The 115,343-nt window shown below is 61.2% G+C and carries 93 protein-coding genes, 3 pseudogenes and 1 riboswitch (1 of these 97 running past the window's edge); of the genes and pseudogenes, 47 read left to right on the forward strand and 49 right to left on the reverse strand.

Features of this window, described 5'->3' with window-relative positions:
- Positions 1–29 precede the first annotated feature (29 nt).
- Positions 30–1,070 carry a flagellar motor protein MotB gene (motB, locus tag ACGSLL_RS09860; protein ID WP_394505338.1) on the reverse strand — a complete coding sequence of 347 codons (1,041 nt, stop codon included), beginning with the start codon at positions 1,068–1,070 and terminating at the stop codon, positions 30–32.
- Between the two features lie 3 nt (positions 1,071–1,073).
- Positions 1,074–1,925: a flagellar motor stator protein MotA gene (gene motA, locus ACGSLL_RS09865; protein ID WP_024011357.1), complete on the reverse strand. Its 852-nt coding sequence runs from the start codon at positions 1,923–1,925 to the stop codon at positions 1,074–1,076.
- Positions 1,926–2,091: 166 nt separating this feature from the next.
- Here motA and ACGSLL_RS09870 point away from each other — a divergent pair, with 166 nt between their 5' ends.
- From ACGSLL_RS09870 to ACGSLL_RS09885, 4 genes are all read left to right on the forward strand, one after another.
- Entirely contained in the window at positions 2,092–3,630 is a 1,539-nt protein-coding gene (locus ACGSLL_RS09870; RefSeq protein ID WP_394505341.1) for an HDOD domain-containing protein, read from the forward strand.
- Positions 3,631–3,672: 42 nt separating this feature from the next.
- Positions 3,673–4,509, forward strand: a complete 837-nt coding sequence (gene rhdA / locus ACGSLL_RS09875; RefSeq protein ID WP_394505343.1) for a thiosulfate sulfurtransferase — start codon at positions 3,673–3,675, stop codon at positions 4,507–4,509.
- On the forward strand, positions 4,506–5,366 hold the full coding sequence (gene asd / locus ACGSLL_RS09880; RefSeq protein WP_047290967.1) for an archaetidylserine decarboxylase: 861 nt from the start codon (positions 4,506–4,508) through the stop codon (positions 5,364–5,366). Before rhdA ends, asd begins: the two co-directional genes overlap by 4 nt.
- Before the next feature lie 77 nt (positions 5,367–5,443).
- Complete coding sequence (locus tag ACGSLL_RS09885) at positions 5,444–7,189, forward strand: molecular chaperone (protein WP_394505346.1); 1,746 nt, start codon at positions 5,444–5,446, stop codon at positions 7,187–7,189.
- Between the two features lie 103 nt (positions 7,190–7,292).
- On the opposite strand, the gene serB is transcribed toward ACGSLL_RS09885, so the two are convergent.
- Positions 7,293–8,507 (reverse strand): phosphoserine phosphatase SerB, encoded by a 1,215-nt coding sequence (serB, locus tag ACGSLL_RS09890; RefSeq protein ID WP_394505348.1) that lies wholly within the window; start codon positions 8,505–8,507, stop codon positions 7,293–7,295.
- A gap of 133 nt (positions 8,508–8,640) precedes the next feature.
- Here serB and ACGSLL_RS09895 point away from each other — a divergent pair, with 133 nt between their 5' ends.
- Complete coding sequence (locus ACGSLL_RS09895; RefSeq protein ID WP_394505350.1) at positions 8,641–10,146, forward strand: AhpA/YtjB family protein; 1,506 nt, start codon at positions 8,641–8,643, stop codon at positions 10,144–10,146.
- A 349-nt stretch (positions 10,147–10,495) separates the two neighbouring features.
- On the opposite strand, the gene ACGSLL_RS09900 is transcribed toward ACGSLL_RS09895, so the two are convergent.
- From ACGSLL_RS09900 to ACGSLL_RS09945, 10 genes are all read right to left on the reverse strand, one after another.
- Positions 10,496–11,209 (reverse strand): PqiC family protein, encoded by a 714-nt coding sequence (locus ACGSLL_RS09900; protein WP_394505352.1) that lies wholly within the window; start codon positions 11,207–11,209, stop codon positions 10,496–10,498.
- A 185-nt stretch (positions 11,210–11,394) separates the two neighbouring features.
- Positions 11,395–13,659, reverse strand: a complete 2,265-nt coding sequence (gene parC, locus ACGSLL_RS09905) for a DNA topoisomerase IV subunit A (protein ID WP_130909839.1) — start codon at positions 13,657–13,659, stop codon at positions 11,395–11,397.
- 7 nt (positions 13,660–13,666) lie between these two features.
- Complete coding sequence (locus tag ACGSLL_RS09910; protein WP_093105455.1) at positions 13,667–14,191, reverse strand: retropepsin-like aspartic protease family protein; 525 nt, start codon at positions 14,189–14,191, stop codon at positions 13,667–13,669.
- Complete coding sequence (locus tag ACGSLL_RS09915) at positions 14,188–15,192, reverse strand: esterase-like activity of phytase family protein (RefSeq protein WP_394505355.1); 1,005 nt, start codon at positions 15,190–15,192, stop codon at positions 14,188–14,190. The genes ACGSLL_RS09910 and ACGSLL_RS09915 overlap by 4 nt, the downstream gene beginning before the upstream one ends.
- A 203-nt stretch (positions 15,193–15,395) precedes the next feature.
- The gene (locus tag ACGSLL_RS09920; protein WP_394505357.1) at positions 15,396–16,385 is read right to left on the reverse strand and encodes an esterase-like activity of phytase family protein; all 990 of its coding nucleotides are present in this window, start codon (positions 16,383–16,385) and stop codon (positions 15,396–15,398) included.
- Complete coding sequence (gene parE / locus ACGSLL_RS09925) at positions 16,385–18,292, reverse strand: DNA topoisomerase IV subunit B (RefSeq protein ID WP_093105463.1); 1,908 nt, start codon at positions 18,290–18,292, stop codon at positions 16,385–16,387. The genes ACGSLL_RS09920 and parE overlap by 1 nt, the downstream gene beginning before the upstream one ends.
- Positions 18,293–18,333: 41 nt before the next feature.
- Positions 18,334–18,942, reverse strand: coding sequence for a YqiA/YcfP family alpha/beta fold hydrolase (locus ACGSLL_RS09930; RefSeq protein WP_208938985.1), 609 nt, complete (start codon positions 18,940–18,942; stop codon positions 18,334–18,336).
- 242 nt (positions 18,943–19,184) lie between these two features.
- Positions 19,185–20,000: a 3',5'-cyclic-AMP phosphodiesterase gene (cpdA, locus tag ACGSLL_RS09935; protein WP_394505360.1), complete on the reverse strand. Its 816-nt coding sequence runs from the start codon at positions 19,998–20,000 to the stop codon at positions 19,185–19,187.
- A 100-nt stretch (positions 20,001–20,100) separates the two neighbouring features.
- On the reverse strand, positions 20,101–20,553 hold the full coding sequence (locus ACGSLL_RS09940) for a DUF1249 domain-containing protein (protein WP_090280686.1): 453 nt from the start codon (positions 20,551–20,553) through the stop codon (positions 20,101–20,103).
- Positions 20,544–21,161 carry an NUDIX domain-containing protein gene (locus ACGSLL_RS09945; RefSeq protein WP_394505362.1) on the reverse strand — a complete coding sequence of 206 codons (618 nt, stop codon included), beginning with the start codon at positions 21,159–21,161 and terminating at the stop codon, positions 20,544–20,546. The genes ACGSLL_RS09940 and ACGSLL_RS09945 overlap by 10 nt, the downstream gene beginning before the upstream one ends.
- 221 nt (positions 21,162–21,382) lie before the next feature.
- Between ACGSLL_RS09945 and ACGSLL_RS09950 the strand changes: the two genes are divergently transcribed.
- A complete protein-coding gene (locus tag ACGSLL_RS09950; protein WP_208938988.1) occupies positions 21,383–22,129 on the forward strand; it encodes an RsiV family protein in 747 nt (248 codons plus the stop codon).
- Here ACGSLL_RS09950 and cytX read toward each other — a convergent pair.
- Together cytX and thiC are read right to left on the reverse strand one after the other, a co-directional pair.
- Complete coding sequence (gene cytX / locus ACGSLL_RS09955) at positions 22,098–23,390, reverse strand: putative hydroxymethylpyrimidine transporter CytX (RefSeq protein WP_394505365.1); 1,293 nt, start codon at positions 23,388–23,390, stop codon at positions 22,098–22,100. The genes ACGSLL_RS09950 and cytX overlap by 32 nt on opposite strands.
- A gap of 165 nt (positions 23,391–23,555) precedes the next feature.
- On the reverse strand, positions 23,556–25,445 hold the full coding sequence (gene thiC, locus ACGSLL_RS09960) for a phosphomethylpyrimidine synthase ThiC (RefSeq protein WP_186619565.1): 1,890 nt from the start codon (positions 25,443–25,445) through the stop codon (positions 23,556–23,558).
- Positions 25,446–25,593: 148 nt separating this feature from the next.
- Positions 25,594–25,699, reverse strand: a riboswitch (TPP riboswitch).
- Positions 25,700–25,906: 207 nt separating this feature from the next.
- Between thiC and ACGSLL_RS09965 the strand changes: the two genes are divergently transcribed.
- Positions 25,907–27,340, forward strand: coding sequence for a TolC family outer membrane protein (locus ACGSLL_RS09965; RefSeq protein ID WP_332765297.1), 1,434 nt, complete (start codon positions 25,907–25,909; stop codon positions 27,338–27,340).
- Positions 27,341–27,394: 54 nt separating this feature from the next.
- On the opposite strand, the gene waaA is transcribed toward ACGSLL_RS09965, so the two are convergent.
- On the reverse strand, positions 27,395–28,669 hold the full coding sequence (gene waaA, locus ACGSLL_RS09970) for a lipid IV(A) 3-deoxy-D-manno-octulosonic acid transferase (RefSeq protein WP_394505368.1): 1,275 nt from the start codon (positions 28,667–28,669) through the stop codon (positions 27,395–27,397).
- 11 nt (positions 28,670–28,680) lie between these two features.
- Positions 28,681–29,577, reverse strand: a complete 897-nt coding sequence (locus ACGSLL_RS09975; RefSeq protein WP_394505370.1) for a LysR family transcriptional regulator — start codon at positions 29,575–29,577, stop codon at positions 28,681–28,683.
- Between the two features lie 106 nt (positions 29,578–29,683).
- On the opposite strand from ACGSLL_RS09975, the gene ACGSLL_RS09980 reads away from it, so the two are divergent.
- The 4 genes from ACGSLL_RS09980 (at position 29,684) to ACGSLL_RS09995 (ending at position 33,199) form a co-directional block, all read left to right on the forward strand.
- Positions 29,684–30,016, forward strand: coding sequence for a DMT family transporter (locus ACGSLL_RS09980; protein WP_394505372.1), 333 nt, complete (start codon positions 29,684–29,686; stop codon positions 30,014–30,016).
- Positions 30,017–30,214: 198 nt separating this feature from the next.
- Positions 30,215–31,390: an NAD(P)/FAD-dependent oxidoreductase gene (locus ACGSLL_RS09985; RefSeq protein WP_394505374.1), complete on the forward strand. Its 1,176-nt coding sequence runs from the start codon at positions 30,215–30,217 to the stop codon at positions 31,388–31,390.
- Positions 31,387–32,199: an aldo/keto reductase gene (locus ACGSLL_RS09990; RefSeq protein WP_394505376.1), complete on the forward strand. Its 813-nt coding sequence runs from the start codon at positions 31,387–31,389 to the stop codon at positions 32,197–32,199. Before ACGSLL_RS09985 ends, ACGSLL_RS09990 begins: the two co-directional genes overlap by 4 nt.
- A gap of 31 nt (positions 32,200–32,230) precedes the next feature.
- A complete protein-coding gene (locus ACGSLL_RS09995; protein ID WP_394505378.1) occupies positions 32,231–33,199 on the forward strand; it encodes a metal ABC transporter ATPase in 969 nt (322 codons plus the stop codon).
- A 1-nt stretch (position 33,200) separates the two neighbouring features.
- On the opposite strand, the gene ACGSLL_RS10000 is transcribed toward ACGSLL_RS09995, so the two are convergent.
- The 7 genes from ACGSLL_RS10000 to msbA all read right to left on the reverse strand — a co-directional run bounded on the left by ACGSLL_RS10000 (position 33,201) and on the right by msbA (position 41,453).
- Positions 33,201–34,001, reverse strand: a complete 801-nt coding sequence (locus ACGSLL_RS10000) for a hypothetical protein (RefSeq protein ID WP_394505380.1) — start codon at positions 33,999–34,001, stop codon at positions 33,201–33,203.
- A 58-nt stretch (positions 34,002–34,059) separates the two neighbouring features.
- Positions 34,060–34,746, reverse strand: a complete 687-nt coding sequence (locus ACGSLL_RS10005) for a hypothetical protein (protein ID WP_394505382.1) — start codon at positions 34,744–34,746, stop codon at positions 34,060–34,062.
- A 1-nt stretch (position 34,747) separates the two neighbouring features.
- A complete protein-coding gene (locus ACGSLL_RS10010) occupies positions 34,748–35,722 on the reverse strand; it encodes a glycosyltransferase family protein (RefSeq protein WP_394505384.1) in 975 nt (324 codons plus the stop codon).
- A 129-nt stretch (positions 35,723–35,851) separates the two neighbouring features.
- Positions 35,852–37,273, reverse strand: a complete 1,422-nt coding sequence (gene hldE / locus ACGSLL_RS10015; RefSeq protein WP_394505386.1) for a bifunctional D-glycero-beta-D-manno-heptose-7-phosphate kinase/D-glycero-beta-D-manno-heptose 1-phosphate adenylyltransferase HldE — start codon at positions 37,271–37,273, stop codon at positions 35,852–35,854.
- 70 nt (positions 37,274–37,343) lie between these two features.
- Positions 37,344–38,738, reverse strand: coding sequence for a PIG-L deacetylase family protein (locus ACGSLL_RS10020; protein ID WP_394505388.1), 1,395 nt, complete (start codon positions 38,736–38,738; stop codon positions 37,344–37,346).
- A gap of 4 nt (positions 38,739–38,742) precedes the next feature.
- A complete protein-coding gene (locus ACGSLL_RS10025; RefSeq protein ID WP_394505390.1) occupies positions 38,743–39,639 on the reverse strand; it encodes a GNAT family N-acetyltransferase in 897 nt (298 codons plus the stop codon).
- The gene (gene msbA / locus ACGSLL_RS10030; RefSeq protein ID WP_394505392.1) at positions 39,633–41,453 is read right to left on the reverse strand and encodes a lipid A export permease/ATP-binding protein MsbA; all 1,821 of its coding nucleotides are present in this window, start codon (positions 41,451–41,453) and stop codon (positions 39,633–39,635) included. The genes ACGSLL_RS10025 and msbA overlap by 7 nt, the downstream gene beginning before the upstream one ends.
- 125 nt (positions 41,454–41,578) lie before the next feature.
- On the opposite strand from msbA, the gene ACGSLL_RS10035 reads away from it, so the two are divergent.
- The gene (locus ACGSLL_RS10035) at positions 41,579–42,232 is read left to right on the forward strand and encodes a protein kinase family protein (RefSeq protein ID WP_394505394.1); all 654 of its coding nucleotides are present in this window, start codon (positions 41,579–41,581) and stop codon (positions 42,230–42,232) included.
- Between the two features lie 3 nt (positions 42,233–42,235).
- Here ACGSLL_RS10035 and ACGSLL_RS10040 read toward each other — a convergent pair whose 3' ends face one another.
- The 11 genes from ACGSLL_RS10040 to glnE all read right to left on the reverse strand — a co-directional run bounded on the left by ACGSLL_RS10040 (position 42,236) and on the right by glnE (position 56,755).
- Positions 42,236–43,681: a hypothetical protein gene (locus ACGSLL_RS10040; protein WP_394505396.1), complete on the reverse strand. Its 1,446-nt coding sequence runs from the start codon at positions 43,679–43,681 to the stop codon at positions 42,236–42,238.
- A 59-nt stretch (positions 43,682–43,740) separates the two neighbouring features.
- Positions 43,741–44,649, reverse strand: a complete 909-nt coding sequence (locus ACGSLL_RS10045; protein WP_394505398.1) for a glycosyltransferase family 2 protein — start codon at positions 44,647–44,649, stop codon at positions 43,741–43,743.
- Positions 44,642–46,396, reverse strand: coding sequence for a carbamoyltransferase family protein (locus tag ACGSLL_RS10050; protein WP_090280623.1), 1,755 nt, complete (start codon positions 46,394–46,396; stop codon positions 44,642–44,644). The genes ACGSLL_RS10045 and ACGSLL_RS10050 overlap by 8 nt, the downstream gene beginning before the upstream one ends.
- Positions 46,397–46,511: 115 nt before the next feature.
- Positions 46,512–47,981, reverse strand: coding sequence for a lipopolysaccharide kinase InaA family protein (locus ACGSLL_RS10055; RefSeq protein WP_394505401.1), 1,470 nt, complete (start codon positions 47,979–47,981; stop codon positions 46,512–46,514).
- Positions 47,981–48,733, reverse strand: coding sequence for a lipopolysaccharide kinase InaA family protein (locus ACGSLL_RS10060; protein WP_394505403.1), 753 nt, complete (start codon positions 48,731–48,733; stop codon positions 47,981–47,983). The genes ACGSLL_RS10055 and ACGSLL_RS10060 overlap by 1 nt, the downstream gene beginning before the upstream one ends.
- On the reverse strand, positions 48,730–49,464 hold the full coding sequence (locus tag ACGSLL_RS10065; protein ID WP_394505405.1) for a lipopolysaccharide kinase InaA family protein: 735 nt from the start codon (positions 49,462–49,464) through the stop codon (positions 48,730–48,732). The genes ACGSLL_RS10060 and ACGSLL_RS10065 overlap by 4 nt, the downstream gene beginning before the upstream one ends.
- Positions 49,464–50,270 (reverse strand): lipopolysaccharide core heptose(I) kinase RfaP, encoded by an 807-nt coding sequence (rfaP, locus tag ACGSLL_RS10070; RefSeq protein ID WP_394505407.1) that lies wholly within the window; start codon positions 50,268–50,270, stop codon positions 49,464–49,466. The genes ACGSLL_RS10065 and rfaP overlap by 1 nt, the downstream gene beginning before the upstream one ends.
- The gene (locus tag ACGSLL_RS10075; protein ID WP_394505409.1) at positions 50,270–51,391 is read right to left on the reverse strand and encodes a glycosyltransferase family 4 protein; all 1,122 of its coding nucleotides are present in this window, start codon (positions 51,389–51,391) and stop codon (positions 50,270–50,272) included. The genes rfaP and ACGSLL_RS10075 overlap by 1 nt, the downstream gene beginning before the upstream one ends.
- Entirely contained in the window at positions 51,391–52,452 is a 1,062-nt protein-coding gene (gene waaC, locus ACGSLL_RS10080; RefSeq protein ID WP_394505411.1) for a lipopolysaccharide heptosyltransferase I, read from the reverse strand. Before waaC ends, ACGSLL_RS10075 begins: the two co-directional genes overlap by 1 nt.
- Position 52,453: 1 nt before the next feature.
- Complete coding sequence (gene waaF / locus ACGSLL_RS10085; protein ID WP_394505413.1) at positions 52,454–53,488, reverse strand: lipopolysaccharide heptosyltransferase II; 1,035 nt, start codon at positions 53,486–53,488, stop codon at positions 52,454–52,456.
- 327 nt (positions 53,489–53,815) lie between these two features.
- On the reverse strand, positions 53,816–56,755 hold the full coding sequence (gene glnE, locus ACGSLL_RS10090; RefSeq protein WP_394505415.1) for a bifunctional [glutamate--ammonia ligase]-adenylyl-L-tyrosine phosphorylase/[glutamate--ammonia-ligase] adenylyltransferase: 2,940 nt from the start codon (positions 56,753–56,755) through the stop codon (positions 53,816–53,818).
- Positions 56,756–57,139: 384 nt separating this feature from the next.
- Between glnE and aceE the strand changes: the two genes are divergently transcribed.
- The 5 genes from aceE (at position 57,140) to msrA (ending at position 67,246) form a co-directional block, all read left to right on the forward strand.
- Complete coding sequence (gene aceE / locus ACGSLL_RS10095; protein ID WP_394505417.1) at positions 57,140–59,785, forward strand: pyruvate dehydrogenase (acetyl-transferring), homodimeric type; 2,646 nt, start codon at positions 57,140–57,142, stop codon at positions 59,783–59,785.
- 11 nt (positions 59,786–59,796) lie between these two features.
- On the forward strand, positions 59,797–61,761 hold the full coding sequence (aceF, locus tag ACGSLL_RS10100; protein ID WP_394505419.1) for a dihydrolipoyllysine-residue acetyltransferase: 1,965 nt from the start codon (positions 59,797–59,799) through the stop codon (positions 61,759–61,761).
- Between the two features lie 273 nt (positions 61,762–62,034).
- Positions 62,035–63,432 carry an alkaline phosphatase D family protein gene (locus ACGSLL_RS10105; protein WP_394505421.1) on the forward strand — a complete coding sequence of 466 codons (1,398 nt, stop codon included), beginning with the start codon at positions 62,035–62,037 and terminating at the stop codon, positions 63,430–63,432.
- Between the two features lie 243 nt (positions 63,433–63,675).
- The gene (locus ACGSLL_RS10110; RefSeq protein WP_394505423.1) at positions 63,676–66,372 is read left to right on the forward strand and encodes a putative bifunctional diguanylate cyclase/phosphodiesterase; all 2,697 of its coding nucleotides are present in this window, start codon (positions 63,676–63,678) and stop codon (positions 66,370–66,372) included.
- A 208-nt stretch (positions 66,373–66,580) separates the two neighbouring features.
- Positions 66,581–67,246, forward strand: coding sequence for a peptide-methionine (S)-S-oxide reductase MsrA (msrA, locus tag ACGSLL_RS10115; protein ID WP_394505425.1), 666 nt, complete (start codon positions 66,581–66,583; stop codon positions 67,244–67,246).
- A 184-nt stretch (positions 67,247–67,430) separates the two neighbouring features.
- On the opposite strand, the gene ACGSLL_RS10120 is transcribed toward msrA, so the two are convergent.
- From ACGSLL_RS10120 to putP, 5 genes are all read right to left on the reverse strand, one after another.
- On the reverse strand, positions 67,431–68,267 hold the full coding sequence (locus ACGSLL_RS10120; RefSeq protein WP_394505427.1) for a 23S rRNA (adenine(2030)-N(6))-methyltransferase RlmJ: 837 nt from the start codon (positions 68,265–68,267) through the stop codon (positions 67,431–67,433).
- A gap of 367 nt (positions 68,268–68,634) precedes the next feature.
- Entirely contained in the window at positions 68,635–68,952 is a 318-nt protein-coding gene (locus ACGSLL_RS10125) for a hypothetical protein (protein WP_394505429.1), read from the reverse strand.
- Between the two features lie 332 nt (positions 68,953–69,284).
- A complete protein-coding gene (locus ACGSLL_RS10130) occupies positions 69,285–69,998 on the reverse strand; it encodes a DUF4123 domain-containing protein (RefSeq protein WP_394505431.1) in 714 nt (237 codons plus the stop codon).
- Entirely contained in the window at positions 69,988–72,003 is a 2,016-nt protein-coding gene (locus ACGSLL_RS10135) for a type VI secretion system Vgr family protein (RefSeq protein ID WP_394505433.1), read from the reverse strand. The genes ACGSLL_RS10130 and ACGSLL_RS10135 overlap by 11 nt, the downstream gene beginning before the upstream one ends.
- A gap of 351 nt (positions 72,004–72,354) precedes the next feature.
- Positions 72,355–73,839: a sodium/proline symporter PutP gene (gene putP / locus ACGSLL_RS10140; RefSeq protein ID WP_394505435.1), complete on the reverse strand. Its 1,485-nt coding sequence runs from the start codon at positions 73,837–73,839 to the stop codon at positions 72,355–72,357.
- 457 nt (positions 73,840–74,296) lie between these two features.
- On the opposite strand from putP, the gene putA reads away from it, so the two are divergent.
- Both putA and ACGSLL_RS10150 read left to right on the forward strand, forming a co-directional pair.
- Positions 74,297–78,250 (forward strand): trifunctional transcriptional regulator/proline dehydrogenase/L-glutamate gamma-semialdehyde dehydrogenase, encoded by a 3,954-nt coding sequence (gene putA, locus ACGSLL_RS10145; RefSeq protein ID WP_394505437.1) that lies wholly within the window; start codon positions 74,297–74,299, stop codon positions 78,248–78,250.
- A gap of 257 nt (positions 78,251–78,507) precedes the next feature.
- Positions 78,508–80,310: an acyl-CoA dehydrogenase gene (locus ACGSLL_RS10150; protein ID WP_394505439.1), complete on the forward strand. Its 1,803-nt coding sequence runs from the start codon at positions 78,508–78,510 to the stop codon at positions 80,308–80,310.
- Positions 80,311–80,525: 215 nt separating this feature from the next.
- On the opposite strand, the gene ACGSLL_RS10155 is transcribed toward ACGSLL_RS10150, so the two are convergent.
- The 4 genes and pseudogenes from ACGSLL_RS10155 to ACGSLL_RS10170 all read right to left on the reverse strand — a co-directional run bounded on the left by ACGSLL_RS10155 (position 80,526) and on the right by ACGSLL_RS10170 (position 83,092).
- On the reverse strand, positions 80,526–81,371 hold the full coding sequence (locus tag ACGSLL_RS10155) for a methyl-accepting chemotaxis protein (RefSeq protein WP_394505901.1): 846 nt from the start codon (positions 81,369–81,371) through the stop codon (positions 80,526–80,528).
- 21 nt (positions 81,372–81,392) lie between these two features.
- Positions 81,393–82,463: pseudogene (locus tag ACGSLL_RS10160) on the reverse strand (HAMP domain-containing protein); the annotation flags it as partial.
- 99 nt (positions 82,464–82,562) lie between these two features.
- The gene (locus tag ACGSLL_RS10165; RefSeq protein ID WP_186619599.1) at positions 82,563–82,865 is read right to left on the reverse strand and encodes a cell division protein ZapA; all 303 of its coding nucleotides are present in this window, start codon (positions 82,863–82,865) and stop codon (positions 82,563–82,565) included.
- Positions 82,862–83,092: a hypothetical protein gene (locus tag ACGSLL_RS10170; RefSeq protein ID WP_007909525.1), complete on the reverse strand. Its 231-nt coding sequence runs from the start codon at positions 83,090–83,092 to the stop codon at positions 82,862–82,864. The genes ACGSLL_RS10165 and ACGSLL_RS10170 overlap by 4 nt, the downstream gene beginning before the upstream one ends.
- A 342-nt stretch (positions 83,093–83,434) precedes the next feature.
- Between ACGSLL_RS10170 and ACGSLL_RS10175 the strand changes: the two are divergent.
- The 5 genes and pseudogenes from ACGSLL_RS10175 to selO form a co-directional block, all read left to right on the forward strand.
- Positions 83,435–84,091, forward strand: a pseudogene (locus tag ACGSLL_RS10175) (MCP four helix bundle domain-containing protein); the annotation flags it as partial.
- Between the two features lie 303 nt (positions 84,092–84,394).
- A pseudogene (locus ACGSLL_RS10180) lies at positions 84,395–84,994 on the forward strand (methyl-accepting chemotaxis protein); the annotation flags it as partial.
- 317 nt (positions 84,995–85,311) lie between these two features.
- The gene (locus ACGSLL_RS10185) at positions 85,312–87,054 is read left to right on the forward strand and encodes a potassium/proton antiporter (protein WP_394505442.1); all 1,743 of its coding nucleotides are present in this window, start codon (positions 85,312–85,314) and stop codon (positions 87,052–87,054) included.
- 34 nt (positions 87,055–87,088) lie between these two features.
- Positions 87,089–90,442: a mechanosensitive channel MscK gene (mscK, locus tag ACGSLL_RS10190; protein WP_394505444.1), complete on the forward strand. Its 3,354-nt coding sequence runs from the start codon at positions 87,089–87,091 to the stop codon at positions 90,440–90,442.
- 48 nt (positions 90,443–90,490) lie between these two features.
- Positions 90,491–91,954 carry a protein adenylyltransferase SelO gene (selO, locus tag ACGSLL_RS10195; RefSeq protein ID WP_394505446.1) on the forward strand — a complete coding sequence of 488 codons (1,464 nt, stop codon included), beginning with the start codon at positions 90,491–90,493 and terminating at the stop codon, positions 91,952–91,954.
- A gap of 6 nt (positions 91,955–91,960) precedes the next feature.
- Here the strand turns inward: selO and ACGSLL_RS10200 are convergent, their stop codons facing one another.
- On the reverse strand, positions 91,961–92,362 hold the full coding sequence (locus tag ACGSLL_RS10200; RefSeq protein ID WP_394505448.1) for a helix-turn-helix domain-containing protein: 402 nt from the start codon (positions 92,360–92,362) through the stop codon (positions 91,961–91,963).
- A complete protein-coding gene (locus ACGSLL_RS10205) occupies positions 92,359–92,655 on the reverse strand; it encodes a type II toxin-antitoxin system HigB family toxin (RefSeq protein ID WP_394505450.1) in 297 nt (98 codons plus the stop codon). Before ACGSLL_RS10205 ends, ACGSLL_RS10200 begins: the two co-directional genes overlap by 4 nt.
- Positions 92,656–92,851: 196 nt before the next feature.
- Between ACGSLL_RS10205 and trxC the strand changes: the two genes are divergently transcribed.
- Positions 92,852–93,286 carry a thioredoxin TrxC gene (trxC, locus tag ACGSLL_RS10210; protein ID WP_394505452.1) on the forward strand — a complete coding sequence of 145 codons (435 nt, stop codon included), beginning with the start codon at positions 92,852–92,854 and terminating at the stop codon, positions 93,284–93,286.
- Between the two features lie 128 nt (positions 93,287–93,414).
- Here trxC and ACGSLL_RS10215 read toward each other — a convergent pair whose 3' ends face one another.
- Positions 93,415–94,185, reverse strand: a complete 771-nt coding sequence (locus tag ACGSLL_RS10215; RefSeq protein WP_394505454.1) for a ParA family protein — start codon at positions 94,183–94,185, stop codon at positions 93,415–93,417.
- A gap of 363 nt (positions 94,186–94,548) precedes the next feature.
- Here ACGSLL_RS10215 and ACGSLL_RS10220 point away from each other — a divergent pair, with 363 nt between their 5' ends.
- The 21 genes from ACGSLL_RS10220 (at position 94,549) to ACGSLL_RS10320 (ending at position 113,566) form a co-directional block, all read left to right on the forward strand.
- On the forward strand, positions 94,549–95,268 hold the full coding sequence (locus ACGSLL_RS10220; RefSeq protein WP_394505456.1) for a beta-ketoacyl synthase chain length factor: 720 nt from the start codon (positions 94,549–94,551) through the stop codon (positions 95,266–95,268).
- Positions 95,244–96,056 (forward strand): lysophospholipid acyltransferase family protein, encoded by an 813-nt coding sequence (locus ACGSLL_RS10225; protein WP_394505458.1) that lies wholly within the window; start codon positions 95,244–95,246, stop codon positions 96,054–96,056. Before ACGSLL_RS10220 ends, ACGSLL_RS10225 begins: the two co-directional genes overlap by 25 nt.
- Complete coding sequence (locus ACGSLL_RS10230) at positions 96,034–96,306, forward strand: phosphopantetheine-binding protein (protein WP_394505460.1); 273 nt, start codon at positions 96,034–96,036, stop codon at positions 96,304–96,306. The genes ACGSLL_RS10225 and ACGSLL_RS10230 overlap by 23 nt, the downstream gene beginning before the upstream one ends.
- Before the next feature lie 9 nt (positions 96,307–96,315).
- Positions 96,316–96,570, forward strand: coding sequence for an acyl carrier protein (locus ACGSLL_RS10235; protein WP_065615459.1), 255 nt, complete (start codon positions 96,316–96,318; stop codon positions 96,568–96,570).
- Positions 96,567–97,112, forward strand: coding sequence for a COG4648 family protein (locus ACGSLL_RS10240; protein WP_394505463.1), 546 nt, complete (start codon positions 96,567–96,569; stop codon positions 97,110–97,112). Before ACGSLL_RS10235 ends, ACGSLL_RS10240 begins: the two co-directional genes overlap by 4 nt.
- Entirely contained in the window at positions 97,109–98,788 is a 1,680-nt protein-coding gene (locus ACGSLL_RS10245) for an ApeI family dehydratase (RefSeq protein WP_394505465.1), read from the forward strand. Before ACGSLL_RS10240 ends, ACGSLL_RS10245 begins: the two co-directional genes overlap by 4 nt.
- Positions 98,789–98,865: 77 nt before the next feature.
- Complete coding sequence (locus ACGSLL_RS10250) at positions 98,866–99,600, forward strand: glycosyltransferase family 2 protein (RefSeq protein ID WP_394505467.1); 735 nt, start codon at positions 98,866–98,868, stop codon at positions 99,598–99,600.
- Positions 99,597–100,544 carry an LpxL/LpxP family acyltransferase gene (locus ACGSLL_RS10255; protein ID WP_394505469.1) on the forward strand — a complete coding sequence of 316 codons (948 nt, stop codon included), beginning with the start codon at positions 99,597–99,599 and terminating at the stop codon, positions 100,542–100,544. Before ACGSLL_RS10250 ends, ACGSLL_RS10255 begins: the two co-directional genes overlap by 4 nt.
- A complete protein-coding gene (locus ACGSLL_RS10260) occupies positions 100,525–102,069 on the forward strand; it encodes an HAL/PAL/TAL family ammonia-lyase (protein ID WP_394505471.1) in 1,545 nt (514 codons plus the stop codon). Before ACGSLL_RS10255 ends, ACGSLL_RS10260 begins: the two co-directional genes overlap by 20 nt.
- Complete coding sequence (locus ACGSLL_RS10265) at positions 102,062–102,487, forward strand: acyl-CoA thioesterase (protein ID WP_394505473.1); 426 nt, start codon at positions 102,062–102,064, stop codon at positions 102,485–102,487. The genes ACGSLL_RS10260 and ACGSLL_RS10265 overlap by 8 nt, the downstream gene beginning before the upstream one ends.
- Entirely contained in the window at positions 102,484–103,086 is a 603-nt protein-coding gene (locus ACGSLL_RS10270) for an outer membrane lipoprotein carrier protein LolA (protein ID WP_394505475.1), read from the forward strand. The genes ACGSLL_RS10265 and ACGSLL_RS10270 overlap by 4 nt, the downstream gene beginning before the upstream one ends.
- On the forward strand, positions 103,070–105,409 hold the full coding sequence (locus tag ACGSLL_RS10275) for an MMPL family transporter (protein ID WP_394505477.1): 2,340 nt from the start codon (positions 103,070–103,072) through the stop codon (positions 105,407–105,409). Before ACGSLL_RS10270 ends, ACGSLL_RS10275 begins: the two co-directional genes overlap by 17 nt.
- Complete coding sequence (locus tag ACGSLL_RS10280) at positions 105,406–106,569, forward strand: cation:proton antiporter (protein WP_394505479.1); 1,164 nt, start codon at positions 105,406–105,408, stop codon at positions 106,567–106,569. The genes ACGSLL_RS10275 and ACGSLL_RS10280 overlap by 4 nt, the downstream gene beginning before the upstream one ends.
- Positions 106,556–107,803 carry an NAD(P)/FAD-dependent oxidoreductase gene (locus ACGSLL_RS10285; protein WP_394505481.1) on the forward strand — a complete coding sequence of 416 codons (1,248 nt, stop codon included), beginning with the start codon at positions 106,556–106,558 and terminating at the stop codon, positions 107,801–107,803. Before ACGSLL_RS10280 ends, ACGSLL_RS10285 begins: the two co-directional genes overlap by 14 nt.
- Positions 107,800–108,525: a class I SAM-dependent methyltransferase gene (locus ACGSLL_RS10290; RefSeq protein ID WP_394505483.1), complete on the forward strand. Its 726-nt coding sequence runs from the start codon at positions 107,800–107,802 to the stop codon at positions 108,523–108,525. The genes ACGSLL_RS10285 and ACGSLL_RS10290 overlap by 4 nt, the downstream gene beginning before the upstream one ends.
- A gap of 143 nt (positions 108,526–108,668) precedes the next feature.
- Positions 108,669–109,136, forward strand: coding sequence for a hypothetical protein (locus ACGSLL_RS10295; RefSeq protein WP_394505485.1), 468 nt, complete (start codon positions 108,669–108,671; stop codon positions 109,134–109,136).
- Positions 109,133–110,329 carry a beta-ketoacyl-[acyl-carrier-protein] synthase family protein gene (locus ACGSLL_RS10300; RefSeq protein ID WP_394505487.1) on the forward strand — a complete coding sequence of 399 codons (1,197 nt, stop codon included), beginning with the start codon at positions 109,133–109,135 and terminating at the stop codon, positions 110,327–110,329. The genes ACGSLL_RS10295 and ACGSLL_RS10300 overlap by 4 nt, the downstream gene beginning before the upstream one ends.
- Positions 110,326–110,790, forward strand: coding sequence for a hotdog family protein (locus tag ACGSLL_RS10305; RefSeq protein ID WP_394505489.1), 465 nt, complete (start codon positions 110,326–110,328; stop codon positions 110,788–110,790). The genes ACGSLL_RS10300 and ACGSLL_RS10305 overlap by 4 nt, the downstream gene beginning before the upstream one ends.
- A complete protein-coding gene (gene fabG / locus ACGSLL_RS10310) occupies positions 110,783–111,511 on the forward strand; it encodes a 3-oxoacyl-ACP reductase FabG (RefSeq protein WP_394505491.1) in 729 nt (242 codons plus the stop codon). The genes ACGSLL_RS10305 and fabG overlap by 8 nt, the downstream gene beginning before the upstream one ends.
- A complete protein-coding gene (locus ACGSLL_RS10315) occupies positions 111,511–112,737 on the forward strand; it encodes a beta-ketoacyl-ACP synthase (protein WP_208939053.1) in 1,227 nt (408 codons plus the stop codon). Before fabG ends, ACGSLL_RS10315 begins: the two co-directional genes overlap by 1 nt.
- A 25-nt stretch (positions 112,738–112,762) precedes the next feature.
- On the forward strand, positions 112,763–113,566 hold the full coding sequence (locus ACGSLL_RS10320) for a hypothetical protein (protein ID WP_093105720.1): 804 nt from the start codon (positions 112,763–112,765) through the stop codon (positions 113,564–113,566).
- A gap of 109 nt (positions 113,567–113,675) precedes the next feature.
- Here the strand turns inward: ACGSLL_RS10320 and ACGSLL_RS10325 are convergent, their stop codons facing one another.
- Positions 113,676–113,879, reverse strand: a complete 204-nt coding sequence (locus ACGSLL_RS10325) for a helix-turn-helix domain-containing protein (protein ID WP_394505494.1) — start codon at positions 113,877–113,879, stop codon at positions 113,676–113,678.
- Positions 113,880–114,175: 296 nt separating this feature from the next.
- On the opposite strand from ACGSLL_RS10325, the gene ACGSLL_RS10330 reads away from it, so the two are divergent.
- Entirely contained in the window at positions 114,176–114,613 is a 438-nt protein-coding gene (locus ACGSLL_RS10330; protein WP_394505497.1) for an excinuclease, read from the forward strand.
- A 103-nt stretch (positions 114,614–114,716) separates the two neighbouring features.
- On the opposite strand, the gene ACGSLL_RS10335 is transcribed toward ACGSLL_RS10330, so the two are convergent.
- Positions 114,717–115,343, reverse strand: the 3' portion of a protein-coding gene (locus tag ACGSLL_RS10335) for a LysR family transcriptional regulator (protein WP_394505499.1). The gene runs 270 nt beyond the window's last position; 627 of the gene's 897 nt are visible here — the last part of the coding sequence; the start codon falls outside the window, past its right edge — the gene reads right to left on this strand; it ends in the stop codon at positions 114,717–114,719.

The following is a 115,343-nucleotide window of genomic DNA, read 5'->3' on the forward strand; positions in this document are numbered from 1 at the left end:
ACCGACATCACTGTCGGCTTTTTTATCCATCACTGCTTCGGCGCTGGCGCCGCCCCACCCGGCTCAGCCGGCTTCGGCGCGGCATCATCAAACAGATTCAACCGCTCACGCAGCTCATGCGCAGGCACCGGTTGCTGGTCCGCCGGCAGTGCATTCGGATCAGCAGGCGTTGCCGGCGCAGCCCCGTTCTGACTCTGATCCGCTGGCTTGGCGGCATCGGCGCCCTGTGCACCCTCGATGGCTGCCTGGGCCTTCTTGGTCAGCACGACGATATCGATGCGGCGGTTGACCGGGTTGAACGGGTTCTCGCGGTCGAACAGCGCCGACGAGGCATAACCGACCACCCGCGCCACTTGCGCATCCGGGTAGCTGCCAGCGACCAAGGCACGCCGGGCGGCGTTGGCGCGGTTGGCCGACAGTTCCCAGTTGCCGAAGTCGCCGGTGCCGATGTACGGCTTGGCGTCGGTGTGGCCGCTGATGCTGATCTTGTTCGGCACCGCTTTGATGGTGTCGGCCATGGCCAGCAGGATGTCTTCGAAGTACGGCTTCAGGCGTGCGGAACCTGAGTCGAACATCGGCCGGTTCTCGGCGTCCATGATCTGGATGCGCAAGCCGTTCGGCGTAATCTCGAAGAGGATCTGGTCTTTGAACTTCTGCAGCTGCGGGTTCTCGTCGACCTTGTTCTGCAGTTCTTGCAGCAACAGCTCCAGACGCTCCTTCTCGACCTGTTCGGCCATGCCTTCAACCTGCTCAGTGTCGACCGTGACCTTATCGGGCTGCGGCTGCGACTTCACTTCCGGGTTGAGGGTATTTTCCGGCGCCAGGGTCGGCGTACCGCCCAGATCGATGATGTACGGCGTACCACTTTCGGAGAAACCGACCGGGTCCTTGAAATAACCGGCGATGGCGATTTTCTGTTCCGGCGTAGCCGTGGACAGCAGCCACAACACCAGAAAGAACGCCATCATCGCCGTGGCGAAGTCGGCGAAGGCGATTTTCCACGCCCCACCGTGGTGCCCGCCGGCAATGCGCTTGACGCGCTTGACTATGATCGGCTGATTATTTTCCATGACTTATCGACCGCGAACCGCTTGTTCCAGCTCGGCGAAGCTCGGACGGTGCGCCGGGTACAGAACCTTGCGCCCGAACTCAACGGCCAGCGACGGCGGCATGCCGGATGCGGAGGCCACCAGCGAGGCCTTGATGGCTTCGTAGACGTTGAGTTCTTCCTTGGCATCGTGAGCCAGCGAGTGCGCCAGCGGGCCGAAGAAACCGTACGCCGCGAGAATACCGAAGAACGTACCGACCAGTGCCGCACCGACGTGCAGACCGATCGACGCCTGGTCGCCTTCGCCCAGCGAGGCCATGGTCACCACGATACCGAGTACCGCCGCGACGATACCGAAACCGGGCATGCCATCGGCGATGCCGTTGACCGCGTGCGACGGGTGCTCGAGGTCTTCCTTCAGGCTGTACAGTTCCATGTCGAACAGGCCTTCGAGCTCGTGCGGAGCCATGTTGCCGGAGGACATGATGCGCAGGTAATCACAGACGAACGCGGTCATGCGTTCATCCTTGAGCACCGCTGGGTACTTGGCGAAGATCGGGCTCGCGGCGGCGTCTTCGATGTCGCCTTCAATCGCCATCATGCCTTCGCGGCGGCTCTTGTTGAGGATCTCGTAGATCAGCCCGAGCACTTCCAGGTAGAAGGTGTGGGTAAAACGCGAACCGAACATGCTCAGGGATTTCTTGAGCACGTGCATGGTCATGTAGCCGGGGTTTGCCTGGAGGAACGCGCCCAGTGCTGCACCGCCGATGATCATCACCTCGAAGGGCTGGATCAGGGCGGCAATCTTGCCGTGGGAGAGCACGTATCCGCCGAGCACGCTCGCGAATACGACGATGATGCCGATAATTTTAGCCATAGGTAGAAGGTACTTGTTTAAGTCGGGTTCAAGGTCATATTCGGAAGTTAAAAAATCTCTTCTTCTACTTATCGGCAAAACTGCGCCAGACTATAGCCAGTTCAGGCGAAAAGCCAATTTAGCCCATGCCGGGCGCGTCTACAGTCAGTGAAGATTCCGTCCAGACATGGCTAATGAAACGAACGTCCCACACGCAAAACCGACCACTCTCGACGGCTGGGTAAAGCTGCTCGACAGCGTCCGCCTGCCCGTCCCGCAAGCCGCTCACGACAAAGTCTGCCGGGCAATCCGCGACAATCGCAGCTCGCTGCGCGACATCGCCGATCTGATGCAGGACAGCCCGGCGCTGGCCTTGAGCATCCTGCGTGAGGCGAATCGTCACACCCACGGCACGATGGCCACGCCGGCGGAAAATCTCGAGGTCGCCATCAACCGCCTTGGCCTCGCTCGAACCGAAGAACTGCTCGCACGCCTGCCCGCCGAACCGCAGATGCAGATCCCCAAGGCTCTACGCCAGTTGCAGTTGATCAGCCAGCACGCGACGCAACAGGCCAACGGTTTTTTTGCCAGTCGCCTGGCGCGGCTGTGGCAGGACATTCATTGGGGCAGCCTGCTGTTTCTGTCACCGCTGTGGCCGCTAGCGCTGACCTTTCCGCAACTGCTTGAGGAATGGGAGCTGCGGGTGATCCACAAACGCGAACCGGCGCATCTCGTTGAGAAGCAATTGTTTGGCGTGCGCCTGCTGAAAATTGCCGATGCGCTGGTTGAGGCCTGGCATCTGCCGATCTGGGTCCAGCAAGGCTATAAATTGCTGCTCAACGAACAGCGTGAACTGGTGAAGGTGTTGCGTATCGCCCGCGATAGCGAACATCCGCTGCGTCAGCAAAACCGCCTCGACGATGACCCGACCCTGCGCCGCTGGCTCAATCAGCCGGCCAACACCGTGCTGCTGGCCAACGGGTTGGCACTGTCGGCGCATCAGGCCTGGGACAGTCCGCACAGTGAGCGCTGGCAGTACCTGACCAGCCTTTATCTACAGATCCCGATGGACGAAGTGCAGCAACAGCTGCACCAGCAAGCGGCGAACAGCGCGCGCCAGCACGCCATGCCGGACTTGTGGCACCCGGCGGTTGGGCTGCTGTGGCCGTGGGGCACGCGACGCTTGCCGGCGGGAATGTTGCCTGCGGCGGCGCCATCATCCGATGACCTCAGCGAATGGCGTCGGCAATGCGCCGAGCTGCTCGCCGAACCGAGCCGCTTCACCAACGCCATGAGCCTGACCGTCGCCGCGCGCGATGCGCTGGTGGCCAGCGGCATGCGCCGGGTGATGATTCTGATGGCCGACCGCACGCACTCGACGCTGCGCGTGCATCAGACCGCCGGCCTGCCGAAGGAAGCCGGCGCGCTGAGCTTCGTCGTCAGTCAAAGCAAAGTGCTGCAACGCTTGCTGTCGCAACAGGCGCAGGTGCGCATCACCCCGGAAAACAACGCGCAATTTTCCGCGCTGTTGCCAGCGAGCCTGCGCACGCTGTTCCGTGGCGAACATTTATTCCTGCGCTCGCTGGTCAACAACGGCCGGGTGATCATGATCGTGGTTGCCGACCAAGGCGGTGGGCCGTTCGCCGATATCACCGTGCAGGCCTTCGGCAAGACCGCACAATGCATCGAAAAAGCCCTGCACAGCTTTAGCAGCCGTGGCCGATGAGCCTGCGCTACAATCCTCCCCTTTGTGCTCTGGAGACCTCACATGTCTGACTTCTCTGGCTTGCCGCTCGTCATCGAGCCGAGCGATCTGCTGCCGCGCCTGGAGTCCCCGGAACTGATTCTGGTGGACCTGACCAGCCCTGCCCGGTATGCCGAAGGTCACTTGCCCGGCGCACGTTTTGTCGACCCGAAACGCACCCAGCTCGGCCAACCACCGGCACCGGGCCTGTTGCCAGCGCAAGCCGATCTGCAGGCGTTGTTCGGTGAGCTGGGGCATCGCCCGGATGCGGTCTACGTGGTCTATGACGACGAGGGCGGCGGCTGGGCCGGACGGTTCATCTGGCTGCTCGATGTGATCGGCCACAATAAATACCACTATATAGACGGTGGCCTGCCGGCGTGGCTTGCGGATGGCATGCCCATGTCGATTCAGGTGCCGGCCGCCGTCGGTGGCCCGGTGGCGCTGACCCTGCACGACGAGCCGACGGCTACCCGCGAGTACCTGCAAAGCCGCCTCGGCGCCGCCGATCTGGCGATCTGGGATGCGCGCGGGCCGCTGGAATATTCCGGCGAGAAAGTCCTCGCTGCCAAGGGCGGCCACATCCCCGGCGCGGTGAATTTCGAATGGACCGCCGGCATGGACCAAGCGCGTCAGCTACGCATCCGCACCGATATGCCGAAGATCCTCGAACAGCTCGGGATCACCAAGAACAAAGAAATCATTACCCACTGCCAGACCCATCACCGGTCGGGCTTCACGTATCTGGTGGCCAAGTCCCTCGGTTATCCGCGGGTCAAAGGCTACGCCGGTTCCTGGGGCGAATGGGGCAACCACCCCGACACGCCCGTCGAGATTCAAGCTTCCAAGGAAAATCAATGAAAGAGCGTCTGTTTATCCTCAGCCAGTACCTGCTGCCGCATCACCTGCTGTCGCGTCTGGCTGGCTGCATTGCCGAGTGCCGCGTGCGCTGGTTCAAGAATGCCTTCACCCAGTGGTTCGCCAAGCGTTATCAGGTGGACATGTCGCAAGCGCTGGTCGAAGACCTGACCGCGTACGAGCACTTCAACGCCTTCTTCACCCGCGCCCTGAAGGACGGCGCGCGTCCGCTGGACCAGACCCCGGGCGCGATTCTCAGCCCGGCCGATGGTGCGGTCAGCCAGCTCGGCCCGATCGAGCACGGTCGCGTATTCCAGGCCAAGGGCCACAGCTTCAGCGTGCTCGAATTGCTCGGCGGTGACGCGGCCAATGCAGCGCCGTTCATGGGCGGCGACTTCGCCACCATTTACCTGTCGCCCAAGGACTACCACCGCGTGCACATGCCGCTGGCCGGCACTTTGCGCGAAATGGTCTACATTCCAGGGCGGATCTTTTCGGTCAACCAGACCACCGCCGAAAACGTGCCGGAACTGTTCGCCCGCAACGAGCGTGTAGCTTGCATCTTCGACACCGAACGCGGGCCGATGGCCGTCGTTCTCGTCGGTGCGATGATCGTTGCTTCGATCGAAACTGTCTGGGCCGGCCTGGTCACGCCGCCGAAGCGTGAGCTGAAAACCTTTCGCTATGACGAAGCCGCACGTGCGCCGATTCATCTGGAAAAAGGTGCGGAACTAGGGCGCTTCAAGCTCGGTTCGACGGCGATCGTGTTGTTTGGCCCGGATCAGGTGAAGTGGGCTGAAGAACTGGTGGCCGGTTCGCCAGTGCAAATGGGCCAAGGCCTGGCACTGCCGAAAGCCTGATTACAAAGCAGTCGGGCGCAGCGGGTGCAGCACGGTGCTGCTCCCGCACCCTGCCATTTGCTGCTATGGTTTTTGGCATGAGCCAGACCAATTCCCCACTCCGGCTGCGCGCCCCGACTCCGAGTCAGCCGCGCCTGTCATTTTGCGAAGCGAGCCCGCGCGACCTCAAGCGCTGGATCGCTCGTCTGCCCAAAGCCAACATCGGCGAAACCGCCCGCCAGTTGTATCAGTGCCTGGGCGAACTCAACCAACTGCTCACGCCCAGCGACAACCGCCTCGCGTTGCTCGAATTGCTGCGCCCGGAAGTGTATTTCGTCTGCCAGCATCTGGAGCGACACTTTCTGCATCAGGCGATCATGCTCGACGAGCGTTCGCGCAAGATCAGCAATCTGTGCCAGGCACTGCAAGGCCATTTGGCGATCGGCTACATACAGATCGTCCTGCGCATTGTGCCGAAGTACCGCAAGGAACGCGCGGCACTGGTCAGTACCGCCCTGCAAAGGGCCGCGCACGCCCTCAAAGGCCAACTGCTGCGCGCCACTCAGCTGTACAGCGCGCCACCGGAGCAGTTGTGGTTTGAACTGCATCAGCTCTATCGCAACGCGGTCGAACTGCAATTGCAACATCGACCCGTGCATGACGATCTGGCCAGCCTCACACCTGAACTGAGCCTGGAGCAGACCTACATCGCCGCGCTGCTATTGGGCAGTGCCCGGTGCAATCAGTTACGGCAGAATCAGATCGCGCGGCTGGGCGAAGCGCTGGAGCCGTGGAGCACCCTGCTCAAGTTGCAGCCCGCCGGGCCAGACACCGGTCTGTTTGCGATCAGCGCCGAACTGGACGTCGGCCCGCGTTACCGCAGCATGTTTCGCAGCGAGCAACGCAGCAGCCTGCTCAGCTTCGATCCGCAGCCGCTGGTGATCGCCCTCGAAGCGCAGCTGAATCAGCCATCGGCCGCGGCGCTGCCGATCCCCGCAGGGCTCAGCCTCGATACCCTGCAACATTTGCACGCCACGTGGGGCCAGACCGCCGAGCGCAGCTTTCAACGCACTCCCGGCCAAGGCAACCTGACCGTGTGCGTAGGCATGAGCGCCCTGCACTTCTACCTCGGTGGCGGACGCACCTTCAGCGAATTGCTCAAGCACCCCGGGGCGCGCCCGGCGAACTTCAGCCAAGTGGTCGCCAAGGGCGAGAAGGACAGCTGGAGCCAGGCTTACGACGCGGCGCCACAAAGCAACGACGAATACCTGCCCTACGAAGAAATCCAGTACGACCAATTGATCGAAGATGAAGGTAGCGAAGCCACAGCCGATTATCCAACCTACGCCCTGCCGGTGATCAATCACAGCCCCGGCGGTTATTGCCTGGCATGGCCGAACGAAGTGCCGGCCGAATTGCAGGCCGGGGAAATGCTCGGCATTCGCGACAGTGCCAGCCAAAGCTGGAGCATCGCGGTGATTCGCTGGATACGCCAGGTACGCGGTGGCGGCACGCAAATGGGTATCGAGTTGGTGGCGCCGCATGCCCAGCCGTGCGGGCTGCAACTGGTACGCTCAAAAGATGACCACAGCCAGTATCTGCGCGGCTTGCTGTTACCGGAGATCAGCGCCATCGACTTGCCGGCCACCCTGTTGACGCCGCGGTTGCCGTTCCAGGAAGGTCAGAAAGTGCTGATCAACACCCAGGGCGAAGAGCATCGCGCCGGGCTGGATCGGCGCGTGGCGAGTACGCACAGCTTCAACCAGTTCGCCTATCGGTCGCTGGAAACCGCGCAGAATGGCGGTAGCGAGGAGGACTTTGATTCGTTGTGGAAATTGCTCTAGACCGAGGCGCGGCCTTCGCGAGCAGGCTCGCTCCCACAGGAAACCTCATTCCAATGTGGGAGCGAGCCTGCTCGCGAAGAGGCCAGATCAGACGACAGAAATTTCAGTTCTGCCCGTCACGATCACGGAAGCCCAGCAGATACAGCACGCCATCCAGACCAAGCGTCGAGATCGCCTGCTTCGCCGACTGCTTGACCAGCGGCTTGGCACGGAACGCCACGCCCAGGCCGGCAATCGCCAGCATCGGCAGATCATTCGCGCCGTCGCCCACGGCGATCGTCTGCTCAAGACGCAAACCTTCCTTGTGTGCCAGTTCCTTGAGCAGGTCAGCCTTGCGCTGCGCATCGACAATCGGCTCGATCGCCACGCCGGTGCACTTGCCGTCGACCACTTCCAGTTCGTTGGCGAACACGTAATCGATGCCCAGTTTGACCTGCAATTGCTTGGCAAAGTAGGTGAAGCCGCCGGACAGGATGGCTGTCTTGTAACCCAGCCGCTTGAGTTCGGCGAACAAGGTTTCCGCGCCTTCGGTCAGACGCAACGACGCGCCGATCGAGTCGAGCACGCTGACGTCCAGACCTTTGAGCAGAGCCAGACGCTCCTTGAAGCTGGCGCGAAAATCCAGCTCCCCAGCCATGGCACGTTCGGTGATTTCCGAGACGCGGTCGCCGACACCGGCCGCCTTGGCCAATTCGTCGATGACTTCGGCTTCGATCAGGGTCGAGTCCATGTCGAACACGGCCAGACGCCGGTTGCGGCGGAACAGCGAATCTTCCTGAAAGGCGATGTCGACGTTCAGCTCCTGAGCAACGCTGAGAAATTCGGCACGCAGCGCCTGCGGATCGGCCGCTTCACCACGCACGGAAAATTCGATGCAACCCTTGCCCTGATCGGCCGGGGTGTCCAGTGCCATACGCCCCGACAAACGGTCGATATGATCGATATTCAAACCGTATTTGGCGGTGATCGAACTGACCGCCTGCAATTGCCCGGCGGTGACCTTGCGGGTCAACAGCGTGACGATGTGGCGCTTTTTGCCCTGATTGCCCACCCACTGCTGGTAATCCGCTTCGGACACTGGGGTGAAGCGCACCTGCTGGTCGAGTTCGTAGCCTTTGAACAGGATGTCCTTGAGCACGGCTTTGCCTTGCTCGGAATCGGGAATTTCAACCAGGATGCCGAACGACAGGGTGTCGTGGATCACCGCCTGACCGATGTCGAGAATGTTCACGCCACCTTGGGCCAGAACACCGGTAATGGCCGCCGTCAGACCCGGTCGGTCGACTCCCGTGATGTTAATCAGGACGATTTCGCGCAACGCGCACCCCCGCAACTGGAAAAAAACCGCATTCTACGCACTTTCAGTGACCATCGGGCACCGCCAGCGCTTTGCCGGTCTGGGGCCTGTCGCTATACTGCGCGTCAACTTCACGGACAAAGAGCCGAGCTCAGTGAACCGGCCCACGCCTGTTAAAACCGATAACTTCTTCCTGCTGATCTTCCGTGCACTGCGCCACCGCCGTGTACCGATTGCATTGCGCATTGCCAGCCATAACGTGATCCTGGTCGCTCTGGCCCTGGTGATTTATGCCGGGGTGATGGGCCTGCAATTCAAGCAGGCCATGCACCAGCAGGCCGATGCGCTGGGCGAAAGCCTGACCACGCAGACCGCGACCTCGGCCACCGACCTGTTGGTGTCCAATGACATCCTCAGCCTCAACGTGCTGCTGAACAATCTGACCAAGAACAAACTGGTGGCCCACGCGGCGATCTACAGCGTGGATAACCGCATCCTCGCCGAGTCCGGTCAGCGTCCCAAGCACAGCCTGCTGGGCGAAGCCGAAGGTTTGTACGAGAGCAAGATCACCTTCCAGGACGTGACTGCCGGACAACTGCGCATCAGCCTGGACATGGATCAGTTCCAGCAGCCGATGACCATCAGCCTGCAAAGCATGGGCATTCTCAGCGGGATTCTGCTGGCGCTGTCGCTGGCCCTGAGCTTGCGCATGGGCCGGCACCTGTCGACGCCATTGCTGCAATTGCGCGTGTGGCTGCGGCGGATCGACGAGCACACGCCGGGTATCGATCGTCAGGATGAAATCGGCGATCTGGCGCGGCAACTGCACGCCAGCTATGCCCCGGAGCCCGCGCCAGAACCGGAGCCGGTGTTTGAAGACGAAGAAGACGAAGCGGAATTCGAGGTGCGCAATCTGCGTGACTCGAGTTTCGACGAAACGCGCCCGATGGCCGCGCAGAAGCCGGCACCGCGTCATCTGGTCAGCACCGTTGAAGATGATGACGACGATGACGCGTTCGCCGATCTTCGCGATGAGTCGCTCAATACCACCGCGCAACCCCCTGTGCGCAAGCCGACGCCGAGCGTTCCGCAGCACAGCGCGGTACTGGCCGTGCAACTCGGTTCGCAGGAGCAGTTGCGCCGCTTGCCGCGCGCGCGGCTGGAAGAATTGCAGGAACGCTATCGCGATTGCCTCGAGCAGGCCGCTTCGCTGTATCAGGGCGAGATTGAAACGCTGAACGATGGCAGCACGCTGATGCTGTTCCACACCGAAGATTGCGGCGACGACTACCTGACCAACGCGATCTGCTGCGGCGAACTACTGCGCGCACTGGGTCACCAGCTGCAGATCGAGGTCGCGGACAGCGGCATCACCCTGCAATTGCAACTGGGCCTGACGCTGGGCGATGAGTTGTTCGGCCTGAGCCAGATCGATCTGCTGCTGACCGATTCGGCGCAGGATGCACTGGCGCTGTCGCAACATAGCCGCAACCTGCTGCTGGTCGAACGCAAGATCAGTGACGATGGGCTGATTCGCCAGCGCGCGCGGATTCGCCCGATCGCCAGCCCAGAGGGTGCTTGCTGCGTCGAGCGGTTGATGGAACCGTATCCGTCGATGCTGGAGCGGCAACTGGCGCGGATGCATGAGCGCCGGGCTTAAGCCTTAGGCCTGAAATACGAAAGCCCGCAGATGAGGGATTGTCTGCGGGCTTTTTTGTGGGTGGTGTTAATGAGGTCGAGTTCAGCCCTAAAACCCCCTCACCCTAGCCCTCTCCCAGAGGGAGAGGGGACCGATTGGGGGATATTCGAGAGTTACATCGACATGAACGTTTGGCTGTGAATCCATAATCGCCAAGATCTCTCAGGTCGATGTAAGACGCCAGACACCTCGGTCAGTCCCCTCTCCCTCCGGGAGAGGGCTAGGGTGAGGGGCTTTTGATCTTCCGCACCAAGGCCCCAGACACAACAAAGCCCGCACAAGGCGGGCTCTGTTCTGACTCGATCCAGTCTTAGAAGCGGAACACTTCCATATCCGTGCGAATCGGCGATGCCATCGGAATCTTCGGCTGCTTTTCAGCTTCCGCCGCCGGTGCTGCCGGTTTGGCGTCCCGCTTGCGCGGCGCTTCGGCCACCGGAGGCTGGTTGGCCAACGGCTTGAGTGCCACCGACAATTGCTCGGCCAGACGCTGCAGCAGGATGCCCTGAGCCTGCACCTGCGAAGCGGTACTGCCGGCATGCAGCTCCTGCAAATGGACGATGCGGTTATCACGCACCTGACCGCGACGGTCGATCAAGCGCCACTGCGCATCGAGAATCGCCGGTTGTTTTGCACCGGAATCCAGACGCGTAATAGTCAGCAACACTTGAACATCCGGAGTGAAACCAGTCGTCGCCGGAGCCAGCACTACACGCTGGCTGTCCAGATGACCGGCGACCTGACGCATCAGCAACTGATCGATATCCGACGAAAGGCTGCCGGCCCAACGACCGTCCGTTGCCGCCTGCAGGCTGCCGTCGGGCTGGCGCTGCAGCAAAGTCTCTCGCTGCAGGTAGTCCGCTACGACTACCGGCCCCAGTAAAACCGCCATGCCCGCGCTTTGCGCAGGCTGAGCCGGACTTCCGCTGTCCAGCTGATACAGCGACACCGGCTGGTGTACGCTGCAACCCGCCAGGCCAAGAACGCCGGCGAGCAACAAAAAAAGAGGAAGGCGCAGAGCAGTCATCATCCCGTCCAGGTGGCCGCCACAAGGCTGACCACAGTGAAAATACTCAATAAATATGAAGAACGCTCGGCCACGCCGGCGCTTGAAAGGCCATATCATCCGTGAATATGCGTTCCGACTCCAGCGCCAAAGCGTCGATCTACGTGTTTAATCGCAGATCGAGCGCTCTAGGAGGGCGTTCTCGCCTAATTGAGGTTTTCGACGAGCAGCGCATCGACCCTCTGAAAGCCCCTCGGCAGTTTATTTCCGCGACGCCCACGCTCACCTTTGTAGTGTTCAAGGTCGTCAGCCTTCAGTGACAGGGTGCGTTTGCCAGCCTGCAACACCAGGGTGGCGCCCTCCGGAAGGACGGCGATGTCTGTCACGTATTCCTCGCGGCTGGCGACGCGCTCACCGGAGATACCGATGATCTTGTTGCCCTTGCCCTTACCCAATTGTGGCAGATCGCTGATTTTGAAGATCAGCAGGCGACCTTCGGTCGTGACCGATGCCAGCCAGTTCTGTTCACGGTCGGCGACGGGACGCGGCGCGATGACCTTGGCGTTGTTCGGCAGGCTCAACAACGCCTTGCCGGCCTTGTTCTTGGCTTGCAGGTCTTCGCCCTTGACCACGAAGCCGTAGCCGGCGTCGGAGGCGATCACGTACAGCGCATCGTCTTCGGGCATCAGCACGCATTCGAACGAGGCACCCGGCGGCGGCGTCAGACGACCGGTCAACGGTTCGCCCTGACCACGGGCCGACGGCAAGGTGTGCGCAGCGACCGAATAGCTGCGGCCGGTCGAGTCGATGAACACCGCAAACTGGTTGGAACGCCCCGCTGCCGAAGTCTTGAAGCCGTCACCGGCCTTGTACGACAGGCCGGTGGCGTCGATGTCGTGGCCCTTGGCCGAACGCACCCAGCCTTTTTCCGACAGCACTACGGTGACTTTCTCGTTGGGCAGCAGATCGTGTTCGGTCAGCGCCTTGGCTTCGGCGCGCTCGACGATCGGCGAACGACGGTCGTCGCCGTAGGTTTCAGCGTCCTTGAGCAGCTCGGTACGCACCAGCTTCTTCAGCTTGGCTTCGCTGCCGAGCAGCGCTTGCAGCTTGGCTTGCTCCTTGAGCAGTTCGTCCTGCTCGTCGCGCAGCTTCATCTCTTCCAGTCGCGCCAACTGACGCAGACGGGTATCGAGAATGTAGTCCGCCTGGATTTCGCTGAGGGCGAAACGCTCGATCAGTTTGGCCTTCGGATGTTCCTCGGTACGGATGATGTGGATCACTTCATCCAGGTTGAGGTAAGCGATCAGCAAACCGTCCAACAGGTGCAGGCGACGCTCGACCTTGTCGAGGCGGAATTGCAGGCGGCGACGCACGGTCAGCACGCGGAACTCCAGCCACTCGACCAGCAGCGCGCGCAGGTTTTTCAGCTGCGGCTTGCCGTCCAGACCAATGATGTTGACGTTGACCCGATAGGTCGACTCCAGCTCGGTGCTGGCGAACAGGTGCTGCATCAGCGCTTCGTGATCGACGCGGCTGTTGACAGGGATGATCACGATGCGGCACGGGTTTTCGTGGTCGGACTCGTCACGCAAATCAGCGATCTGCGGCGCTTTCGATGGTTTCGCCTGCATCAGCGCGGCGATCTGCTCCAGCACTTTCGCACCGGAGACCTGGTGCGGCAGCGCGGTGACGATGATGTCGCCGTCCTCGACGTGGTACACGGCGCGCATGCGCACCGAGCCCTTGCCGGTTTCGTACATCTTCAGCAGGTCGGCACGCGGCGTGATGATCTCCGCTTCGGTCGGATAATCCGGGCCCTGAATGTGCTCGCAGAGCTGCTCGACCGTGGCTTTCGGCTCGTCGAGCAGGCGCACGCAGGCGGTGGCGACTTCGCGCAGGTTGTGCGGCGGCACGTCGGTGGCCATGCCCACGGCGATACCGGTGGTGCCGTTGAGCAGAATGTTCGGCAGGCGCGCCGGCAACACCAGCGGTTCCTGCAGGGTGCCGTCGAAGTTCGGGCCCCAGTCGGCAGTGCCCTGGCCCAGCTCGCTGAGCAGCACCTCGGAATAGCGCGACAGCCGCGCTTCGGTGTAACGCATGGCGGCAAAGGACTTCGGATCGTCCGGCGCACCCCAGTTACCCTGACCGTCGACCAGTGTGTAGCGATAGCTGAACGGCTGGGCCATCAGCACCATCGCTTCGTAGCACGCCGAATCGCCGTGCGGGTGAAACTTGCCGAGCACGTCGCCGACGGTACGCGCCGACTTCTTGTGCTTGGAATCGGCATCCAGCCCCAGCTCGCTCATGGCGTAGACGATACGCCGCTGCACCGGTTTCAGGCCGTCGCCGATATGCGGCAGCGCGCGGTCCATGATCACGTACATGGAGTAGTTGAGGTAGGCATTTTCGGTGAAGTCAGCCAGCGAGCGGCGTTCTACACCGTCCAGGCTGAGATCAAGGGAGTCGCTCATGCGGGCCTCATCGGTTCGTTGTCTGGCGCAGCAGCATGGTGCCACCGCGCTGAGTAAATTCAAGTCTGTTCAGGGCGCTCATGCCGAGCAGCACCTGATCGCCATGCAACCCCGGCGCCACCAGTGCGCGAACGTCACGCAAAACGATGTCGCCCAGTTGCAGGCGGGCAATTTTTGTTCGATAGCCCTGGCTCAGGCCATTGGCCGTGCTCAGGGTCACACCGAAACCTTCTTCCAGCTTCAAACGCTTGGCCAGATCCGCCGGGATCGACACATCGGTCGCCCCGGTGTCGAGCATGAACTCCACCGGCTCGCCGTTGATCTGGCCGCTGGCAACGAAATGCCCTTGGGCATTGCTCGCCAGTTTCACTTCGATAAACCCTTCGCCCTGCTCGGACGTGACGACAATGTTCGGATTCTGCTGGCGCTGTTCCCACTGGCCGAAAAATCGCGTAGCGAGAAACAGCGCCGCGCACCAGGCGAGCACCATCAGCACCCGCCCGGCGCGTTTGCCCGGTGGCTGCTGGCTCAAAGACCCGCATCCCAGCCGCCCGCGGGCGCAGCAAAGCGCCAGACGATCGGGCGAGACTCGCCATCTGCACGAGTTGCGAAATTGTTATCGACCCCGATCCATGCGCCCTGGGCATCGACCAGCAAGGCTTCGGTCATACCATGCCGGGCCGCGTACTGACGGCTCGGAAACAGCGCATCTGCTGCGAATGACCAGCAGCGTTCCTGCTTTCCTGTCAGCATTTCATGACGACAGATTTTGAAAGCATTGCGGTCCAGCAAGTACAACTTGTTATTGAACAATGCGATATCCGAAAAATCCTTGTCTACCCATTTGGAATCTGGAAATTGGGGCGGCTGTGGTGCCAGCCCTTCCTCGGTCATTACCACACAAACGGAATTGCAAAACCATGTGTAATACATGGGGCTAAGCATCCGCTTGATTTTTACCAAACCTCTTTTTTGCCGCTCTGCGGCCAGCCAGATTTCAGTGTTGGCAAGGCCGGACACGACCAGGCCTTCATAAAGCGCGTTCGCTTGCCCCAACAACCCGGCCTCCCGCGCTTTCGTCAGCATTTGGGGAGAGATGACCAACCAGCCCGTTCCACCATCTGGTCTGATTCGGAGGATGGCTGAATACGTTTCGCTCAGAATGTAACTATTTTTACCAGAGTCACAAGTGATCCCTTCAAAGTCCAATGCACCATTACCTACAAGCGCTCTGAAGAAGCTTCGGGTTTTCATGGACAAGGTCCGCCCGGGATCTCCAGGCACAGGTGGGACACTAATCAAAACCGCCTCGGCCTTCCACACCCGAGCTTGTGTATCGAGTCTGTAAATCTGGTCGTCGTCTCGATCAGACACCGCCCACAAGATCCCGTCACAGCTGGCCAGCCCTGAAAGATTACCCCCGCGCATGCCATCCACAGGATGTTCCGAAAGCATCCGCAATTCAGGGTCCGCAGTCAGTCCCAGCGAACTCCAGACAAGCAAAACAACCGCAATAGAGTGGTTGAGTTTCATCGTTGAATCTCCCGCAGTCGGCGTTTCAAGTTTCCCCGAGCCTTGCACGACATGTCGGAATTCAACGAACACACTACTTTCTCGACAGCATTGCTTCAGAGCTTCACCCCTGCCCGTGACGCAGCACGGGTGGGATGTTCCCAAAGTATTGCAGCGGTTTTCTGATTGAGCACGGACTGGGCAAAAAACCTTCTACAGCATGTTCACAAATTGCCGTTCCAGCCACGATCAGGCGCGGCGAAACGCCAGACGATCGGGCGGACCTCACCGTCGGCACGCGGTCCGAAATTATTGTCGACACCCACCCAGGCCCCATCGGCGTCGATGATCAACGCTTCTTCCAGCCCGTAGTTCTGCGCGTAACGCCGATTGGCCTGTAACAGTTCGGCGGCATACGACCAGCACTGCTCGACCTTGGCCGTCTGCGCATCGCGACGACAGATCTGGAACGCGTTGCGCTCAAGGGTAAACAGCTTGCCGTTGAACAGCGCAATGTCGGAAAAGTCGCGATCGACCGCTCTGGCGTGGGGAAACTGCGAAGGCTGCATCTCCTTGCCGCCTTCACTGAGCAGCACGCAGCGACCCTCACAATCCCACACCGTCTGCTGGCGCTTGATCATCAGCAAACCGCGGCTTTGTCGTTCGGCGGCCAGCCACATGCGATCGCCCGCCGGGTTGATCGCCAGACCTTCGAAAATTGCGTTGAAATGCAGCAGCATGCCGCTGGCCCGCGCTTCACGCACCAGCATCGGTGAAATCTTCAGCCAGTTGGCGGGACCGATGAGGGGCACCTGCAATACCGCCGCATGGCCCTCGCTGACCACGTAGCGATTGCCCGCGCTGTCGCAGCTGATCCCTTCGAAATCCAGATCGCCACCGCGCACGAACGACGCCGCCCAGTTGCGCGAGCGCAATCCCCACGGCAAACCGGTGTCCGGCACTAACGGCACGTCGATGTGCATGGCTTCGGCCTCCCAGACCTGAGCTGTGGTATCGAGTCGGTAGATCTGATCGTCATCGCGATCCGATACCGCCCACAGTGCTTCGCCGCACATCGCCAGCCCCGACAGATTGCCTCCGCGGATGCCTTCGACGGGATGCTCGGAGAGCACGCGCAATTCCTGCAACGGCTCGGCCGACACGCTCATCGCACTTAGCAGCAACGCACACGCCAGGGCCAAGCCACAACGCATCAGGCCAGCACCTCGGCGAGATTGCCTTTGGATTCGAGCCAGGATTTACGGTCGCCGGCGCGTTTTTTCGCCAGCAGCATGTCCATCATTTCCGAGGTTTCGGCGAAATCTTCGCCGAGCGTCAGCTGCACCAGGCGCCGGGTGTTCGGGTCCATGGTGGTTTCGCGCAGTTGCGGCGGGTTCATTTCACCCAGACCCTTGAATCGGGTGACCTGCGGCTTGCCGCGTTTCTTCTCGGCGACCAGACGATCGAGAATGCCATCGCGCTCGGCCTCGTCGAGGGCGTAGTAGATTTCCTTGCCCAGGTCGATGCGATACAGCGGCGGCATCGCTACGTAGACGTGGCCGGCGTCGACCAGCGGGCGGAAGTGCTGGACGAACAATGCGCAGAGCAGCGTGGCGATGTGCAGACCGTCGGAGTCGGCGTCGGCGAGGATGCAGATCTTGCCGTAGCGCAGCTGGCTCATGTCCGCCGCGCCCGGATCGACACCGATGGCCACGGCGATGTTGTGCACTTCCTGACTGGCGAGCACTTCGCTGCCGTCGACTTCCCAAGTGTTGAGGATCTTGCCACGCAACGGCAGGATCGCCTGAAATTCCTTGTCCCGCGCTTGTTTGGCGGAACCGCCGGCGGAATCACCTTCGACCAGAAACAGCTCGGAACGCATCGGGTCCTGCCCGGCGCAGTCGGCCAGTTTGCCCGGCAATGCCGGGCCTTGGGTGACGCGCTTGCGCTCGACTTTCTTGCTCGCCTTGAGGCGACGGCCGGCGTTGTTGATCGCCAGTTCAGCCAGGGCCAGACCGGTTTCCGGGTTGGCATTGAGCCACAGGCTGAACGCGTCCTTGACCACACCGGAGACGAACGCTGCCGCTTCACGCGACGACAAACGCTCTTTGGTCTGACCGGAGAACTGCGGCTCCTGCATTTTCATCGACAGGACGAAAGCGATGCGCTCCCAGACGTCTTCCGGCGCCAGCTTCACGCCGCGCGGCAGCAAGCTGCGGAATTCGCAGAACTCGCGCATCGCATCGAGCAGGCCCTGACGCAAACCGTTGACATGGGTGCCGCCCTGCGCGGTCGGGATCAGGTTGACGTAGCTTTCCTGCACCGCGTCGCCACCTTCCGGGAGCCACAACAGCGCCCAGTCGACCGCTTCCTTATTACCGGCGAACGCGCCGCAGAACGGCTCGTTGGGCAGGCGTTCGAATTCGCTGACCGCGTCGACCAGATACGAGCGCAGGCCGTCTTCGTAATGCCACTCGACTTTTTCGCCGGTGCCTTTGTCTTCGAAGCTGACCAGCAGCCCCGGGCACAGCACAGCCTTGGCCTTGAGCACATGCTTGAGGCGGCTGATGGAAAATTTCGGTGAATCGAAGTATTTCGGGTCCGGCGCGAAGTACACGCTGGTGCCGGTGTTGCGCTTGCCGACGGTGCCGACGATTTCCAGCTCAGAGGCCTTGAAGCCGTCCTTGAAGGTCATCTGGTATTCATTGCCGTCGCGTTTGACGCGCACGCGCACTTCGGTCGACAGCGCGTTGACCACGGATATACCCACCCCGTGCAGCCCGCCGGAGAACTGGTAGTTCTTGTTGGAAAACTTGCCGCCCGCGTGCAGCTTGGTGAGGATCAGTTCGACACCGGACACACCCTCTTCCGGGTGGATGTCGACCGGCATGCCACGGCCGTCGTCACTGACTTCCAGCGAGTGGTCGGCGTGCAGGATGACCTGCACCGATCGCGCGTGGCCGGCCAGGGCTTCGTCGACACTGTTGTCGATGACTTCCTGGGCGAGGTGGTTCGGCCGACTGGTGTCGGTGTACATGCCGGGGCGTTTGCGCACCGGGTCGAGGCCCGAGAGGACTTCGATGGCGTCGGCGTTATAGGAGCTAGCGCTGGGAGTGGCCATAGGGTCTCGTCGTCAGTCATTCATTGAATAGGGGCAAGACTTCACAGTGCGGTGAAATCGATTGCCTGATACGTATCGGCGCCAATGCCGGCAAAACTCAGCAATGCCGGCAATTGCCCGGCAAAGCCCTGGAAACTGTGATCGCCGCCGGCCTGGATGCGTAGGGCACAGGCGCGGTAATACTGCTGGGCGAGGCGATAATCCAGCGTTTCATCGCCGGTTTGCAACCAGACCTGATAGCGCTGCGCATCCTGCGGTGCTGGCACTTGCAGTTCGGCCAGCGCCGCGACGTGGTCGTGGGTCAGATCCCAGGTTTCATCGGTATACAGGTTTTTCTGCGGGCCCAGATAGCCGTCGAACATCCGGTGCGGGCTGACCGCCGGGTTGACCAGCAGGGCTTTCAGGCCATGGCGCTCGGCCAGGTGAGTCGCATAGTAGCCGCCGAGCGAACTTCCCACCAGCAGCGGCCGGCCCAGTTCGGCAATCGCTTGCTGCAACTGACCGATGGCCTCACGCGGATGGTGATGCAGGGCCGGCACTCGCAGTTGCTCGCTCAAACCCAGCCGCTCCATCACCGTTACCAGCTGACAGGCCTTTTTCGAGGCCGGGGCGCTGTTGAAACCGTGGATGTAGAGGATCGAACCGGACATTTGAGCTCCCTGGTGTCGGCGAAAGATAGCGGAGTTTACAGGGAGAAAGCCCCTCACCCTAGCCCTCTCCCGGAGGGAGAGGGGACCGAATGGGAGATATTTGCGCACTACATCGACCTGAACGCTGTGCTGTGAATCCATAATCGACAACGCTGCTTCAGGTCGATGGATAGCGAAAGACACCTCGGTCGGCTCCCTCTCCCTCTGGGAGAGGGCTGGGGTGAGGGGCTCTTGATCGAAAATCAGTAACCGTCAGAGCCGTAGTCGACGGTGAAGGCGAAATTGATAACGCGTTCGACACCGGTTTCCAGCCGCCCATCCGGCAACAACCGCAACCACCGATAGCCCGGAGCCTGCTCGCCGACCTTGAAGTCTTCACTCCCCGGCTCAAACTGAATGCACGTCGAAGGCGAAGCTATCAGTCTCACGCCATTGCGCTCGCGATCAATCTCCTGATGCACATGCCCCCACAACACCGCACGGGCCTGTGGAAAACGATCCAGCACCTCGAAAAACGCCTCGGGATTGCGCAAGCCAATCGGCTCCATCCACGCGCATCCAATGGACACCGGATGATGGTGAAAACACACCAGATGATGGCGCTCCGGCGCTTCGCTGAGCGAGCGGGCCAGCAGTTGCAATTGGTCGTCCTGCAAATACCCCGGCACCGAACCCGGCACCGCCGAATCCAGCATGGTCACTCGCCAGTTGCCGATATCAACCACCGGTTCCAGCAGTGTGCTCTGCACAGCGGCCTGCGCCATGATCATCGGCTCGTCGTGATTGCCAGGAATCCACCGCGCCGGCGCATCGATCTGCGCGCTCATCTGGCGAAACAGCTGATACGACTGCAGCGTGCCGTCCTGGGAAATATCGCCGGTGGCCAGCAGCAGATCGATCTGCGGCTGCTGCTCCAGTACCAGGTCGATGACCTTTTGCAGACTCTCGCGGGTTTTCATGCCCAGCAGCGCACCGTCCGCTTCAGCGAACAGATGGCTGTCGGACAACTGCACCAGCAACGCCGGATCGGCGGTGGTCAACGTGGATACGCTCGGCAAAGGCGTTCTCCCAAGGCAAAAGCACGGAATCGGTCAGGTGCCGCAATTATGCTGGGGGTTCAGGCAAAGAGGAAACCGGCGAACCGGACACAGTTCACAACTAGCGTACGACTTCGTACTCATGCCCCAACGCCAGGCAATGGCTCAGCCATTCCCCCAGGAACAGATTGAGCTGAGCCTTTTCATCCGGCTGGTACATCGAAGCATTCGGATAAGGATAGATGCCGCGAAAGCGTCGTGCATGTTCGGCGCTGACCACTTCGGCCATGCGCGCGTCGTGATAGACCTGCACTTCCAGTTGCGGCACCGGCAGCCAAGGCAGACTGTGTTCCTGACGCACCTGCAACGTCGTGGTGTACGGGCAGGTCTGCAGTACTTCGAGGGCGAGCACGCCGAGCATCTGCTCGCCCTGGGTCACGGCGATGCGCCGGGCCTCGGGCTCGCTGCGCATGTCCGGCAGCAAACGCATCAGGCGCGCGTAGTTGGCCTCGCAGGCGGCTTGCAGCCCCACGAGGTCGACTCGATAACGATCGCGCAGCTTGTTTACAACCATAACCCCCTCACTTCGGCGCGGTTCAGCGCCAGCCACTGCATGGCAATGATGCTCGCCGCATTGGCAATGCGTCCGTCACGGACAGCCTGCAAGGCATCTTCGAAAGCCCAGACCGTGACGCGGATATCTTCTGCTTCTTCTTCCAGGCCATGCAGACCGCCCACACCCTCGGTGCTGCAACGCCCCAGATACAAATGCACGAATTCGTTGCTGCCACCCGGCGAGGGGAAATACTTGGTCATCGGCCACAGCGCCTTGATGTCCAGTCCAGCTTCCTCCTGCGCTTCGCGGTGAGCAACTTCTTCCGGTTGTTCATCCTTGTCGATCAGACCGGCAACCAGTTCGACCAGCCACGGATTGTCGGCCTTGCCCATGGCGCCGACGCGAAACTGCTCGATCAGCACCACTTCGTCGCGCTGCGGATCGTAGGGCAGCACGCACACAGCGTCGTGGCGGACAAAAATTTCCCGGTTGATCTCGCGGCTCATGCCACCGGCGAACAGCTCATGGCGCAGGTGCACACGATCGAGCTTGTAGAAGCCCTCGTAGCACTTTTCGCGCCGCACGATATCGACGGCGGTCGGAATGGCGTTGGCAAAATCGGTCATGAGCATCCTCTCTACTACAAGTCCATGACGAGGTTGCGCTGGGCGACCTCGACTTCGCGCCATCCTAACGCGCCCGCACCGTTTGATGCAGCCCCTTTACCGTCAGCGGGATGGACGGTGACGGCGAAACCCACTCTAATTAGCTTAGTGGCGAACTGACTGCTTCGTTGAGAGTCGAAGCGGTAACTTTTTTGCCTTCCCCTGCTTTCGAAAGGACGCCCATGTCGCTTTTCAAAATTGCCTCTGTGGCCGCTATCGCCCTGACTCTGGGCGCCTGTGCCAGCCTGTTCCAGCCCAACTACCGCACGCCGCTGGACACCAAACGCGATGCCTCGGAACAGCTCAAACCCGGCTGCGCCAATCCTGAGTGCCCACTGGTGAACATCGATACGTTGCGGTTCCCGGACGAGCCGGCACTGGACGGCATCATCGAAAAACGCCTGCTGCAGATGACCCGCACCGAGAAGAACGCCCCGGTCGCGCCGACCCTGGCGGCTTATCGCGAACAGTTTCTGGCCAGCGCCGGCCCGCGCTACAGCAGTTACCTGCAAGCGAAAGTACGCGAGCAGCATGACGGCCTGGTGATCATCGAGCTGTCGAGCTACCTCGACACCGGCGGTGCCCATGGCACACCGGGGCGCGGTTTCATCAACTATTCGCGTCAACAGCATAAAGTGCTGAACCTGTCCGACATGTTGCTGCCGGGCCAGGAAGAAGCTTTCTGGAAAGCTGCGCAGGTTGCGCACAACAGTTGGCTGATCAGCACCAAGCTCGATCAGGAGCCGGAGTTCGTGGCGAACTGGCCGTTCGTGAAAACGCCGAACGTGGCGCTGACCTACGGCGGCGTGATCCTCAAGTACGACGTGACCACCATTGCGCCTTACGCGCTGGGCCACGTCGAATTGAAGATTCCTTACCCGCGCCTGAATGGCATTCTCAAGCCTGAGCTGTTTCCCGGCCGTAACTGAAGGCCCGGCCCAGCACCAGCTGCAACAGCCCTGCCAGCACCAGCGCCGGCAGGGTTGCGCCGACATCCGGATACAGATTCGCCAGCAAGTGGTAAGTGCTCACGCCACCCAGCCAGGCCAACAATGCCGGCCAGCGCAACGCAGCTGATGCCACTTGGGCGCTGCGCTTGCGCAGGATGAAGTGATCCACCAGCACCACGCCGAACAGCGGCGCGAACACCGAGCCGATCAGCAAGAGGAAGTTCTGGTACTGCGCCAACGGCGCCAGCAGCGCGATCAGCGTGCAGATCACGCCGATGGCCAAGGCCAGATGCTCGACTTTCAGGCGCAACAGAATCCCGCTCGATACCGCTGCCGAATGAATGTCGGCGAAGGCGTTTTCCGACTCGTCCAGCAAGATCAGCAATAGCGGAATGCCCAGCCCGGCACCCGCCAGTGCCAGCAGCAGCGCGTTGACCTCACCGCTCGGCGCGAAAGCCAAGGTGTAGGCGACGCCAAGGCTCATCAGCCAGAAGTTACCGATGAAGAAACCCACAGCGGTGCCGCCGAAAACGTTCTTCGCGCGCTTGCCGAAACGCGAGTAATCGGCAATCAGCGGTAGCCACGACAGCGGCATGGCGATGGCAATGTCGAAGCCCACGGCGAACGGCATCGAACCATCACCGGCGCGCGCCCACAATGCAGCCAGATCGGCTTTGGCGAACAGGTTCCAGGTCAGCCAGAGGCAGGCGGCGAGCAACAGCCAGATGCCCCACTTGCGCAGGATCTGCCGCACAAACGTCAGCGGTCCACTGACCGCAAGCAGGGTCGCCAACGCGCCGAATAACAGGGTCCACAGCATCGGATTGGCCCACAGCGAGCCTTCGCTGAACGCACGGGTGCCGAGCAGGCTGGCAGCGTCGCGCATGACGATGATCTCGAACGAGCCCCAACCGATCAATTGCAGCAGATTAAGCAGCGCCGGCAGGCTCGCGCCTTTGTTGCCGAGGCTGAGTTTCAGCGCCGCCATAGAAGACAGGCCGGTGTCGCTGCCGATTACGCCGACGGCGGCCAGCAACAGCACACCGACCAGCGTGCCGAGGAAGATCGCCAGCAGCGAGCCGGACAGGCCCAGACCGGGAGCGAGCAAGGCGCCGGTCTGCAAAACCATCAAGCCGATGCCGAGGGAAAACCACAGGGAAAACAGATCGCGACCGCCGAAGACACGCTTGTCAGAGGGTACGGCGAGGTCGGGGGAATAAGTGCCGGGTTGAATGCTCAAGGGTGTTATCTCAAAGGAACAATTGTTGTTGTGTTGACCCGCCGTCCGATGATCGTTCCCACGCTCTGCGTGGGAATGCCTCCAGGGACGCTCCGCGTCCAGTGACGCGGAGCGTCACGGGCTGCATTCCCACGCGGAGCGTGGGAACGATCAGTGAGAACCGGGTCAGACTTTTTTATAAAGCTGACTGCCTTCCTGCTTGAACCGCTCGGCCTGTTCCGCCAGGCCTTTGGCAACGTCCACGTCGACTGCGTCGATACGCTGGTTCGCCGCGTATTCGCGGACTTCCTGGGTGATTTTCATCGAGCAGAATTTCGGCCCGCACATCGAGCAGAAATGCGCGACCTTGGCCGAGTCTTTCGGCAGGGTTTCGTCGTGGTAGGAACGCGCGGTGTCCGGGTCCAGGCCGAGGTTGAACTGGTCTTCCCAACGGAATTCAAAGCGCGCCTTGCTCAAGGCATTGTCACGAATCTGCGCGCCCGGATGCCCTTTTGCGAGATCCGCAGCATGCGCAGCGATCTTGTAAGTGATGATCCCGGTCTTCACGTCATCCTTGTTCGGCAGGCCCAGGTGTTCCTTCGGTGTCACGTAGCAAAGCATCGCGCAGCCGAACCAGCCGATCATCGCCGCACCGATGCCGGAAGTGATGTGGTCGTAACCCGGAGCGATGTCGGTAGTCAGCGGGCCGAGGGTGTAGAACGGCGCCTCGTCGCAGCACTCGAGCTGCTTGTCCATGTTCTCTTTGATCAACTGCATCGGCACGTGGCCCGGGCCTTCGATCATGCATTGCACGTCGTGCTTCCAGGCGATCTTGGTCAGCTCGCCGAGGGTTTCCAGTTCACCGAATTGCGCTTCGTCGTTGGCGTCGGCAATCGAGCCCGGACGCAGGCCATCGCCCAGCGAGAAGCTGACGTCGTAGGCCTTCATGATTTCGCAGATTTCGTCGAAATGGGTGTAGAGGAAGTTCTCTTTGTGGTGCGCCAGGCACCACTTGGCCATGATCGAACCGCCACGGGAGACGATGCCGGTGACGCGTTTGGCGGTCAGCGGCACGTAGCGCAGGAGCACGCCGGCGTGGATGGTGAAGTAGTCGACGCCCTGCTCGGCCTGTTCGATCAGCGTGTCGCGGAACAGCTCCCAGGTCAGGTCTTCGGCAACGCCGTTGACCTTCTCCAGCGCCTGATAGATCGGCACAGTACCGATCGGCACCGGCGAGTTGCGGATGATCCACTCGCGGGTTTCGTGGATGTGCTTGCCGGTGGACAAGTCCATCACCGTGTCCGAGCCCCAGCGAATGCCCCAGGTCAGTTTCGCCACTTCTTCTTCGATCGACGAACCCAGTGCGCTGTTGCCGATGTTGCCGTTGATCTTCACCAAAAAGTTACGGCCGATGATCATCGGTTCCAGTTCGACGTGGTTGATGTTGGCCGGAATGATCGCGCGGCCGCGGGCGATTTCTTCGCGGACGAACTCAGGGGTGATTTCTTTCGGGATGCTCGCGCCAAAGCTGTGGCCGGCGTGCTGCTGCTTGAGCAGGCCGGCCGCGCGGGCCTCTTGCAGCTTCATGTTTTCGCGGATGGCGACGTATTCCATCTCGGCGGTGATGATGCCTTTGCGCGCGTAGTGCATCTGGCTGACGTTGGCCCCGGCCTTGGCCCGGCGCGGGTTGTTGACGTGAGCGAAACGCAGCTTGGTCAGCTCGGCATCGGCCAGACGCTGCTGACCGAAGTTCGAGCTCAGGCCGGGCAGACGCTCGGTGTCGCCACGGTCGTCGATCCACGCCGAACGTACATCGCCGAGGCCTTTGCGCACATCGATGACCACGTTTGGATCAGTGTAGGGACCAGAGGTGTCGTAGACGGTGACCGGCGCGTTGATTTCGCCGCCGAAGTCGGTCGGGGTCACGTCCAGGCTGATTTCGCGCATCGGCACGCGGATGTCCGGGCGCGAGCCCTGAACGTAGACTTTTTGCGAACGGGTGAACGGCTTGACCGATTGCTCGTCGACCTTGGCCGAGTCACTCAGATTGATCGCGTTTTTTTCTTTTGTCGTCATCACGGGCTCTCCAGACAGCATCCAGCAGTGGATTGTCGGAGCAGAACCTGAGAGGCACGGACGCACCAGAACCGGTGCTGTGCATTCGTCATGGGGGGCGTTCGATTGTCGAACAATTTCCCGGACGAAGCACAAGAGGACTCGCCGGGTGACGAGAAATCTTGTTCCCTACGCAGGCGCTAACCTGATCAGGTTCAACGGGATCCGAAATTATTCGATCTCAGCCTCATAGCAAGGCACCCCGACAAGAACCCGGCCAGTCTAGACACAACCGCCAAGGAACGCCAACACCGCAGCGAACGCCTTGATGAATGGCATAAATACACCGGCGTACCCGATTGTTGCCGAAGCGATGCGCAACTACACTCGCTGTGCCCTGCCCAGCCTTGACGGTGTGCGGGCTGCGCCTTACCTTTGGCGCCCGGATTACTTCCATAATATTTAATGCTAGGGATCGCCTCATGCTGCGCAAACTTTCACTGGCTGTTGCCGTGTCTTGTGCGTCCACCGCAATGGCCTGGGCGGCCGAAGCGCCCTTGTCGACCAAAACCGATCTGGTCAGCGTCTATCAGGAAGCGGTCGACAACAATGCCGATCTGGCCGCCGCCCGCGCCCAGTACGGCGCGCAGAAAGAAGTGGTGCCACAGGCCCGCGCCGGCTTGCTGCCGAATCTGTCCGGTGGCGCCGAAGTCGCCGACGTGCGTACCTCGATCGACCAGCCTTCAGCGATTGCCAATCGCAGCGCTCATTCGTATCAGGCGACCCTCGCCCAACCGTTGTTCCGCGCCGATCGCTGGTTCCAGTACCAGGCCGCCAAGGACGTCAACGAACAGGCCGCCCTGCAACTCTCGGCGACCGAACAGAACCTGATCCTGCAAACCGCCGAAAGCTATTTCAATGTGCTGCGCAGCCAGGACAACCTCGCCTCGACCAAGGCCGAAGAAGCCGCGTTCAAGCGCCAGCTCGACCAGTCCAACGAGCGCTTCGACGTCGGCCTCTCGGACAAGACCGACGTGCTGCAATCGCAAGCCAGTTACGACACCGCACGGGCCAACCGCATCGTCGCGCAGCGCCAGGTCGATGATGCGTTCGAAGCGTTGATCACCCTGACCAACCGCCAGTACAACTCGATTCAGGGCATCGTCCACAGCCTGCCGATTCTGCCGCCGGCGCCGAACGATGCGAAGTCCTGGGTCGACACCGCGGCGCGACAAAATCTAAATCTGCTCGCCAGCAACTACGCCGTCAGCTCGGCTGAGCAAACGCTCAAGCAGCGCAAGGCCGGGCACTTGCCGACCCTCGATGCGGTGGCCAAATATGAAAAAGGTGACAACGACGCTTTGGGCTTTGCCAATCCGAATTCGTTTGGCGCGCCGTATGGCGGCAACGTCGAACAGAGCACGCTGGGCCTGCAACTGAACATCCCGATCTACAGCGGCGGGCTGACCAGTTCGCAAGTGCGCCAGTCCTACGCGCAACTGGATCAGAGCGAGCAGCAGCGCGAATCGCTGCGCCGTCAGGTGGTGGAAAACACCCGCAACCTGCACCGTGCGGTGAACACCGACGTCGAACAGGTACAGGCGCGCCGCCAGTCGATCATCTCCAACCAGAGCGCGGTGGAAGCCACGGAAATCGGTTACCAGGTCGGCACGCGCAACATCGTCGACGTGCTCGACGCGCAGCGTCAGCTGTACACCTCGGTGCGTAATTACAACAACACCCGCTACGACTACATCCTCGACAACCTGCGCCTGAAGCAGGCGGCGGGCACGCTGAACCCGGGGGACCTGCAAGACCTGCGACGTTATCTGAAAGCCGACTACAACCCGGACAAGGATTTCCTCCCGCCGGATCTGGCCTCAGCGGCCGAGGCGCAATTGAAAGCCCGGCCTTGAAATGAAAAAAAAGATCGTCCAGGGCATGCCCGGACGATCTTTTTTATGCCGCGCTTATTTGATCAGCCTGCCCAACCCCTCCAGCAACCGCAGCAACGCGCCCTGGTTGCGGCGCATCACCGCCAGCCCGGCCTCGGCCATGCGCTGCGCATCGCGCGGCAATTCGAACAAACGCTGCACCTCGACCGCCAGCCCTTCGGCATCGTCCACTTCGGCCAGTGCCCCGGCTTCGCGCAGTTGCGCGGCGATGTCGAGGAAGTTGAACAGGTGCGGGCCGCTGATCACCGGTTTTGCCAGCGCCGCCGGCTCCAGGAGATTGTGCCCGCCGTTGGCGACCAGACTGCCGCCAACGAATGCGCTGTCGGCCAAGGCATAGAGAAACAGTAACTCGCCCATGGTGTCGCCGAGCAGCACGCTCGTCTGCGCATCGACAATGGTCCCGGTCGAGCGACGTACCGTGGCGAAACCTTCGCGCTGACACAGGTCGAACACCGAATTGAAACGTTCGGGGTGGCGTGGCACCAGAATCAACAATGCATCGGGATGATTGGCCAACAGGCGACGATGGGCGTCGAGCACCACTTCGTCCTCGCCTTCGTGGGTGCTCGCGGCGATCCACACCGGACGCTCCAGCGCCTGCCACTGACCGCGCAGTTCGGCGGCGCGTTGCAGCAGTTGCGGGTCGATAGTCAGGTCGAACTTGATCGAACCGGTGACTTCGACGGTTTCCGGCCGCGCGCCCAGATCGCGAAAACGCTGAGCCTCGGCCTCGGTCTGCACGGCAAACAGACTCATTTCAGCGAGCATCGGCGCGGTCAGTTTGCTAAAACGGCCGTAGCCTTTGGCCGAACGCTGCGATAACCGACCGTTGGCCAGCGCCACCGGAATCCCACGCTTGGCGCACTGATGGATATGGTTGGGCCACAGCTCGGTTTCCATGATCACCGCGAGTTTTGGCTGGACGCGATCAAGAAAACGCGTCGCCGCGCACGGCAAGTCATAGGGCAGATAGCAGTGCTGGATGCGCGGCTCATTGGCGAACAGGGCCTGAATCCGCTCCGAACCGGTCGGCGTCATGCAGGTCACGGTGATCGGCAACTGCGGATAACGCTGCAGCAAGGCGCGGATCATCGGCGCGGCGGCAATGCTTTCGCCCACCGACACAGCGTGGACCCAGATCCCTCCGGGTCGCAGCGTCGGCATGTTGCAGGAGAAACGTTCGCCAATCCGTTTGGCATACGCCGGCGCCTTACGCGCGCGCAGCCACAGCCGAATCGCCACCAATGGCAGCCCCAGGTAAAACAGCGCGGTGTAGAGAGTTCTATTCATGGCGGCGGAGTTTATCGGCTTTTGTCGCCGATCGCGCGCAAGTGCACGGCAAAACGTTCGGCCAGCCAGCGCGCGGCCGGGCCAAGCGGCTCATCACGGCGCCAGACCAGTTCCACCACCAGTGCCGGCGGCGTCCATTCGCTGGCGAGTTCGACCATCTGCCCTTGATACGCCGAATACTGCACCACATGGCGTGGCAACCAGGCCCAACCGAGGTTGCGCACCAGCCATTCGGACATCACATAGAAACTGTCGGCGCGCCACACTTGTGGGCTGGCCGCTTCGTTGCCGGGGTAGACGCTGGTTTGCGTCGACATCAATAACTGCCGATGCTGCGCCAACTGCTGGCAAGTCACGTAAGGCTGCGCTGCCAACGGATGATGGATACCGCACACCGTGACCATTTCCACGCTGCCGAGCACACGCCGCTCGAGTGCTTCGGGGATTTCATCGTGATAGAACAACAAGCCAAGATCGGCGCGGCGCTCGACCAGTTTGCGCGCGACTTCACCCTGAGCGGCGCTGGTCAGTTGCACTTCGAGGCTGGGAAACTGCTCGGCCAGTTCACCGAAACTTTCCACCAGCGCCTGATACGGCATCGCCTCATCCTGCGCCACGCGCAACTGCGCTTCCTGACCACGCAGCATCGCCATGGCGCGGCCGTTGAGGCGTTCGCACTGACGCAAGACTTCCCGCGCCTCTTCGAGCAAGGCTTCGCCCGCTTCGGTAAGGCTTGGCTGACGCCCGCTGCTGCGTTCGAACAAGCTCACGCCCAAGTCAGCTTCGAGCATGGCGATGGCACTGCTGATGGCAGACTGCGCCTTGCGCTGCTGACGCGCCACGGCGGAGAACGAGCGCTGCTCAGCGACGCTGACAAACACCCTCAGTTGCTCGAAATTCCACTGCATGCGCCGGCAACCCATCTTGATTACAGATAGGTAATGACTTTACCCCATCTGATGCTCGACTAAAATGCGCCCCCAGCAAGCCACGTTTTATTTGAGGATTTCCATCATGAACGCCTACGCCTACCTCGCTATCGCGATCTGCGCCGAAGTGATCGCCACCGTGTCGATGAAAGCGGTAAAAGGCTTCAGCACGCCGCTGCCGCTGATTCTGGTGATCGTCGGCTACGCGATTGCGTTCTGGATGCTGACGCTGGTGGTGCGCACCGTGCCGGTCGGCGTGGCCTACGCCGTGTGGGCCGGCATGGGCATCGTGATGGTCAGTGTCGCAGCGCTGTTTCTGTACGGGCAAAAACTGGATATCCCGGCGATGCTGGGGATGGGGCTGATCGTGCTGGGCGTGGTCGTCATCCAGCTGTTCTCCAAAACCGCCGGCCATTAAGTCCAAACAAATTCCTGTGGGAGCGAGCCTGCTCGCGAATGCGGTGTGTCAGGCATCAGATATATCGACTGACACGCCCACTTCGCGAGCAGGCTCGCTCCCACAATGGTTTTGTATCTGTCCGGTTGATTTTCGACAAATCCGCCCCTTTCCCGAGTCTGTATACTGCGCCCTCGTCTTGAACACTGAGGTCGCTGCATGCCATCCGTTATTTCCACCGACGTTCTGATTGTCGGCGCCGGTGTCGCCGGCCTCTGGCTGAACGCGCGTCTGCGCCGTCAGGGTTTTTCGACCGTGCTGGTGGAAAGCGCCAGCCTCGGCGGCGGGCAAAGCATGAAGTCGCAGGGGATCATTCATGGCGGCGCCAAATACGCCTTGCATGGCGCACTGACCGGGGCGTCGGAAGCAATCGCCGACATGCCGCGGCGCTGGCGCGAAGCCCTGGCCGGCAACGGCGAGCTGGACCTGACCGGCGTGCGCCTGCTGTCCGAAGCCCATTACCTGTGGTCGCCGGGCACTCTGGCCGGCAACCTCACCAGTTTCTTCGCCAGCAAAGCCGTGCGTGGTCGCGTCGATCAGGTCAAGGGCGACGAACTACCGCCGGCTCTGCAAGACAAGCGCTTCAAGGGCAAGGTCTATCGTCTGGCCGAACTGGTGGTCGACGTGCCGAGCCTGATCCAGCGGCTGGCCGACCTGGCCGACGACGGCCTGCTCGCCGGGCAAAGCATCGAGCCGCTGCTGGAGGATGGCGTACTGGTCGGCCTGACGGTCGACGGCCGCGCCATTCATGCCCAGCGTATCGTCCTCAGTGCCGGTGCCGGCACGGCGCAATTGCTCGAAGCGCTCGGCCTCAGCCAACCGGCGATGCAGCGCCGGCCGCTGCACATGATCCTCGCCAAAGGCCCGGGCCTGAAACCGCTGTATGCCCATTGCCTGGGCGGCGGCACCAAACCGCGCATCACCGTGACTACCCATCCGGCCGCTGATGGCCAATGGGTCTGGTACATGGGTGGCGACATCGCCGAGAGCGAAGGCGTGCACCGCGATCCGGCCGAGCAGATCGCCACGGCGCAAAAGGAAATCGCTCAACTGCTGCCATGGATCGACCTCAGCACTACACAATGGGCGACCCTGCGTGTTGACCGCGCCGAGCCGCTGCAAACCGGGCTGACCCGGCCGGACAATGCGTTTCTCGCCGAACAGGGCCGTCTGCTGGTCGGCTGGCCGACCAAACTGGCACTGGCGCCGGACTTTGCCGATCGCGTCATCGCGGCGCTGGAACGCGACGGTATTGCGCCGCAAGTCACCGAGCCGCTGCCCCCGCTTCCGAAACCGCCGCTGGGCGTTCCGGCCTGGGAGCAACTGCTGCCATGACCATCGCCAATTTGCATGATCTCCATCGCCCATTGGGCAGCACCGGGCTGACGGTTTCGCCGCTGGGCCTGGGCACGGTCAAACTCGGCCGCGATCAAGGGGTGAAATACCCCAACGGTTTTGAGATTCCCGACGACGACGCCGCGCGCATGCTGCTGCGTCAGGCCCGCGAGCTGGGCATCAACCTGATCGACACCGCCCCGGCCTATGGCCGCAGCGAAGAACGCCTCGGCCCGCTGCTGCGCGGCCAGCGCCAGGACTGGGTAATCGTCAGCAAGGTCGGCGAAGAATTTGCCGACGGCCTGTCGCGCCATGACTTCAGCGCAGCGCATACGCGGATGTCGGTAGAGCGCAGCCTGCAACGTCTTGAAACCGATTTTATCGATCTGGTGCTGGTGCACTCCGACGGCAACGACTTGGCGATTCTTGAAAACGAAGAGGTTTACGCGACGCTGGCGGCGCTCAAGGCCGAAGGCAAGATTCGCGGCTTCGGCTTTTCCGGCAAAACCGTCGAGGGTGGTCTCAAAGCCCTCGAGCAAGGCGATTGTGCGATGGTCACCTACAATCTGAACGAACAAAACGAGAAGGCAGTCATTGACTATGCTGCTGCCCACGGCAAAGCCATTCTGGTGAAGAAAGCCCTGGCCAGCGGTCACGTCTGTCTGAGTCCGGGCGTGGATCCGGTGCGGGCCAGCTTCGAGTTGCTGTTCGCGCACGCTGGCGTAGCCAGTGCTATTGTCGGCACGATCAATCCGCTGCACCTCGCCCACAACGTTGCGACCGTTGCTCAGGTCCTTCGTGGTCACTGACGCCGCCCCGCGGCCATAAGCAGGAGCCGATATGCCGCGCACGCTCATCCGCAAGAATCCGAGTAACTTCAAGACCCTGCCGCTGTTCGTCGAAGCCACTGCCGAAGGCCTGAGCTACCAGAGCGTCGGCATGCCGCTGAATTTCGCGCAGACCCTGCAGCGGCGCAAACCGGTGAGCGTGGCCGATGCCGAGCACTTCTCGCTGGAACTGGCCAACCTCGGCGTCTCGGTGCGCCTGACCCTGCACTGGCAGAATCGCGATTACTGGGTGCTGGTGCGCCAGCGCCGCCAGGATCGTGGCGACGTGGTGCTGAAGCTGATTTCCGGTTATGTGCCGGCCCATGAGCTGAACATTCCACTGCACACAGCGATTCAGGAAATTGCCGAAGAGTGCCTGCTGGAAACGCCGGAAGGCTGGCTCGGCGGACGCTTCAATGACACCTGGCTGCCCGCGCCCTACTCGGCGGCCCTGCATTATCGCGAAGCGCTGCCGTTTCGCCTGACGCCTGCGTCCGGTTCGGCGCGGCCGGTGCGTTGCGCCAGTCTGCAATTGCTCGAACGACCGCGGGCCTATGTGCACCTGCCGACCGCCTCCCTGCAATTGATCTACGACTTGCGTCTGGACGTGCCCAAGGAAGCCAAGTCCCTGAGCCTGTTCCACGTTGACGAGCGCCTGGAAGGTGATCAACTGGTGGCCCGCCTCGATCGCAAGCGCCCCGACCTCTACCTGATGCCGCTCAAGGACGGCGCGCCAGTGGCCGAGTTGTACACGCTCAAGCGTGACAAGCTGGTTCCAGCCGGCACTCGCGGGCTCTATCTGGCCGAGAGTTTTGCCACTCAGCAAGGCTGGGTGGTGCGCGAGGAGCGGATCCGCTGGAAAGACTGGCTGGTGCAACAGGGTCTGCAACCGGCCAAAGCCCCGCGTTCGGGGCTCAAGCAATTGAGCATCAAGGCGCTGCGACTGGTGGGTCTGGGCAAAAAGAAACCGGCCAAGTCCTGAACTATCGCCGGCGGTCGAACCAGGTGCGCAGCGTGGCGAAGAAATGGAAGTAACGGTTCTCGCGCTTGCCCATGCCACGCTTGGGCGAGAACGACTCTTCGGCGAAGGCACCGGTAATGCGCACCCGTGACGCCTGGGTCGGCAGCGTGCAGATTTTCGCGCCGGCCTGCTGCAGCGCATATTTGAGCAAGCGCTCGGAGTGCAGCTTTCTGCCAGTCGCTTCGCAGAAGTCGAAGATCCGCTCGATGCGCTTGCCATAAGCGACGTAAGTGTCGCGCCCGCACACCGCGAAGCGGTCATTGAGCCCGCCCCACCACTGCCAGTCCGGAATATAGACATGCTGGCGCCGAGCCTGGGCATGATTGAACACATAGCCGGGCAGCGCCGTGTGGAAGAAATTGTCCGGGCGCACGTAAACGACGAAGTCCGGATCGAAGGCTTCGATCATCGTGGTCACGGTGTGCAGCGAATTGAGCTGATAAATCAGATTGCGCAGCGACGCATAGTCATCGGCCCAAGTATCGCCCAGTGACTTGACCCGTTCAAAATCCCAGCGCTCCAGTACGCCTTCGGTCGAAGTCAGCGTGCCGGTCATTGCCTCGAAAGGCTGGTAGTTGTCAGCGGCCAGCGCGCCTTGTTCACCGGAGCGCGCGTTTTGTACTTCATCAATCCTGTACAGATGATAAAAGCACTGCACCTCGCTGCCTGCCGGCAACTGCGCAAGGACGTTCTGTTCAATGGAGGGGAAGCAGATCGGCGAATTTCTCGGGATACCGAAAAAAGCCACGGCGATTTTCAACACTCAACAGCACCTTTTGATAGTCGTTCGGGCCTGCCGGCATCCGGATACACGATGTCGCTTACTTTCGTCGAAACAGCTTTTGCCACCAGCGCCGCGGTTGCAGCGGTATGGCGATGATATTCGATTGGCGCAGCCAGTCGCGCTCGTAGTCCCAGGCGTGCCCACCCCAGAGCTTCCCGGCTTCGTTGGAAAAACCCAGGGTCAGCAATTGATAGGTATAACCGGCCTCACCACGCAACCAGTCGAACAGCACCAGCGTATTGAAACCGGTGGACGGCCCGACATAGCGTTTACCGCCCGGACGGTCCACCGGGTAATGCCACAGCGGCGGCAGCGGGATCCGATCCCAATACATCGCCACGCGCGGCAGCGGGCACATCGGCGCAGCGCAGCCCACCAGCATGCTGAAACAGCGTTCGCCCGAACGTTCGAACATTTGCTGTACATGAGGCCCGTAGGGCAGTCCGAAAAAGTAGGCGTCCGGCGCGTTGTAACCGTGCACGAAGACATTGACGCTCTGCTCGTTGAGCAGCGTTGCCTTGATGCAGGTATTGAAGCTGACCACGACGTCATCGGCGCCAAGGTTAAGCGCCTGAAAATCCGCGGCGGTGATGGCCGGGTTATTGGCAATCAACACCACCCGCGCCGCACGACTGAGGCAGTCGCGCAGCTCTGCCGGCAATGCCTCGAACACCGCTTGATCGCCACCTGGCAGCGCATCCAGCGCCATGGGTTGATCCTTCATTTCAGACCGGCACCTTCATCCCGTAACGCACTTTCACCCACCACTGCGTGAAGGCTGAGGGCGGTTGCCATGGGCGCATCTCGCGCTGGATTTCAGCCGCGAGGGCCTGACCGACACGGGCGAACGAATAACGGCTCTCGGCAAACGCCTGACCATTGCGGGCAATGCGTTCGGCCAGTTCGGGATCGCTCTGCAGCAGCTTGATCTTCTCTACCGCTTCTTCTTCGCTGCGATAGAACACGGTGTTGTGCATGTCTTCGAAACCGAGCAAGCGGTCTTCTTCGCCCTGGCTCCAGGCCAGCAGCACGCAGCCGCAGGCCATGGCCTCGAAGTTCTTGATCATGAACTCGTTCATGCCGATGTCGGCGCTGACGAAAATGCGGATGCGGTTGAGGGTCTGCAGGTATTCATCGCCGGATTTGGTGCGCGTTACCAGCATCCCGGTCCGCCGCGAAAGCGACTCGAGCATGGCCTTGCGCTCGGCGTATTCGGTGCTTTTCAGGCTGCCGAGAAAACCCACAGGGATGTCGCGTTCGACGCCCGTATTGTGCAGCATCTGCTCGTCGTAACCCTTGGACACGAACACCGTGTCGATGCCCTCGGCGAGCATCTTGCGCGCGACCACTGCCCCGGACACCAGCGCCCGGCAACTCGGCAACCGCCGGTACAACCGCGAATACACGCCACGATACTTACTCGCCGGCATGTAGTTCTGATAGGCGTCGTGTTCAAGGAAAACCAGCCCCGGAATGCACTTGAGCACCCGTAACTGCGGGGCCAGGCGCTTGACGCGGGAGAAGATCACCACGCGATCGAAGGTCTGATAATTCACCGAGGCCAGAAACGGCCCCAGGTTCATCTGCTGCTGCTTGCTCAAACGATGGATGACACATTCATCACAGTTCTGCTGCACGATGTCGTAGAGCCGGTCGAGAATGACTCGCTGTTCGTCCATCACCAGGAGCATGACTTTCATAAGTTATTGACCACGCGACATTGGCAGGCACGCGCAGCGGATTCAAACCTGCCAACTTCAACGGAAACGGTGAGATCCCCAAGGCAAAATCCGTTCACACGCAGTACACAACGGTAAAGATTCATCTGGTCAGCGACTGCGGATCTTCTCGACAATCGCAGTCGTCGAGCTGTTTTCCACCAGTCCCAACACCTTCACGGTGCCGCCGTAAGCGCTGACGATATCGGCGCCGACCACCTGATCGATGCCGTAATCACCGCCCTTGACCAGCACGTCCGGCTTGACCTCGCGCAGCAGGTTTTCCGGGGTGCCTTCAGAGAAACTGATCACCCAGTCCACCGCACCGAGCCCGGCGAGCACCGCCATGCGCCGGTCCACGCTGTTGATCGGTCGGCCCGGCCCTTTCAGGCGGCTGACCGAGGCATCATCGTTGACTGCGACGATCAAGCGATCGCCCTGCGCCCGCGCCTGCTCCAGGTACGTCACATGCCCGGCGTGCAGAATGTCGAAGCAGCCGTTGGTGAACACGATTGTCTCGTTGTGCGCGCGGGCATCGGCTACCGCCAGCAGCAATTGCTCAAGGCCCAGGACACCACGCTCGGAGCCTTCTTCGCGCTGGATGGCGCGACGCAGTTCCGGGGCGCTGATCGCAGCCGTACCGAGTTTGCCGACCACAATGCCAGCGGCCAGATTGGCCAGCGCGACCGCATGGGGCAGGTCTTCACCGGCAGCAATCGCTGCGGCGAGAGTGGAAATCACCGTATCACCGGCACCGGTGACGTCGAATACTTCGCGGGCTCGAGCCGGCAGGTGCAGCGCCGGTTGATCCGGGCGCAGCAGAGTCATGCCGTGTTCGCCGCGGGTTACCAGCAGCGCACCGAGCTCGAGGTCGTGCATCAGCGTGGCGCCTTTGCTCACCAGCTCATGCTCATCGACGCAGCCGCCGACGATGGCTTCGAATTCACTGAGATTGGGAGTGATCAGGCTGGCGCCGCGATAGATCGAGAAATCCTTGCCTTTCGGATCGGCCAGCACCGGAATGTTCTTCGCACGGGCGGCCTGGATCAGCGCCTGATGGTTTTTCAGCGCGCCTTTGCCGTAATCGGAAAGTACCAGCACCTTGATGCCTTCAAGCAAGTCATCGACCTGCGAGCCAAGGGCCAGCGCATCGGTGGCGAACGGCTCTTCGAAATCGATACGCAGCAACTGCTGGTGCCGACTCATGACCCGCAGCTTGACGATGGTTGGCTGGTGCGCGATGCGCTGGAACAAGGCTCGTACGCCTGCGCCCTTGAGACTGTTGCTCAGGCTGTCGGCGGCTTCGTCATCACCGGTCACACCGACCAGCGACGCCGGCGCACCCAGCGCGGCAATGTTCAGGGCAACGTTGGCGGCACCGCCCGGGCGGTCTTCGATCTGCTCGACCTTGACTACCGGCACCGGCGCCTCAGGGGAAATCCGTGAGGTTCCGCCATGCCAGTAGCGGTCGAGCATGACATCGCCGACTACCAAGACCGGGGCTTGATCGAAACGCGGCATGGACAACTTCATGGAGCAACCCACATACAAAATGAACAGGGGCGCGATATTAACACAGGGTAAAGCGCCGTCCGCCTCAATCTCAAAGGTCGCGTACCCAGAACAATTCGTGGCGCCGCACAGCCTTGCGGAAAAACTCGTTTTTGCCTGTGACAGGCCAGCGCCGACCTGCCAGGCCCTGCTGAATCCAGCGACGCAGTTTGCGCTTGAACACCTCAGCGCCCTGCAGATCATGCTCCATGGCCAGCGCCATGGCTTTATCGAGTTGCACCGGTGCCGACAGCTGCGGACTCCACAAGCGGTCGGCCGGCAATGGCTCGATCGCCGGCGGCAGCGCGATACCGCAACCTGCGGCGCCCATCGGCCAGCGATCGTTGTCGTGCAGATGATTGGCGTACATGAGCAGCGTGGTCGGCTTCCACTGACTGCGGCTGACTGCCTCGAGCAGCGCTTGCGTCGACGCCACATGATCACTGTGCGGATCAAGCTGGGGATGTGGAGTCACCAGCACTTCGGGGCGATAGTGCTCAAGCAGCGCGGTCAGATCAGCGAGCAGATTTTCCCAGGTCGGCTGGCCGTCGGCATCGGCGGGCAGGCGCATCGGATTGTGCCGCCGCACACTGCGCACGTCGCTTTCCTGCGATTCGCGGGAGCCGAACGCTGTCGTCGGCGCTGCGGCCATTGCCGGCAGCTGCAGGCAGTAGTAACCCAATTGCACGCAACGCTCGGCGGGCACGCCACCCCAGAGTGGGATCACCAGGCTGTCCCAACTGCGCAAGCGCCCCTTCAAGCTTGCCGCTGCGGCCTGATCGAGCCCCAGCCGCTGATACTCTTCGGCTTCGATTTCGCCTTGGGTCAGGGTGACGATGCTGACGTCATCGCAACGGCTGTAAAGGCCGAACGCCGCGAGTTCGGCATCGTCGGCATGCGGCGCGATGACCATGACTCGCTGCTGGCTGAAATCGGGGTTGGCCATGACCCACAGCACGCCTGTCGCCGCGGACACGCAATGATGGCCGCGCAGCGTCAGCGAACCCTGCGCCAAAGCCGCTTCCTGACCGGACAGATTGAGGAAGCGCCGACCGCGCACTCCGCGCTCGAATTCCTGACGATCATCACCGACCTGAACATACGGGTCGAGCCAGCGACCCAGCCATGTTGATTTCAGTTCCAGCTCCAGCACCAGCGTCTCGCCCGGCGCCAGCGGCTCACTCAGGCGCACCACGCCGCCGTCGACGCCCACGGTCTGGCGCGCAGTTTGCTCGGGGAAATCGTATTGATAATTGTCAGATGGCCGATAGAACAGATGATCGGCGAACCACGCCTCATGAGCGATCCAGGCCAGCACCAGCAACAGCGGCACCAGCCACCACTTGATCAGGAAACCGATCAGCAGCAGCGCCAGCACAAAGCCGATCAGGAACAGGCGCTTGTTGCGTCGGTGGGCCTTGAGGAGTTGCTGCTTGCGTGCGCTCATCGATTCAGACCTTGTAGACCGGCACCGTGTGGCACCAGCGATCCTTGTATTCTCGGTCGGCACGGCCGAACGAGTAACGCAGCGGCTTGCCCAGCGCCTGGGCGTCGGCCCACGCCTGCTGGGTGTTGACGAAACTCAGCACGCTGCCGGGGCTGAATTCGCGGCTTTGCGGATCGACGCCACCGTTGACGTATTCCAGCGAAACCCACTGCGGTGCCTCGACGCGGTACAACACCTGAATGGCCACCGGCGCCGAATCGAGCATCACCACCGAGCCGGTCATGAACTCGCGCAACAAGCTGAAGACTTCAATCAGCCCGGCCTTGCCCGGCACTTCGAACCCCCAGCGGCGCTCAAACAGATCGCCGTAAGCAGCGGCCTGTTCCTGCGCGGTCAAGTCGGCCATCGGCACCAGCGACCCGCCCGCTTCTTCCAGCAGGCGCTGCTCGCGGCGCTGGTTGTAGCGGAATTTCTTCGAATACTCTTCGGGCAATCGCGCCAGAGCCAAGCCTTCAGGCTGCGGTTTCAAGGTGCTGATCTGCGCGGCATTGAGTTGCGACACGTACGCCATGCGCTGGCGCACCGGCACCACCACGTCGGCAGCAATCGGCAGGATGATTTCCGCATTGCCCAAGTCGAGCAAGCCGCGCTTGCCCTCGCGCTTGAGCACTTGTTTGGACAACGCGACGTGCCGCCCCCAGCACGGTACGGCGGCGACGATTTCACCGCCGACCAGCCAGCCCAGATAGCGCAACTCGATATCCACGAAGCTCGACAAGCGCTCGACCACGTCGGGATGCGTCGCAAAACTGCCGCCGAAACGCTGCCAGGCCTGGGCGTAACTGTCACGGTCGATCTCGGTCCAGCCGCGCTCACGAAAGCTGCGAAACACCGTCAGCATACGTCGGTCGCGTGGGTCGGCTGAGGTTCGTCACCTTCTTCGAATTCCTTGGCGTGCAGTCGTGCGTAATAGCCGTTTTGCTCGAGCAATTGCGCGTGAGACCCGCGCTCGACAATTCGCCCTTCGTCCATCACCAGAATCAGGTCGGCTTTTTCGATGGTGCTCAGGCGGTGTGCAATGACCAGCGTGGTGCGGTTTTGCACAACATGATCCAGCGCCGCCTGAATGTGCCGCTCCGATTCGGTGTCGAGGGCCGACGTGGCCTCGTCGAGAATCAGCAGCGGCGCATCCTTGAGCAAGGCGCGGGCGATAGCAATGCGCTGACGCTGACCGCCGGACAACAACACGCCATTCTCACCGACCATGGTTTCGTAACCCTGGGGCATCTTGGCGATGAATTCATCGGCGTAAGCCTCGCGGGCCGCACGTTTGACTTCATCCAGCGGCGCACCGGCCAGGTCGCCGTAAGCGATGTTGTTGGTGACCGTGTCGTTGAACAGTGTCACGGCCTGGGTCACCAGCGCGATCTGACGGCGCAGGCTGCGCAGGGTGAAGTCCTGGACTTCAACGCCATCGAGCAGAATCTGCCCGTGCTCATGCTGATAGAAGCGCGGAATCAAACCAGCGAGGGTCGATTTGCCGCTGCCCGAGCGCCCGACCAGTGCGACCATCTGCCCCGGCTCGACGCTGAAGCTGATGTCGTTGAGCACCGGTTTGTCGGTGTCCGGGTACTGGAAGCTCAGGTTGCGCACTTCCAGGCGCCCTTGAAGACGATCGCGCTCGACGCTGCCCTGATCCACTTCGGCCGGCTCGTCCAGTTGCTCGAAAATGCTTTCGGCACCGGCCACGCCTTTCTGAATCGTCGAGCTGACTTCCGACAACTGCCGGATCGGCTTGGGCAAAAGACCCGCCATGGTGATGTAGGCCACCAGATCACCGGGCGAGGCGTCGCCGCGAAGATACAGCACGAGGAACATGACTACGGCCATGGCGCTGTACGTCACCAACTGCAGCATCGGCGTGTACACCGCACCGGTTTTGGTCATGGTCAGTTGCTTGTCGGTATTGCTCTGGCTGGCATCGCGAAAGCGCTGCTTTTCATAGGTTTCGCCGCCGAAGCTGCGCACCACGCGATAACCATGAATGGTCTCGGAGGCGACATGCGTGACGTTGCCCATCGACACCTGGATCTTCTTGCTCTGCTTGCGGAATTTCTTGCTGGTGCTGTTCACCATGATGCCGATGACCGGCAGGATCGCCACCATCACCAGGGTGAGCTTCCAGTTCATCCACAACAGCGTGCAGAACAGAAAGATCACGGTCATGCCTTCGCGGATGACCACTTTGATCGCGTCCGTTGCCGCGCCGGTGACCATGGTCACGTTGAAGGTGATGCGCGAAATCAGATGACCGGAGTTGTTCTTGTCGAAGAAGCGGTTGGGCAATTCGAGCAATTTATTGAACAACACGACCCGCAGGTCATGCACCAGCCCAAGAGAAACCCGGGCGAGAAAGAAGTTACCCAGATACGAACCCACGCCCTGCAACAGGGCGATGAACACAATCATCAGCGGCACGGTTTGCAGCAATTGCAAATCGCCCAGATAAGGGTTGCCCGGGAACAGACTGGCTTCAGGATTGGCCAGACCGTCGACGAAGTACTTGAGGATGTAGGCGAGCATCGGCTGGGTCGATGCGAAAATCAGAAACCCGACGATGCTGAGGAAAAAAAGACCGGCATAGGGCCGCACGTAAGCCAAAAGGCGGAAGTAGATCGCCAGCGTTGACTGGGCTTTCGGTTCAGGACTGCTCATGGTGATCCGCACAATTCAGTGAGGCGGGGATGATATCACAGGCCTTTTTTCCCCGATAAACATGACGGCGCGCCAGCCTTTGACCAAGTCGGTTAAGATACGCCGCTAACGATGGGGAGCCCGCTATGCAATCGATTGACCACAGCACTTACGAGGCACTGCGCAAAGGTGCACAGGTACTGGAGGCCGACGGTTCCGGCGACAAAGTGTTGAAGCTGGCCGACGGCCGCATGCTCAAGCTGTTCCGTCGCAAGCGCTTGCTCAGCTCGGCGCTGTTCTTCCCTTACGCGCAGCGTTTTGCCAACAACACCCGCGCGCTGCAGCAACGCGGCATTCTTTGCCCGCAAGTCATCGCGGTCTATCGCATCCCGAGCATCGAGCGCGACGGCGTTTACTACCATCCGCTGGAAGGCAACACGGTGCGCCAGTTACAAGGTTCGGCCGAAGATGGTGATTCACTGAGAATGCAGCTGGGCAGCTATTTCGCCCTGCTGCATGAGAAAGGCGTGTACTTCCGATCGCTGCACTTCGGCAACGTGGTGCTGACCCCGGACAACCACCTTGGCCTGATCGACATCGCCGACCTGCGCTGCCAGAAGCGTGCGCTGAGTGACAGCAAACGCCTGCGCAACTTTGCGCATTTGCTGCGCTACAAGGAAGACCGTCAATGGTTGCTCGGCGACGACGCCGGCGACAGCTTTATCGAAGGCTACCGCCAGGCACTGCCGAGCAACCGACAGGCGCCACTGATCTCGCGCCTGCGGCCGTTGCTGGTGTAAGCCTCAGCGCCCGATCACCACCAACGTGGCACCCTTGCGATTCTTGAAGTGTTCGAGCACGTGCATTTGATGCGCCGCCAGCCACTCCTTCAGCCACGGCTCATCGCCCTTCGCCTCGATCAGGAAATAGCGGAATTTTGCTGCATGCGTCGGCGACATCGCCTCTTCACGGGTCAGGCTGGGCAACACATAGCCGCGACCGGCGTAATAACTGATCCGGCCGTCTTCGAAGTAGGTCGGCACGCCGCGCTCGATGTGAGTTGACGCCCAGCGCCCGGCTGCAACGTAATGCGTCTTGCCCGCCCCGGTGGATACCACGTTCGCCAGCATCATCAGCAAGCCCAGAATTACCAGAGCCTTGCCCAGCCGCGGAAACTGGCGAACGAACGCTGCCAGCCCCATCGCCATCACCGGCACGAACAACAGGTTAAGGAAGCTCAGGTAGCGCGCGTTCATGAACTGCAGCTTGATGAAAAACAGCACCAGCACCACCAGATACAACAAAGCCGCCCAGGCGAAGGGGCGGTAATCACGCCAGTAAGTGCCGAGCACACCCCAATTGCGGCGCAGGACGAACGGCACAGCGAACGGTCCCATCAACTTGACGAACGAGATGGTCATCGTCGCCAGGATGCCAAAAAAGATGATACGGCCAGCTTCGTCCCGGGAATACTTGTTGATCAGAGAGTTGCCGAACTGCTCGCACAACATCTGGAACGAAGCCAGCACACCGCGAGGCTCGATCATGTCCAGATAGAGCGCTACGCGCGCTGACATCAACATGCCCGTCACGGCAACCAGCAGCAGGCCTGCCATCGGCAGAATCGAGAACTGCACGAACTGCAGGCGACGGTTCGGCGTCCACAGGTTGGGCAACTGCCACAGCGCCAGCGCTGGCACCAGCAGCAGTGCCTCAAGGCGGAACAGCGCTGCTGCAACAATCGCCAGATGAATCGCGGCCGCCCACAGCCAGCCGCCGCGCGATTGCCAGCGCGACGCGAGCCAGAGAGTCAAGGTGCAGAAAAACCAGAAGCCGCATTCGCGGATGATGTCGTTTCGAAAGGCATTGACCGCCGGCATCGCCAGCACGACAAGGCAGGCCCATCGCGCAAGCTCGGGCGAGCGCTGGCGCACGCAATCGACCATCAAGGCGCTGGTACCGGCGAAAAACAAACCGCACCAAAGATAAGCGCTCAATTCCAACGGCAAATGCGAAACACGGTGCGTGGCGGCGAGCAATAACGAAAACCACGGCCAGTCGAACGTTGCCCATGCCACGTTGGGCCCAAGCTCGGTGACCTGCTGCGCAATATCGATATACAGCGCAGCATCGCGCCCCACCGTCGCCGTGCCCAACACAGCGATCAGCGATAACAGCACACTGCCAAAAAATGCCAGCGCTACAGGATATTCGTCGATGATCCGGGAGGCCTGAGCCCCAATCTTCATGCTCACAACCCTCACCCAGCCACCCCTTCCATTACCAGGTACATCCACGTCCCTGCGGCTTACCGAAAAAGTGATCGCAACGCCTTGCGCGCATAGGACCAGCGCTTGATCGTGCGCCAGTCAGCGCGTAACGCCTGCAAATAGAAGCCCTTGGCCAGTTTGTATTCGCCATGGGAATAGCAATCGCGAAACAATGACAGACAACGCTGTGCCAGAAATGCCTGACGCAAGTCCTGCATTTCATCAGGCATACGCCGCTCGGAAAACACTTCGTTGACGACCTGATCGGTGCCAGCCGCAAGGCTTTGGCGCAGGTCATGGCGCATGCTGTCTGCATGCTTGTAAACGAGCGCCAACGGTTGATTCACAACGCTGCAGGGAAAACGCGCGAGGACCTGGGCAAACACCGGCAAATCTTCGACGTTGCGCAGATGCTCGGGGTAATTGCCCGGCTCGAAAACGCTGCGATGCATCGCGCAGGCGCCGTTGGAAATCGATACGGTCTTGTCCAGCAAATAACCCAGCAACCGCTGTCGCGGCGCCGTCGGCAATGGCCTGGCTGCCTGCAAGCTGCGCTTGCCATCAGCGAACACCGACCAATGCGACCCGATCACCATCAGGCTTTGCGGGTTTGCGGCGATATGTTGCGACAGTGCCGCCAATGCGCCAGGCGCCATCTCGTCATCGGAATCAAGAAACACCAAAAACTGCCCGGTGGTTTCCTCGATGCCAAGATTGCGCACCGAGGACAATCCACCATTGCTTTTGCGCAACGCACGAAAGCGCCCGCCATGCTTGAGCAAGAGCTGTTCGACAACCTGGGGCGTATCGTCCGTCGACCCGTCGTCGATGACCAATAGATCCGCCGTCGCCTCGTCCAGCTGCGCCAACACCGACTCCACTGCTCGTGGCAGGGTTCGCGCGTAGTTGTAAACCGGAATGACGACGCTGATCAGTGTTTCAGTCAAGTTCGTATCCTTTCACACCCTCTTTTACGACCAGAATATCTTCCATGATCAGGTATTCCAGATCCGAACCGAAAAACATGTTCAGCGCATCGGTTGGCGAACAGATCATTGGCTCGCCACGACGATTGAGCGAGGTGTTGAGCGAAACGCCATTGCCGGTAAGGTTTTCCAGCGCCTTCATCATGTCGTAGTAGCGCGGATTGTATTCGCGCTTGAGCACCTGGGCGCGAGAAGTGCCGTCCTCATGGACGACTTCCGGCACGCGGGTTTTCCACTCTTCAGCCACTTCAAACGTGAATGTCATGAACGGTGCCGGGTGATCGATCTTGATCATTTGCGGCGCAACGGTGTCGAGCATCGACGGGCAGAAAGGCCTCCAGCGCTCGCGGAACTTGATCTGGTGGTTGATCCGGTCAGCCACGCCAGCGACGCTCGGGCAACCGATGATCGAACGACCGCCAAGGGCACGCGGGCCAAACTCCATGCGCCCCTGGAACCAGGCGACAGGGTTACCGTCGACCATGATCCTGGCGATCTGCTCCGGCATGTTGTCGAGCTTGCGCCAAGCCGGCTTGTTCGCGTGACGGGCGCACGCGGCGATCACGTCTTCGTTGCTGTAGGACGGGCCGAGATAGACGTGTTCCATCTTCTCCACCGGTACGCCACGGGCGTGCGACACATAAGCGGCGGCGCCCACTGCCGTGCCGGCATCGCCGGACGCAGGCTGCACGAACAGCTCCTTGATGTCGTCGCGGGCGATGATTTTCTGGTTCAGCTTGACGTTCAACGCACAGCCACCGGCGAACGCGAGCTTGCCGGTTTCCTTGAGCACATCGCCCAGATAGTGGTCGATCATCTGCAACGCCAGCTTTTCGAACAGCGCTTGCATGCTCGCGGCGTAGTGAATGTACGGCTCGTCAGCAATATCGCCTTCGCGTTTCGGGCCCAGCCATTCGATCAGCTTCGGCGAGAAGTAGAAGCCTTTACCCTTCTCTTTGTAGCGGCGCAGGCCGATCACGTTGGCGTAGTCGGTGTTGATCACCAGCTCGCCGTTTTCGAACGAGGCCAGACGCGAGAAATCGTACTTGCTGGCGTCACCGTAGGGCGCCATGCCCATGACCTTGAACTCGCCGTCGAGCATTTCGAAGCCGAGAAACTCGGTGATCGCGCCGTACAGACCGCCGAGCGAGTCCGGGTCGAAGAATTCCTTGATCTTGTGGATCTTGCCGTTTTCGCCATAGCCGAAGAAGGTCGTGGCGTACTCGCCCTTGCCGTCGATCCCGAGGATCGCGGTTTTTTCCTTGAAACCGGAGCAGTGGTAAGCGCTGGAGGCGTGAGCCAGGTGATGCTCGACCGGTTCGATCTTGATTTTCTTCGGATCGAAACCCAGTTGCTCGAGGCACCAGACGATCTTGTTGCGATAGCGCTTGTAGCGGCGGTTGCCCATCAGGATCGCATCGAGGGCGCGATCCGGTGCGTACCAGTAGCGCTTGGCGTAGTGCCAGCGGGCCTTGCCGAAGAGACTGATCGGGGCAAACGGGATCGCGACCACGTCAACATCGGACGGCTTGATGCCGGCCTGTTCCAGACAGAACTTCGCCGATTCGTAGGGCATGCGGTTTTTTGCATGCTTGTCGCGTACGAAGCGCTCTTCTTCAGCCGCCGCCACCAGCTTGCCATCGATGTACAAGGCTGCTGATGGGTCATGGCTAAGGGCGCCGGACAGGCCAAGAATCGTCAATGCCACAGGGGTCTAGCCTCTTTAGTCTGCGTACAGGCGCGATGCGCCTTGAAAATGGATGTATCCCCGCACAGGCGAGAGACAGCTAAAGCGCGGGATTATAGCGTAAACGCGTGGGGAATTACCCTGTGCGATTGGCCGCGGATGAATCGGCCACCTCATTCGGCAACCGCTGATCGATGACCCGGTACAATGCACTGCTTTGCGGCCAGTTACGCATGAATCGTGCGCGGTCACGGGCGTACGCTTGCGCGAAACTGCCGATAGAACCGTGCTGGCACATCGAGTCCAGATCGATCAGTGCCCAGCGATCGTCCTGCCAGAACAGATTGTGCCCCTTGAAATCACCATGGCTGATGCGCTCATTGATCAGTTGCGCGAACAGCAGTTCCAGTGCCTGCAATTCCGCCTCGGGCGCGTCCCCCGTTTCCACATACGGCGCAAAACGCTCGATGATGTCCGGCCCCGGCAGGAACTCCGTCACCAGCCAGGCGCGACTGCGAAGCCACAGGAAGCGCTTTTCCAGCACGGCCAGCGGTTTCGGTGTGGCAATTGCGAGAAACGCCAGACGATTGCCTTCGCGCCACGAGTGCCACGCACGGCTCGGGCGCCAAAAGCGCTTGAGCCAATGGGCGAACCCCTTGATGTTGTAGCGCTTGATCAGCAGCGTACGCTCGCCCACCTGCACCTTGCCGACGCTCGCTGCGCCGCCGGTCTTGTAGAGATGACCCTGCTCAAGCAGCGCATCGGCCTGCTCGAGCACCGGCACCATCGCCGCTTCTTCTTCGCGGCGGATCGCCCGCAAACCAAATGCTCCACGCCGCACGCTGAACAGCGTGCATTCGCGGCCGACCTTGGCCAGAAAGTCCTTCAGCCGCCAGCGACGTACTTTGTCGATCTGTTTCTGCAAGGCCTCCAGCGGCAACGCGTGTTCGCTGTTGCTCAGCAGGTAATACACCAGCAGTTCTTCGGTGAACGGTTCCAGCGCCTTGGGCAACTGCGCAAAAAACACCCCGAGATTTTCCAGCACCTTTTGCCGGGATAACGGTTGCCCGGCGGTTTCCGCGCGAATACCGGCGCCATCGATCAAATACAACTGGCCGCCATGGCGCAGCAGGTTGTCCAGGTGCAGGTCTTCCTGCCAGAGTCCTTTGCCATGCAATTGGCCAATCGCGCCCAGCGCCTCAGCCAGCACCGCAGATTGCTCGTCGGCCAGCGCCGGCAAGGACTCGACTTGCGCCCAGGCATCGCCCAGGCTCTCGGCGTTTTCCAGCAGCTCGAACAGCAGCCAGCCGCCCTCGCCATCCGTCAGCCCATCGGCCAGCAACAGCGGCGTGGTCAGGCCTTGTTCAGCCAGCAAACGCACGCCCTCCAGCTCGCGCTGAAAATGTCGCGCGGCCTTGCCACCGACCAGCAACTTGGCCAGCACCGGACGGCCGCGCCAGACGCCCGCGCCCACATAACGCTGCCCCGGCAACACCCGCAGCAGACTCAGCAGTTGCAAGTCGGCGCTGCCTGCGGCATCAGCCAACGTTACCGTCAGCGGCAGCGCCGGGGCACGCCCGACATTGGCCAGCTCGGACAATTGCATCAGCGGGTCTCCTTGTGACTGCGGCGCGCGGTCAGTCGGGCGAGCCAGCTGTCGACCAGCGAGCTATCGCCAGGTTTATCGAGATAAGCCGCCAGCAACTCGCGCAGTTGCGCCTCGGTCCACTGCGGTGCGCGGCGTTGCAGCGGCTCCAGATCCTTGATGCGGTCGCGCAGACCGAACAGCAATGGCCGGGTCTTTTCCAGATCGATCAATTGCGCCTGATACTCGTCACCCGCAGCCCGCAGGAAAATGTGCTTGGGATAAAAACAGCCGTGCACCTGACGCACACTGTGCAGATGCTGCGCCAGCCGTCCGCAGGCACGCAGGATGGCTGACTGCTGCGCGCGATCGAGTTGTGCCCAGCGTTGCAACAGCGAATCCAGATCGTTCCAGCCGTCCAGCGCACGGGTCAGCAGAATGGCGCGGACTTCACCATTGACCTTGCGCTCACCGAAGAACGCCGCTTGCAGCGCCGGAATGCCGAGCTTGCGGTAGCGGCTGATATTGCGAAACTCGCGAGCAAAACTGGGCTCGCCGAACGGTGCGTGCAACGTGCGCGTCAAGTAGTTGCTCTGGCGCTTGAGGTAATACCCCTGCCCCTCCAGATCCAGACGAAACACGCTGCTCCAGCCACCGCCGGCGGTGTTGGGTTCGTCGACCGCCTCAAGCTCTTTTGCCCACAGCGCATCAAAAGTGTCCAGGCCATGGCGCGCCAGCAGCGCGCGGTCATCGTCGGCCAGAAAATCAGTCATTCACGTCCCTCGAAAAATCTCACCACGTGCCGAATCCGCTTCTTGTCGGCGCTATCAAGCCGATCGCACTGGCGATACTGCTTGTAAAAGCGCAAGCGCTGGGTATTGGACAGGTGATATTTGGCGAGCTTGTCGAGACAGGCCAGATCCTTGGTGATCCGGTACTTGAGCCAGAAGCCGCGCCAGAACTCGCCATTAGGGCAATCGATCAGAAAGATGCGCGCCTGATCGTCGATCAACAGGTTGCGCCATTTCAGATCGTTATGGGTAAAACGGTGATCGTGCATTGTCCGGGTATAACCGGCCAGTTGCCGGCTGACGCCATCGACCCAGGCGCGATCCTTGAGCTTCGGATCCTTGCGTTCGGCAAGCGCCGAGAGGTCTTCGGTATACGGCAGCTCGCGGGTGATCATCGCGCCGCGATCGTACGCTGCACCACGCCGCTCCAGACCCCAGGCGACCACTTCGGCAGTGGGAATGCCCCACTTGGCGAAGCGCTTGAGGTTCTGCCACTCCATCTTCACCCGCGGCTTGCCGAGGTAGCGGCGCAAGCCTTTACCGGCGCCGACGTAGCGTTTGACGTAGTAATTGACGCCGTTGCGCTGCACGCGAATCACTTCGGACAGCGGGTCGCGGGTCAGGCGCTCGCCTTGCAGGGCAAACACCGCTTCGAGACTGCCAAAATCTTCGGCGAGATCGCTGTAGGCGGGTTCCAGAGTCCACCCCGCCATCAGAGCGCATCCCCGTAACGCTGCTTGCGCGCGTAGAGCTTGTCGGCCTTGCCTTGCAGCCAGTTCAACAGCGGTGCTTCTTCGGCGAGGATCTGTCGCAGCGGCTGCTGAAAGTAACCTTTGAGGAAGCGCAGCTTGTCGCGGCGGGTCAGGCCGATGTCCAGCGCGGAGAAGTACAGCGCGGCCAGATCCTTGTTGCGCCAGCGCTGGGTAATCGCCGGGCGAGTCTGGGCGCGGTGCAGGTCGATCACCGACAGCTTGAAATCTTCCGGCGTGACCGGTTTATCGGTGTGCAGCAGGAAGTGACAGATGTAGCAATCGCGGTGGTTGACCCCGGCGCGGTGCATCATGCCGGTCATGCGTGCGACCTCGGCAATCAATGCGTGCTTGAGCCTGGGCTCCGGCGGCTGCTTGACCCAGTCGATGCTGAAGTCTTCCAGGCTGATGGTCGGCGCCAGCTCTTGCGTGACGATGAACGAATGCTGATCCGCCGGGTTGCTGCCCTTCTCGCCATAGGCAACGGCGGTCATGGTCGGCACGCCGACTTCCTGCAGACGTTGAATCGCCTGCCATTCCTGGCCCGCGCCGAGCACCGGCAGCTTGGCGGTCAGCAGGTTTTTGAAGATCTCGCCCCAGCCGATGCCGCGGTGGATCTTCACGAAAAATCCGTGGCCGTCGACTTCCGTGCGCAGTGTCCGGCGTGCTTCCAGCTCGCGGTATACCTCGCCCTGCAAGCCTTCGACTTCGGCGAACGGATCGCGTCCGGCCCAAAGGCTTTTGAACGGTTCAGCCAGCATCAACTTCATTAAGCGTGCTCCGCCAGAATCACATCGGCCGCGTGCTGCGGCATGCTGTAGAGGTCGGCCGTGTCGGCGAAGGCCAGACCATTGCGGCTCCAGGCCGCCCGTGCAGCGTCGTCGCTCAACATCTCAGTCAGGTATTGCGTCAACTGCGCCTGTTCGAAGGGTTCGTCCAGTACTCGCCCGGCGTCAGCCTCGGCGATGTAATGGGCGTAACCGCAGACCGCGCTGACCAGTACCGGCAGGCCGGCGACCAGCGCTTCAAGCAGCACGGTGCCGGTGTTTTCGTTGTACGCCGGATGAATCAACAGATCAGCGCCGAGCAGAAACCGCGGGATATCGCTGCGGCCCTTGAGGAAGGTCACGTTGTCGCCCAGGCCCAATGTCGCGCCCTGCATCTGGAATAACTTGGGGTCATCCTGGCCGATTACAAACAACCGCGTGCGTTTCTTCAGTTCGGCGGGCAGCGCAGCGAGCGCCTTGAGGCTGCGATCAACGCCTTTGGTCTTGAACCCGGAACCGATCTGCACCAGCAGCAGCTCGTCGTCCTTGAGGTTGAATTCGGCACGGAAGCCGGCGCGAATCTCATCGGCATTCGCCGGGCGTCGACGGTCCTGAGCAATGCCTGGTGGCAGCAAATGGAAGCGTTCGAGTGGGGTGTCGTAATGCTTGATGAACAGCGGCTGCTGCACTTCGGAAATCATCAGCACTTCGGTTTTCGCGTCTTTCGCGAACACGGAACGCTCGTACTCGGCGAAGTGGCGGTAGCGGCCCCAGCGGCGGTACAGCGAGTTGCGCAGGTTCTGCGCCTTGTCTTCGAAGCAGCCGTCTGCCGCGTAATAGACGTCGAGCCCCGGCATCTTGTTGAAGCCGATCAGGCGATCGACTGGACGCCTGGCAAGGTCTGCCTCCATCCAGGCGCTGAGTTTTTCGTTGCGACGATGGTTGAACAGCGCCTTGACCGGCGCCACCAGCACCTCGAAACCCGGCGGCACATCGCCTTCCCAGATCAGCGTGTAGACACGGATCTGATGGCCGCGCTGCTGGCATTCGAGGGCGATGCGCATGAAGTCGCGCTGCAAGCCACCGAACGGGAAATATTTGTACAGGACGAATGCCAATTGCATCAGCGCAGCTCCTCAGCCATTAACAACGTGCTCAGTCGGCTGGCGACACGCTCGGGGTTTACGCGCGTGAAGCACAGCGGCTGTTCACGCTTGAGATCAAACTGCCGGGCATCTTGCGCGGTCGGTTGATAGGTACATTTTTTTTGCATGCACGGCGCGCATGGAAAGTCGCTCGCCAGGTGAATCTGCAGCTTGCCGTAAGCGCCGGTCAGGCCCGGGTTGGTCGGGCCGAACAGCGAGATCGTCGGGACGTCCAGCGCTGCGGCGAGATGACCGAGGCCGGTATCCACCGCAACGCAGGCCTGCGCGCCAGCAAGGACTTTACCGACGCCGGCCAGATTCAGCTTAGGCAGCACTTCGGCGTGTTTAAAGCCAGCAGCGATGCGTTCGGCACGGGCCTTTTCCTGCTCGTTGCCCCACGGCAGCTTTACGCCGACGCCAAGGTAGCCGACTCGCTCGGTCAGCTCGCGCCAGTAGATTTCCGGCCAGTGCTTGGTGTCCCAGGTGGTGCCATGCAGAAACACCACGAAGGCGTTCTTGCGCGGCAGCTCGACCAGGCGCTCGACGCTGAGACCGTAATCGCCGAGGCCTTTTGGCAGGTCGTAGCCCAGCGCGATGGCGAACAGTTGCCGCACGCGCTCGACGGCGTGCTGACCACGGGCCACGGCCAGCTTGCGATCGTAGAAACGCGCCGCCATGGGTTCGCGAGCCGAGGTTTTATCGAGGCCGGCGACCGGGGCTTTGACGTAGCGGGTCAGCCAGGCGCTTTTCAGCAGGCCCTGGGCGTCAATAACGAGATCGTATTTGTTGGCGCGCACGCTTTGCTTGAAGCGCTTCCACTCGCCGCTGGTGAGGGTTTTCCACAGATTCTTGCGCCAGCGGCGGATCGCCACCGGGATCACCTTGCCGACCGCCGGGTGCCAGGTCGGAATCTCGGCAAAGCCTTCTTCCACCACCCAGTCGAACTTGATCCCGGGAATCGCCCGGGCCGCGTCGGTCAGCGCCGGCAACGCGTGAATCACGTCGCCCAGCGATGACGTCTTGATCAACAGTACCCGCAACTTAATGAACCTCGACCACGGAGCCGTGCAATTTATGCAAGGCGTCGTCGACGGCATCCGGCATCAATTGGCGCAGGCAGTTGTAATGGCCGAATCGGCACGTACGGTCAAAGCACGGGCTGCATTCGATGCCCAGGCGCACGATTTCGACCTGCTCGGCCAGCGGCGGGGTGAAGCCCGGCGAAGTCGAACCGTAGACAGCCACCAACGGGCGGTTCAGCGCGGCGGCGACGTGCATCAGGCCGGAATCGTTGGAGACGACCGAGTCGGCACACGACAGCAGGTCGATGGCTTCGGCCAGCGAAGTACCGCCACTGAGATTCACCGATTCCTCGCGCAGGCCCGGAATCAAGCGCGCGCGGATGTCTTCGCCGACCGCGTGATCGTTTTTCGAACCGAACAACCACACCTGCCAGCCTTCGCGAATGCGCGCTTCGGCAACTTTGGCGTAGTGCTCGGACGGCCAGCGCTTGGATTCGCCAAACTCGGCGCCGGGGCACAGGGCCAACACCGGGCGGTCGAGGCTCAGGCCGAACTTGGCCAGCGCCGCTTCGCGGCTCTGCGGATCGATCTGCAGGTTCGGGCGCGGATAGGGCTTCGGCAATTCGGCGTTCGGCTCGTAGGCCAGGGCCATGAAGCGCTCGATCATCAGCGGATAACGTTCTTTATCCAGCGTGCGCACGTCGTTGAGCAGGCCGTAACGGAACTCGCCACGCCAGCCGGTACGCTTGGGGATGCCGGCAAAAAAAGGCACCAGCGCCGACTTCAACGAGTTGGGCAACAGGATCGCCTGATCGTACTGCCCGGCGAGGGATTTGCCGATGCGCCGACGCGTCGCCAGCTCCAGCGCGCCGTGGCCGAGCGGGAAGCTCAAGGCCTTGCGCACTTCGGGCATGCGCTCAAGGATCGGCCGGCTCCACTCGGGCGCCAGCACGTCGATTGCGCATTGCGGGTGGCGCTGTTTGAGACACTGAAACAGTGTCTGCGCCATCACCATGTCACCGACCCAACTGGGCCCAACGATCAAAATATTCATGTGCTTTCCAAAAACGAACCGGGGAGGCAATTACGCCTCCCCGCCTCGAGAATTCTACAAACACTGTAGATCTTCTGTGGGAGCGAGCCTGCTCGCGATGGGGTCTTCACATCCAACATTATTGTCGTCTGATACTCCGCTATCGCGGGCAAGCCCGCTCCCACAGGGTTATTCGTTTTGCCGCAAAACCTTGAACACGATAGATCCTTGTGGGAGCGAGCCTGCTCGCGAAGGGGCCGGCATATCCAGCATTGACGTCGCCTGACACTTCGCCTTCGCGAGCAGGCTCGCTCCCACATTCGAAACTCATCGCTGCACTGGCGCGTTTCAGCTTAGCCCCAACTCACGCCAGATTCGCATGACCTGCCGGCGCTCTTCGGCAAACTGGTCGCCCGGGATCACCCCGGCATCCTTCTGCAAGGCCTGCCGGTGCGCGCCCGAGCGGTAGGCTTTATAAGCCTCGCGCAGCAGGCTGGCGTCTTCGGCAGGCATCAGCCCTGCATGTTCCAGCTCTTCCAGAATGCGGATGTTATCGGTCCAGCGCAGCAGTGGCGGGTGGCTTTGCGACCACGCCAGAGCCGCGTATTGCACCATAAATTCAATATCGACGATACCTCCGGCGTCCTGCTTGAGGTCGAACGACGCCGTCGCCTCGAAGGCATTGGCCGCCGTGCCGGCCGCGGTAGCCTTGGTGCCGAGGTTGTCGCGCATCTTCGCGCGCATCTCGCTGACTTCCTGCTGCAGCTTCGCCAGATCGCGGGCCTTGCCCAAGACCTGTGCGCGGACTTTCTCGAACGCCTGACCGACATCCTGACTACCGACCAGCACCCGCGCCCGCACCAGCGCCTGATGCTCCCAGGTCCAGGCTTCGTTTTCCTGATAGCGGGCGAAAGCGCCGAGCGAACTGACCAACAGCCCCGCCGCACCGGACGGACGCAGACGCATGTCGACTTCGTAGAGCTGGCCGGAGTTGGTCTGCGCCGTCAGCAGGTGAATAATCCGCTGCCCCAACCGCGTGAAGAATTGCGCACCATCGATCGATTTAGGCCCGTCGGTTTCGGCCTGCGGATCGCCATCGTGAATGAACACCAGATCCAGATCCGAACCATGCCCCAGCTCCAGACCGCCGACCTTGCCGTAACCGACAATAATGAAGCCGGGGTCGCACAAGGTGCCGTCGGTGCGCAGCGGTGTGCCGTATTTGGCCACGGTCTGACGCCAGGCCAGGGCCAGCACTTGCTCGAGAATCGCTTCGGCCAGCCAGGTCAGGTAATCGCTGACCTTCATCAGCGGCAGGCTGCCGGCGATTTCCGAAGCGGCGACACGCAGGCGGTGCGCCAGTTTGAAATGACGCAGGGCTTCCATCTGCTGTTCGAGGTCGTCCTCGGGAATCCGCGTCAGCCTTTCACGCAGTTCGGCAGCCAGTTCCGGCGCCAGCGGCGGCTTGAACAGGCGACCTTCGTTAAGCAATTCGTCGAGCAGCAGCGGGAAGCGGGTGATCTGCTCAGCGATCCAGGGACTCGCCGCGCACAGCGTCAACAAACGCCGCAGGGCACCGGGGTTTTCCGTGAGCAGCACCAGATAAGCCGAACGCCGCGCCACAGCCTCGACCAACGGCAGCACCCGTTCCAGCACCAGATCCGGATTGGCATGCTCTACCGCCTGCGCGAGCAGACGCGGAATGAACGCATCGAGGCGCTCTCGCCCCAACCACTGCATGGCGCGCAACTGCGGACTGCTGCGCAAACCGGCCAGCGCCTTCAAGGCTTTGCTCGCATCGGCAAAACCGGCCTCCTGCAACTGACGGCAGGCCGCTTCTTCGTCTTGCGCTTCTTCCCACAACGGCAGCCATTCACCGCCGACCACCACTTCGCTTTCGGCGCCCTCCTCCTCGTCGGGATCGGCGATCACCTGAGCGAAGTGCCAGGCCACGCGGCCGCGCCAGAACATCAGTTTTTCGTGGAAAGCGTTCCAATCGGCGAAACCGAGCATGAAGGCAATACGCGCCTGATCCTGCGCGCTGTCCGGGAGCATCTGGGTCTGACGGTCGGCAATCGCTTGAATCGCGTGCTCGGTGTAACGCAGAAATTCGTAGCCTTCGCGCAACTCGCTGATCACCGCCGGCGGCAGATAGCCCTGCCCTTCCAGCGTGCTCAATACCTTTAATAGAGGACGCTGTTGCAGGCTCAGATCGCGTCCGCCATGAATCAACTGAAAGGCCTGGGCGATGAACTCGACCTCGCGAATGCCACCAGAGCCCAGCTTGATGTTGTCGGCCATGCCCTTGCGCCGCACTTCCTGCTGGATCAGTTGCTTCATGGTGCGCAGCGCTTCGATCGCCGAGAAATCCAGATAACGCCGGTAAACGAACGGCCGCAGCATGTCGAGCAACTGCGCGCCCGCCGCCTGGTCGCCGGCCACCACCCGCGCCTTGATCATTGCGTAGCGTTCCCAGTCGCGGCCCTGATCCTGGTAATACTGCTCCAGCGCATTGAAGCTCAGCACCAGCGCGCCGGACGAGCCGTACGGACGCAGGCGCATGTCGACACGGAACACGAAGCCGTCGACGGTCATCGGGTCGAGCGCCTTGATCAAACGCTGGCCGAGACGGATGAAGAATTCCTGGTTGTCCAGCGAGCGCTTGACGCCAACGGTCTCGCCGCCCTCGGGATAAGCAAAAATCAGGTCGATGTCCGACGACAGGTTCAATTCGACGGCGCCGAGCTTGCCCATGCCGAGAATGACCATCTGCTGCGGCAGACCGCTGCGACGCCCGGTCGGCGTGCCGAATTGTTCGCAATGACGGCTGTACAGCCACTGATAGGCTTGATCGATGGTGGCGTCGGCCATGTCCGAAAGGTCGCGACAGGTCTGCACCACATCGGCCTGACGGGTGAGGTCACGCCAGATGATCCGCACCTGATGCCGGGCGCGCTGGCGGCGCAAGGCACGGCCGAGTTCATCTTCGTTTTGCGCAGCATTTACGGCAGCGGCAATCTGCGCACACAGTTCACCCGGTGCAAACGCCCGGTCGAGTTCGCCGGACTGCACCAGCGCCAGCAACATCAAAGGGTCACGAACGCTCTGTTCAATGACAAACTCGCTGGCGGCGGTGACCCGGGCGAACTGCGCCCAGCGCTCTGACGTCCAGGTTGCCAGACCGTGATCGTCATCCAGCGCGGCGACGGCCGTACGGAACGACTGCTCGGATCGATTGACCAACGGCAGGAGAATGGCGGGCAGTTCGGCAAGCACGGGCAGGGTCATGGTCTATCCTTGATCGGCGTGTAAATGGCCGCTTGTAGTGATTGGCGAAAAGCCGCTACCCACCGGAGTGTCGAACAAAAGTTAGAAATAGCTGAAAATTCATTGTCGTTGGCAGCGAATATCAAAGTTTCACCTTTTTCGGATGGCAAAAGACCAACCTTAACGATTATTCTCACAACGCAGTTGGAGGCCACGAGCCATTCTTCTGTAGTTTTACTACTCGTCTATACATTCGAAAGGCTGAAATGCCGGAAGATTTGTAGTAAAACTACACGCCGCCGGAACAACCTGTCGGCAATCCAAGAATTTTAAATCGTCTGCCCACAAGGCCAGTCGCAAACTCAGGCAACCGATTCTGGAAGCCTTTCCGCCCTGGAGCAAGCCATGCAAGACCTCGATCCCGTCGAAACCCAGGAATGGCTGGACGCCCTGGAATCGGTTCTCGACAAAGAAGGCGAAGACCGTGCTCACTATCTGATGACCCGTATGGGTGAACTGGCGACCCGCAGCGGTTCGCAGCTCCCTTACGCCATCACCACGCCTTACCGCAACACGATCCCCGTGACCCACGAAGCACGCATGCCTGGCGACCTGTTCATGGAACGCCGCATTCGCTCGCTGGTACGCTGGAACGCGATGGCCATGGTAATGCGTACGAACCTGAAAGATTCTGACCTGGGTGGTCACATCTCCAGCTTCGCTTCCAGTGCGACCCTGTATGACATCGGCTTCAACTACTTCTTCCAGGCCCCGACCGACGAACACGGCGGCGACCTGATCTACTTCCAGGGCCACACCTCACCAGGCGTTTACGCCCGTGCTTTCATGGAAGGCCGCATCACCGAAGACCAGATGAACAACTTCCGTCAGGAAGTCGATGGTCAAGGCCTGTCGTCTTATCCGCACCCGTGGCTGATGCCTGATTTCTGGCAGTTCCCGACCGTATCGATGGGTCTGGGCCCGATCCAGGCGATCTACCAGGCGCGCTTCATGAAGTACCTGGAACACCGCGGTTTCATCCAGCCGGGCAAACAGAAAGTCTGGTGCTTCCTGGGCGACGGCGAGTGCGACGAGCCGGAATCCCTGGGCGCGATCTCCCTGGCCGGCCGCGAGAAGCTGGACAACCTGATCTTCGTCATCAACTGCAACCTGCAGCGCCTCGACGGCCCGGTTCGCGGCAACGGCAAGATCATCCAGGAACTCGAAGGCGTGTTCCGCGGTGCACAGTGGAACGTGACCAAAGTCATCTGGGGCCGTTTCTGGGACCCATTGCTGGCCAAAGACGTCGACGGCATCCTGCAGCGTCGCATGGACGAAGTCATCGACGGCGAGTACCAGAACTACAAAGCCAAAGACGGCGCGTTCGTTCGCGAGCACTTCTTCAACACGCCTGAACTCAAGGCGATGGTTGCCGATCTGTCCGACGACGAGATCTGGAAACTCAACCGTGGCGGCCACGACCCGTACAAGGTCTACGCGGCGTACCACGAAGCGGTCAACCACAAAGAACAACCAACCGTCATCCTCGCCAAGACCATCAAGGGTTATGGCACCGGTGCCGGCGAAGCGAAAAACACCGCGCACAACACCAAGAAAGTCGATGTCGACAGCCTGAAGTTGTTCCGCGACCGCTTCGACATCCCGGTCAAGGACGAAGAACTGGAGAACCTGCCGTTCTTCAAGCCTGAGCCAAACAGCGCCGAAGCCCGCTACCTCGCCGAGCGTCGTGCCGCACTGGGCGGTTTCGTGCCGCAGCGCCGCGCGCAGAGCTTCAGCGTGCCGACTCCGGATCTGGACACCCTCAAAGCCATCCTCGACGGTTCCGGCGACCGCGAAATTTCCACCACCATGGCCTTCGTGCGCATCCTCGCGCAATTGGTCAAGGACAAGGAAATCGGCCCGCGCATCGTTCCGATCATCCCGGACGAAGCCCGTACCTTCGGTATGGAAGGCATGTTCCGTCAGCTCGGCATCTACTCGTCCGTCGGCCAGCTCTACGAGCCAGTCGATAAAGACCAGGTGATGTTCTACAAGGAAGACCAGAAAGGTCAGATCCTTGAAGAAGGCATCAACGAAGCAGGCGCCATGAGCTCGTTCATCGCTGCCGGTACTTCGTACTCCAGCCACAACCAGCCGATGCTGCCGTTCTACATCTTCTACTCGATGTTCGGCTTCCAGCGCATTGGCGACCTGGCCTGGGCTGCCGGCGACAGCCGTACCCGTGGCTTCCTGATCGGCGGCACCGCCGGCCGTACCACCCTGAACGGTGAAGGTCTGCAACACGAAGACGGTCACAGCCACCTGCTGGCCGCGACCATCCCGAACTGCCGCACCTACGATCCGACCTACGGCTACGAGCTGGCGGTGATCATTCAGGACGGCATGAAGAAGATGACCGAAGAGCAACAGGACATCTTCTACTACATCACCGTGATGAACGAGTCGTACCAGCAGCCAGCCATGCCGGCCGGTGCCGAAGAAGGCATCAAGAAAGGCATGTACCTGCTCGAGGAAGACACTCGCGACGCGGCGCACCACGTACAGCTGATGGGCTCCGGCACCATCCTGCGCGAAGTGCGTGAAGCGGCGAAGATCCTGCGTGAAGAGTTCAACATCGGCGCCGACGTGTGGAGCGTTACCAGCTTCAACGAACTGCGTCGCGACGGCCTGGCCGTAGAGCGCAGCAACCGTCTCAAGCCTGGCCAGAAGCCGAAGTTGAGCTACGTCGAAGAGTGCCTGAACGGCCGTAAGGGTCCGGTCATCGCCTCTACCGACTACATGAAGCTGTTCGCCGAGCAGATCCGTCAGTGGGTACCGTCCAAGGAATTCAAAGTCCTGGGCACCGACGGTTTCGGCCGTAGCGACAGCCGCAAGAAACTGCGTCATTTCTTCGAAGTCGACCGTCATTTCGTGGTGTTGGCAGCCCTGGAAGCACTGGCTGACCGTGGTGATATCGAACCTAAGGTTGTGGCTGAAGCCATCGCCAAGTTCGGCATCGACCCGGAAAAACGCAACCCACTGGACTGCTGAGGAGACATTTTGTGAGCGAACTCATTCGCGTACCTGACATCGGCAGCGGTGAAGGTGAAGTAATTGAACTGTTTGTGAAGGTCGGCGACCGCATCGAAGCCGACCAGAGCATCCTGACCCTGGAATCGGACAAGGCCAGCATGGAAGTGCCGGCCCCGAAAGCCGGCGTCATCAAGAGCCTGAAAGTGAAGCTAGGCGACCGTCTGAAAGAAGGCGACGAACTGCTCGAGCTGGAAGTCGAGGGCGCCGCTGAAGCGGCCCCTGCACCTGCCGCCGCACCTGCTGCGAAAGCCGAAGAGAAACCGGCGGCCGCTCCTGCTGCTGCCGCGCCTGCCGCTGCCCCTGCTGCCGCTTCGGTTCAGCAAGTGCACGTGCCGGACATCGGTTCGTCGGGCAAGGCGCAGATCATCGAGATTCAGGTCAAGGTCGGCGACACCGTCGAAGCTGATCAATCGCTGATCACCCTTGAATCCGACAAGGCGAGCATGGAAATCCCGTCACCTGCCGCTGGCGTGGTCAAGGCCATCAGCGTCAAGCTCAACGACGAAGTCGGCACTGGCGATCTGATTCTGGATCTGGAAGTGGCAGGTGCTGCGGCGCCTGCTGCGGCCGCTCCGGCCCAGGCTGCCGCGCCTGCCGCCGCCGCTGCGCCAGCTCCGGCTGCTGCCCCGGCGGCACCGGTCGCCGACAGCGTTCAGGACATCCACGTTCCGGACATCGGTTCGGCCGGCAAGGCGAAGATCATCGAAGTGCTGGTCAAGGCCGGCGACACCGTCGAAGCCGACCAGTCGCTGATCACCCTGGAATCCGACAAGGCGAGCATGGAAATTCCATCGCCTGCCGCTGGCGTGGTCGAAAGCGTTTCGATCAAGCTGGATGACGAAGTCGGTACCGGCGACCTGATCCTCAAGCTGAAAGTCAAAGGCGCGGCGCCAGCTGCTGCCCCGGCTCCATCGGCCGCTGCTGCACCGAGCGCTTCGGCACCTGCCGCTGCTGCCCCGGCTGCCGCTGCACCTGCTGCTGCCGCTCCAGCTGCCGCACCTGCCAAGCCAGGTGCGAAAGTTCACGCCGGCCCTGCCGTGCGTCAACTGGCCCGTGAGTTCGGCGTCGAGCTGAGCGCTGTCGGCGCCAGCGGTCCACACGGTCGTATTCTGAAAGAAGACGTGCAGACTTACGTCAAAGCGATGATGCAGAAGGCCAAGGAAGCACCGGCCGCTGCTGGCGGCGCTACCGGTGGCGCGGGCATCCCGCCGATTCCGGTCGTCGACTTCAGCCGTTTCGGCGAAATCGAAGAAGTGCCGATGACTCGCCTGATGCAAGTCGGCGCTGCCAACCTGCACCGCAGCTGGCTGAACGTGCCACACGTGACGCAATTCGACTCGGCGGACATCACCGAGCTGGAAGCTTTCCGTGTTGCACAGAAGGCCGTGGCCGAGAAGGCTGGCGTCAAGCTGACCATCCTGCCGCTGCTGCTCAAGACCTGCGCGCATCTGCTCAAGGAACTGCCGGACTTCAACAGTTCGCTGGCACCTAGCGGCAAAGCGATCATCCGCAAGAAATACGTGAACATCGGCTTCGCCGTCGACACCCCGGATGGCCTGCTGGTGCCGGTCATCAAGAACGTCGACCAGAAAAGCCTGCTGCAACTGGCGGCCGAAGCGGCTTCGCTGGCTGAAAAAGCCCGTACCAAGAAGCTGTCCTCGGACGAGATGCAAGGCGCCTGCTTTACCATTTCCAGCCTCGGCCACATTGGCGGCACCGGCTTCACGCCGATCGTCAACGCGCCGGAAGTGGCGATCCTCGGTGTGTCCAAGGCAACCATTCAGCCAGTCTGGGACGGCAAAGTCTTCCAGCCGAAACTGATGCTGCCGCTGTCGCTGTCCTACGATCACCGCGTGATCAACGGCGCTGCAGCCGCACGTTTCACCCAGCGTCTGGGCAGCCTGTTGGGCGACATCCGCACCATCCTGCTCTGATCCAAACGGCCCTCCGGCAACGGAGGGCCGCTTGCTGCACCCTTTCGAGCGCCACACGCTCGTACCTCAACCCCGTCATCTGGCGGGGCTTTTTTTGCCTGAAGAAAACCCTTGCCCTCCTTTTCCTACAAGCCGCGTTGAGATCGGCTACAGCTCTCGTCGACTTGGCACTGATCTTTTTTGTCCGACACACAACTAACCTAGGCGCACCAAATTCAACTAAGCAAGGTTATTGAAACTTTGCTGATTCAAGTTAATTCGAATGGATTCGACATGTTAAAACCAACTATCGGGCCGATTGTCGGTCACGTCACAACTAATCATGCGCGCATCTTTTTGCGGGGTGATCGCCAGAACAATGCGCGGGTATTTGCCGGAATACGCTATCGTGCGGCCGGCGCACAACAATGGTCAAAGGCTAACTTCGCGCACCTGAGCGAGTTACGCGACATGTCACACGTATTTGCCCTCAACAACTTGAGTGACGACATCGAATATGAATATCAGGCCGGCTGGTTCAGTCCGATGAGTCCGGTACATACACCCGACAGTGTTGCCGAGCTGCCACTGCAATGGCCGCGAGAGATCCATCGCCTGCGTACCCGTTGCAGCAAACCGATGCAGTCGCGGGCTTATATTGTCGGCTCCTGTCGCTATTTGCGCATGACGGCGGGGGTTGCGTCCCTGCCGCAGCTGGGTGACCGGATCTTTGCTTCGATCAACCAGGTGATCGAGGGTATCGAACCACCGATCAGTGCGGTGTTGATGACCGGCGACCAGATCTATGTCGATGATCTGAATCTGATCGCGCCGGATCGTGAGTACCAGGATATTCTCGGCAAGTACCGTGCGGCCTTCTCGCAACCCAATATAAAAAGGCTGATGTCTGGCACTTCAACTTACATGATCCTCGACGATCATGAAATTGAAGACAACTGGCCAGCCAATGCCAACAAGTCCGACGTCGATTTATTCCGCAATGCAATGGCAGCCTATGAGTTGTATCAGGCCAGTCACAGCCCGGCACATCCGCTAACAACTAACGGTGAAATAGATCGCTCGTCGCTTGAGCATTACTGGTATCAATTCAGCGACGGCGATATCGAATGGTTTGTGACCGACAGTCGTACTCGCCGCAACTTGTCAGCCAATGATCGGCGCATTCTCGATGAGGCTCAGGAACAGGCCCTGCTCAAATGGCTGGTCCACAGCGAAGCGCGGGTCAAGTTCGTGGTGACCAGTGTGATGTTTTACCCGGACCGCAAACTTCATGGCGACGACGCCTGGAAAGCCTTCCCGGAACAACGCCTGCGCCTGCTGGAAACGATTCGCACGCAAAGGATCAAGAATGTCGTGTTCATTTCGGGTGATGTACACGGTTCGCTGACCGCGCGCCTGAGCCACAGCGAAGACCCTGATTTCGAGGTACACACGGTGGTGTCATCGCCGCTGTGCAACAGCAAACTGCTGCCGTATGCAAAAGCGTCGACGTTCATTCTCGATCAGCCACTGGTGCGCACAGCCGCGGGCGATTATCGGCATGAGCTGACCAGCACAGTGGTCAGTGAGGACAATTTTGCCCACCTGGTGGTCGAGGCCAGGCAGATCCAGGTCAACTATCACGACCGTGACGGCAAACGCCTGCAATCAATTGTCATTCCCCTACGCTGATCAGTGGCTGCACTGGGCGCCTTTGCTGAGCATCAACCGCTCTGGAACGGCGCTCTGTCACGCTCCGCGCATTAGTTTTGTGCACTGGCTGGAGAAATGTTCAGTCCAGCCGACATATTCTTATAGCACTTGGCCTTCATCTCTCTTGTCAGTCGGGGCCGCAATGATGCAACCTTGCCGCAGGCAACAGTTAAGAGGGCGCGAGCCCGGCGCGTTCAGCATATTTCCAAGCGAGTTCCCTTCATGAAGAGCCAACCCGATGCCGCCAGCCGTATGGCGGCCGAGGTAGTGACGCAGTTGCCTGTGCCCTCGCGGCTCGGCATGCTGCGTTTCGAGCGCTTGAATGAAGCCAGTTGGGCCATGCTGTTTCTCGATCCCAACTGTGAACGCCAGTTCGGCCAGCCGGCCGTCGAGTTGTGTGCGCTGGTCGGCTCGCCTTATGCAAGCCTGATGGAGCCGGAAGCGCGTTATCAACTGCATGACGCGATCCAGCAACAACTCACCGTCAGCCCGCATTACCTGGTGCGCTACACCCTGCACACCGCGTCCGGGGCGCTGAGCATTCTGGAACTGGGCGAAGCCTACAAACAGCACAATCGGCATCTGCTGCGCGGTTATCTGCTGGCGGTCGACGATGTATTCAGCGAACCGCCGCTACTGCCCTCCGTCGATCTGGAGACGCAGAACTCGCGGCTGCAGATCGCCCTCGAACTCAATCAACGCGCGCAGCAGGAGCAACTGCAGCACCTGGAGCGCGTGCGTGCCCAGCAGGAGCTGATTCTGCTGCTCGCCCGTCAGCGCTACAGCACGCACAACTCGCTGCAGGAAGCCGCCGAGCTGATCACCCGTTGTGCATGCGACATCTATGAAATCGACTGCGCCAGCCTGTGGAATCTCGAGGGCAATCTGCTGGTGCCCATCTCGGCTTACCATCGCGCGACCCAGGAGTACATCCTTCCGGACGTGATCGATATCGGCAGCTTCCCCGACTATCTGGAAGCGCTGCACGGCAGCCGCGCCATCGACGCCCACAACGCGATGCGCGACCCGCGCACCCGCGAGATGGCCGAAGCCCTGCGCCCGCGTGACGTCAACGCCATGCTCGATGCGAGCATTCGCGTCGATGGCCAGGTGGTCGGCGTGCTCTGCCTGGAGCAGACAGGCGTGACACGCGCCTGGCAGTCCGACGAGATCGCGTTTGCCGGTGAGCTGGCCGATCAGTTCGCGCAAGTCATCAACAACCATAACCGTCGCACCGCCACCAGCGCCCTGCACCTGTTCCAGCGTGCGGTCGAGCAAAGTGCCAACGCCTTTTTGCTGGTCAACTGCGATGGCGTGGTCGAGTACGTCAACCCAAGCTTCACCGCGATCACCCAGTACACCACCGAAGAAGTCCACGGCCAGCGCTTGTCGGAACTGCCGGCACTGGAAAACCTCAGCGAACTGCTGTTCGACGCGCCCTCGGCGCTGGCCCAGAGCAACAGCTGGCAGGGCGAATTCAAAAGCCGCCGCAAGAATCTCGAACCGTACTGGGGCCAGTTGTCGATTTCCAAGGTGTACGGTGACAACCGCGAGCTGACGCATTACATCGGTATCTACGAAGACATCACCCAGAGCAAACTGGCGCAGCAGCGCATCGAGCGCCTGGCTTATACCGACAACCTGACCAACCTCGGCAACCGTCCGGCATTCATCCGCAATCTCGACGAGCGCTTCGCCCGTGACAGCGACACGCCGATCAGCCTGCTGCTGGTGGACATCGACAACTTCAAACGCATCAACGACAGCCTCGGCCATCAGACCGGCGACAAACTGCTGATCAGCCTCGCTCGACGCCTGCGCAACAGCCTCAGCCCGAGCGGCAGTCTGGCGCGTTTCGCCAGTAACGAATTCGCCGTGTTGCTCGACAATACCGACCTCGAAACCGGGCAGCGGATTGCCAGCCAATTGCTGCTGACCCTCGACAAACCGATGTTCGTCGACAACCAGTTGATCAGCGTCACCGGCTCGGTCGGCCTCGCCTGCGCACCGCTGCACGGGCGTGACCCGCAAACGCTGATGCGTAACGCCGGTCTGGCGCTGCACAAAGCCAAGGCCAACGGCAAACACCAGTTGCAAGTGTTCACCGAAGCGCTGAATGCCGAGGCCAGTTACAAATTGTTCGTCGAGAACAATCTGCGCCGCGCCCTGACCCAGAACGAGCTGGACGTGTTCTATCAGCCGAAGCTGTGCCTGCGCAGCGGCCGCCTGCTCGGTATGGAAGCGCTGTTGCGCTGGAATCACCCGGAACGCGGGATGATTCGCCCGGATCAGTTCATCAGCGTTGCCGAAGAGACCGGCCTGATCATTCCGATCGGCAAATGGATCGCCCGTCAGGCCTGCCGCATGAGCAAAGCCCTGACCGCTGCGGGCCTGGGCAATCTGCAAGTGGCAATCAACCTGTCACCCAAGCAGTTTTCCGACCCGGATCTGGTCGCCTCCATCGCCAACATCCTCAAGGAAGAAGCGCTGCCGGCCAATCTGCTCGAGCTGGAACTGACCGAAGGCCTGCTGCTGGAAGCCACCGAAGACACGCACTTGCAGCTCGATCAGCTCAAACGTCTGGGCCTGACCCTGGCGATGGACGACTTCGGCACCGGCTATTCGTCGCTCAGCTATCTGAAGAAATTCCCGATCGACATCATCAAGATCGATCGCAGCTTCATCCACGAAATCCCTGACAACCAGGACGACATGGAAATCACCTCGGCAGTGATCGCCATGGCCCACAACCTGAAACTCAAGGTGGTCGCCGAAGGCATCGAGACCGCCGAGCAACTGGCGTTCCTGCGCCGCCACCGCTGCGACGTCGGCCAGGGCTACCTGTTCGACCGGCCGATCCCCGGCGCCGAACTGATCCCGGCGCTCAAGCGCTATCCGCGCGGGCCGCTCTGCCTATAACGCTTGCCTCTATGAAGATCGCTGTGGGAGCGAGCTTGTTCGCGAAGACGGAGTGTCAGTCGACATCAACATCGCCTGACATACCGCTTTCGCGAGTAGGTCGAATCGTCGCACCGTCGCCCCCACATTTGAGTAGTGCGAAATCGGGCATCATTGGGCACACTGGCAGTCTGACTTTTCACATCCAACCTGACTGAGAGGAACGCTCATGGTTCTGCGCTCGGAAATTCTGGTGAACAAAAACGTGCTTCCAACCAAAGAACAAGCCCTGCCCGGCCGCGAAACCGCGATGACCCTGCCTGAAAAGCATTTCGTCTTCGAAGACACCCCACTGCTCGGCCCGTTCTTTCAGGACGTCGACTTCGCCATCTTCGGCCTCGGCTGCTTCTGGGGTGCAGAACGGCGCTTCTGGCAGCGCGAAGGCGTGGTCAGCACGGTGGTCGGCTATGCCGGCGGCTTCACGCCGAACCCGACTTACGAAGAAGTCTGCTCAGGCCTGACCGGTCACGCCGAAGTGGTACTGGTGGTGTATGACAAGGCCAAAATCAGCTACGAAGAACTGCTGGCGATGTTCTGGGAATTGCACAACCCGACTCAAGGCATGCGCCAGGGCAACGACATCGGCACACAGTACCGCTCGGTGATCTACGCAACCTCTCCGGAGCAACTGGACGCCGCACTGAAAAGCAAAGCGCTGTACCAGGCGGAACTGGCGAAGGCCGGGCTGGGCGAAATCAGCACCGAGATCGATCAGGCGCCGACCGTGTATTTTGCCGAGGCGTATCACCAGCAGTATCTGGCGAAGAATCCTGAAGGTTATTGCGGGATTGGCGGCACCGGAGTGTGTATGCCGGCAAGTTTGGCGGGCAACTAACGCCGACTGATCGTTCCCACGCTCCGCGTGGGAATGCAGCCCGGGACGCTCCGCGCCCCAACAGCGGACGCAGAGCGTCCATTGAGGCATTCCCACGCAGAGCGTGGGAACGATCAATTAAAGCTGCGAGCGGCAAGCTTCAAGCTGCAAGTGCTGTGTTCGCTTCAGCTGGTAGCTTGTAGCTTCATTCCGCTATGAGCCAATCCATCTGCCAGCCACCCTGAGTCTGCCCCAGTTTTTTCGACAACCATGGCAGCAACTCACGCAGCTCTTCCTCCAGCCCCCACGGCGGATTGGCAATCGCCAGGCCCGAGCCGTTCAGGCTGTTCGGCGTATCCAGCGGATGCACCAGCAGTTCCACGCGCAACAACTTCGGCGCACCGGTGCCGGCCAGGTCCTGATAGAACCGCCGCAACGCGCGCTGATCCTTCACCGGGTACCAGATCGCCGCCACGGTTTGGCGCATGCGTCCGATCGCTTCTTTCATCGACGCTGCGCAGCGCTGCATTTCATCGAGCTGTTCAAACGGCGGATCGATCAATATCACCGCGCGCTTTTCCTGCACTGGCAACATCGCCCGTGCGACATGCCAGCCTTCGCCCAGATGCACCTTCACCCGACGATCACCGGCCATGTTGTCCTTGAGCAGCACACCGTCTTCAGGGTGTTTCTCATTGAGCATCACCCGATCCTGTTGGCGGGTCAGACGCCGCGCCAGCTCCGGCGAACCGGGGTAATAGCGCAACTGGCCATCGGGGTTCATCTCATGCAGCACTTTCATGTAGTCAGCGGTCAGCGCCGGCAGGTCCGGCTGATCCCACAAGCGCGCGATGCCTTCCAGGTACTCGCCGGTACGATTGGCCTGATCGCCCTGCAAGTCGTACAGACCGATGCCGGCATGCGTGTCGAGATAGGCAAACGGCTGCTCCTTGCGCGACATCAGGGCGATGAGGCGGGTCAAGGTCAGGTGTTTGAACACATCGGCGTGATTGCCGGCATGGAAGGCGTGACGATAATTCATGGCTGCTCCTGCGAAGGGCGCAAAGTTTACCTTTTACCGCGTGGCAAGTCAGGGGTTGGCGGCCGAGCGGACAAAAGCCTGCCCCTCACCCCGGCCCTCTCCTCGAGGGAGAGGGACTGACGGTGCTGATCTTGCGAGTTACATCGACCTGAAAAATCAGCGTGATCTCAGGCCTGGCCAAGCGAAGATCAGCGCAGAAGTTGCAGGTTGGCGTACGTCACCCATAGAACTCGGTCAGTCCCCGAACACCACCCAGGCATGACCAAGCGAAGTTCACCGCTGAAGTCGCAAGTCGGCGTACACCATCCAGACAACTCGATCAGTCCCCTCTCCCTCTGGGAGAGGGCTAGGGTGAGGGGCTTTGCTTTTATGGCATTGAGCGCAAGCGCGAGCCGATCACATCCAGCACATCGCAGCCATCACGCAACGGGATCACGCAGAGCCGGGCGAAGTCGCTGAGGATGACGGAGTCGCATTCGACCGAGCCGCGCATGCACATGTTTTCCAGGACCTGAATCACGGCGCGCAAACGGTGATTGGCGGCGTCCATGAGGATGTCGAGGGGGACGTGGGTGTCGATGAACAGGGTCGGCATGTCGCTGCAATTGTCGGTCAGCGCCATGAAGCGGTTGTCCGGGTGAGGGATGATTTTTTTGTAGGGCGGAGCTGGTTTAAGCGTCGTCATATTTTGTGCCTCTGCTGATTAAATGAGGCTACCGATGACCTTCCTACAGGTTTGGGTGGCAGCCGTACGCGAGAGTAGGAAACTGAGGAACCAGCCAAAACTCAGCTACGCCGAAGCGTTCCCGCGCACAGCCGCCGCGAAAGATGTTGCGGACACGAATTGCGTGCGCAATCAAACGTAATGGCTGGTGCACGGTAATTCCAAAGGGTTCCTACACCCTGTCACCACTCCCGCAGAGACAACGAAAAGACTATCCCTGCAACCCACCGCCCACCAGTTCACGCAATCCGCCGCACTTCGAAGGAAATCTCCGAGGCCATTGCCCCGAAATGTCACTCCAGCTCTGCCAGCAAATACGCCAGCAACGCCGATTGCGAAGAATCTTTCGACATTGGAAGCTGAAAAAACTGCCCGACCTTGCAGCGCAAAACGGCCTCGGGAAAGGCTTCATATATCGCCGGGCTTTCTTCGCTCAGCCACTGCAACGCATTGGCCATGCGAACAGCATTGCCCTCCTTCGCCAGCACCGATTCCGGCACCCGCCACCACGGAAATACCTTGCCCGAGATCTGCGCCGCGCCACCGATGTGCAGCGACTGGCCGTTGATCAGAGCGCGACTGACCAGCGGAAACAGTTGCCGTGCATCCACCTCATCGGCCTGCAGAATCGGCAACAGGAAGCGCCCGTCCCAAAAGCGAAAGAACACCGTTTTGCCGTTCGGCATCAGCACTTGTGTCAGGCTGCGGAAATGTTTGATAAGCACCTCCAGACTTGCCGAAGACACCACCAGCCAACCCCAATCGCGCGACTCGGTGTCGGCGACCCAACGCAAAAACTCACTGTCGACGCTGACAATTCCTACGCAAGGCATCACCGCGTCCCACTCGACATAGATCGTGTCAGTCCATAAAGGAATCGCCACATCGAGCCAGTCCCGGGGCGGCTTCGCTCCGCTGGCATGACTGAACACCGCGAATAATTGCTCACCGGCCTGCAATGGCGCGTGCGCCAGCCAATCGGCCGGTGTCAGGAAGTCAGGCTGCACAGACACCGTCCTTGCAGCGCTCACACTCTTCACAGAATGGCGCATCGCCTTTGAAGCTCATGATTTGTGCGGCGGTCAGCACAGCAGCCGGCGCGGCGGCAAGTTTCTCCGGCAACCCCGGCACGACCGGCGCGGCGCTCAGCGCTGCCATCGGCGCGCCACCCACCACGATCGGCACGCTGCTGAAAATCCCGCCGGGACCGATGTTGATCCACTGCCCGCCTGCCTGAATCGTCGCGCTCGCGCCGCCATCGATGACCACTTGCTGGCCAGCGCTGACGTGGAATTGAGCGCTGGCGCTGAGCGTTTGACTGCCAACACGAATATGCCGCTCGCCACTGACGGTCAGATGATCGTCCTGCCTGACCTCAGTCTGCCGCTGGCCGTGGGTGATGCGCTGTTCATCGGCCTTCAGCTCGTGCCGCGCGGTGCCGGTGACGACGATGCTGCGCTGGTTATCAACCTGCACCTGTTGATCGTTCAACACATGCTGCGTCCAGTTACGCTGGGCGCGCAGATAGATTTCCTCAGCGCCTTTCTTATCCTCGATGCGCAGTTCGTTGTAGCCGCCACCGCCGGGGCTGCTCTGACTGCGGAAAATGCTACGAGTCATGTCCGCCGGCAGATCCAGCGGCACCGGCGTCGCCGCGTTGGGCAGACAACCCATCACCAAAGGCTTGTCGGCGTCGGCATCGATGAAACCGACCAGCACCTCCATGCCGACCCGCGGAATCATCACGCTGCCGTAACGGTCATGGGCCCAATTGGTCGCAACGCGCAGCCAGCAACTGGAGTGCTCGTTCATTTCACCGTCGCGATCCCACGCCAGTTGCACCTTGACCCGACCGTACTCGTCGCAGTGAACTTCACTGTCTTTCGGCCCGGTCACCACAGCGGGTTGATAGCCGAGCATGCGCGGCTTCTCCGGCCCCAGCGCCGGGCGGAAGAACACGTCCCACGGTGTGGCGAGAAAGGTATTACGGTAACCCTGGAAGCCTTCGCCATCGCTGGTCACCGATTCCTCCAGCACCTGCGGCTGGCGGCCGTGGTGCTCGACGGTGGTCAGCAACCACAGATCGTTCCAATCCAGACGTGGATGCTCGGTCAGTTGCAGGAAATGGCCACAGACCAGCGCAGATTCATCGCTGATGCCTTCGGCCAGACGATAATCGGCGATATGGCGTTCCAGTGCCCGTTGAGCAAGGTGCTTGCCGGTTTCCCGGTCGGTGAAACTGGCGGGGAAGTGATAATCCTCCAGCACTGGACGCTGTTCGCTGTCGACACGACTGTGCAGTTGCAGGTGCGGCTTTTCGAAGTTGTAGTCGCGCCGGGTGACGACGCTGGTGCGGGTCTGCACGCGCACGTTGAAACGCTGCACCGCCGACGCCCCAGCCGACATGCCGCTTCCCGGCAGGTACAGCGTCGGTTCGGGCAGACGCGCAAATACCGTCTGGTCATCGCCGAACACCAGCAGATGGCCCTGCGGGCTGTGCTGAAAGTGGTAATGAATGCCGACCTCGGCGCACAGCCGCTGAATGAACGCCAGATCACTTTCGGCGTACTGCACGCAGTATTCACGCACCGGGTATTCGCTGCCGAGGCGAAACGCAAAGGCATCGCGCAGGATCGAGTGATCCTTGAGCACCCGCGCGACAATTTGCGGCACCGTCTGATGCTGGAAAATCCGCTGATTGATGCGGTGCCCAAGATAGGCCAGCCGCGGCACCAGACTGACGTGATAGCGCGTCAGACGCGTACCGGAATCGCCCTGCCCGACCTGATCGATCTGACCGTGAATACCGTGACCGTCAGCATCGAAACTCAGAAACGCCTGCGCGTGCAGCAGGCTTTCGAGGTCCAGATCCGGCCGTTCGCTGACCAGTTCCAGCTCGAAACGATAGGGTTGGCTGATGGCTTCCTTGCCCGTGAACTCAAGCACTTTGAACTCATGCCGGGCGCCTTCGAGGGTCAACGTGAAACGCGGTTGATTGGCAGGCGCGAACATCCGATGTCTCTCTGCAGTTTGAGGGCGGGCGATTCTGCATGAGGGGCAAGGGGTGTTGGACGGGTGACGAGAAAATCAGATTTGCCCTACTTGCCTTGGCGACAAAACCTTGAAAACTGACGCCTTCGACTACAGACAAATCCCTCAGCAACACCACTGAACCCTGTGGGAGCGAGCCTGCTCGCGAAAGCGATCTGTCAGCCAACATTTCCATCGACTGACACGACGCCTTCGCGAGCTGGCTCGCTCCCACATTGGATCTCCACATTCTTCCGAGAAAATCACAGGCACAAAAAACGGCCCGTCTCCTTTCGGAAACGGGCCGTTTGGTGTGAGCCGAAGCTCAGCGCATCACTTGTTCAGATGGAAATCCTTTTCCGCTGCCTGGAAGCGCTCGACCATGCCGCGGGTCGGCTCGCCGGCCTTGCTGACAAAGTAGATCGCCAGGCTGGCGAAGATGAAGCCCGGGATGATTTCGTACAGACCCAGCAGTTCGAAATGCTTCCACACCACCACGGTGACGGCACCCACGATGATGCCGGCCAGTGCGCCGTTGCGGGTCATGTCTTTCCAGATCACGGAAATCAGCACCACCGGACCGAACGCAGCACCGAAACCAGCCCAGGCGTAGGACACCAGGCCCAGTACGCGGTTTTCCGGGTTGGCGGCCAGCGCGATCGCGATCAGCGCAACCAGCAGGACCATGGCGCGACCGACCCAGACCAGCTCCACCTGGGAGGCGGATTTACGCAGGAAGGTTTTGTAGAAGTCTTCGGTCAGGGCGCTCGAGCACACCAGCAATTGGCAGCTCAAAGTGCTCATCACCGCAGCCAGAATCGCCGACAGCAGGACACCGGCAACCCACGGATTGAACAGGATCTTGGCCAGTTCGATGAACACGCGCTCAGGGTTTTCGGTGACCGCGCCAGCCACTTCCGGGTGCGCCGAGAAGTAAGCGATACCGAAGAAGCCCACGGCCACGGTGCCGCCCAGGCACAGGATCATCCAGGTCATGGAAATGCGACGCGCCTTGGCGATCGATTTCACCGAGTCCGCAGCCATGAAACGCGCAAGGATGTGCGGCTGACCGAAGTAACCCAGACCCCAGCCCATCAGCGAGATGATGCCGATGAAAGTGGTGCCTTTGAGCATGTCGAAGTTGCTTTGATCCTTGGCTTCAATGGCCAGGAACGTGGTGTCGACGCCGCCGGTGGCCAGCAGGACGATGATCGGCGTAAGGATCAGCGCGAAGATCATCAGCGTGGCTTGTACGGTGTCGGTCCAGCTCACCGCGAGGAAGCCGCCGATGAAGGTATAGGCAATCGTTGCCGCCGCACCGGCCCACAGCGCCGTTTCGTAGGACATGCCGAAAGTGCTTTCGAACAGACGGGCACCGGCGACGATGCCGGAAGCGCAGTAGATGGTGAAGAACACCAGAATCACGATCGCCGAGATAATCCGCAACAGGCCGCTCTTGTCTTCGAAACGGCTGGCGAAGTAGTCCGGCAGGGTCAGGGCGTCGCCGTTGTGCTCGGTCTGCACGCGCAGACGGCCGGCAACGAACAGCCAGTTCAGGTAGGCACCGATGACCAGACCGATGGCGATCCAGCTTTCGGACAGACCGGACATGTAGATGGCGCCCGGCAGGCCCATCAGCAACCAGCCGCTCATGTCGGAGGCACCGGCAGACAGCGCAGTGACGACGCTGCCGAGGCTGCGACCACCGAGAATATAGTCAGAAAGGTTGTTGGTGGAGCGATAGGCCATCAAGCCGATCAGCACCATTGCTGCGATGTAGATCACGAACGTGATCAGGGTTGGATTGCTTACGCTCATTGAGTTACGCCCTGGCTTTGTTTTTATGTAGCGGCGGTGATGAACCGCACGCAAACGACGACGTTTGGCAGACGATCCGGGATCCCGCGCATTTATGACTGATGTTTCCCCAGGAAAGCCATCAGCCGGTGCATCGGATTGAATCCGGTTGCACCTTGGGCGCGAATGCTATGCAACAAATCAAATGAGGTGCAACCAATTTCATGAGAATAAGTTGCACCCAGTCGGAATTACCGACAATCGCCGTGTTTTTGCTCCCTTTTGTAGCAGTCATGGCCCTTTGCTAGAAGCAAAAGCACCAAGCAGGAGCAGTAGTTTCGTCGCGGAATTTATTTCCTGACGAGTTGCGGTTTTTTCCGACAAAAAAGGGTTGCACCCGGTTGCACCTCATTCGGCGCACGGCTAATCTTGCCGCCAGCTGATGCCACGCAACTGTGGCAACCATGAGGATAAAAATATGGCTACCACCACCCTTGGGGTCAAACTCGACGACCCGACCCGCGAACGCCTGAAGGCTGCCGCAACCTCGATCGATCGCACGCCGCACTGGCTGATCAAGCAGGCAATTTTCAATTACCTGGAAAAACTCGAGGGTGGTGCAACCCTGACCGAGCTGAACGGTTTGACCGCTAAGGACGCCGACGATGCCGGTGAAGTCCATACCGATCACGCCCACCAGTGCTTCCTCGAATTCGCCGAAAGCATCCTGCCGCAATCGGTGCTGCGCGCCTCGATCACCGCTGCTTACCGTCGCCCTGAGCCGGAAGTGGTGCCGATGCTGATCGAGCAGGCACGTCTGCCGGCAGCGATGGCCGAAGCCACCAACAAGCTCGCCGCCACCATTGCGGAAAAACTGCGTAACCAGAAAAGTGCTGGCGGCCGCGCGGGCATTGTTCAGGGTCTGCTGCAGGAATTTTCCCTGTCGTCTCAGGAAGGCGTGGCACTGATGTGCCTGGCCGAAGCGCTGCTGCGTATCCCCGACAAGGGCACTCGCGATGCACTGATCCGTGACAAGATCAGCACCGGCAACTGGCAGCCGCACCTAGGCAACAGCCCGTCGCTGTTCGTCAACGCCGCAACCTGGGGCCTGCTGCTGACCGGCAAACTCGTCTCGACGCACAACGAAGCCGGCCTGACGTCGTCGCTGAGCCGCATCATCGGCAAGAGCGGCGAGCCGATGATCCGCAAGGGCGTCGACATGGCCATGCGCCTGATGGGCGAGCAGTTCGTCACCGGCGAAACCATCGCCGAAGCCCTGGCGAATGCGAGCAAGTTCGAAGCCAAGGGTTTCCGTTACTCCTACGACATGCTCGGTGAAGCGGCGCTGACCGAACTCGATGCGCAGAAGTACCTGGCGTCGTACGAACAAGCCATTCATTCGATCGGCAAAGCTTCCCACGGCCGTGGGATTTATGAAGGCCCAGGCATCTCCATCAAGCTCTCGGCACTGCACCCGCGTTACAGCCGTGCGCAGTACGAGCGCGTGATGGACGAGCTGTACCCGCGCCTGCTGTCGCTGACCCTGCTGGCCAAGCAATACGACATCGGCCTGAACATCGACGCCGAAGAAGCCGACCGTCTCGAACTGTCGCTGGATCTACTCGAGCGCCTGTGCTTCGAGCCGCAACTGACCGGCTGGAACGGCATCGGTTTCGTCATCCAGGCTTACCAGAAGCGTTGCCCGTACGTCATCGACTACGTGATCGATCTGGCACGCCGCAGCCGTCACCGTCTGATGATTCGTCTGGTGAAAGGCGCCTACTGGGACAGCGAAATCAAGCGCGCCCAAGTCGAAGGCCTCGAAGGCTATCCGGTCTACACCCGCAAGGTGTACACCGACGTTTCCTACATTGCTTGCGCACGCAAACTGCTGTCGGTGCCGGAAGCCATCTATCCGCAGTTCGCCACGCACAACGCCCACACCCTGTCGGCGATTTACCACATCGCCGGTCAGAACTATTACCCCGGCCAGTACGAATTCCAGTGCCTGCACGGCATGGGCGAACCGCTCTACGAACAAGTTGTAGGCAAAGTCGCCGAAGGCAAGCTGAACCGTCCGTGCCGTGTGTACGCACCGGTCGGTACCCACGAAACCCTGCTGGCCTATCTGGTGCGTCGCTTGCTGGAAAACGGCGCAAACACCTCGTTCGTCAACCGCATCGCCGACCAGTCGATTTCGATCCAGGAACTGGTCGCCGATCCGGTGGCGCAGATCGAGCAGATGGCGACCGTGGAAGGTGGTTTCGGCCTGCCGCACCCGCGCATTCCGCTGCCGCGTGACCTGTACGGTGCCGAGCGCGCCAACTCCAGCGGCATCGACATGGCCAACGAACATCGTCTGGCCTCGCTGTCCTGCGCCTTGCTGGCAACTGCGCACAACGACTGGAAAGCCGCGCCGATGCTCGGCTGCGCGTCGAGCAACGAAACGCCGGCCGCGGTGCTGAACCCGTCGGATCATCGCGATGTGGTCGGTCACGTTCAGGAAGCCACCGTCGAGGACGTCGACAACGCCATCCAATGCGCGCTCAACGCCGCACCGATCTGGCAGGCCACACCACCGGCCGAACGCGCAGCGATTCTGGAACGTGCCGCTGATTTGATGGAAGGCGAGATTCAGCCACTGATGGGCCTGTTGGCCCGTGAAGCTGGCAAGACCTACGCCAACGCCATCGCCGAAGTCCGCGAAGCGGTCGACTTCCTGCGTTATTACGCGGTGCAGGCACGCAACGATTTCAGCAACGACGCCCACCGCCCACTGGGCCCGGTGGTGTGCATCAGCCCGTGGAACTTCCCGCTGGCCATCTTCAGTGGTCAAGTCGCTGCGGCGCTGGCTGCCGGTAACCCGGTACTGGCCAAACCCGCCGAACAGACTCCGCTGGTGGCCGCTCAAGCCGTGCGCCTGCTGCTCGAAGCCGGGATTCCGGAAGGCGTGCTGCAGTTGCTGCCGGGTCGCGGTGAAACCGTCGGTGCCGGTCTGGTGGGTGATGAGCGCGTCAAAGGCGTGATGTTCACCGGTTCCACCGAAGTTGCCCGACTGCTGCAACGCAACATTGCCGGGCGTCTCGACAGCCAGGGCCGTCCGATCCCGCTGATCGCCGAAACCGGTGGCCAGAACGCGATGATCGTCGACTCCTCGGCGCTGACCGAACAAGTGGTAATCGACGTGGTGTCGTCGGCCTTCGACAGCGCTGGTCAGCGTTGCTCGGCGCTGCGGGTCCTGTGCCTGCAGGAAGATTCCGCCGATCGTGTCATCGAAATGCTCAAAGGTGCCATGGCGGAAAGCCGTCTCGGCAATCCTGAGCGCCTGTCTGTGGACATCGGCCCGGTGATCGATGCCGAAGCCAAGGCTGGCATCGACAAGCACATCCAGGCCATGCGCGACAAAGGTCGTACCGTGTATCAGGTAGCGATCGCCGACAGCGAAGAAGTCAAACGCGGCACCTTCGTCATGCCGACCCTGATCGAGCTGGAAAGCTTCGACGAACTGCAGCGCGAGATCTTCGGCCCAGTGCTGCACGTGGTGCGCTATAAGCGCAAAGAACTGGATCAACTGATCGGCCAGATCAACGCATCCGGTTATGGCCTGACGCTGGGTGTACATACGCGCATCGACGAGACCATCGCCAAGGTGATCGACAACGTCAACGCCGGTAACGTCTACGTCAACCGCAACATCGTCGGTGCCGTGGTCGGCGTGCAGCCATTCGGCGGCGAAGGCCTGTCGGGTACTGGTCCGAAGGCCGGTGGCCCGCTGTACCTGTACCGTCTGCTGTCGACACGTCCTACCGACGCCATCGAACAATCCTTCGCTCGCGGTGATGCCGTCGTCGCGCCGGACGTTCGCTTGCGCGACGCCATGAGCAAACCGCTGACCGCGCTGAAAGCCTGGGCAGAAAGCAACCAGTACGCTGATCTGAGCACTCTGTGCGTGCAGTACGCTGCGCAATCGCAGAGCGGCATCACCCGCGTACTGGCCGGCCCGACCGGCGAGCGCAACAGCTATGCCATCCTGCCGCGCGAACACGTGCTGTGCCTGGCCGACGTCGAAGGCGATCTGCTGACGCAACTGGCCGCGGTATTGGCGGTGGGCGGTTCGGCGGTGTGGCCGGAGTCCGACATCAGCAAGGCCTTGTTCGCACGCCTGCCAAAGGAGATTCAGGCGCGGATCAAACTGGTTTCCGACTGGAACAAGGACGAAGTGGTATTCGATGCGGTTCTGCATCACGGCCACTCCGACCAGTTGCGCGGCGTCTGCCAGCAGATCGCCAAGCGTGCCGGTGCGATTGTCGGGGTTCAGGGCTTGTCCCAGGGCGAGACCAACATTGCGCTGGAGCGTCTGGTGATCGAGCGCGCGTTGAGCGTTAACACCGCTGCGGCGGGTGGTAACGCCAGCCTGATGACAATCGGCTGATACCGTTAAACCGGGCAGCCGCAATGGCTGTCCGAAACGCAATTCCCTGTGGGAGCGAGCCTGCTCGCGAAGAAGGAGTTTCAGTCGACATCACTGTTGCCTGATTCACCGCTTTCGCGAGCAGGCTCGCTCCCACAGTGGTTTGTGGTGTTTGTTAAGTCGGCGCTCGGCTCCAACATCACCGCCATCAATCATCCTGTTCAGCCTCTATTCCCGCGCCTTAGACTCGGCCCAACCTCCTTTTCAGGTAAGCCACCATGTCCGAGACGCTGCTCAGTTCCCGCAATCTGGCTTTCGAGCTGTATGAAGTCCTCGATGCCGAGGGCCTGACCCGGCGTGAGCGTTTTGCCGAGCACAACCGTGAAACCTTCGACGCCGCCATCGGTACCGCGCGCAGCATCGCCGAGAAGTACTTCGCCCCGCATAACCGCAAGGGCGACGAGAACGAGCCGCGCTATGAAGACGGTCGGGCGATTCTGATTCCCGAAGTGAAACCGGCGGTGGATGCCTTCCTCGAAGCCGGATTCCTTAACGCCGCGAGAAGTTTCGACGCCGGCGGCATGCAACTTCCTACACTGCTATCGCAAGCGTGTTTCGCACATTTCCAGTCGGCCAACGCGGCGTCGACCTCTTACCCGTTCCTGACCATGGGTGCGGCGAACCTGATCGAAAGCTTCGGCACCGAGGAGCAGAAGCAGCGCTTCCTGCAACCGATGATCGATGGACGCTTCTTCGGCACCATGGCCCTGACCGAGCCGCACGCCGGTTCGTCGCTGTCGGATATTCGCACGCGAGCCGAGCCTGCGTCCGACGGCACGTATCGCCTCAAGGGCAACAAGATCTTCATTTCCGGCGGCGACCATCCGCTGTCGGAAAACATCGTACACATGGTCCTCGCCAAGCTTCCGGACGCCCCACCAGGGGTTAAAGGCATCTCGCTGTTCATCGTGCCGAAGTTTCTGGTCAACGACGACGGCAGCCTCGGCCAACGCAATGACGTGCTGCTGGCCGGGCTGTTTCACAAGATGGGCTGGCGTGGCACCACGTCCACGGCGTTGAATTTCGGCGATAACGGCGAGTGCGTCGGCTATCTGGTGGGCAAGCCGCATCACGGCTTGAGCTACATGTTCCAAATGATGAACGAGGCGCGTATCGGCGTCGGCATGGGCGCGGTGATGCTCGGTTATGCCGGTTACCTGTATTCGCTGGAATACGCCCGCGAACGCCCGCAAGGCCGGGTGCCGGACAGCAAGGACCCGACCACCGCACCGGTGGCGATCATTCAGCACGCGGATGTCAGACGCATGCTGCTGACGCAAAAGTCCTACGTCGAAGGTGCCTTTGACCTCGGCCTGTACGCCGCGCGCCTGTTCGATGACACCACCACGCTGGAAACCGAAGCCGAGCGCAAACAGGCCCATGAGTTGCTGGATCTGCTCACGCCGATCGTCAAATCCTGGCCCTCAGAGTTTTGCCTGAAAGCCAATGAACTGGCGATTCAGATTCTCGGCGGCCACGGTTACACCCGGGAATACCCGGTTGAGCAGTATTACCGCGACAACCGTTTGAACCCGATTCACGAAGGCACCCACGGCATTCAGTCGCTGGACCTGCTCGGGCGCAAACTGGCGCAGAACGGCGGCGCAGGCTTGAAACAACTGATCCGCCTGATCGCCACGACCGCCGAACGGGCAACCGCGCATGAAACGTTGACCGCGCTGCGCGAGCCGCTGGAAAAACTCGTGGCGCGCCTGCAAACCGTGACCCTCGGTTTGCTCACCGATCTGGCGCAGGGCAAGGTCAACAGCAGTCTGGCGAACTCAGCGCTGTACCTGAAGGTGTTCGGGCACACGGTGATTGGCTGGCGCTGGCTGGAGCAGGCGATTCGCGCCGAAGAAGGTCTGGCCAAGGGTAATGCGGCGGACGTCGATTTCTATAAAGGCAAGTTGCAGGCCGCGCGGTATTTTCTGACGTGGGAAGTGCCGGGTTGCCAGCATGAGCTGGACTTGCTTGAGGCGCGGGATGATACGTGTCTGGGGATGCGGGAGGCGTGGTTCTGATCGAGGACCGCATGTGCCCTGGCCCTCACCCCAGCCCTATCCCGGAGGGAGAGGGGGCCGAACGGGGGATGCTTGATACTTCGTCGATCTGAAAGAGGCTCACCGAATCCATAATCGACCAGCGCTCTCAGGTCGATGTATAGCGCAAGACACCTCGGTCAGTCCCCTCTCCCTCTGGGAGAGGGTTAGGGTGAGGGGCTTTCCAGCCTCAGCACTCAGCTCAACTTGAACCCACCCATCTGCCGCGCCAGATCATCCGCCAGCGTCTGCAGCATGCGGCAATCCTCCCGACACGCGCGAACCTCCCCCGCTGTCGCCCGGGCCAGATCGGAAATCCCCTGCACGTTGCGATTGATCTCTTCGGTTACCGCCGACTGCTCTTCGGTCGCCGTCGCCACTTGGTGGTTCATGTCGCTGATGCGCTCGACCTGTCCGGTAATCGCCGTCAAGGACGCGCCGGTGCGCTGGCTCGATTCAACCCCGGTGCCGGTCGCTGCCTGCCCGGTGCGCATCGACGACACGGCGTTTTCCGCGCCTTGCTTGAGGCTGCCGATCATCAGCTGGATTTCATCCGTCGAGGCCTGGGTGCGACGCGCCAGCGTTCGCACTTCATCGGCTACCACTGCAAAGCCGCGACCCATATCCCCAGCGCGCGCGGCTTCGATTGCGGCATTGAGGGCGAGCAGATTGGTTTGCTCGGACACACCACGAATCACCGCCAGCACCGAATCGATGGACGCGACCTGCTGCGCCAGCTCACCGACCGCGCCCGCCGCCACGCCGATCTCGTCGGACATGCTTTCAATATGCCGGATCGAGCCGCCGACCACTTCCCGCGCCTGCAGCGCTTCGTCGCGGGCGGCTTGCGAGGCGAACGCGGCGTTGCCGGCGTTCTGCGCGATTTCCTGTACGGTCAGGCCCATTTCGTGGACCGCCGTGGCGACCATATCGGTCATTTCCTGCTGACGACCGGAGCGCTCGGCGGTGTTCTCCACCACTTTTGCCACCTGACCCACGGCAGTGCGCAGGTTCTCACTGGTGGTCAGCACCTCGCCGATCATCACGCGCTGACTGTCGAGGAAGCGGTTGAAGCCGCGCGCAAGGTCACCCAGTTCATCGCCGCGGCTGGAATCTAACCGCTGGGTCAAATCTCCACCACCGCTACCGATTGCTACCAGCGCCGCTGTTACCTGACGAATCGGTCGCACCAACCCTCGCGCCAGCCAAACGATCAATGCGAGGCAGACCAACGCCACCAGCAGACCGATACCGCCGCTCATCCACATGGCTTTACGCGCTTCGGCGTAGATCTGCGACTGCGGCACTTCGGCCACCAATGTCCAGCCAAGATCGCGCAGCGGCAGGCTGAAGGCGAGGAAGTCTTCGCCGTCCCGCTGGAAGCTGCTGTTGACCGCATTCTTATGGCCCAGCAGCGCTTGCGCTGCATCGGTGCCGATCTGCTCGCTCAAGGTGCGCTTGCCGCTGAACTGTGCCTCGGGATGCACCTGAATCAGACCGTCGGAACGCACGAGATAGACCTTGCCGCGCTCGCCGAAGCTGAAGTTGTGGATCAGCTCCGACAGCTCTTTCATGCTCAGCCCGAGCCCGGCAACGCCCACCACTTTGCCGGCCTGCTCGACCTTCAGATCGATGAACAATGCCAGCTCACCGGTCGCGCCATCGTTATCGATATTGAGGGTGCGCGGCTGATCGCTGTCGAGAAAGGCATAGAACCAGGCATCCGTCGGCTTGTCCCGGCTAAGGGTCCGATCCAGGCCTTTTTCGGTGATGTAGTGATTGCTTTCGGTGCCGATGATCAAAGCAGTAAAAGCTTTGTGTTCGGCGCGGATACCTTCCAGGTATTGCGCGAAGCCCGCGAGTTTGCCGCTGTCTTCGCCTGCCGCGAGCCAGTCGCGGACCATCGAATTGCTGGCGATGTCCTTGGCCGCCGTCAGCGGCTGCACGAGGATGCGTTCGATATCGTTGCGCGTCGCTTCAATGCTCGACGGCAGCGCTTGTTCGACCAGATAGGACTGGGCGAGGCGATTGACCACCAGGGTATAAATGCCAACCACGATCAGAATGCTGAACAGCAGGGCTGCGCCCATGCCGAGAATCAGCTGCCATTGAATACTGCGTCGCCACCACTGCATGGAGCACCCCCAAAGAATAAGTGGCTGAAACACTGCAACAGCCGTGCCGATTGTATACAGCGCAATCGACAATCTATTCTTTGGTTGTGCCCAACAGCCTCAACCCTGATTGATGGTCTTGGCGATGGTGTCGACCGTGGCGCTGACTTGCTCTTGATAACGGTCGAGTTCTTCCTGGTGCTGCTTCTTCATTTCAATCTGCTGCGAGCACAGATTCATCGCCGCCAGCACCAGCAAGCGGTCGCCGATCAGGGTCGGGTATTTGCGCTTGGTGTCTTCCAGGGTGGCCTTGAGCATCATGGCCGCGTCCAGCAGGGTCTGTTCTTCCCCGGCCGGTGCCTTGATCGAATAGTCCTCCCCGAGAATGGAGATGACTTTTACCCCTGCTGTGCCGTGGTTCATGCGCTGACAGGGCCGGCGTTGACGCGATCAACCAGTGCCTGGATGCGGGCAGCGGTGGCGCCGTGTTTTTCTTCCTGCTCCATCAGGTTCAGTTGCAGGCTTTCGTTTTCATCCTTGGCCTGGGCCAGTTCCGTGGACAGGGTCTGGTTGGTCTGCGCGAGGGTCTGGTTCTGTTGCACCAGGTCGCTGACGAGCTGTTCCAATTGGCTGAGGGATGCTTCCAACATTTTGATCTTCCAAGCGTTTTTCAAAGGGCGCGTACGATAAAGAAAAGTCACCACGGATGCCAGGGTTAAACCGGCGCAAGGCCTTGATTTTCCTGGCGGCTGACCGTTCCCGCGAGTTTAAAAGACTGTGATCTGCCGATCTGGTTCCTGCACTTCGTCGCCCCGCCACCGCTGCGACAAATACGCACACCGCCTCAAGACTTTAGTCGTATGACCGATAAGTCAGCCATACAGCAGCTCAACCCGCATGGATGCGGCCCTTTTCGGTATCCGCCCATGTCCCTTCGCAATATGAATATCGCCCCCCGGGCGTTCACCGGTTTCGCCCTGATCGGCGGCTTGATGTTGATTCTCGGCGTCTTCGCCTTGAATCAGATGAGCAAGATCCGCTCGGCGGGCGAAGACATCGCCAACACCAGTGTGCCGTCGATCAAGGCACTGGATGATTTCACCCAGTTGACCCTGCGTTTGCGCGTGTTGTCGTATCGCTTGCTGATCAACCGCGAAGCAGACGTGCAGCAGAAAACCATCGAGCTGTTCGACATGCGCAACCGCCAGATCACCGAGGCGCAACGTGCTTACGAGCCGCTGATTTCCAGCCCGGAAGAACGCTCGGCGTACGATCAGTATGTGCAATTGCTGACGCAATACCGCCAGCTCGAAGAGCGGATGAAAACCCTCTCGCGCAACAACCAGATCGACGCGTTGCAGCAACTGCTCAACACCGACCTGCTGGCCAATTCGGAAGCGGTGAACACCGCGCTGGCACGCTTGCTGGACATCAATACCCAGCAGATCGCCGACATCGATCAGGGCGCCAAGGACCAGTATTCGATGTCTTTCAATCTGGTCGTCACCCTGCTGCTGATCGCCTCCGGCCTGACGCTGCTGTTCGCCTGGCTGCTGACCGTGAGCATCACCAAGCCGATCGCCAATGCACTCGATGCGGCGGAAACCATCGCCGAAGGCAACCTGACCCAGCCAATCCATGTCGATGGCAGCGATGAGGCCGGGCGTCTGCTCGCGGCCATGGCGAAGATGCAAGCGAAACTGCGCGACACCCTGCAGCGCATCTCTGGTTCGGCCACCCAGCTTGCCTCTGCCGCCGAAGAGCTGAACAGCGTCACCGACGAAAGCGCCCGGGGCCTGACCCAGCAGAACAACGAAATCGAACAGGCGGCCACCGCGGTCAACGAGATGACCAGCGCGGTGGAAGAGGTTGCGCGCAACGCCGTCAGCACTTCGGAAGCCTCGAAAAATGCCACCACATCGGCTGGCGACGGTCGCGATCTGGTGCAGGAAACCGTCAGCGCCATCGAACGCATGAGCGCCGATGTGCAGAGCACGGCGTCGTTGATCGGTGATCTGGCCAATGAGTCTCGCGATATCGGCAAGGTGCTCGACGTGATTCGCGGCCTGGCGGATCAGACCAACCTGCTGGCGCTGAACGCGGCGATCGAAGCGGCCCGCGCGGGCGAGGCCGGGCGTGGTTTTGCGGTAGTCGCCGATGAAGTGCGCGCACTGGCTCATCGCACGCAACAGTCGACCAGCGAGATCGAGCGGATGATCGGCAGCATCCAGAGCGGCACCGAACATGCCGTCGACTCGATGCGCAACAGCACCGAGCGCGCCGAATCGACGCTGAACATCGCCCGTGGTGCCGGCATGTCGCTGGACACCATCAACAGCGCCATCGTCGAAATCAACGAGCGCAACCTGGTGATCGCCAGTGCCGCCGAAGAGCAGGCACAAGTGGCGCGCGAGGTCGATCGCAATCTGGTCAACATTCGTGATCTGTCGGTGCAATCGGCGACCGGGGCGAATCAGACCAGCGCGGCGAGCAATGAGTTGTCGCGACTGGCGCTGGATCTGAACAACATGGTTGGGCGGTTCAGCCTTTAAGGTCAAAAGCTCACCCCCTCACCCCAGCCCTCTCCCCCAAGGGGCCGAGGGGGAAAGGGAGCAGATCGGGGCTTTCTCAAAAGCTGAGTTCGACTCCGGTCTGTCAGGCCGGCGTGATCCGCACAAACACCGCGGTCAGTCCCCTCTCCCTCCGGGAGAGGGCTAGGGTGAGGGCAGCAGTCGCCCGCCTGACGCAAATCCCGATGCCTCGCTGAAAAAGCTTTTTGACAGCATCACATTTCAACAGGTTAGAATCGCTGGCACGCAGACTGCATGGTCAGTTTGTGCCCCGTCTTTACGCTTCTGGAGTACTGCCTTTGAATGCGACGACCATCAACAGCCTGTTCTTGATCGGCGCGTTGCTGGTAGGCGCAAGTATTCTGGTCAGCTCACTCTCCTCGCGTCTCGGCATTCCGATTCTGGTGATCATCCTCGCGGTCGGCATGGCCGCCGGGGTCGATGGCGGCGGGATCATTTTCGATAACTATCCGACGGCCTATCTGGTCGGCAACCTCGCGCTGGCGGTGATCCTCCTCGACGGCGGTTTGCGCACGCGGGTGTCGAGTTTCCGCGTGGCGTTATGGCCGGCCCTGTCGCTGGCCACCGTCGGCGTATTGATCACCACCGGGCTCACCGGCATGGCCGCAGCGTGGTTGTTCGACCTGAACCTGATTCAGGGCCTGCTGATCGGCGCCATCGTCGGCTCGACCGACGCCGCAGCGGTGTTTTCGCTGCTCGGTGGCAAGGGCCTGAACGAACGGGTCACCGCCACGCTGGAAATCGAGTCCGGCAGCAACGACCCCATGGCGGTATTTCTCACCGTCACCCTGATCGACATGCTCGCCAGCGGCCAGACCGGCCTGCACTGGAGCCTGCTGACTCACCTGATCCGCGAATTCGGCATCGGCGGCGTGATCGGCCTCGGCGGCGGCTGGGTGATGCTGCAACTGGTCAACCGCATCAACCTGGCGACCGGTCTGTATCCGATTCTGATGATCGCCGGCGGGCTGGTGGTATTCGCCCTGACCAACGCCTTGCACGGCAGCGGTTTCCTCGCCGTTTACCTGTGCGGCCTGGTGATCGGCAATCGTCCGGTGCGCAGTCGTCACGGCATTCTGCACATGCTCGACGGCATGGCGTGGCTGGCGCAGATCGGCATGTTTCTGGTGCTGGGGTTGCTGGTCACCCCGCACGATCTGCTGCCGATCGCCGTGCCTGCGCTGGGTCTGGCGCTGTGGATGATTCTGTTCGCGCGACCATTGTCGGTGATGGTCGGCCTGCTGCCGTTCAAGGCTTTCCATGGGCGCGAAAAAGCCTTTATTTCCTGGGTCGGACTGCGTGGTGCGGTGCCGATCATCCTCGCGGTGTTCCCGCTGATGGCCGGGCTGCCGAATGCGCAGCTGTATTTCAATCTGGCGTTCTTCATCGTGCTGGTGTCGCTGCTGCTGCAAGGCACGAGCCTGCCGTGGGTGGCGAAACTGCTGAAGGTGACGGTACCGCCAGAGCCCGCGCCGATTTCCCGCTCGGCACTGGAAGTGCATGTCACCAGCGAGTGGGAGCTGTTCGTCTATAAGCTCGGCGCTGAGAAATGGTGCATCGGTTCGCCCCTGCGCGAGTTGAAAATGCCCGAAGGTACGCGCATCGCCGCCCTGTTTCGCGGTCAGCAACTGCTCCATCCGTCGGGTAGTACGGTGCTGGAAGTCGATGATTTGCTGTGTGTTATTGGCCATGAACACAACCTCGGCGCCCTCGGAAAATTGTTCAGTCAGGCGCCGCAGCGCGGCCTCGATCTGCGCTTTTTCGGCGACTTCGTGCTCGAAGGAGACGCCCAGCTTAAAGCGGTTGCGGCGCTTTATGGCTTGCCGGCCGAGGGCATCGATCCGGACATGACCCTGGGCGCCTTCATTGCGCAGAAAGTCGGCGGTGCGCCCATCGTCGGCGACCAGGTGGAGTGGAACAACACCCACTGGACCGTGGCGGTCATGGACGGGAACAAGATCGGCAAAGTGGGCGTCAGATTCCCCGAAGGAAGTCGCCCGGGCCCCGGGCTCTTCCTCTAAACTGCGTTCACTCTCACTTGCTTGACCGGTCTCTATGCCTACCCTGCGCTCCTTTTTCGCCGCGGCCCTGCTGGGCCTGAGTCTCACTGTCGGCCCGTTGTACGCCGCCGAACCACCGTCCAGCGATGCCGTACAGGCAAACCTCGACAAGCTTGCCGACAGCAAACTGCCGGACGCCGATAAAAAGGCGTTGCAGGGCGTGCTGCAGAGCACCCTCACCCAGTTGACCAATCGCCGTGATTACGAGCAGAAGCTGGTCGATCTCAAACAGCAGCTGGCTACTGCCCCCAAGCAGACCATCGAAAACACCCGCGAGCTGGCACGCCTCAAAGCCACCGCCGTGGTACCCGTGGCGCAGCGCTTCGCCAAGGAGTCGATTGCACAGCTGGAGCAGATCCTCACCGAGCGTTCGACCCAGCAAAGCGACCTGCAAAAAGCCCTGGCCGATGCCAACAGCCTGATCATCACCGCGCAGACTCGCCCCGAGCGCGCCCAGGCAGAAATCTCCGCCAGCCAGACACGCATTCAGCAGATCAACAACATCCTCAAATCCGGCAAGGATGCCGGCAAGACTGTCAGCGCCGAGCAGCGCGATCAGTTGAACGCCGAACTGGCAGCGCTGAATGCGCTGATTCCGCTGCGCCGTCAGGAACTGGCCGGCAACAGCCAGTTGCAGGATCTGGGCAATGCTCAACATGACCTGCTTTCGGAAAAGTCCGACCGCCTCGACCGCGAGATTCAGGAACTGCAAACCCTGATCAACCAGAAGCGTCTGGCGCAGTCGCAGGAAACCGTCACCCAGCAGTCGATCGAAGCGCAGAAGGCCGGTGGCAGCAGCCTGCTTGCCAGTGAAAGCACGACCAACCTCCGGCTCTCCGATTACCTGCTCAAGAGCACCGACCGGCTCAACGAAGTCACCCAGCAGAACCTGCAGGCGAAGCAGCAACTCGACAGCCTGACCCAAAGCGATGCAGCCCTCGACGAGCAGATCAACGTGCTCAAGGGCAGCCTCCTGCTGTCGAAGATCCTCTATAAACAGAAACAGGCGCTGCCGCACCTCAAGGTCGACCGCGACCTGGCCGATCAGATCGCCGATATTCGCCTGTACCAGTTCGATGTCAGCCAGCAGCGCGAATTGCTCAGCAACCCGGCGACCTACGTCGACAACCTGCTGGCGACACAGCCGCCGGAACAGGTCACCCCACAACTGCGCAAGAGCCTGCTGGATCTGGCCAACACCCGCGCCGATCTGCTCGAACGGCTGAACCGCGAATTGAGCGCCGTGCTCAACGAGTCGATCACCCTGCAGCTCAACCAGAAGCAACTGCTCAGCACCGCGCAAAGCCTGCGCGCGACCCTCGACGAACAGATGTTCTGGATCCCCAGCAACAAACCGCTGGACGTCGAATGGATGCGCGGCGTGCCGGAACGTCTGGAGCGTCAGATCAACACCCTGCCCTGGGCATCGAGCCTGAGTGAGCTGGTCGACGGGCTGACCCAGCGGCCGCTGCTGTTCCTGCCGCTGGCGCTGTTGATCGGCGCGTTGCTGTGGCGGCGCAAGAACCTGTATGCGCGGCTGAACAAGGTCCACCAGGACATCGGTCACTTCAAACGCGACAGCCAGTGGCATACGCCGCAGGCGATCCTGATCAACATTCTGCTGGCGATGCCGGTGGCGCTGGGTCTGGCGCTGTGTGGGCTGGCCTTGCAGATCGACGCGCGCGGGCAGAACGCCAACATGGGCGCAGCGCTGCTGCAAATGGGCCAGGCGTGGCTGGTGTTCTACACCGCCTACCGGATTCTGGCGCCGGGCGGCGTGGCTGAATTGCACTTCCGCTGGGAAAAACCGCAGGTCGAATTTCTCCAGGGCTGGATCCGTCGACTCGGCCTGGTGGTGATGGCGCTGGTGACCATCGTGGCCGTCGCCGAACTGCAACCGGCCGCACTGGCCGACGATGTGCTCGGCATGCCGGTGGTGCTGACCTGCTACGCCCTGATGGCGTGGCTGCTCAGCCGCTTGCTGATCGCCAGCCCAACCCACGAAAACACCTCGCTGTTCCGCAAAGCCGTTGGCGTGCTGTTCACCCTGCTGCCGATCGCCCTGTTTGTCGCGGTGTGCTTTGGCTACTACTACACCGCGCTGAAACTCAGCGACCGCCTGATCAACACCCTGTACCTGCTGATGTTCTGGCTGGTCATTGAGGCCACATTCGTCCGCGGTCTCAGCGTTGCCGCACGACGCCTGGCTTATCAGCGCGCGCTGGCCAAACGGCAAGCGGCGAAAGAGGCCGGCGACGGCGAAGCAGTGATCGAAGAGCCGACGCTGGACATCGAAAAGGTCAACGAACAGTCCCTGCGCCTGATTCGTCTGGCCCTGCTCGGCGGCTTCATCGCTGCGTTGTACTGGGTCTGGTCGGACCTGATTTCGGTGTTCTCGTACCTCGACAACATCACCCTCTATGAATACACCAGCGGCACCGGCGCCAACATGAGCATGGTGCCGATCAGCATCGGCGACATGCTCGGCGCGCTGATCATCATCGGCATCACGTTCGCCCTGGCGCGCAACCTGCCCGGTCTGCTTGAAGTGTTCGTGCTGTCCAAGCTCGATCTGGCCCAGGGCAGCGCCTACGCGACTACGACCCTGCTGTCGTATGTGATTGCCGGCGTCGGCTTCGTCTCGACCCTGTCGACCCTTGGCGTCAGCTGGGACAAGTTGCAATGGCTGGTGGCGGCGCTGTCGGTCGGCCTCGGTTTCGGCATGCAGGAGATCTTCGCCAACTTCATCTCCGGCATCATGATCCTCTTCGAACGTCCGGTGCGGATCGGCGACACCATCACCATCGGCAACCTGTCGGGCACGGTGAGCAAGATCCGCATCCGCGCCACGACCATTACCGACTTCGACCGCAAGGACATCATTGTCCCGAACAAAACGTTCATCACCGGCCAGTTGATCAACTGGTCGCTGACCGACACCATCACCCGCGTCACCCTAAAGCTCGGCGTGGATTACGGCTCGGACCTGGATCTGGTCAAGGAACTGCTGCTCAAGGCCGCTCGGGAAAACCCGCGCGTACTCAAGGAACCGGAGCCGCACGTGTACTTCCTCAACTTCGGCGAAAGTACCCTCGACCACGAACTGCGCATGCATGTGCGCGACCTCGGCGACCGCAACCCGGTGCTCGATGAGGTCAACCGCTTCATCAACCGCGAGTTCAAGAAGCAGCACATCAACATCTCGTTCCGGCAGATGGAGGTCTATCTGAAAAATCTCCAGGGCCAGGAATACAAGATGGTGCCGGTGGAGCCGGAGAACAAAACCATCGCGCCGGTCGTCGATGCAGAGAAACCGCTGCCGGAACCGCCACCGAGCAAACTCGACTAACCGCTATGGTCCCAGCAGAATGCTCGGACATTCTGCTGGAGCCGGCCCGTGAAAGCCCTCGACGAACTGACTTTCGACAACCGCTTCGCCCGCCTGGGCGATGCGTTCTCCGCCCACGTACTGCCCGAGCCGATCGACAATCCGCGGCTGGTAGTGGCCAGCCCGGCCGCGCTGGCCTTGCTCGACCTGGACCCGGCGACTGCCGAAACTCAGGAATTTGCCGAACTGTTCGGCGGCCACAAGCTGTGGGCCGATGCCGAGCCACGGGCGATGGTGTACTCCGGCCACCAGTTCGGCGGCTATACGCCGCAATTGGGTGACGGTCGTGGCTTGCTGCTCGGCGAGGTCTACAACAACGCCGGCGAACATTGGGACCTGCACCTCAAGGGCGCCGGGCAGACGCCGTTTTCGCGCATGGGTGATGGCCGCGCAGTGTTGCGTTCATCGATCCGCGAGTTTCTGGCTTCCGAAGCCCTCTACGCGCTGAACATTCCTTCCTCACGCGCAGCCTGCGTGATCGGCTCCGACACGCCGGTGTGGCGGGAAAAGCAGGAGCGCGCAGCGATGGTGCTGCGCCTGGCACCGAGTCATATCCGCTTCGGCCACTTCGAATATTTCTACTACACCAAGCGCCCGGAGCAGCAAAAGCAACTCGGCGAGCACGTTCTGGCCATGCACTTTCCTGAATGTCTGGAACAACCGGAACCGTATCTGGCGATGTTCCGCGAGATCGTCGAGCGCAACGCCGAGCTGATCGCCAAGTGGCAGGCTTATGGCTTTTGCCACGGCGTGATGAACACCGACAACATGTCGATCCTCGGCATCACCTTCGACTTCGGCCCGTTCGCCTTCCTCGATGATTTCGACGCCAACTTCATCTGCAACCACTCAGACGATCAGGGGCGCTACTCGTTCAGCAATCAGGTACCGGTCGGTCAGTGGAACCTCAGCGCCCTCGCCCAGGCTCTGACGCCGTTCATCAGCGTCGAAGCCCTGCGCGAGACCCTGGGCTTGTATTTGCCTCTGTTTCAGGCTCATTACCTCGACCTGATGCGCCGCCGTTTCGGCTTCACCATTGCCGAAGACGACGACCAGCAACTGCTGGAAAACCTGCTGCAACTGATGCAGAACAGCGGCGTCGATTACACACTGTTCTTCCGCCGCCTCGGTGAAGAATCAGCCGAACAGGCCGTGGCTCGCTTGCGTGATGACTTTGTCGATATCAAGGGATTCGATGCCTGGGGCGAACGCTATGTGGCCCGCGTCGCTCGCGACGGCGATACCGATCAAGAGCAGCGCCGCACGCGGATGCACGCGGTCAACCCGCTGTACATTCTGCGCAACTATCTGGCGCAAAAAGCCATCGACGCGGCCGAGCAAGGTGATTACTCCGAAGTGCGCCGACTGCACGCCGTGTTGAGCAAACCGTTTGAACAGCAGCCGGGGATGGCGAGTTACGCCGAACGGCCGCCGGAGTGGGGCAAGCATCTGGAGATCAGTTGTTCTTCCTGAAATGGCTCAAACAAACACCTCGACCGGCAGCTTGAAATACTCGGCCAACCATCGCACCTGCCTCAGGTTCAGCTGCCGCTTGCCGCTCAGGATTTCAGAAACAACCGATTGCGGGCCAACCCCAGGTAAATCGCTCTGGGTCAAACCGTGTTCACGCATCAAATACCCCAGCACTTCAAACCCAGGAGGTTTTGGTTCCGGGTGATGCGTGCGATCCCACTCTTCAATCCAGTCACCGATGATGTCCACCAGGCTCATCAATGGATGAGACTCATCGTCGCCAGTCATTCCAAGCAACTCATCAAGCGCGCGCACCAGCACGTCGTAATCGTCTTCGCTTTTTGGCTTACGAAGCAGCGGTGCCACAAACTCCCAATGCTCGGCAGCTCTTTCTATCAGCACACTCATAGCCTTCCCTCCTTCCATTTGCCGCGATCGTATTCTTGATGATCCAAAACATGCTTTATGTACAGCTTCTGAGGTCGATATCGAACGTAGGCGATCAACCTCAGCTTGTTACCGCCAATATCGAAAATATGAAAATCTCCGACCTTGTCGACAGCGGGAAACAACCCCTTAATCGCGGCGAAATCTGCCGCCTTGCATCCTTTCGCTACTTCAAGCCAATGCTCCAGCGCGCTAGCTGCCTGGGGCCATTTATCCTTAGCTTCACGTATTCGTTTTCCAGTGATGACATGCATGCAACATCCTTATCGCATTCTGCTATGGGGAGTTAATCACAAATCAAAAATATCGCAAGTTGCGATAATCATCGACAGACAAGCGGGCTCGCTTATCCACGTCTTCAGCCTAGGCACGGCAGATAAGACTGCACGATTGAAAATATGAGCAAACGTCTCAAACTACCTGTAATCAGCTCTCTTCAGGATTTCGCTCATGACCACGCCACTCCTCGTCCCCTGCCCGTCCTGCAACGGTCTCAACCGCATTCCCGCCGAGCGCCTCGCCGATCAGCCCAAATGTGGGCGCTGCAAATCGGCGGTGTTGTTGAGCAAACCGTTCGAACTCAAGCAAGGCGATTACGCCAGTCAGATCAAGGGCGATCTGCCGCTGCTGGTGGATGTCTGGGCGGACTGGTGCGGGCCGTGCAAGTCGTTTGCGCCGGTGTTCGAACAGGCGGCGGCGCAGCTGGCGGGAAAGTGTCGGCTAGCCAAGCTCGACAGCGAGGCCAATCAACAGTTGTCGGCGCAGTTGGGGATTCGCTCGATTCCAAGCCTGATTCTGTTCAAGAACGGCAGGGAAGTGGCGCGGCAGAGTGGTGCGTTTCCGTTGCCGCAGTTGATGGCGTGGTTGCGCAGTCAGGGGATCTGATCCAACACAGAAACCTGTGGGAGCTGGCTTGCCAGCGATTGCGATCGATCGGTCACGAAAGATGCTGAGTCTGCCGCCCTCATCGCTGGCAAGCCAGCTCCCAGAGGGATTGTGAATTCTTCGATGGATCAGTGTTCTTCGAGCAGGTCATGCAGCTCGACGAACTGCTGGGTCAGCTTGTGCCGTGGGTCGAGGTGGATCAGCGGCATACTTGCCTGATGGGATTCGCGCATGCGCACCGAGCTGGACAGATACACCGGCAGCACCGGCAGGCCTTCGGCAATCAATTCATCAAGGATCTGCTGCGGCAGGCTGGCCCGTGCCTGGAACTGGTTGACCACGATGCCTTCGACTTCCAGGCCTTCGTTGTGATCATCCTTGAGTTCTTCGATTTCGGCGATCAGGCCGTACAGGGCCTGACGGGAAAAACTGTCGCAGTCGAAGGGAATCAGCACTCGATCGGCGGCAATCAGCGCTGAAACCGCGTAAAAATTCAGCGCTGGCGGCGTGTCGAGGTAGATTCGGTCGTAATCTTCAGCCAGTTCATCGAGCAATTTACGCAGCTTGTTGATCTTGTGCTTGGCTTCCAGCTTGGGCTGCAGGTCAGCCAATTCAGCGGTGGCGGTGATGATGTGCAGGTTGTCGAACGGGGTTTCGTAGATGTCGGCCTGGTTCTTCTTGGAAAACGGCCCGGATGACAGGGTCTGTTTGAAGAAGTCAGCGATGCCCATCGGAATGTCGTCGCCAGTCAGCCCGGTCAGGTATTGAGTGGAGTTGGCCTGGGCATCGAGGTCGACCAACAGGGTGCGATAACCCTCGCTGGCGCTGACCGCCGCCAGATTGCAGGCAATGCTCGACTTGCCTACGCCACCTTTCTGATTGAACACCACGCGCCGCATGACAAAACCTCCGTGTATCAAAGAATGACCGAGTGTAGATGCGCGCGACCTCGCTTCGCTACCTTCACGGACGCGGACTACAACCTCAGGGGCAAAAATCTGCGATCAGAAAGCGTGATAACCACCACCGATCGCCGAGAAGGCCGACAGACACGCCGCTGAGAATCTGGATAATGGCCATGTGACAGTCACCCCGGCGAACCGCTCGGTACATTTCGTTGAGCAAAATGTAACCAGCATTTGCTACACACCCGTCGCACCGGGATAATGCGCGCCACCCGGCGCCGAGCGCCACGTCAGGCCTGCCGCGGCCTGGGCGATTCAACGCGTCAATAATTGCCCGCAGGGGCGGGATGAACGTCCGTGATCAACTTCAACATCGCCCAATGGCGCGCGTGGGCCCCCGGGCTCGACAGCGTGGACGCCTGGCAGGCCTGGAGCCGCCAACCGGTCGTGCTTCAGAGCAGTGATGCCGCGCCCGATGTGTCGTTTTTGCCGGCCATGCAGCGCCGCCGCCTGAGTCGTCTGGCGCGGATGGCCTTCAGCGTCGGCTGGCCGTTGGCCGACGGACGGGACAATCTGCCGCTGGTATTCGTCTCGCGCCACGGCGAAACCCCGCGCACCTACGACATCCTTTGCGATCTGGCGAATGAACAACCGCTGTCGCCCACCCAGTTCAGCCTCTCGGTGCACAACGCGATTATCGGCCTGTGGTCGATCATGCGCGGCGAAACCAGTGAAATGACCGCCCTCGCTGCCGCAGGCGACGGTCTCGAACATGGCATGCTCGAGGCCGCGGCCCTCTTGGCTGAAGGCGCCCCGGCGGTGCTACTGGTGATTACCGAGGAACAGCCACCGGCGGCCTATTCGGCATGGGTCGATGACGTGCCATTCCCTTATGCGCTCGGGCTTCTGCTCACGCCGGGTACCGACTGGCGGCTGACCTTGAACAGCACCCCGCAAACACGGTCCAAGGCGCACTGGCCACACGCGCTGAATCTGCTGCGTACCTTGCTCGGCCAGCAACCCCATTGCCAACATGCGTGGAAAAATCGTGTATGGACCTGGCAACGCAACCCGTGACGGAGAAAAACCGCGACGCCTATTACTGGCGCCTGCTGGCCACAGCCGCCAGCTTCGCCCTGTTCGGGCTGGGCGGCCTGTGCCTGCGCGTGTTGGTGTTTCCATTGCTCAACTGCCTGCCCGGTGATGCGCTTGCGCACAGGCAACGCGCACGTAAAACCGTCAGTCGGCTGTTCTGGTTTTTCGTGCGCTTCATGGCCCGCACCGGTGTGCTGACCTACGATATCGTGGGCGCCGAGCGCCTTGGTCGACCGGGGCAGATGATCATTGCCAATCACCCGTCGCTGATCGATGTGGTGTTCCTCATCGGTCTGGTGCGCCAGGCCAATTGCGTGGTGAAGAAAAGCCTGTGGGAAAACCCCTTCACCCGCGGCCCGCTGCGCAGCACCGAATACATCAGCAATGACGGCAGCATGGACATGCTCGACGCCGCGGCCCAATCCCTGCAAGACGGCCAGACCCTGATCATCTTCCCCGAAGGCACGCGCACCCAGCCGGGACAGGCGCCGGCCTTTCATCGGGGGGCCGCTGCGATTGCCCTGCGCGGTGCGAAAATGGTGACGCCGGTGATCATCAAGGTCAGCCCGACCACCCTGACCAAAGCCGAACCCTGGTACCGCATCCCAAAACGCCGCGTGCACTTCAGTTTCCGCGTGGGCGCCGATATAGACCCACAGACCTTCGCCGCGCAGGGGCCCGCACCGCAAGCCTCGCGCAAGCTCAACGATTATTTGCATGACTATTTCATTAAGGAGCTCGCCGAAGATGAGCGAACTGAACACCGCTAGCCTGATGCGTGACATCAAACTGCTGATCATCGACGCCCTCGGCCTCGAAGACATTGGCCCCGACGACATCGGCGACGAGCAGACACTGTTTGGCGAAGGCCTGGGTCTGGACTCGGTCGACGCGCTGGAACTGGGCCTGGCCATCCAGAAAAAGTACGGCATCAAGATCGACGCCGATGCCAAAGACACTCGCAACCATTTCACCAACGTGGCGAGCCTTGCGGCTTTCGTCACGGCTAAAGCAGCTTGAGACCGGACCATGCAAACTCGTGACGATATTTTCAACACCCTGCGCGATGCCCTGGTCGAGCTGTTCGAACTCGATCCGGCGCGCGTAAGCATGGACGCCAATCTGTATCAGGATCTGGAGATCGACAGCATCGACGCGGTCGATCTGATCGATCACATCAAACGCCAGACCGGCAAGAAAATCGCCGCCGAAGAATTCAAGTCGGTGCGCACCGTCGGTGACGTGGTCGAGGCGGTCTACCGTCTGGTTCAACCGGCCGCATGAGCCGACTGATCGGCCTCGGCCTGCTGCTGGTCGGCCTGCTGTACCCGTTTGCGGTGTATTTCGGCATGGAACACTTCGCGCCGTGGCAGTTCGGCCTGCTGTTGGGCAGTCTGTGGCTGGCGCGGGTGCTGAGTGGCGAGCGCAAACCCGGCAGCGTCTGGATGGCGGGTGTGGCGATTGCCTTCTGCGTGCTGCTGGCGCTGTTCGACAGCCCGCAATTGCTGCGCTGGTACCCGGTGCTGATCAGCGGCTTCATGCTGGTGCTGTTCGCCTCGAGCCTGACGTTCGGCATGCCGATGGTCGAGCGGCTGGCGCGCTTGCGTGAGCCGGATCTGCCGCCCGAGGCGATTCGCTACACGCGCCAGGTCACCCTGGCCTGGAGTGTGTTTTTCTTCTGCAACGGTTTGTGCGCCGCCCTCCTGACCCTGTGGGCGCCGCTGGATTGGTGGATGTTGTACACCGGCCTGATCTCCTATGGATTGATCGGCCTGATGTTTGCCATTGAATGGCTGATACGACAACGGGTAAGAGGCCGTACATGAACTGGATAAAACTTGAGCATCTGTTGCTCAAGGCCCAACCGCTGCGGGCCGTCAGCCACGCACCGGCACTTGATCATGCCGCGCTGTGCGAGCAGGCGCTGAGCATCGCCGCCGCGCTGCAGGCACGAGGCGTGCGCCATCTGGCCGTGCATCTGGAAGATGCCGCCGAACTGGCCGTCGCGCTGCTGGGGGCCTGGCGCGCCGGCGTCAGCGTGCTGTTGCCTGCGGATCTGCAAGCGCAGACGCGCCAGCGCTGGACGGGCGATGTCGACCTGTGGCTGACCGATCAGCCTGGCGATACCCGACTCGATGAACTTCAGCAGCCACCCTTGCCAGGCACGGCGCTGGATCTCGATCAATGCCGACTGAGCCTGTGCACCTCGGGCTCCAGCGGCGAACCCAAGCGCATCGACAAAACGCTGCGCCAGCTGGCCAATGAAGTCGAGGCGCTGGAACAGTTGTGGGGCGCGGGTCTGGGCGAAGCGTGCATCATCGGTAGCGTCGCCACCCAGCACATCTACGGCCTGCTGTTTCGCGTGCTGTGGCCGCTGTGCGCCGGGCGCCCGTTCGCGCGCATGCAACAGGCATTCCCCGAGGACATGCAGCGCGCCAGCCGCGAACATCCGGCCTTTATCTGGGTCGCCAGCCCGGCGCTGCTCAAGCGCATGGGCGACAACCTCGACTGGCCGGCGCTGAGCGCGGTGCGCCGGGTGTTTTCCTCCGGTGGCGCACTGCCGCTTGAGGCCGGGCAAAGCCTGTATCAGCGCTTGCAGCAATGGCCGACGGAAATTCTCGGCAGCTCGGAAACCGGCGGAATCGCCTGGCGTCAGGGCCAGGCACTGTGGCAGCCGTTCACCGCCGTCGCACTGAGCCAGGACAGCGACGGCGCGCTGCTGATCGCATCACCTTACTTGCCGGCCGGGCACATCGAACACACCGCCGATGCCGCACGCATCGCGTCCGATGGGCGTTTCGAACTGCTCGGGCGCCTCGACCGGATCGTCAAGCTCGAAGAAAAACGCATCTCCCTGCCCATGCTCGAACAGGCCCTGGTTGCCCACGAGTGGGTCGCCGAAGCACGTCTGGGCGTGGTCAAGGAAAACCGCGCCTCCCTCGGCGCTTTGCTGGTGCTGAGCGACGCCGGCCTGTTTGCCTTGCGCGAACACGGCCGCCGCGGTCTGACCGAGTCACTGCGCGAACACCTCAAGGCACATTGCGAAGCGCTGGCCCTGCCACGGCGCTGGCGGCTGCTGCGGCAGCTACCGCTCAACAGCCAGGGCAAACTGCCCCAGGCCGAAGTCGACGCCTTGCTGATCGCGCCACGGCCGAAAGCACCTGAAGTGCTCGAGCAGATCGAAACGAACGGTGAGTGGAGCCTGCAACTCAGCGTGCCGCCGGACCTGGCGTACTTCAGCGGGCACTTCCCCAAAGCGCCGGTTTTGCCCGGCGTGGTGCAGGTGGAGTGGGCGCTGAATCTCGGCCGTCAGTTGCTGAAACTCGACGGCGCATTCGCCGGGATGGAAGTGCTGAAATTCCAGCAACTGGTGCGCCCGGGTGATGAGATTCAACTGCACCTGCGTTTCGATGCAGAGCGGCGCAAATTGTATTTTGCTTATCGCAATGACACGGCGACGTGTTCCAGTGGGCGGATCGTGCTGGGTGTTGAACATGGTTGATTTCGGTGAGTGCTGCGCACTCAATCGCGAGCAGGCTCGCTCCCACAGAGGTCGCGGTGTGCCAGAGGAGAACCGGCATGCATAAGCCTTGCGCCGTGATTCCGGTCTACAACCACGAAACCGCGGTCGGCAGCGTAGTCGACGCCCTCCTCGCCCAAAGTCTGCCGTGCATTCTGGTCGACGACGCCAGCGCGCCCTCATGTGCGCGCGTGCTCGATGGCCTGGCTCAGCGTGAAGACGTATTTCTGGTGCGCCTGACCGCCAATCAAGGCAAGGGCGGCGCGGTGATGACCGGACTGCGTGAAGCTTCGCGGCTGGGCTTCAGCCATGCCCTGCAGGTCGATGCCGACGGTCAGCACGATTTGCAGGATGTCGCCCGGTTCGTCGCCGAATCCCGTGCGCATCCCAAGGCAATGATCTGCGGTTATCCGCTGTTCGACGAAAGCGTGCCCAAGGGCCGTTTGTATGCGCGTTATCTGACGCATGTGATGGTGTGGATCAACACGCTGTCGCTGCAGATCCGCGATTCGATGTGCGGCTTTCGCGTGTATCCGCTGGCACCGACCCTGGCGGTGATCGACTCGGCGAAAGTCGGCAAGCGCATGGATTTCGATTCCGACATTCTGGTGCGCCTGGCGTGGCGCAACCAGCCCATGCGCTGGCTGCAAACCAGCGTGCATTACCCGCTGGACGGGGTGTCGCACTTTCGCCTGTTCCATGACAACGCGCTGATTTCCAGCATGCACACACGGTTGTTCTTCGGCATGTTGCTGCGCTTGCCGGTGATCCTCTGGCGCCGGTGCAAACCATGAGTGAAGAAGCCGACAACAAGCACTGGGCCGACCGTGAAGAGCGCGGCAGTTTCCTGCTGATGAAATTCACCGCGGTGGCTGCCAGGGTCCTTGGCCGCCGCCTGCTCAGCCCGTTGCTGTACGGCATCGTGCTGTATTTTTTTCTGTTTGGCCGCATCGCCCGGCGCAGCGCCTGGCAGTACCAGCAGCGCTTGGCCGAATGGAGCCAGCGCGAAGATCTGCGCCCGAGCCACTGGCGCGTCTTCGGCCAGTTCATGACGTTTGCCGATTCACTGCTCGACAAGCTCGACGTGTGGAACGGCAAGCTGCGCATCGAGCAGATCGAAATCATCGACCCGGCGTTGTTGCGCAAGCAGTTGCGCGGCAGTCGTGGTCAGCTGTTGGTCGGCGCGCACCTGGGCAACCTCGAGGTCTGCCGCGCGCTGGCGGAAATCGGCGAAAAAGTCACCATGAACGTGCTGGTGCACACCAAGCACGCCGAGCAGTTCAACCGCTTGCTCGGCGAGGCCGGGGCGACCAATCTGCGCCTGATTCAGGTCAGCGAACTCGACCCGGTGATCATGCTGCAACTGCACGAACGGCTGGAGCGCGGCGAGTGGCTGGCGATTGCCGGCGACCGCGTGCCGCTGCATGGCGGGCGCAGCGTCACCGTCGACTTTCTCGGCCACCCGGCGCCATTCCCGCAAGGGCCGTGGTTGTTGGCCGGCCTGTTGAAGTGCCCGGTCAATCTTTTGATGTGCCTGAAACAACCCGACGGCCACTATCGCCTGACCCTCGAACCGTTCGCCGACGCCGTGGTGTGGACGCGCCGCGAGCGCGAGCAGGTCATTCATCAGTGGGCCAGTCTTTATGCGCAGCGCCTGAGTCACTATTGCCTCGAAGCGCCACAGCAATGGTTCAACTTCTACCCTTTCTGGAAAACCGATGACCACGCCAATTCCTGAGCCGGTAACCTTCGGCGAACGCCCCTTGCGCATCGAAGACGTGCTGGCCCTGGCCAACCGTCAGGTGCCCGTGCAGTTGCAGAACGATGCCGATTACCGCGAGCGCATCGCCAAAGGTGCACGGTTTCTCGATTCGCTGCTGGACAAGGAAGGCGTCATCTACGGCGTGACCACCGGTTATGGCGATTCCTGCGTAGTAGCGGTGCCGCTGCATCACGTCGAAGCGTTGCCGCGTCACCTCTACACTTTCCACGGTTGCGGCCTCGGTAAACTGCTCGACGCGCAAGCCACCCGCGCGGTGCTGGCGGCGCGTTTGCAGTCGCTGTGCCACGGCGTGTCCGGCGTGCGGGTCGAGTTGCTGGAGCGTCTGCAGGCGTTTCTCGAACACGACATCCTGCCGCTGATTCCCGAAGAAGGTTCGGTCGGCGCCAGCGGTGATCTGACGCCGTTGTCGTATGTCGCCGCAACGTTGTCCGGCGAGCGTGAAGTGCTCTTCCGTGGCGAGCGCCGCCAGGCCGCCGATGTACACCGCGAACTCGGCTGGACACCGCTGGTGCTGCGCCCCAAAGAAGCGCTGGCGCTGATGAACGGCACCGCAGTGATGACCGGCCTCGCCTGCCTCGCCTTCGCCCGCGCCGACTACCTGCTGCAACTGGCCACGCGCATCACCGCGCTCAACGTGGTGGCGCTGCAAGGCAATCCTGAGCACTTCGACGAACGCCTGTTCGCCGCCAAGCCGCATCCGGGACAGATGCAGGTCGCCGCGTGGCTGCGCAAGGATCTGGCAATCGACGCACCGACCGCGCCGCTGCATCGCCTGCAGGATCGTTACTCGCTGCGCTGCGCCCCGCATGTGCTCGGCGTACTGGCCGACAGCCTGAACTGGCTGCGCTCGTTCATCGAAACCGAACTGAACAGCGCCAACGACAACCCGATCATCGACGCCGAAGCCGAGCGCGTGCTGCACGGCGGGCACTTCTACGGCGGGCACATCGCGTTCGCCATGGACAGCCTGAAGAATCTGGTGGCCAACGTCGCCGATCTGCTCGACCGGCAACTCGCCTTGCTGGTCGACGAGCGTTACAACCATGGCTTGCCGAGCAACCTCTCCGGCGCTCCGGCGGATCGGGCGATGATCAACCATGGCTTCAAGGCTGTGCAGATCGGCACCAGCGCGTGGACAGCCGAGGCGCTGAAAAACACCATGCCGGCCAGCGTGTTCTCGCGCTCCACCGAGTGCCACAACCAGGACAAGGTGAGCATGGGCACCATCGCCGCCCGCGATGCGATCCGCGTACTGGAGCTGACCGAACAGGTTGCCGCCGCCACCTTGCTCGCCGCCAATCAGGGCGTATGGCTGCGCGCAAAAGCCACCGATGCGCGGCCGCTGCCGCCAGCACTGGCCGCCATGCATGAAGAACTGAGCAAAGACTTCCCGCCGGTCATCGAAGACCGCGCGCTGGAAGGCGAGCTGCGCCTGTGCCTGCAACGCATTGCCGCGCAACACTGGAGGCTGCATGCGTAGCGCCGGAGTGCTGCACGCCGACACGGAAATCCTCGTGCCGTTTTTTGACGTCGACACCATGCATGTGGTCTGGCACGGGCATTACGTCAAATACCTGGAAGTGGCGCGCTGTGCGCTGCTGGACAAGATCGGCCACAACTACACGGCCATGGTCGAGTCCGGTTACGCCTGGCCGGTGATCGACCTGCAACTGCGCTACGTACGTGGCGCGGTGTTCGGACAACGCCTGAACGTGCGGGCCAGTCTGGTCGAGTGGGAAAACCGTCTGAAGATCAATTACCTGATCACCGACCTGCAAACCGGTGAGCGCCTGACCCGCGCCAGCTCGGTGCAGGTCGCCGTCGAAGTCAGCCGCCGCGAGATGCAGCTGGTCTCGCCGAAGGTCTTTACCGACGCCGTAGAAAGGATGCTGCGATGAACGTTCTCGTCAAAAGCCTCAGCGCGTTGGCGCTGCTGCTCATCTCGTCACTGGCCCAGGCCTTCGACCTGCAACAACTGAGCGCACAACTGGCGAAGCCGGAGGTAATCCACGGCCAGTTCGTTCAGGAAAAACACCTGCGCGCCCTGCCGCAGCCATTGATCAGCAAGGGCAACTTCGTCCTCGCAAAAAATCACGGTTTGCTGTGGCTATTGAAAACCCCGTTGCAGCAGGACTACCGCATCAGCGCCAAGGGCATCGCCCGGCGTGACGGCGCGGGCTGGCAACTGTTGCCGAACAAGAGCGCCGGTGCCGAGCAGAACCGTTTGTTCCTCGCCGTACTGCAAGGTGACAGCAGCGGCCTGCAACGGGATTTCGAACTGGCGCTCAAGGGCGATGCGCAGCAGTGGCAACTGACCCTGACCCCACGCTCGCTGCTGCTCAAGCAAGTGTTCAAGCAGATCAATATCGATGGCGGCGCGCTGGTGCAGACCATCGAACTGCTCGAAACCCAAGGCGACAGCACGGTGCTGCGCATGCAGAACAGCACGGCCGACCAGCCGTTGAGCGACGCGGAGCAACATGACTTTGCCGAGTGAACGCAGGCTGCCGTGGCTGTTTCTGATCCTGCTGCTGGCGGTTGTTGCGCTGGCCGGCTGGCAGTGGCGCGCCGGGCCGCCATTGTCGGCGAACCTCATGGAACTGGTGCCCGGCACCCAGCCTGACGCCCTCGAACAGCGCGCCGAACAACGCATGCAGGAACCGCTCAACCGCGAGATGCTGGTACTGGTCGGCCACGCCGATCGCCAGCAGGCGCTGGCCATGGCGCAGACGTTCGGCGAGCAATGGCAGGCCAGCGGCTTGTTCGAGAAGGTGCAGTGGAACCTGCAAGCCGATCTGCCGGCCCTGCGCGCACAACTGCTGCAAGGGCGGCTGGCGATGCTTTCGGCCGATGATCGACAGCTGCTGATTGAACATCCCGACGCGTTTATTCAGCAGCGGGTTCAGGCGCTGTTCGACCCGTTCAGCGGCTTCAGTCTGGTCTCCAGTCAAGAGGATTGGCTGGGCCTGACCGGGCGCATCCAGAACAGTCAGCCACAACATGGCGCGGTGCAACTGGACATCGGCAGCGGCGCGTTGATCGCCGACGCCGACGGCAAGAGCTGGGTACTGCTACGGGCACGCACCCGCGGCAACGCCTTTGACATGAACCTGCCGCTGCAAGTCGCCGATCTGCTCGCGCAAAGTCGTGCGCAAGCGGCGAAGTCCAATGTACAACTGCTGGCCGCCAGCGGCTTGCTGTATGCCGCCAACGGCCAACAGCAGGCGACCCGGGAAATGACCTGGGTCGGTGGCGGTGCCACGGTCGGCATCCTCTTGCTGCTGCTGCTCGCGTTCCGCCGCTGGCGAGTGTTGCTGGCGTTCGTCCCGGTGCTGGTCGGCATGCTGTTCGGCGCGGTTGCGTGTGTCGCGCTGTTCGGCCATATGCACGTGATGACCTTGGTGCTCGGTTCCAGCCTGATCGGGGTGGCGGTGGATTATCCGCTGCACTACCTGTCCAAGAGCTGGAGCCTGAAGCCGTGGCGCAGTTGGCCGGCGCTACGTTTGACGCTTTCCGGGCTGACGCTGAGTCTGGTCACCAGCGCCATCGGCTATCTGGCGCTGGCGTGGACGCCGTTCCCGGCGCTGACGCAGATTGCCGTGTTCTCCGCGGCCGGATTGTTCGGCGCCTATTTATCCGCGGTGTGCCTGCTGCCGGCGCTGCTGAACAACCTCGAACTGCGCCCCGCACAATGGCCCCTGCAACTGGCCGAACGCTTGGTCACGCTGCGCGAACGACTCCTCGAACGCGTCCGCACCCCGGTGTTGCTGGCGCTGCTGATTGCCTTCTGCACCGGTGGTTTGATGCAGTTGCAGAGCAAGAACGACATCCGCCAGTGGGTCGGCGCACCGCAACAGCTGACCGATGAAGCGCAGACCATTGCGCGCATCACCGGTTATCAGCCGACCAGCCAGTTTTTCCTCGTTCGCGCCGCCGATCAGGAGCAATTGCTCGAACGTCAGGCGGCGCTCAGCGAGCGTCTGCAGCAACTGGTCAATCTCGACAAGCTGCAAGGCTATCTGGCCCTCGATCAACTGGTCAGCCCGCCATCTCAGCAAGAACGGGTGCGCGCCGCGCTGAATCAACTGCCGCAGCACTGGCAGCCACTGCTCGACCTCGGCGTGCCGCTCGCGGCGCTGCAAGCCGAGCTGCAGCAGTTGCAGACCGTGCCTGCCGAGGACATCGACGCCGCACTGGCCGGTCCGCTCGGCGAGCCGTACCGCACGCTGTGGCTCGGCCCCACCGACGATGGCGTCGCGGCAATCACCAGCCTGCAAGGCCTGAACAACCCGGCGCTGCTGCGGGTGCAGGCGCTGGACTTACCGGGCGTGCGACTGGTCGACCGTCTCGGCGAATTGAATGAAGTCTTCGCCGCCACGCAGATCAGCGCCGCCGAACTCAAGCTCGCCTCCTGCGTGCTGATCGTGCTGGTGCTGATGTTGCCGTTCGGCCTCGGTGGCGCGTTGCGCATCGTCGCCCTGCCACTGCTCGCGGCGCTGTGCAGTCTGGCCAGCCTCGGCTGGCTCGGTCAGCCGCTGACATTGTTCAGCCTGTTCGGCCTGCTGCTGGTGACGGCGATCAGCGTCGACTACGCGATTCTCATGCGTGAGCAGGTCGGCGGTGCGGCGGTAAGTTTGCTCGGCACCTTGCTGGCAGCGGTGACGACCTGGCTGTCGTTCGGTCTGCTAGCGGTGTCCAGCACGCCGGCGGTGAGCAATTTCGGTCTGTCGGTGAGCCTTGGCCTGGCATTCAGCTTCATGCTCGCGCCGTGGGCCGGACGCCATACGCACAGCGCCGCTGCCACGGAGGCGCAAGCATGATGATCGTCGCTTTCTGGCTGTTGGCGCTGGCCTTGTTCGCTGTGGCGACTCGCGTAGGCCGCCACTTCGGCCTGATCCCGATTGTCAGTCAGTTGCTGTTGGCGAGTTTTGGCCTGCCGCTGTTGATGTATGTCTGGATCGAGCCGAGCTGGCAGCTCAGCGGCGCGCAACTGATCGCACCAGACTGGTTGAAAAGTCTCTACAGCCTGAGTTTTGCCCTGCTGCTGGGGCACATTCTCAGCGATGTCATCGACCTGAAACTGAATCGGCAAAGCCTGAAGATCGCCGTACCGAGTTTCGCCGTCCCCTTCGCTGCAGGTCTCGCAGCCGCTTATTGGCTGTTGCCCGCGCAACCGTGGCTGAGTTCGCTGGCGATCGGGCTGGTGTTCGCGATTACCGCGATCCCGGTGCTGTATCTGTATCTACGCCATATCGATTACCCGCCCGCCGCCACCCGCCGCTTGGTGCAGACCGCCATCCTCATCGATCTGACCTGCTGGACGCTGTTCGGCGTTGCCCAAGGCAGTCTGCACCTGAGCAGTCTGTTGCTGCCGCTGGCCCTGGCTGGCGTGCCGTTGCTGCTGCGCCTGTTCGGTGTGCGTCGGCCGCTGACGTTCAGCCTCGGCTTCTTTGCGCTGCTGATGATGGCCGAGCATTACAAACTCAACGCGCTGATTCTCGGCATCGGTTACCTGCTGTGCATGGCCGTATTGAAAGTGCCGTTGATATTGCCCTTGCCCGCGCTGTGGATGAACCGTTTGCAGACGTGGCTGGCGATTCCGCTGATCCTGACCTTCGGCATCGTCCAGATCGATGTGCACAGCGCGTTCGCCAGCCTCGACGCACTGCAATGGGCAGCGCTGCTGCTGTTGCCGATTGCCAGTAAACTGCTCGGCAACTGGCTCGGCCTCGGCTGGGCCGGGGCTTCGTTCGCAGGCGCCAACCGCTGGCGCGAAAGCGTGCTGCTGAACATTCGCGGCCTGAGCGAAATCGTCTTTCTCAATCTGCTGTTGCAGCAACAACTGATCAGCCCGGCGCTGTACTTTGCCTTGATGCTGATGGGTCTGATTGCAACGCTGTTGCCGGCGCTGATCGGTCTGCACCGCGCACCGCTGAATCTCAACTCTCATTTGTCCCGGAGCTCCCGTGCCAATCGCTGAACTGCAATCGCGTCAGGTGGTGATCATCGGTGCCGGCCCGTCCGGTGCCATTGCCGCCGCCCTGCTCAAACGCAAGGGCCACGATGTGCTGGTGATCGAACGCCAGCATTTCCCGCGTTTCTCCATTGGCGAAAGCCTGCTCAGCCATTGCCTGGATTTCATCGAAGAGGCCGGCATGCTTGAGGCGGTGAATGCCGCCGGTTTCCAGCGCAAGACTGGCGCCGCCTTCGCCTGGGGCGAGCGCTACAGCGCCTTCGATTTCAGCGACACCTTCACCGACGGCAAGCCGACAACGTTTCAGGTGCAGCGCGCCGATTTCGACAAACTGCTGGCCGATCAAGCGGCGTTGCAAGGCGCCGAGATACGTTACGGCGATGCCATCGTCAGCGTCGATTTCGAGCGGACCCGTCCGCAGCTTGATGTACGTCGCGAGGACGGCAGCGAGTACCGCGTCGAAGCCGATTTCGTGCTGGATGCCAGCGGCTACGGGCGGGTGTTGTCGCGCTTGCTCGACCTTGAGGCACCGTCGAATTTCCCTGTGCGTCAGGCCGTGTTCACGCATGTCGAAGACCACATCGACAACCCGGCCTTCGACCGCGAGAAAATCCTCGTCACCACCCATCCTGAACACCGCGATGTGTGGTTCTGGACGATTCCGTTCAGCAATGGCCGCTGTTCGGTGGGCGTAGTGGCCGCAGCTGAGCACTTCAAAGGTCGCGACGCTGATCTGGACGCCTGCCTGCGCGGTTTCATCAGTGAAACGCCGAGCCTGGCCGGCGTACTGAACAACGCCGTGTGGGATACCCCGGCACGCACCCTCGGCGGCTATGCGGCGAATGTGAAAACCCTGCACGGGCCGGGTTTTGCCTTGCTTGGCAATGCGGCGGAGTTTCTCGATCCGGTGTTTTCCTCCGGAGTGACTATCGCCATGCGCTCGGCGAGCATGGCCGCCGCGGTGCTGCACCGTCAGCTGCAGGGCGAAACGGTCGATTGGCAAAGCGAGTTCGCCGCGCCACTCAAGCGCGGCGTTGACACCTTCCGCTGCTACGTCGAGGGCTGGTACGCCGGCACCTTCCAGGACGTGATCTTTTATGAAAATGGTCAGGCCGATATCCGCCGAATGATCTGCTCGATTCTTGCCGGTTACGCCTGGGACGAACGCAACCCGTTCGTCAGCGAAGCGCGCCGACGCCTGAAAATGATTTCCGAACTCTGTGCAAAGGACGCCCCATGAATCACTTGAGCGACAGCTACGTCGAAGAAACCCGCTTCGGTTTCTGGTTCCTGCGCAGCCACACCTGGCAGCACCATGTACTGCGCGTGGCGATCAATGATCTGCGGGGTTTGTTCAGCGAGGCGCTGCCGCAAAAACCGGTGCTGCTTGACGCCGGGTGCGGCCAGGGCAAGTCGTTCGCTCATCTGCGCCAGACCTTCGCCCCGCAGCGCCTGATCGGTATCGACGCCGATCGGCACAGCCTCGAACTGAGTGCTGCTGAAGCAGCACGTCTGGAACTGGACGTCGAGTTGATCGGCAGCGACTGTGCCAAGCTCAATGTGCCGGACGACAGTGTCGACCTGCTGTTCTGCCATCAGACGTTCCATCACCTGGTCGAGCAGGAAAAAGCCCTCGCCGAGTTCTATCGCGTACTGAAACCGGGCGGCTATCTGCTGTTCGCCGAGTCCACCGAGGCTTACATCGATACCTGGGTAATCCGCTGGCTGTTCCGCCATCCGATGCATGTGCAGAAGAGCGCGGCGCAGTATCTGCAGATGATTGGCGAGCAGGGTTTCGAGTTTGACCAGCGCAATATCTCCTACCCGTATCTGTGGTGGAGCCGATCGAAGGACTTCGGTTTGCTGGAGCGCTTCGGGGTGCGCAAGCCGAAGCCGTTTGGTCAGCGGGAAGAGACCTTGGTCAATGTTGTGGCGCGCAAGCCGCTTGCAGGTACTCTCTGATGCAACCCGATCGATCTGCACACCTTCAACCCTGTGGGAGCGAGCCTGCTCGCGAAAGCGGTGTGTCAATCAGCATAAACAGTGCCTGTGAAAGCGTATTCGCGAGCAGGCTCGCTCCCACGGGGATTGTGGTGTGGCTGGTGATGGTGTGCTGTTCCCTGTTGTTGAGCGCTTGCGCCAGCCAGGTGCCGCTGCCCGCGGCCAACCCGACCTTGCCCCTGCCGCTGCAACTGCACATCGAGCGCCAGCAAGCCGGGCAGCGTCAGGACTGGCTGTTGGTGATCCAGCGCGAAGGCCCGGGCATCCGCTGGTCGATGATGGATCCGCTTGGCATCCCGCAAGCCCGTCAGCTGCTGATCGATGGTCAGTGGCAGGCCGATGGTCTGCTCCCACCAAACCCCGAGGCGCGGGAATTGTTTGCCGCGCTGCTGTTCGCCCTGACCCCGTCCGGCGAGTTGCTGAGCAATTACCCCGCGGCGCAGCAGCAGGACCGTCAGCGCTCCCTGCCAGCGCGCTGGACCGTCGACTATGCACAACCGATGAGTTTCGAATTGAACCTGCCGCAAGGCCCGCACTATCGCGTTTCCCCGCTCGGTGACTCTACGCCATGACCGCTTATCTGAATGCCCTCGGTGTGATCTGCGCGCTGGGCCGTGACAAACGCGAAGTTGCACGCAAGCTGTTTGCCGGCGATTGCTCGGGCATGTGCTGCGAATCCGCTTGGGTCTCACAGCGCAAGCTGCCGGTGGCCGCGGTGCCCGGTGAACTGGCGCCGATTCCGGCGGAACTGGCCGAGCACAGCACGCGCAACAATCAATTGCTGCTCGAGGCCGCCCTGCAAATCCGCGATGACATCGAGCAGGCGATCCAGACTTATGGTCGCGAGCGCATCGGCGTGGTGCTGGGTACCAGCACCTCGGGCATCGACGAGGCCAGCCGGGGTCTGGCGCATTACATTCGTGAGCAGCATTTCCCGGCTGAATACGATTACCGGCAGCAGGAACTCGGCGCCCCGGCGAATTTTCTCGCCGAATGGCTGCAACTCAGCGGCCCGGCGTATGTAATTTCCACCGCGTGCACTTCCAGTGCTCGGGCGTTGATGAGCGCTCAGCGCCTGCTCGATCTGGGCTTGTGCGACGCCGTGTTGTGCGGCGGTGTCGACAGCCTGTGCAAACTGACCCTCAACGGTTTTTCCTCACTGGAAGCGATGTCGGCCGAGCGTTGCAATCCGTTCTCGGTCAACCGCAACGGCATCAACATTGGTGAAGCGGCGGTGCTGTTCGTGATGAGCAGACAGTCAGGCGCAGGCCCGGCCATCGCGCTGCTCGGTGCCGGCGCCAGTTCCGATGCGCACCATATTTCCGCGCCGGAGCCGAGCGGGCGCGGCGCCCTGCAAGCGATGCGCAAAGCCCTGAGCCGCGCGCAACTGCAAGCAGCGCAAATCAATTATCTGAACCTGCACGGCACGGCGACCCAGCACAACGATGCCATGGAAAGTCTGGCGGTCGAGGCGCTGTTTGCCGAAGGCGTCGCCTGTTCCTCGACCAAACCGCTGACCGGCCACACCCTCGGCGCTGCCGGCGCGCTGGAAGCGGCGTTCTGCTGGCTGAGCCTGAGCGCCGACAACCGCGATCACGCCTTGCCCCCGCACATCTGGGACGGCGCGGCCGATCCTGCCCTGCCTGCGCTGAACTGGGTGACCGCGAGCACACGCCTGTCGTCCATTGCACCGCGCTACCTGATGAGCAATTCGTTTGCCTTCGGCGGCAATAACGTCAGCCTGATTATCGGAGACGCCCCATGACCCCCTGGCCGCTCGCCGAACTGTTGCCCCACGCCGGCGACATGATTCTGATCGACGCGATCGAGCGTTTCGACGACGAGCAGATTTTCACCCGCCTCACGGTCAAGCCGGGCGGCCTGTTCAGCCTCGCCGACGGCAGCCTGCCGGCATGGGTCGGCATCGAACTGATGGCGCAAAGCGTTGCCGCGTTCGCCGGCTGCCACGCACGGCAGAAAGGCAATCCGGTCGAGCTGGGTTTCCTGCTCGGCACGCGCAAGTTCGAGTGCAACGTCGAGGCTTTTCCTGCCGGCAGCCAACTGACCGTCCACGGCCTGCGCTCGCTGGAAGACGACAACGGCATGGGCGTGTTCGAATGCCATATCCACGGCGACGGCATCCATGCCAGTGCGCGGCTGAATGTGTTTCGTCCGCCGCAGGCCACCCAATATCTGCAACAAACCAAGGAGTCGAACGATGACTGAATCGGTACTGGTCACCGGCTCCAGCCGTGGCATCGGCCGCGCCATTGCCCTGCGTCTGGCGCAGGCCGGGCACGATATCGTCCTGCATTGCCGTAGCGGCATGGCTGAAGCGCAAGCGGTTCAGGCGCAAATCCAAGCGCTGGGGCGCAACGCACGCATCGTGCAATTCGACGTGGCCGACCGCGAAACCTGCAAAGCCATTCTCGAAGCCGACGTCGAAACCCATGGCGCCTATTACGGCGTGGTGCTCAATGCCGGGCTGACCCGTGACGGCGCCTTTCCCGCGCTGAGCGATGACGATTGGGACGTGGTGCTGCGCACTAACCTCGATGGTTTCTACAACGTCCTGCACCCGGTGATGATGCCGATGATTCGCCGCCGCGCCGCTGGGCGGATTGTCTGCATAACATCGGTGTCCGGGCTGATCGGCAACCGTGGCCAGGTCAATTACAGCGCCTCCAAGGCGGGCGTGATCGGCGCGGCGAAGGCATTGGCGATCGAGCTGGGCAAGCGCAAAATCACCGTTAACTGCGTCGCCCCGGGCCTGATCGATACGGCGATGCTCGATGAAAACGTGCCGGTGGAAGAGCTGATGAAAATGATCCCCGCGCAACGCATGGGCACCCCTGAAGAGGTGGCCGCTGCGGTGAATTTCCTGATGTCGGCGGAAGCCTCGTACATCACCCGTCAGGTTCTGGCGGTCAACGGAGGCTTGTGCTGATGAAGCGCGTCGTCGTCACCGGCATGGCCGGCATCACCTCGCTGGGCAGCGACTGGGAAACCATTGCTGGCCATTTCGCCGCCAACCGCAGCGGCATCCGCCGCATGCACGAGTGGGACCGCTTCAGCGAACTGAACACGCGTCTTGCCGGCCCCATCGACGACTTCGTAGTGCCGGCGCACTGGACGCGCAAGCAACTGCGCAGCATGGGTCGGGTGTCGCGGCTGGCAGTCGGTGCCTCGGAAAGAGCGCTGGCCGATGCCGGGCTGCTGGGCAACGAATCGATCAAGGACGGGCGCATGGGCGTCGCGTGCGGCTCGTCCACCGGCAGCACCGATGAGATCAAGGCGTTCGGCAACATGTTGCTCAACTCGGTGGCCGAGGGGCTCAACGCCAACTCCTACGTGCGAATGATGCCGCACACCACGGCGGCCAACATCAGCATCTTTTTCGGCCTCACCGGCCGCTTGATCCCGACCTCCAGTGCCTGCACCAGTGGCAGCCAAGGCATCGGCTATGCCTATGAAGCGATCAAGTTCGGTCGCCTGCCACTGATGCTCGCTGGCGGCGCTGAAGAGCTGTGCCCGACCGAAGCCATGGTCTTCGACGCGCTCTACGCCACCAGCCTGAAGAACGATGCACCGCAGACCAGCCCGCGCCCATACGACAAAGGCCGCGACGGTCTGGTCATCGGTGAAGGCGGCGGCATGCTGGTCCTTGAAGAACTGGAACACGCTCTCGCCCGTGGCGCGCGCATACACGCCGAGATCGTCGGTTTCGGCAGCAACGCCGACGGCCAGCACACCACACGCCCCGAGCAAGTGACCATGCGCCGCGCCATGGAGCTGGCGCTGGAAGACGCCGGGCTGACGCCGGATGCGATCGGTTATGTAAATGGTCACGGCACGGCTACAGAACAGGGCGACATTGCCGAAACACTGGCAACCAGCAGTTTGTTCGGCGAACGCATGCCGATCAGCTCGCAGAAGAGTTTCCTCGGCCACACCCTCGGCGCCTGTGGTGCGCTGGAGTCGTGGTTCAGCATCGAAATGCTCAACCGCGACCTGTACGTGCACACGTTCAACCTCGACGAGGTCGACCCGCACTGCGGCAAGCTCGATTACCTGCGCGGCGAATTCCGCCAGATGCATCACGACTATGTGATGAACAACAATTTCGCTTTTGGTGGCGTCAACACCTCGTTGATTTTCCGCCGCTGGCACTGACCGCAAGACGTTTGGAGTGAAGGGAATGACTCAGTTTCACCGCATCGCCGCTCTGTTGGCACTGATCCTGGTGCTCGGCGGTTGCACCAGCAAACCGGTATACAACGCCAAGGAAGAGTTCTCGCCCAACCTCGGCTTCACCCAGCAACAAATGAGCCGCGCGATCGTCACCGCGCTCAACGATCGGCAGTGGGTGGTGCAATCGGTGCGCCCGGGCATGATCAAAGCGGCGATCACCGTACGTGGTCGTCATCACGCCGAAGTCGACATTCCGTTCAGCCCGACCTCGTTCGAGATCGACTACCGCAGCAGCTACGGCCTCAATGCCAAGGACGGCAAGATCCACGGCAACTACAACCGCTGGGTCAACCGCCTGCGCGATAATGTGCTCAAAGAACTGTCGATCAATCCGGACATCGAAGCCGTCAACAACCTCGGCATCATCAAACAGGGCGCTGACGAGCCGACCTACCTGAGCTTTCGCGAAGGCGTCAAACGCGCCACCGACGCCGGCCTGCTCGACGGCAGCGTGAAGTTCTACCTGGCCGGAGAAACCCTGCCCAAGCAAGTGCGCAAACTCGACACCGTAAGCAGCAGCCGCAAGACCAACGGCTCGAACAAGTCCGACGAAGACGCCTGCTTCTGGGCTCTGCAATCAGCCTTGGCCACACTGCAGAACGCCGCGAAAAACGCCGACGCCAACGCCGTGATCAACATCGCCAGCGTCGACCAGCGCGACCTGTACAAAGACACCGAAAAATTCCAGTGCCGCGCCGGGACACTGGTGTCGAGCGTCGCGTTGCGCGGGGATCTGGCGCACGTCGATTGAGTGGACTGTAGAAACGACAAAGGGCGCCTTTCGGCGCCCTTTCACAAACAGGTTGGCTTGTCATCGCCGCTTACCTGTCTGGCTCTGCGATGGCTGGTATCCAGGATCCTCAGAGTCTCACAAGCCCCTTGCGGGACAACTTTTGGGCGTCGCCCGACATCCTGAGGCGGGCTCGGGCAATCGTCCCGTGCACTTTGGCGATGAACCGAAGATCTCCCCTTGCTTCATCCATGCAAACCTCAAGATAACTCACCAAGTCCTCATCAGTTTTCAAATAATCGATAGAGTCCCAGTTCGCGAATTTTTCGATCATGTTTTTTCTTGATGATTTCTGGCGTTAAGAAAATTAGCGTCCTTAGGTTATTCACACAAGGCACTCACTTCTGAAGTTTTCGTAGGGAATGCACTGACCTTGTGTAGTCCAGATCGCAATCACCTTAAATCCGCGATAACGCGAGGATAAATTTTCTCGCCACAAGGGGACCATTCGGCGCCCTGCTCGTTTCAGCATCTACACTCGTCCTGACAGGCCGTCGCACCGCGCCTGCTTGAACGGCGAGCCAATCAGCCCTGCACTCGCGGTTCTCTTTCACCGTCAAGGAGATGACCATGCAAGTGAAAGCCCTGATCGCCGCTGCGCTTTTCACGCTGCTGTCTGGAGCCAGCCACGCGACCAACCTGATGTACATGCCCTTCGAAACCGTGCTGTCGGATGCGATTCGCGCCGGACGGCTGGATGGCAGTGTGAAGTTCTACCTGATCGGCAACGGGCCGCAGGGCACTCAGCAGTTGCTGCGGCGCGGCGTGGTCAGTGATCTGAAGACCAATGGTTTCAACAAGAGCGATCACCATTCCTGCGAGTGGGTGTTGCAGTCGAATCTGATCAAGTTGCAGGCCGATGCCAAGCGTGTCGGGGCGAATGCGGTGGTCAATATCGTCAGTTACTACGACCAGCGTGTGCGCAAGGATTTGAATACTTACGAATGCCGGGCGGGGATTTTTGTCACTCGGGTGGCGTTGAAGGGGGATTTGGTGCGGTTGCCATGAGGACGGTGGTGTTTGGGCGGACGTCTTCGCGAGCAGGCTCGCTCCCACAGGGGATCGCATTCCAAAGTGGGAGCGAGCCTGCTCGCGAAGAGGCCATGAGCCCTTACATAGAGTCAACCTTGCGCGTCAGCAGTTCGACAAATGCCTTGGCCATCGGTGATTTCTGCTCCTTGCGCTGCACCAGCCACACCGCCGAAACAGCCTCCGGATCAAGCAGCGGGCGGTAGACCACGCCGTCGATGCGCATCCGCTGATAGGACGCCGGCAGCACCGAAACCCCCAGCCCCGCAGCGACCAGGCCGATGATGGTCATCGCCTCGCCGGCCTCTTGGGCGAAGTGTGGGCTGAACCCGGCGTCTCGGGCCAGGCTTAATAACTGCGCGTACAAGCCGCTGCCATAACTGCGTGGAAAAAACACGAACGGTTCCAGCGCCAATGCCGAGAGAAACAGCCCTTGCTCGGAGCCCTGCGCCAATGGATGCGTGGAACTAAGCACCGCGACCAACGGCTCGCGCATCAATTCGACCACGCTCAACGAATCCGGCAACCCCAGCGGACGCATGATGCCGACTTCGATCGACTCGTCCACCAATGCATCGGCGACCATGGTGCTGCTCATCTCGCGCAGGTTCAGATGCACCGCCGGGAAACGCTGGCGAAAGGCAAAGATCGCCTGCGGAATCGTCGAGTTGAACGGCGCCGACGAGGTGAAACCGATCTTCAGTTCGCC

Source organism: Pseudomonas retamae (assembly GCF_043496865.1).
Lineage (GTDB): Bacteria > Pseudomonadota > Gammaproteobacteria > Pseudomonadales > Pseudomonadaceae > Aquipseudomonas > Aquipseudomonas retamae.

What these genes read in the sequence shown, in the direction of transcription:
- ACGSLL_RS10150 (WP_394505439.1), top strand. Translation starts at nt 78,508, where the DNA reads ATGTCCGAGACGCTGCTCAGTTCCCGCAATCTGGCTTTCGAGCTGTAT.
- motB (WP_394505338.1), bottom strand. Translation starts at nt 1,070, where the DNA reads ATGGAAAATAATCAGCCGATCATAGTCAAGCGCGTCAAGCGCATTGCC.
- ACGSLL_RS10275 (WP_394505477.1), top strand. Translation starts at nt 103,070, where the DNA reads ATGACTTTGCCGAGTGAACGCAGGCTGCCGTGGCTGTTTCTGATCCTG.
- ACGSLL_RS10330 (WP_394505497.1), top strand. Translation starts at nt 114,176, where the DNA reads ATGCAAGTGAAAGCCCTGATCGCCGCTGCGCTTTTCACGCTGCTGTCT.
- ACGSLL_RS10010 (WP_394505384.1), bottom strand. Translation starts at nt 35,722, where the DNA reads ATGAAAGTCATGCTCCTGGTGATGGACGAACAGCGAGTCATTCTCGAC.
- ACGSLL_RS09975 (WP_394505370.1), bottom strand. Translation starts at nt 29,577, where the DNA reads ATGCAGTGGAATTTCGAGCAACTGAGGGTGTTTGTCAGCGTCGCTGAG.
- ACGSLL_RS10255 (WP_394505469.1), top strand. Translation starts at nt 99,597, where the DNA reads ATGAGTGAAGAAGCCGACAACAAGCACTGGGCCGACCGTGAAGAGCGC.
- ACGSLL_RS10245 (WP_394505465.1), top strand. Translation starts at nt 97,109, where the DNA reads ATGAACTGGATAAAACTTGAGCATCTGTTGCTCAAGGCCCAACCGCTG.
- trxC (WP_394505452.1), top strand. Translation starts at nt 92,852, where the DNA reads ATGACCACGCCACTCCTCGTCCCCTGCCCGTCCTGCAACGGTCTCAAC.
- ACGSLL_RS10325 (WP_394505494.1), bottom strand. Translation starts at nt 113,879, where the DNA reads ATGATCGAAAAATTCGCGAACTGGGACTCTATCGATTATTTGAAAACT.
- ACGSLL_RS09985 (WP_394505374.1), top strand. Translation starts at nt 30,215, where the DNA reads ATGCCATCCGTTATTTCCACCGACGTTCTGATTGTCGGCGCCGGTGTC.
- ACGSLL_RS09920 (WP_394505357.1), bottom strand. Translation starts at nt 16,385, where the DNA reads ATGCGTTGTGGCTTGGCCCTGGCGTGTGCGTTGCTGCTAAGTGCGATG.
- ACGSLL_RS09995 (WP_394505378.1), top strand. Translation starts at nt 32,231, where the DNA reads ATGCCGCGCACGCTCATCCGCAAGAATCCGAGTAACTTCAAGACCCTG.
- ACGSLL_RS10320 (WP_093105720.1), top strand. Translation starts at nt 112,763, where the DNA reads ATGACTCAGTTTCACCGCATCGCCGCTCTGTTGGCACTGATCCTGGTG.
- ACGSLL_RS09915 (WP_394505355.1), bottom strand. Translation starts at nt 15,192, where the DNA reads ATGAAACTCAACCACTCTATTGCGGTTGTTTTGCTTGTCTGGAGTTCG.
- waaF (WP_394505413.1), bottom strand. Translation starts at nt 53,488, where the DNA reads ATGAATATTTTGATCGTTGGGCCCAGTTGGGTCGGTGACATGGTGATG.
- ACGSLL_RS09940 (WP_090280686.1), bottom strand. Translation starts at nt 20,553, where the DNA reads ATGGTTGTAAACAAGCTGCGCGATCGTTATCGAGTCGACCTCGTGGGG.
- ACGSLL_RS09945 (WP_394505362.1), bottom strand. Translation starts at nt 21,161, where the DNA reads ATGACCGATTTTGCCAACGCCATTCCGACCGCCGTCGATATCGTGCGG.
- putP (WP_394505435.1), bottom strand. Translation starts at nt 73,839, where the DNA reads ATGAGCGTAAGCAATCCAACCCTGATCACGTTCGTGATCTACATCGCA.
- msrA (WP_394505425.1), top strand. Translation starts at nt 66,581, where the DNA reads ATGGTTCTGCGCTCGGAAATTCTGGTGAACAAAAACGTGCTTCCAACC.
- ACGSLL_RS10165 (WP_186619599.1), bottom strand. Translation starts at nt 82,865, where the DNA reads ATGAACCACGGCACAGCAGGGGTAAAAGTCATCTCCATTCTCGGGGAG.
- ACGSLL_RS10205 (WP_394505450.1), bottom strand. Translation starts at nt 92,655, where the DNA reads ATGCATGTCATCACTGGAAAACGAATACGTGAAGCTAAGGATAAATGG.
- ACGSLL_RS10225 (WP_394505458.1), top strand. Translation starts at nt 95,244, where the DNA reads ATGGACCTGGCAACGCAACCCGTGACGGAGAAAAACCGCGACGCCTAT.
- ACGSLL_RS10035 (WP_394505394.1), top strand. Translation starts at nt 41,579, where the DNA reads ATGCAATCGATTGACCACAGCACTTACGAGGCACTGCGCAAAGGTGCA.
- ACGSLL_RS09900 (WP_394505352.1), bottom strand. Translation starts at nt 11,209, where the DNA reads ATGACTGCTCTGCGCCTTCCTCTTTTTTTGTTGCTCGCCGGCGTTCTT.
- ACGSLL_RS10315 (WP_208939053.1), top strand. Translation starts at nt 111,511, where the DNA reads ATGAAGCGCGTCGTCGTCACCGGCATGGCCGGCATCACCTCGCTGGGC.
- ACGSLL_RS09885 (WP_394505346.1), top strand. Translation starts at nt 5,444, where the DNA reads ATGAGCCAGACCAATTCCCCACTCCGGCTGCGCGCCCCGACTCCGAGT.
- ACGSLL_RS10155 (WP_394505901.1), bottom strand. Translation starts at nt 81,371, where the DNA reads ATGATCGGCGAGGTGCTGACCACCAGTGAGAACCTGCGCACTGCCGTG.
- ACGSLL_RS10120 (WP_394505427.1), bottom strand. Translation starts at nt 68,267, where the DNA reads ATGAATTATCGTCACGCCTTCCATGCCGGCAATCACGCCGATGTGTTC.
- ACGSLL_RS10250 (WP_394505467.1), top strand. Translation starts at nt 98,866, where the DNA reads ATGCATAAGCCTTGCGCCGTGATTCCGGTCTACAACCACGAAACCGCG.
- mscK (WP_394505444.1), top strand. Translation starts at nt 87,089, where the DNA reads ATGCCTACCCTGCGCTCCTTTTTCGCCGCGGCCCTGCTGGGCCTGAGT.
- rhdA (WP_394505343.1), top strand. Translation starts at nt 3,673, where the DNA reads ATGTCTGACTTCTCTGGCTTGCCGCTCGTCATCGAGCCGAGCGATCTG.
- ACGSLL_RS10135 (WP_394505433.1), bottom strand. Translation starts at nt 72,003, where the DNA reads ATGTTCGCGCCTGCCAATCAACCGCGTTTCACGTTGACCCTCGAAGGC.
- ACGSLL_RS10060 (WP_394505403.1), bottom strand. Translation starts at nt 48,733, where the DNA reads ATGACTGATTTTCTGGCCGACGATGACCGCGCGCTGCTGGCGCGCCAT.
- ACGSLL_RS10065 (WP_394505405.1), bottom strand. Translation starts at nt 49,464, where the DNA reads ATGGCGGGGTGGACTCTGGAACCCGCCTACAGCGATCTCGCCGAAGAT.
- ACGSLL_RS10230 (WP_394505460.1), top strand. Translation starts at nt 96,034, where the DNA reads ATGAGCGAACTGAACACCGCTAGCCTGATGCGTGACATCAAACTGCTG.
- motA (WP_024011357.1), bottom strand. Translation starts at nt 1,925, where the DNA reads ATGGCTAAAATTATCGGCATCATCGTCGTATTCGCGAGCGTGCTCGGC.
- ACGSLL_RS10170 (WP_007909525.1), bottom strand. Translation starts at nt 83,092, where the DNA reads ATGTTGGAAGCATCCCTCAGCCAATTGGAACAGCTCGTCAGCGACCTG.
- ACGSLL_RS10260 (WP_394505471.1), top strand. Translation starts at nt 100,525, where the DNA reads ATGACCACGCCAATTCCTGAGCCGGTAACCTTCGGCGAACGCCCCTTG.
- hldE (WP_394505386.1), bottom strand. Translation starts at nt 37,273, where the DNA reads ATGAAGTTGTCCATGCCGCGTTTCGATCAAGCCCCGGTCTTGGTAGTC.
- ACGSLL_RS10300 (WP_394505487.1), top strand. Translation starts at nt 109,133, where the DNA reads ATGACCGCTTATCTGAATGCCCTCGGTGTGATCTGCGCGCTGGGCCGT.
- ACGSLL_RS10290 (WP_394505483.1), top strand. Translation starts at nt 107,800, where the DNA reads ATGAATCACTTGAGCGACAGCTACGTCGAAGAAACCCGCTTCGGTTTC.
- ACGSLL_RS10110 (WP_394505423.1), top strand. Translation starts at nt 63,676, where the DNA reads ATGAAGAGCCAACCCGATGCCGCCAGCCGTATGGCGGCCGAGGTAGTG.
- waaA (WP_394505368.1), bottom strand. Translation starts at nt 28,669, where the DNA reads ATGAATAGAACTCTCTACACCGCGCTGTTTTACCTGGGGCTGCCATTG.
- ACGSLL_RS10265 (WP_394505473.1), top strand. Translation starts at nt 102,062, where the DNA reads ATGCGTAGCGCCGGAGTGCTGCACGCCGACACGGAAATCCTCGTGCCG.
- ACGSLL_RS10125 (WP_394505429.1), bottom strand. Translation starts at nt 68,952, where the DNA reads ATGACGACGCTTAAACCAGCTCCGCCCTACAAAAAAATCATCCCTCAC.
- ACGSLL_RS10025 (WP_394505390.1), bottom strand. Translation starts at nt 39,639, where the DNA reads ATGCTGACGGTGTTTCGCAGCTTTCGTGAGCGCGGCTGGACCGAGATC.
- parC (WP_130909839.1), bottom strand. Translation starts at nt 13,659, where the DNA reads ATGAGCGACTCCCTTGATCTCAGCCTGGACGGTGTAGAACGCCGCTCG.
- ACGSLL_RS10295 (WP_394505485.1), top strand. Translation starts at nt 108,669, where the DNA reads ATGGTGTGCTGTTCCCTGTTGTTGAGCGCTTGCGCCAGCCAGGTGCCG.
- ACGSLL_RS10200 (WP_394505448.1), bottom strand. Translation starts at nt 92,362, where the DNA reads ATGAGTGTGCTGATAGAAAGAGCTGCCGAGCATTGGGAGTTTGTGGCA.
- glnE (WP_394505415.1), bottom strand. Translation starts at nt 56,755, where the DNA reads ATGACCCTGCCCGTGCTTGCCGAACTGCCCGCCATTCTCCTGCCGTTG.
- ACGSLL_RS09965 (WP_332765297.1), top strand. Translation starts at nt 25,907, where the DNA reads ATGCTGCGCAAACTTTCACTGGCTGTTGCCGTGTCTTGTGCGTCCACC.
- ACGSLL_RS09870 (WP_394505341.1), top strand. Translation starts at nt 2,092, where the DNA reads ATGGCTAATGAAACGAACGTCCCACACGCAAAACCGACCACTCTCGAC.
- ACGSLL_RS10280 (WP_394505479.1), top strand. Translation starts at nt 105,406, where the DNA reads ATGATGATCGTCGCTTTCTGGCTGTTGGCGCTGGCCTTGTTCGCTGTG.
- ACGSLL_RS09990 (WP_394505376.1), top strand. Translation starts at nt 31,387, where the DNA reads ATGACCATCGCCAATTTGCATGATCTCCATCGCCCATTGGGCAGCACC.
- ACGSLL_RS09950 (WP_208938988.1), top strand. Translation starts at nt 21,383, where the DNA reads ATGTCGCTTTTCAAAATTGCCTCTGTGGCCGCTATCGCCCTGACTCTG.
- rfaP (WP_394505407.1), bottom strand. Translation starts at nt 50,270, where the DNA reads ATGAAGTTGATGCTGGCTGAACCGTTCAAAAGCCTTTGGGCCGGACGC.
- ACGSLL_RS10055 (WP_394505401.1), bottom strand. Translation starts at nt 47,981, where the DNA reads ATGCAATTGTCCGAGCTGGCCAATGTCGGGCGTGCCCCGGCGCTGCCG.
- thiC (WP_186619565.1), bottom strand. Translation starts at nt 25,445, where the DNA reads ATGACGACAAAAGAAAAAAACGCGATCAATCTGAGTGACTCGGCCAAG.
- ACGSLL_RS10215 (WP_394505454.1), bottom strand. Translation starts at nt 94,185, where the DNA reads ATGCGGCGCGTGGTGTTCAATCAGAAAGGTGGCGTAGGCAAGTCGAGC.
- aceE (WP_394505417.1), top strand. Translation starts at nt 57,140, where the DNA reads ATGCAAGACCTCGATCCCGTCGAAACCCAGGAATGGCTGGACGCCCTG.
- ACGSLL_RS10270 (WP_394505475.1), top strand. Translation starts at nt 102,484, where the DNA reads ATGAACGTTCTCGTCAAAAGCCTCAGCGCGTTGGCGCTGCTGCTCATC.
- ACGSLL_RS10240 (WP_394505463.1), top strand. Translation starts at nt 96,567, where the DNA reads ATGAGCCGACTGATCGGCCTCGGCCTGCTGCTGGTCGGCCTGCTGTAC.
- putA (WP_394505437.1), top strand. Translation starts at nt 74,297, where the DNA reads ATGGCTACCACCACCCTTGGGGTCAAACTCGACGACCCGACCCGCGAA.
- ACGSLL_RS10020 (WP_394505388.1), bottom strand. Translation starts at nt 38,738, where the DNA reads ATGAGCGCACGCAAGCAGCAACTCCTCAAGGCCCACCGACGCAACAAG.
- ACGSLL_RS09930 (WP_208938985.1), bottom strand. Translation starts at nt 18,942, where the DNA reads ATGTCCGGTTCGATCCTCTACATCCACGGTTTCAACAGCGCCCCGGCC.
- ACGSLL_RS10105 (WP_394505421.1), top strand. Translation starts at nt 62,035, where the DNA reads ATGTTAAAACCAACTATCGGGCCGATTGTCGGTCACGTCACAACTAAT.
- ACGSLL_RS10040 (WP_394505396.1), bottom strand. Translation starts at nt 43,681, where the DNA reads ATGAAGATTGGGGCTCAGGCCTCCCGGATCATCGACGAATATCCTGTA.
- fabG (WP_394505491.1), top strand. Translation starts at nt 110,783, where the DNA reads ATGACTGAATCGGTACTGGTCACCGGCTCCAGCCGTGGCATCGGCCGC.
- ACGSLL_RS10005 (WP_394505382.1), bottom strand. Translation starts at nt 34,746, where the DNA reads ATGAAGGATCAACCCATGGCGCTGGATGCGCTGCCAGGTGGCGATCAA.
- parE (WP_093105463.1), bottom strand. Translation starts at nt 18,292, where the DNA reads ATGGCCACTCCCAGCGCTAGCTCCTATAACGCCGACGCCATCGAAGTC.
- msbA (WP_394505392.1), bottom strand. Translation starts at nt 41,453, where the DNA reads ATGAGCAGTCCTGAACCGAAAGCCCAGTCAACGCTGGCGATCTACTTC.
- asd (WP_047290967.1), top strand. Translation starts at nt 4,506, where the DNA reads ATGAAAGAGCGTCTGTTTATCCTCAGCCAGTACCTGCTGCCGCATCAC.
- ACGSLL_RS10305 (WP_394505489.1), top strand. Translation starts at nt 110,326, where the DNA reads ATGACCCCCTGGCCGCTCGCCGAACTGTTGCCCCACGCCGGCGACATG.
- ACGSLL_RS10075 (WP_394505409.1), bottom strand. Translation starts at nt 51,391, where the DNA reads ATGCAATTGGCATTCGTCCTGTACAAATATTTCCCGTTCGGTGGCTTG.
- ACGSLL_RS09980 (WP_394505372.1), top strand. Translation starts at nt 29,684, where the DNA reads ATGAACGCCTACGCCTACCTCGCTATCGCGATCTGCGCCGAAGTGATC.
- ACGSLL_RS10235 (WP_065615459.1), top strand. Translation starts at nt 96,316, where the DNA reads ATGCAAACTCGTGACGATATTTTCAACACCCTGCGCGATGCCCTGGTC.